Source organism: Actinoplanes lobatus (assembly GCF_014205215.1).
Classification (GTDB): domain Bacteria; phylum Actinomycetota; class Actinomycetes; order Mycobacteriales; family Micromonosporaceae; genus Actinoplanes; species Actinoplanes lobatus.
In genome coordinates, this window is the sequence record NZ_JACHNC010000001.1 from 7,609,403 (window position 1) to 7,717,175 (window position 107,773).

Annotated in this window: 130 protein-coding genes, 2 pseudogenes and 2 riboswitches (2 of these 134 cut by a window edge); of the genes and pseudogenes, 72 read left to right on the forward strand and 60 right to left on the reverse strand. The window is 70.3% G+C overall.

Annotated features, from left to right (window positions below):
• Positions 1-448, forward strand: the 3' portion of a protein-coding gene (locus BJ964_RS49310) for a TetR/AcrR family transcriptional regulator (protein WP_188124601.1). The gene continues 182 nt to the left of window position 1, outside the view; 448 of the gene's 630 nt are visible here — the last part of the coding sequence; its start codon lies beyond the left edge, outside the window; the stop codon is at positions 446-448.
• On the opposite strand, the gene BJ964_RS34785 is transcribed toward BJ964_RS49310, so the two are convergent.
• A complete protein-coding gene (locus BJ964_RS34785) occupies positions 414-1,277 on the reverse strand; it encodes a LysR family transcriptional regulator (RefSeq protein WP_188124602.1) in 864 nt (287 codons plus the stop codon). The genes BJ964_RS49310 and BJ964_RS34785 overlap by 35 nt on opposite strands.
• 69 nt (positions 1,278-1,346) lie before the next feature.
• Between BJ964_RS34785 and BJ964_RS34790 the strand changes: the two genes are divergently transcribed.
• The 8 genes from BJ964_RS34790 to BJ964_RS34825 all read left to right on the forward strand — a co-directional run bounded on the left by BJ964_RS34790 (position 1,347) and on the right by BJ964_RS34825 (position 8,333).
• The gene (locus tag BJ964_RS34790) at positions 1,347-2,273 is read left to right on the forward strand and encodes an EamA family transporter (RefSeq protein ID WP_203832498.1); all 927 of its coding nucleotides are present in this window, start codon (positions 1,347-1,349) and stop codon (positions 2,271-2,273) included.
• A complete protein-coding gene (locus BJ964_RS34795; RefSeq protein ID WP_188124603.1) occupies positions 2,176-3,153 on the forward strand; it encodes an aminoglycoside phosphotransferase family protein in 978 nt (325 codons plus the stop codon). The genes BJ964_RS34790 and BJ964_RS34795 overlap by 98 nt, the downstream gene beginning before the upstream one ends.
• 136 nt (positions 3,154-3,289) lie before the next feature.
• The gene (locus BJ964_RS34800) at positions 3,290-3,553 is read left to right on the forward strand and encodes a metal-sensitive transcriptional regulator (RefSeq protein WP_223150701.1); all 264 of its coding nucleotides are present in this window, start codon (positions 3,290-3,292) and stop codon (positions 3,551-3,553) included.
• 106 nt (positions 3,554-3,659) lie between these two features.
• The gene (locus BJ964_RS34805) at positions 3,660-5,054 is read left to right on the forward strand and encodes an MBL fold metallo-hydrolase (RefSeq protein ID WP_229807274.1); all 1,395 of its coding nucleotides are present in this window, start codon (positions 3,660-3,662) and stop codon (positions 5,052-5,054) included.
• 19 nt (positions 5,055-5,073) lie between these two features.
• Positions 5,074-5,652: a rhodanese-like domain-containing protein gene (locus BJ964_RS34810; protein WP_188124605.1), complete on the forward strand. Its 579-nt coding sequence runs from the start codon at positions 5,074-5,076 to the stop codon at positions 5,650-5,652.
• 69 nt (positions 5,653-5,721) lie between these two features.
• Complete coding sequence (locus tag BJ964_RS34815; RefSeq protein WP_188124606.1) at positions 5,722-6,498, forward strand: sulfite exporter TauE/SafE family protein; 777 nt, start codon at positions 5,722-5,724, stop codon at positions 6,496-6,498.
• Between the two features lie 121 nt (positions 6,499-6,619).
• On the forward strand, positions 6,620-7,090 hold the full coding sequence (locus tag BJ964_RS34820; protein WP_203832499.1) for a hypothetical protein: 471 nt from the start codon (positions 6,620-6,622) through the stop codon (positions 7,088-7,090).
• A gap of 412 nt (positions 7,091-7,502) precedes the next feature.
• Positions 7,503-8,333: a nitroreductase/quinone reductase family protein gene (locus BJ964_RS34825; protein ID WP_188124607.1), complete on the forward strand. Its 831-nt coding sequence runs from the start codon at positions 7,503-7,505 to the stop codon at positions 8,331-8,333.
• A gap of 69 nt (positions 8,334-8,402) precedes the next feature.
• On the opposite strand, the gene BJ964_RS34830 is transcribed toward BJ964_RS34825, so the two are convergent.
• The 5 genes from BJ964_RS34830 to BJ964_RS34850 all read right to left on the reverse strand — a co-directional run bounded on the left by BJ964_RS34830 (position 8,403) and on the right by BJ964_RS34850 (position 12,731).
• Positions 8,403-9,389 (reverse strand): hypothetical protein, encoded by a 987-nt coding sequence (locus tag BJ964_RS34830; RefSeq protein ID WP_188124608.1) that lies wholly within the window; start codon positions 9,387-9,389, stop codon positions 8,403-8,405.
• Positions 9,386-9,931 (reverse strand): RNA polymerase sigma factor, encoded by a 546-nt coding sequence (locus BJ964_RS34835; RefSeq protein WP_188124609.1) that lies wholly within the window; start codon positions 9,929-9,931, stop codon positions 9,386-9,388. Before BJ964_RS34835 ends, BJ964_RS34830 begins: the two co-directional genes overlap by 4 nt.
• A gap of 94 nt (positions 9,932-10,025) precedes the next feature.
• Positions 10,026-10,646, reverse strand: a complete 621-nt coding sequence (locus BJ964_RS34840) for a hypothetical protein (protein ID WP_188124610.1) — start codon at positions 10,644-10,646, stop codon at positions 10,026-10,028.
• A 5-nt stretch (positions 10,647-10,651) separates the two neighbouring features.
• Positions 10,652-11,146, reverse strand: a complete 495-nt coding sequence (locus tag BJ964_RS34845; RefSeq protein WP_188124611.1) for a sigma-70 family RNA polymerase sigma factor — start codon at positions 11,144-11,146, stop codon at positions 10,652-10,654.
• Positions 11,147-11,228: 82 nt separating this feature from the next.
• Entirely contained in the window at positions 11,229-12,731 is a 1,503-nt protein-coding gene (locus BJ964_RS34850) for an MFS transporter (RefSeq protein ID WP_188124612.1), read from the reverse strand.
• 69 nt (positions 12,732-12,800) lie between these two features.
• Here BJ964_RS34850 and BJ964_RS34855 point away from each other — a divergent pair, with 69 nt between their 5' ends.
• Positions 12,801-13,349 carry a MarR family winged helix-turn-helix transcriptional regulator gene (locus BJ964_RS34855; protein ID WP_203832500.1) on the forward strand — a complete coding sequence of 183 codons (549 nt, stop codon included), beginning with the start codon at positions 12,801-12,803 and terminating at the stop codon, positions 13,347-13,349.
• Between the two features lie 196 nt (positions 13,350-13,545).
• On the opposite strand, the gene BJ964_RS34860 is transcribed toward BJ964_RS34855, so the two are convergent.
• The 4 genes from BJ964_RS34860 to BJ964_RS34875 are packed head-to-tail and all read right to left on the reverse strand — an operon-like array spanning position 13,546 to position 15,453.
• Entirely contained in the window at positions 13,546-14,007 is a 462-nt protein-coding gene (locus tag BJ964_RS34860; RefSeq protein ID WP_229807272.1) for a GNAT family N-acetyltransferase, read from the reverse strand.
• Positions 14,004-14,549 carry a histidine phosphatase family protein gene (locus BJ964_RS34865; protein WP_188124613.1) on the reverse strand — a complete coding sequence of 182 codons (546 nt, stop codon included), beginning with the start codon at positions 14,547-14,549 and terminating at the stop codon, positions 14,004-14,006. Before BJ964_RS34865 ends, BJ964_RS34860 begins: the two co-directional genes overlap by 4 nt.
• The gene (locus BJ964_RS34870) at positions 14,546-15,268 is read right to left on the reverse strand and encodes a CbtA family protein (protein WP_188124614.1); all 723 of its coding nucleotides are present in this window, start codon (positions 15,266-15,268) and stop codon (positions 14,546-14,548) included. The genes BJ964_RS34865 and BJ964_RS34870 overlap by 4 nt, the downstream gene beginning before the upstream one ends.
• Positions 15,259-15,453, reverse strand: coding sequence for a CbtB domain-containing protein (locus BJ964_RS34875; protein ID WP_188124615.1), 195 nt, complete (start codon positions 15,451-15,453; stop codon positions 15,259-15,261). The genes BJ964_RS34870 and BJ964_RS34875 overlap by 10 nt, the downstream gene beginning before the upstream one ends.
• 7 nt (positions 15,454-15,460) lie before the next feature.
• Positions 15,461-15,611: riboswitch (adenosylcobalamin (AdoCbl) riboswitch) on the reverse strand.
• Positions 15,612-15,689: 78 nt separating this feature from the next.
• Between BJ964_RS34875 and BJ964_RS34880 the strand changes: the two genes are divergently transcribed.
• The 4 genes from BJ964_RS34880 (at position 15,690) to BJ964_RS34895 (ending at position 18,880) form a co-directional block, all read left to right on the forward strand.
• Positions 15,690-16,859, forward strand: coding sequence for a S8 family serine peptidase (locus BJ964_RS34880; protein WP_188124616.1), 1,170 nt, complete (start codon positions 15,690-15,692; stop codon positions 16,857-16,859).
• Entirely contained in the window at positions 16,856-17,347 is a 492-nt protein-coding gene (locus BJ964_RS34885) for a suppressor of fused domain protein (protein ID WP_188124617.1), read from the forward strand. Before BJ964_RS34880 ends, BJ964_RS34885 begins: the two co-directional genes overlap by 4 nt.
• A 66-nt stretch (positions 17,348-17,413) precedes the next feature.
• Positions 17,414-17,980 carry a TIGR03086 family metal-binding protein gene (locus tag BJ964_RS34890; protein ID WP_188124618.1) on the forward strand — a complete coding sequence of 189 codons (567 nt, stop codon included), beginning with the start codon at positions 17,414-17,416 and terminating at the stop codon, positions 17,978-17,980.
• Between the two features lie 90 nt (positions 17,981-18,070).
• A complete protein-coding gene (locus BJ964_RS34895) occupies positions 18,071-18,880 on the forward strand; it encodes a hypothetical protein (RefSeq protein WP_188124619.1) in 810 nt (269 codons plus the stop codon).
• Between the two features lies 1 nt (position 18,881).
• On the opposite strand, the gene BJ964_RS34900 is transcribed toward BJ964_RS34895, so the two are convergent.
• A complete protein-coding gene (locus BJ964_RS34900; protein ID WP_188124620.1) occupies positions 18,882-20,030 on the reverse strand; it encodes an epoxide hydrolase family protein in 1,149 nt (382 codons plus the stop codon).
• A 50-nt stretch (positions 20,031-20,080) separates the two neighbouring features.
• Positions 20,081-20,632, reverse strand: coding sequence for a TetR/AcrR family transcriptional regulator (locus BJ964_RS34905; protein ID WP_229807270.1), 552 nt, complete (start codon positions 20,630-20,632; stop codon positions 20,081-20,083).
• A gap of 89 nt (positions 20,633-20,721) precedes the next feature.
• Between BJ964_RS34905 and BJ964_RS34910 the strand changes: the two genes are divergently transcribed.
• From BJ964_RS34910 to BJ964_RS34940, 7 genes are all read left to right on the forward strand, one after another.
• Positions 20,722-22,389, forward strand: a complete 1,668-nt coding sequence (locus BJ964_RS34910) for an MDR family MFS transporter (RefSeq protein ID WP_188124622.1) — start codon at positions 20,722-20,724, stop codon at positions 22,387-22,389.
• 222 nt (positions 22,390-22,611) lie between these two features.
• Complete coding sequence (locus BJ964_RS34915; RefSeq protein WP_188124623.1) at positions 22,612-23,178, forward strand: HEAT repeat domain-containing protein; 567 nt, start codon at positions 22,612-22,614, stop codon at positions 23,176-23,178.
• 56 nt (positions 23,179-23,234) lie between these two features.
• The gene (locus tag BJ964_RS34920) at positions 23,235-23,381 is read left to right on the forward strand and encodes a hypothetical protein (RefSeq protein WP_188124624.1); all 147 of its coding nucleotides are present in this window, start codon (positions 23,235-23,237) and stop codon (positions 23,379-23,381) included.
• Positions 23,382-23,391: 10 nt separating this feature from the next.
• Positions 23,392-24,018 carry a maleylpyruvate isomerase family mycothiol-dependent enzyme gene (locus BJ964_RS34925; RefSeq protein ID WP_188124625.1) on the forward strand — a complete coding sequence of 209 codons (627 nt, stop codon included), beginning with the start codon at positions 23,392-23,394 and terminating at the stop codon, positions 24,016-24,018.
• 246 nt (positions 24,019-24,264) lie between these two features.
• On the forward strand, positions 24,265-26,685 hold the full coding sequence (locus BJ964_RS34930; RefSeq protein ID WP_188124626.1) for a beta-L-arabinofuranosidase domain-containing protein: 2,421 nt from the start codon (positions 24,265-24,267) through the stop codon (positions 26,683-26,685).
• Between the two features lie 170 nt (positions 26,686-26,855).
• Complete coding sequence (locus BJ964_RS34935; RefSeq protein WP_188124627.1) at positions 26,856-28,286, forward strand: glycoside hydrolase family 43 protein; 1,431 nt, start codon at positions 26,856-26,858, stop codon at positions 28,284-28,286.
• A 167-nt stretch (positions 28,287-28,453) separates the two neighbouring features.
• Entirely contained in the window at positions 28,454-31,732 is a 3,279-nt protein-coding gene (locus BJ964_RS34940; RefSeq protein WP_188124628.1) for an MGH1-like glycoside hydrolase domain-containing protein, read from the forward strand.
• Positions 31,733-31,888: 156 nt separating this feature from the next.
• Here the strand turns inward: BJ964_RS34940 and BJ964_RS34945 are convergent, their stop codons facing one another.
• On the reverse strand, positions 31,889-32,290 hold the full coding sequence (locus BJ964_RS34945) for a RidA family protein (RefSeq protein ID WP_229807268.1): 402 nt from the start codon (positions 32,288-32,290) through the stop codon (positions 31,889-31,891).
• An 89-nt stretch (positions 32,291-32,379) separates the two neighbouring features.
• On the opposite strand from BJ964_RS34945, the gene BJ964_RS34950 reads away from it, so the two are divergent.
• Entirely contained in the window at positions 32,380-33,336 is a 957-nt protein-coding gene (locus BJ964_RS34950; protein WP_188124629.1) for a helix-turn-helix transcriptional regulator, read from the forward strand.
• A 152-nt stretch (positions 33,337-33,488) separates the two neighbouring features.
• Here BJ964_RS34950 and BJ964_RS34955 read toward each other — a convergent pair whose 3' ends face one another.
• The 3 genes from BJ964_RS34955 to BJ964_RS34965 all read right to left on the reverse strand — a co-directional run bounded on the left by BJ964_RS34955 (position 33,489) and on the right by BJ964_RS34965 (position 35,505).
• Entirely contained in the window at positions 33,489-33,821 is a 333-nt protein-coding gene (locus BJ964_RS34955; RefSeq protein ID WP_188124630.1) for a transcriptional regulator, read from the reverse strand.
• Complete coding sequence (locus tag BJ964_RS34960; RefSeq protein WP_188124631.1) at positions 33,814-34,443, reverse strand: hypothetical protein; 630 nt, start codon at positions 34,441-34,443, stop codon at positions 33,814-33,816. Before BJ964_RS34960 ends, BJ964_RS34955 begins: the two co-directional genes overlap by 8 nt.
• A 66-nt stretch (positions 34,444-34,509) precedes the next feature.
• Positions 34,510-35,505 carry a LysR family transcriptional regulator gene (locus BJ964_RS34965; protein ID WP_229807267.1) on the reverse strand — a complete coding sequence of 332 codons (996 nt, stop codon included), beginning with the start codon at positions 35,503-35,505 and terminating at the stop codon, positions 34,510-34,512.
• A 129-nt stretch (positions 35,506-35,634) separates the two neighbouring features.
• Between BJ964_RS34965 and BJ964_RS34970 the strand changes: the two genes are divergently transcribed.
• A complete protein-coding gene (locus BJ964_RS34970) occupies positions 35,635-36,855 on the forward strand; it encodes an MFS transporter (protein WP_203832501.1) in 1,221 nt (406 codons plus the stop codon).
• Between the two features lie 61 nt (positions 36,856-36,916).
• Here BJ964_RS34970 and BJ964_RS34975 read toward each other — a convergent pair whose 3' ends face one another.
• Both BJ964_RS34975 and BJ964_RS34980 read right to left on the reverse strand, forming a co-directional pair.
• Entirely contained in the window at positions 36,917-37,744 is an 828-nt protein-coding gene (locus tag BJ964_RS34975) for a hypothetical protein (RefSeq protein WP_188124632.1), read from the reverse strand.
• 3 nt (positions 37,745-37,747) lie between these two features.
• The gene (locus tag BJ964_RS34980) at positions 37,748-38,242 is read right to left on the reverse strand and encodes a SigE family RNA polymerase sigma factor (RefSeq protein ID WP_229807265.1); all 495 of its coding nucleotides are present in this window, start codon (positions 38,240-38,242) and stop codon (positions 37,748-37,750) included.
• A 196-nt stretch (positions 38,243-38,438) separates the two neighbouring features.
• Here BJ964_RS34980 and BJ964_RS34985 point away from each other — a divergent pair, with 196 nt between their 5' ends.
• Positions 38,439-38,966: a hypothetical protein gene (locus tag BJ964_RS34985; RefSeq protein WP_188124634.1), complete on the forward strand. Its 528-nt coding sequence runs from the start codon at positions 38,439-38,441 to the stop codon at positions 38,964-38,966.
• 53 nt (positions 38,967-39,019) lie between these two features.
• On the opposite strand, the gene BJ964_RS34990 is transcribed toward BJ964_RS34985, so the two are convergent.
• The 3 genes from BJ964_RS34990 to BJ964_RS35000 all read right to left on the reverse strand — a co-directional run bounded on the left by BJ964_RS34990 (position 39,020) and on the right by BJ964_RS35000 (position 41,596).
• Positions 39,020-39,349, reverse strand: a complete 330-nt coding sequence (locus BJ964_RS34990; RefSeq protein ID WP_188124635.1) for a nucleoside triphosphate pyrophosphohydrolase family protein — start codon at positions 39,347-39,349, stop codon at positions 39,020-39,022.
• A gap of 51 nt (positions 39,350-39,400) precedes the next feature.
• A complete protein-coding gene (locus BJ964_RS34995) occupies positions 39,401-40,900 on the reverse strand; it encodes an FAD-dependent monooxygenase (RefSeq protein WP_188124636.1) in 1,500 nt (499 codons plus the stop codon).
• 75 nt (positions 40,901-40,975) lie between these two features.
• Complete coding sequence (locus tag BJ964_RS35000; RefSeq protein WP_188124637.1) at positions 40,976-41,596, reverse strand: TetR/AcrR family transcriptional regulator; 621 nt, start codon at positions 41,594-41,596, stop codon at positions 40,976-40,978.
• Between the two features lie 118 nt (positions 41,597-41,714).
• Here BJ964_RS35000 and BJ964_RS35005 point away from each other — a divergent pair, with 118 nt between their 5' ends.
• Positions 41,715-42,341, forward strand: coding sequence for a hypothetical protein (locus BJ964_RS35005; RefSeq protein WP_188124638.1), 627 nt, complete (start codon positions 41,715-41,717; stop codon positions 42,339-42,341).
• A gap of 18 nt (positions 42,342-42,359) precedes the next feature.
• Here BJ964_RS35005 and BJ964_RS35010 read toward each other — a convergent pair whose 3' ends face one another.
• The 4 genes from BJ964_RS35010 to BJ964_RS47505 all read right to left on the reverse strand — a co-directional run bounded on the left by BJ964_RS35010 (position 42,360) and on the right by BJ964_RS47505 (position 44,106).
• Positions 42,360-42,512 (reverse strand): hypothetical protein, encoded by a 153-nt coding sequence (locus tag BJ964_RS35010; protein ID WP_229807264.1) that lies wholly within the window; start codon positions 42,510-42,512, stop codon positions 42,360-42,362.
• A 134-nt stretch (positions 42,513-42,646) separates the two neighbouring features.
• Positions 42,647-43,156 (reverse strand): site-specific integrase, encoded by a 510-nt coding sequence (locus BJ964_RS35015; RefSeq protein WP_229807263.1) that lies wholly within the window; start codon positions 43,154-43,156, stop codon positions 42,647-42,649.
• Positions 43,157-43,225: 69 nt separating this feature from the next.
• The gene (locus BJ964_RS47500; RefSeq protein WP_203832502.1) at positions 43,226-43,975 is read right to left on the reverse strand and encodes a hypothetical protein; all 750 of its coding nucleotides are present in this window, start codon (positions 43,973-43,975) and stop codon (positions 43,226-43,228) included.
• Positions 43,976-44,016: 41 nt separating this feature from the next.
• On the reverse strand, positions 44,017-44,106 hold the full coding sequence (locus tag BJ964_RS47505; protein ID WP_203832525.1) for an NmrA family NAD(P)-binding protein: 90 nt from the start codon (positions 44,104-44,106) through the stop codon (positions 44,017-44,019).
• Between BJ964_RS47505 and BJ964_RS47510 the strand changes: the two genes are divergently transcribed.
• Positions 44,105-44,467 carry a recombinase family protein gene (locus BJ964_RS47510; RefSeq protein ID WP_239163850.1) on the forward strand — a complete coding sequence of 121 codons (363 nt, stop codon included), beginning with the start codon at positions 44,105-44,107 and terminating at the stop codon, positions 44,465-44,467. The two genes, BJ964_RS47505 and BJ964_RS47510, sit on opposite strands and share 2 nt — an antisense overlap.
• Positions 44,468-44,473: 6 nt before the next feature.
• Here the strand turns inward: BJ964_RS47510 and BJ964_RS35030 are convergent, their stop codons facing one another.
• Positions 44,474-45,073, reverse strand: coding sequence for a response regulator (locus BJ964_RS35030; protein WP_407650860.1), 600 nt, complete (start codon positions 45,071-45,073; stop codon positions 44,474-44,476).
• Positions 45,074-45,188: 115 nt separating this feature from the next.
• Complete coding sequence (locus BJ964_RS48565; protein WP_188124640.1) at positions 45,189-46,415, reverse strand: sensor histidine kinase; 1,227 nt, start codon at positions 46,413-46,415, stop codon at positions 45,189-45,191.
• 175 nt (positions 46,416-46,590) lie between these two features.
• Here BJ964_RS48565 and BJ964_RS49615 point away from each other — a divergent pair, with 175 nt between their 5' ends.
• The 3 genes from BJ964_RS49615 to BJ964_RS35050 all read left to right on the forward strand — a co-directional run bounded on the left by BJ964_RS49615 (position 46,591) and on the right by BJ964_RS35050 (position 48,312).
• Positions 46,591-46,896 (forward strand): zinc-binding dehydrogenase, encoded by a 306-nt coding sequence (locus BJ964_RS49615; protein WP_203832503.1) that lies wholly within the window; start codon positions 46,591-46,593, stop codon positions 46,894-46,896.
• Positions 46,897-46,963: 67 nt separating this feature from the next.
• Complete coding sequence (locus BJ964_RS35045) at positions 46,964-47,677, forward strand: hypothetical protein (RefSeq protein WP_229807262.1); 714 nt, start codon at positions 46,964-46,966, stop codon at positions 47,675-47,677.
• A 170-nt stretch (positions 47,678-47,847) separates the two neighbouring features.
• On the forward strand, positions 47,848-48,312 hold the full coding sequence (locus BJ964_RS35050; protein WP_188124641.1) for a DUF6326 family protein: 465 nt from the start codon (positions 47,848-47,850) through the stop codon (positions 48,310-48,312).
• A gap of 109 nt (positions 48,313-48,421) precedes the next feature.
• On the opposite strand, the gene BJ964_RS35055 is transcribed toward BJ964_RS35050, so the two are convergent.
• Positions 48,422-48,673: a class I SAM-dependent methyltransferase gene (locus BJ964_RS35055; RefSeq protein WP_188124642.1), complete on the reverse strand. Its 252-nt coding sequence runs from the start codon at positions 48,671-48,673 to the stop codon at positions 48,422-48,424.
• A gap of 126 nt (positions 48,674-48,799) precedes the next feature.
• The gene (locus tag BJ964_RS35060; protein ID WP_203832504.1) at positions 48,800-49,198 is read right to left on the reverse strand and encodes a serine integrase family protein; all 399 of its coding nucleotides are present in this window, start codon (positions 49,196-49,198) and stop codon (positions 48,800-48,802) included.
• A gap of 170 nt (positions 49,199-49,368) precedes the next feature.
• Here BJ964_RS35060 and BJ964_RS35065 point away from each other — a divergent pair, with 170 nt between their 5' ends.
• On the forward strand, positions 49,369-49,974 hold the full coding sequence (locus BJ964_RS35065) for a DUF2975 domain-containing protein (protein WP_188124643.1): 606 nt from the start codon (positions 49,369-49,371) through the stop codon (positions 49,972-49,974).
• A complete protein-coding gene (locus BJ964_RS35070; protein WP_188124644.1) occupies positions 49,974-50,204 on the forward strand; it encodes a helix-turn-helix domain-containing protein in 231 nt (76 codons plus the stop codon). The genes BJ964_RS35065 and BJ964_RS35070 overlap by 1 nt, the downstream gene beginning before the upstream one ends.
• 93 nt (positions 50,205-50,297) lie before the next feature.
• Here the strand turns inward: BJ964_RS35070 and BJ964_RS49620 are convergent.
• Positions 50,298-50,621, reverse strand: a pseudogene (locus BJ964_RS49620) (DEAD/DEAH box helicase); the annotation flags it as partial.
• Here BJ964_RS49620 and BJ964_RS48570 point away from each other — a divergent pair.
• The 4 genes from BJ964_RS48570 (at position 50,547) to BJ964_RS35085 (ending at position 54,411) form a co-directional block, all read left to right on the forward strand.
• Complete coding sequence (locus BJ964_RS48570) at positions 50,547-50,708, forward strand: hypothetical protein (RefSeq protein WP_229807261.1); 162 nt, start codon at positions 50,547-50,549, stop codon at positions 50,706-50,708. The pseudogene BJ964_RS49620 and the gene BJ964_RS48570 sit on opposite strands and share 75 nt — an antisense overlap.
• Positions 50,709-51,951: 1,243 nt before the next feature.
• On the forward strand, positions 51,952-52,278 hold the full coding sequence (locus BJ964_RS49315; RefSeq protein WP_203832505.1) for a site-specific integrase: 327 nt from the start codon (positions 51,952-51,954) through the stop codon (positions 52,276-52,278).
• Positions 52,275-52,664: a tyrosine-type recombinase/integrase gene (locus BJ964_RS49320; protein WP_203832506.1), complete on the forward strand. Its 390-nt coding sequence runs from the start codon at positions 52,275-52,277 to the stop codon at positions 52,662-52,664. Before BJ964_RS49315 ends, BJ964_RS49320 begins: the two co-directional genes overlap by 4 nt.
• Positions 52,665-53,046: 382 nt before the next feature.
• Positions 53,047-54,411, forward strand: coding sequence for a hypothetical protein (locus BJ964_RS35085; RefSeq protein ID WP_188124646.1), 1,365 nt, complete (start codon positions 53,047-53,049; stop codon positions 54,409-54,411).
• A 48-nt stretch (positions 54,412-54,459) separates the two neighbouring features.
• On the opposite strand, the gene BJ964_RS35090 is transcribed toward BJ964_RS35085, so the two are convergent.
• Positions 54,460-55,242, reverse strand: coding sequence for an oxygen-binding di-iron domain-containing protein (locus BJ964_RS35090; protein ID WP_188124647.1), 783 nt, complete (start codon positions 55,240-55,242; stop codon positions 54,460-54,462).
• Positions 55,243-55,469: 227 nt separating this feature from the next.
• Between BJ964_RS35090 and BJ964_RS35095 the strand changes: the two genes are divergently transcribed.
• The 5 genes from BJ964_RS35095 to BJ964_RS35115 all read left to right on the forward strand — a co-directional run bounded on the left by BJ964_RS35095 (position 55,470) and on the right by BJ964_RS35115 (position 58,175).
• Positions 55,470-55,610, forward strand: a complete 141-nt coding sequence (locus tag BJ964_RS35095; RefSeq protein ID WP_194510799.1) for a hypothetical protein — start codon at positions 55,470-55,472, stop codon at positions 55,608-55,610.
• Positions 55,611-55,642: 32 nt separating this feature from the next.
• Complete coding sequence (locus BJ964_RS35100; protein ID WP_188124648.1) at positions 55,643-55,891, forward strand: hypothetical protein; 249 nt, start codon at positions 55,643-55,645, stop codon at positions 55,889-55,891.
• Between the two features lie 442 nt (positions 55,892-56,333).
• Complete coding sequence (locus BJ964_RS35105) at positions 56,334-57,362, forward strand: tyrosine-type recombinase/integrase (RefSeq protein ID WP_188124649.1); 1,029 nt, start codon at positions 56,334-56,336, stop codon at positions 57,360-57,362.
• Positions 57,363-57,622: 260 nt separating this feature from the next.
• Positions 57,623-57,793: a hypothetical protein gene (locus BJ964_RS35110; RefSeq protein WP_188124650.1), complete on the forward strand. Its 171-nt coding sequence runs from the start codon at positions 57,623-57,625 to the stop codon at positions 57,791-57,793.
• A gap of 19 nt (positions 57,794-57,812) precedes the next feature.
• The gene (locus BJ964_RS35115; RefSeq protein ID WP_188124651.1) at positions 57,813-58,175 is read left to right on the forward strand and encodes a Tn3 family transposase; all 363 of its coding nucleotides are present in this window, start codon (positions 57,813-57,815) and stop codon (positions 58,173-58,175) included.
• A 536-nt stretch (positions 58,176-58,711) separates the two neighbouring features.
• Here the strand turns inward: BJ964_RS35115 and BJ964_RS48580 are convergent.
• Both BJ964_RS48580 and BJ964_RS35120 read right to left on the reverse strand, forming a co-directional pair.
• Positions 58,712-58,891, reverse strand: a pseudogene (locus BJ964_RS48580) (IS5/IS1182 family transposase); the annotation flags it as partial.
• Between the two features lie 283 nt (positions 58,892-59,174).
• Positions 59,175-60,323, reverse strand: a complete 1,149-nt coding sequence (locus BJ964_RS35120) for a serine hydrolase domain-containing protein (RefSeq protein ID WP_188124652.1) — start codon at positions 60,321-60,323, stop codon at positions 59,175-59,177.
• Positions 60,324-60,662: 339 nt separating this feature from the next.
• On the opposite strand from BJ964_RS35120, the gene BJ964_RS35125 reads away from it, so the two are divergent.
• A complete protein-coding gene (locus tag BJ964_RS35125) occupies positions 60,663-61,517 on the forward strand; it encodes a phosphotransferase (protein WP_188124653.1) in 855 nt (284 codons plus the stop codon).
• 78 nt (positions 61,518-61,595) lie between these two features.
• Here the strand turns inward: BJ964_RS35125 and BJ964_RS35130 are convergent, their stop codons facing one another.
• Complete coding sequence (locus BJ964_RS35130; protein WP_188124654.1) at positions 61,596-62,306, reverse strand: MOSC domain-containing protein; 711 nt, start codon at positions 62,304-62,306, stop codon at positions 61,596-61,598.
• Between the two features lie 262 nt (positions 62,307-62,568).
• Between BJ964_RS35130 and BJ964_RS35135 the strand changes: the two genes are divergently transcribed.
• Positions 62,569-63,126: a hypothetical protein gene (locus BJ964_RS35135; RefSeq protein WP_188124655.1), complete on the forward strand. Its 558-nt coding sequence runs from the start codon at positions 62,569-62,571 to the stop codon at positions 63,124-63,126.
• Between the two features lie 13 nt (positions 63,127-63,139).
• On the opposite strand, the gene BJ964_RS35140 is transcribed toward BJ964_RS35135, so the two are convergent.
• Positions 63,140-63,619 carry an HAD domain-containing protein gene (locus BJ964_RS35140; protein ID WP_262480099.1) on the reverse strand — a complete coding sequence of 160 codons (480 nt, stop codon included), beginning with the start codon at positions 63,617-63,619 and terminating at the stop codon, positions 63,140-63,142.
• Positions 63,620-63,841: 222 nt separating this feature from the next.
• Between BJ964_RS35140 and BJ964_RS35145 the strand changes: the two genes are divergently transcribed.
• Complete coding sequence (locus BJ964_RS35145; protein WP_188124657.1) at positions 63,842-64,948, forward strand: DUF808 domain-containing protein; 1,107 nt, start codon at positions 63,842-63,844, stop codon at positions 64,946-64,948.
• Positions 64,949-65,009: 61 nt separating this feature from the next.
• On the opposite strand, the gene BJ964_RS35150 is transcribed toward BJ964_RS35145, so the two are convergent.
• The 4 genes from BJ964_RS35150 to BJ964_RS35165 all read right to left on the reverse strand — a co-directional run bounded on the left by BJ964_RS35150 (position 65,010) and on the right by BJ964_RS35165 (position 66,908).
• On the reverse strand, positions 65,010-65,426 hold the full coding sequence (locus BJ964_RS35150; RefSeq protein ID WP_188124658.1) for a PIN domain-containing protein: 417 nt from the start codon (positions 65,424-65,426) through the stop codon (positions 65,010-65,012).
• The gene (locus tag BJ964_RS35155) at positions 65,423-65,593 is read right to left on the reverse strand and encodes a hypothetical protein (protein ID WP_188124659.1); all 171 of its coding nucleotides are present in this window, start codon (positions 65,591-65,593) and stop codon (positions 65,423-65,425) included. Before BJ964_RS35155 ends, BJ964_RS35150 begins: the two co-directional genes overlap by 4 nt.
• Before the next feature lie 45 nt (positions 65,594-65,638).
• The gene (locus BJ964_RS35160) at positions 65,639-66,322 is read right to left on the reverse strand and encodes a dienelactone hydrolase family protein (protein ID WP_188124660.1); all 684 of its coding nucleotides are present in this window, start codon (positions 66,320-66,322) and stop codon (positions 65,639-65,641) included.
• Between the two features lie 127 nt (positions 66,323-66,449).
• Positions 66,450-66,908 (reverse strand): hypothetical protein, encoded by a 459-nt coding sequence (locus BJ964_RS35165; protein ID WP_188124661.1) that lies wholly within the window; start codon positions 66,906-66,908, stop codon positions 66,450-66,452.
• Between the two features lie 96 nt (positions 66,909-67,004).
• Between BJ964_RS35165 and BJ964_RS35170 the strand changes: the two genes are divergently transcribed.
• Positions 67,005-68,006 (forward strand): PQQ-binding-like beta-propeller repeat protein, encoded by a 1,002-nt coding sequence (locus tag BJ964_RS35170; protein ID WP_188124662.1) that lies wholly within the window; start codon positions 67,005-67,007, stop codon positions 68,004-68,006.
• Positions 68,000-69,139 (forward strand): hypothetical protein, encoded by a 1,140-nt coding sequence (locus BJ964_RS35175; protein WP_188124663.1) that lies wholly within the window; start codon positions 68,000-68,002, stop codon positions 69,137-69,139. Before BJ964_RS35170 ends, BJ964_RS35175 begins: the two co-directional genes overlap by 7 nt.
• A 183-nt stretch (positions 69,140-69,322) precedes the next feature.
• Here the strand turns inward: BJ964_RS35175 and BJ964_RS35180 are convergent, their stop codons facing one another.
• On the reverse strand, positions 69,323-70,162 hold the full coding sequence (locus BJ964_RS35180) for an RDD family protein (protein ID WP_229807260.1): 840 nt from the start codon (positions 70,160-70,162) through the stop codon (positions 69,323-69,325).
• 22 nt (positions 70,163-70,184) lie between these two features.
• Between BJ964_RS35180 and BJ964_RS35185 the strand changes: the two genes are divergently transcribed.
• Positions 70,185-71,159 (forward strand): stage II sporulation protein M, encoded by a 975-nt coding sequence (locus tag BJ964_RS35185; RefSeq protein WP_188124664.1) that lies wholly within the window; start codon positions 70,185-70,187, stop codon positions 71,157-71,159.
• Here the strand turns inward: BJ964_RS35185 and BJ964_RS35190 are convergent.
• From BJ964_RS35190 to BJ964_RS35210, 5 genes are read right to left on the reverse strand one after another with little or no spacing between them, the layout of a single operon-like run.
• Positions 71,126-72,442 carry a DUF58 domain-containing protein gene (locus BJ964_RS35190; RefSeq protein ID WP_188124665.1) on the reverse strand — a complete coding sequence of 439 codons (1,317 nt, stop codon included), beginning with the start codon at positions 72,440-72,442 and terminating at the stop codon, positions 71,126-71,128. The two genes, BJ964_RS35185 and BJ964_RS35190, sit on opposite strands and share 34 nt — an antisense overlap.
• Positions 72,442-73,404: an AAA family ATPase gene (locus BJ964_RS35195; RefSeq protein ID WP_188124666.1), complete on the reverse strand. Its 963-nt coding sequence runs from the start codon at positions 73,402-73,404 to the stop codon at positions 72,442-72,444. Before BJ964_RS35195 ends, BJ964_RS35190 begins: the two co-directional genes overlap by 1 nt.
• Positions 73,401-74,717 carry a DUF4350 domain-containing protein gene (locus tag BJ964_RS35200; protein ID WP_188124667.1) on the reverse strand — a complete coding sequence of 439 codons (1,317 nt, stop codon included), beginning with the start codon at positions 74,715-74,717 and terminating at the stop codon, positions 73,401-73,403. The genes BJ964_RS35195 and BJ964_RS35200 overlap by 4 nt, the downstream gene beginning before the upstream one ends.
• Positions 74,714-75,310, reverse strand: coding sequence for a DUF4129 domain-containing protein (locus BJ964_RS35205; protein WP_188124668.1), 597 nt, complete (start codon positions 75,308-75,310; stop codon positions 74,714-74,716). The genes BJ964_RS35200 and BJ964_RS35205 overlap by 4 nt, the downstream gene beginning before the upstream one ends.
• Positions 75,307-76,116 carry a hypothetical protein gene (locus BJ964_RS35210; protein WP_188124669.1) on the reverse strand — a complete coding sequence of 270 codons (810 nt, stop codon included), beginning with the start codon at positions 76,114-76,116 and terminating at the stop codon, positions 75,307-75,309. The genes BJ964_RS35205 and BJ964_RS35210 overlap by 4 nt, the downstream gene beginning before the upstream one ends.
• A gap of 103 nt (positions 76,117-76,219) precedes the next feature.
• Here BJ964_RS35210 and BJ964_RS35215 point away from each other — a divergent pair, with 103 nt between their 5' ends.
• Positions 76,220-77,101: an LLM class flavin-dependent oxidoreductase gene (locus BJ964_RS35215; RefSeq protein ID WP_188124670.1), complete on the forward strand. Its 882-nt coding sequence runs from the start codon at positions 76,220-76,222 to the stop codon at positions 77,099-77,101.
• A 131-nt stretch (positions 77,102-77,232) separates the two neighbouring features.
• Here BJ964_RS35215 and BJ964_RS35220 read toward each other — a convergent pair whose 3' ends face one another.
• Entirely contained in the window at positions 77,233-77,568 is a 336-nt protein-coding gene (locus BJ964_RS35220) for a hypothetical protein (protein ID WP_188124671.1), read from the reverse strand.
• Positions 77,569-77,703: 135 nt separating this feature from the next.
• Here BJ964_RS35220 and BJ964_RS35225 point away from each other — a divergent pair, with 135 nt between their 5' ends.
• Positions 77,704-79,107 carry a hypothetical protein gene (locus BJ964_RS35225; RefSeq protein ID WP_188124672.1) on the forward strand — a complete coding sequence of 468 codons (1,404 nt, stop codon included), beginning with the start codon at positions 77,704-77,706 and terminating at the stop codon, positions 79,105-79,107.
• A 1-nt stretch (position 79,108) separates the two neighbouring features.
• Here BJ964_RS35225 and BJ964_RS35230 read toward each other — a convergent pair whose 3' ends face one another.
• Together BJ964_RS35230 and BJ964_RS35235 are read right to left on the reverse strand one after the other, a co-directional pair.
• Complete coding sequence (locus BJ964_RS35230; protein WP_188124673.1) at positions 79,109-81,040, reverse strand: ATP-binding protein; 1,932 nt, start codon at positions 81,038-81,040, stop codon at positions 79,109-79,111.
• Positions 81,041-81,266: 226 nt separating this feature from the next.
• Positions 81,267-82,859, reverse strand: coding sequence for a methyl-accepting chemotaxis protein (locus BJ964_RS35235; RefSeq protein WP_188124674.1), 1,593 nt, complete (start codon positions 82,857-82,859; stop codon positions 81,267-81,269).
• 77 nt (positions 82,860-82,936) lie between these two features.
• On the opposite strand from BJ964_RS35235, the gene BJ964_RS35240 reads away from it, so the two are divergent.
• The 7 genes from BJ964_RS35240 (at position 82,937) to BJ964_RS35270 (ending at position 87,772) form a co-directional block, all read left to right on the forward strand.
• Positions 82,937-83,308 carry a GntR family transcriptional regulator gene (locus tag BJ964_RS35240; protein WP_188124675.1) on the forward strand — a complete coding sequence of 124 codons (372 nt, stop codon included), beginning with the start codon at positions 82,937-82,939 and terminating at the stop codon, positions 83,306-83,308.
• Positions 83,305-84,168, forward strand: a complete 864-nt coding sequence (locus BJ964_RS35245; protein ID WP_188124676.1) for an ATP-binding cassette domain-containing protein — start codon at positions 83,305-83,307, stop codon at positions 84,166-84,168. Before BJ964_RS35240 ends, BJ964_RS35245 begins: the two co-directional genes overlap by 4 nt.
• A gap of 1 nt (position 84,169) precedes the next feature.
• Positions 84,170-84,862, forward strand: a complete 693-nt coding sequence (locus BJ964_RS35250) for a hypothetical protein (protein WP_188124677.1) — start codon at positions 84,170-84,172, stop codon at positions 84,860-84,862.
• Complete coding sequence (locus BJ964_RS35255) at positions 84,862-85,674, forward strand: sugar nucleotide-binding protein (RefSeq protein WP_188127358.1); 813 nt, start codon at positions 84,862-84,864, stop codon at positions 85,672-85,674. Before BJ964_RS35250 ends, BJ964_RS35255 begins: the two co-directional genes overlap by 1 nt.
• A gap of 16 nt (positions 85,675-85,690) precedes the next feature.
• The gene (locus tag BJ964_RS35260; protein ID WP_188124678.1) at positions 85,691-86,044 is read left to right on the forward strand and encodes a DUF6204 family protein; all 354 of its coding nucleotides are present in this window, start codon (positions 85,691-85,693) and stop codon (positions 86,042-86,044) included.
• Between the two features lie 38 nt (positions 86,045-86,082).
• On the forward strand, positions 86,083-86,787 hold the full coding sequence (locus BJ964_RS35265) for a Clp protease N-terminal domain-containing protein (protein ID WP_188124679.1): 705 nt from the start codon (positions 86,083-86,085) through the stop codon (positions 86,785-86,787).
• 130 nt (positions 86,788-86,917) lie between these two features.
• A complete protein-coding gene (locus tag BJ964_RS35270) occupies positions 86,918-87,772 on the forward strand; it encodes a sigma-70 family RNA polymerase sigma factor (RefSeq protein WP_188124680.1) in 855 nt (284 codons plus the stop codon).
• Positions 87,773-87,830: 58 nt separating this feature from the next.
• On the opposite strand, the gene BJ964_RS35275 is transcribed toward BJ964_RS35270, so the two are convergent.
• A complete protein-coding gene (locus BJ964_RS35275) occupies positions 87,831-88,334 on the reverse strand; it encodes a GNAT family N-acetyltransferase (protein WP_188124681.1) in 504 nt (167 codons plus the stop codon).
• 79 nt (positions 88,335-88,413) lie between these two features.
• Between BJ964_RS35275 and BJ964_RS35280 the strand changes: the two genes are divergently transcribed.
• The 6 genes from BJ964_RS35280 to BJ964_RS48585 all read left to right on the forward strand — a co-directional run bounded on the left by BJ964_RS35280 (position 88,414) and on the right by BJ964_RS48585 (position 91,727).
• A complete protein-coding gene (locus BJ964_RS35280) occupies positions 88,414-88,860 on the forward strand; it encodes a MarR family winged helix-turn-helix transcriptional regulator (protein ID WP_188124682.1) in 447 nt (148 codons plus the stop codon).
• Positions 88,857-89,282, forward strand: a complete 426-nt coding sequence (locus BJ964_RS35285) for an organic hydroperoxide resistance protein (RefSeq protein ID WP_188124683.1) — start codon at positions 88,857-88,859, stop codon at positions 89,280-89,282. Before BJ964_RS35280 ends, BJ964_RS35285 begins: the two co-directional genes overlap by 4 nt.
• A 142-nt stretch (positions 89,283-89,424) precedes the next feature.
• Positions 89,425-89,772 carry a YciI family protein gene (locus tag BJ964_RS35290; protein ID WP_188124684.1) on the forward strand — a complete coding sequence of 116 codons (348 nt, stop codon included), beginning with the start codon at positions 89,425-89,427 and terminating at the stop codon, positions 89,770-89,772.
• Positions 89,773-89,789: 17 nt separating this feature from the next.
• Positions 89,790-90,986, forward strand: coding sequence for an RNA polymerase sigma factor (locus BJ964_RS35295; RefSeq protein WP_188124685.1), 1,197 nt, complete (start codon positions 89,790-89,792; stop codon positions 90,984-90,986).
• A gap of 5 nt (positions 90,987-90,991) precedes the next feature.
• Positions 90,992-91,465 (forward strand): GNAT family N-acetyltransferase, encoded by a 474-nt coding sequence (locus tag BJ964_RS35300; protein WP_188124686.1) that lies wholly within the window; start codon positions 90,992-90,994, stop codon positions 91,463-91,465.
• Between the two features lie 127 nt (positions 91,466-91,592).
• On the forward strand, positions 91,593-91,727 hold the full coding sequence (locus BJ964_RS48585) for a hypothetical protein (protein WP_262479404.1): 135 nt from the start codon (positions 91,593-91,595) through the stop codon (positions 91,725-91,727).
• A gap of 136 nt (positions 91,728-91,863) precedes the next feature.
• Here BJ964_RS48585 and BJ964_RS35305 read toward each other — a convergent pair whose 3' ends face one another.
• From BJ964_RS35305 to BJ964_RS35315, 3 genes are read right to left on the reverse strand one after another with little or no spacing between them, the layout of a single operon-like run.
• On the reverse strand, positions 91,864-92,013 hold the full coding sequence (locus tag BJ964_RS35305) for a hypothetical protein (protein ID WP_188124687.1): 150 nt from the start codon (positions 92,011-92,013) through the stop codon (positions 91,864-91,866).
• Positions 92,014-92,025: 12 nt separating this feature from the next.
• Entirely contained in the window at positions 92,026-92,973 is a 948-nt protein-coding gene (locus tag BJ964_RS35310) for a tyrosine-type recombinase/integrase (RefSeq protein WP_188124688.1), read from the reverse strand.
• Positions 92,974-93,032: 59 nt separating this feature from the next.
• Positions 93,033-93,872 (reverse strand): ABC transporter substrate-binding protein, encoded by an 840-nt coding sequence (locus BJ964_RS35315; protein WP_188124689.1) that lies wholly within the window; start codon positions 93,870-93,872, stop codon positions 93,033-93,035.
• A 156-nt stretch (positions 93,873-94,028) separates the two neighbouring features.
• Here BJ964_RS35315 and BJ964_RS35320 point away from each other — a divergent pair, with 156 nt between their 5' ends.
• Complete coding sequence (locus BJ964_RS35320; protein WP_188124690.1) at positions 94,029-95,603, forward strand: methyl-accepting chemotaxis protein; 1,575 nt, start codon at positions 94,029-94,031, stop codon at positions 95,601-95,603.
• Between the two features lie 561 nt (positions 95,604-96,164).
• Here the strand turns inward: BJ964_RS35320 and BJ964_RS48590 are convergent.
• Positions 96,165-96,470 (reverse strand): hypothetical protein, encoded by a 306-nt coding sequence (locus BJ964_RS48590; RefSeq protein ID WP_229807258.1) that lies wholly within the window; start codon positions 96,468-96,470, stop codon positions 96,165-96,167.
• A gap of 47 nt (positions 96,471-96,517) precedes the next feature.
• Here BJ964_RS48590 and BJ964_RS35330 point away from each other — a divergent pair, with 47 nt between their 5' ends.
• The 3 genes from BJ964_RS35330 to BJ964_RS35340 are packed head-to-tail and all read left to right on the forward strand — an operon-like array spanning position 96,518 to position 98,278.
• On the forward strand, positions 96,518-96,937 hold the full coding sequence (locus tag BJ964_RS35330) for a DUF6086 family protein (protein ID WP_188124691.1): 420 nt from the start codon (positions 96,518-96,520) through the stop codon (positions 96,935-96,937).
• Positions 96,934-97,683, forward strand: coding sequence for a metallophosphoesterase (locus BJ964_RS35335; RefSeq protein ID WP_188124692.1), 750 nt, complete (start codon positions 96,934-96,936; stop codon positions 97,681-97,683). The genes BJ964_RS35330 and BJ964_RS35335 overlap by 4 nt, the downstream gene beginning before the upstream one ends.
• 10 nt (positions 97,684-97,693) lie before the next feature.
• The gene (locus BJ964_RS35340) at positions 97,694-98,278 is read left to right on the forward strand and encodes a pyridoxamine 5'-phosphate oxidase family protein (protein ID WP_188124693.1); all 585 of its coding nucleotides are present in this window, start codon (positions 97,694-97,696) and stop codon (positions 98,276-98,278) included.
• Here BJ964_RS35340 and BJ964_RS35345 read toward each other — a convergent pair.
• Positions 98,275-98,685, reverse strand: coding sequence for a hypothetical protein (locus BJ964_RS35345; protein ID WP_188124694.1), 411 nt, complete (start codon positions 98,683-98,685; stop codon positions 98,275-98,277). The genes BJ964_RS35340 and BJ964_RS35345 overlap by 4 nt on opposite strands.
• Before the next feature lie 48 nt (positions 98,686-98,733).
• Between BJ964_RS35345 and BJ964_RS35350 the strand changes: the two genes are divergently transcribed.
• The 5 genes from BJ964_RS35350 to BJ964_RS35370 all read left to right on the forward strand — a co-directional run bounded on the left by BJ964_RS35350 (position 98,734) and on the right by BJ964_RS35370 (position 102,163).
• A complete protein-coding gene (locus tag BJ964_RS35350) occupies positions 98,734-99,321 on the forward strand; it encodes a hypothetical protein (protein WP_188124695.1) in 588 nt (195 codons plus the stop codon).
• A complete protein-coding gene (locus tag BJ964_RS35355; RefSeq protein WP_229807257.1) occupies positions 99,318-99,896 on the forward strand; it encodes an HD domain-containing protein in 579 nt (192 codons plus the stop codon). The genes BJ964_RS35350 and BJ964_RS35355 overlap by 4 nt, the downstream gene beginning before the upstream one ends.
• Positions 99,897-99,921: 25 nt before the next feature.
• The gene (locus BJ964_RS35360) at positions 99,922-100,662 is read left to right on the forward strand and encodes a metallophosphoesterase family protein (protein WP_188124696.1); all 741 of its coding nucleotides are present in this window, start codon (positions 99,922-99,924) and stop codon (positions 100,660-100,662) included.
• A gap of 14 nt (positions 100,663-100,676) precedes the next feature.
• On the forward strand, positions 100,677-101,366 hold the full coding sequence (locus BJ964_RS35365) for a VOC family protein (protein ID WP_229807277.1): 690 nt from the start codon (positions 100,677-100,679) through the stop codon (positions 101,364-101,366).
• A gap of 86 nt (positions 101,367-101,452) precedes the next feature.
• On the forward strand, positions 101,453-102,163 hold the full coding sequence (locus BJ964_RS35370) for a hypothetical protein (protein WP_188124698.1): 711 nt from the start codon (positions 101,453-101,455) through the stop codon (positions 102,161-102,163).
• A 44-nt stretch (positions 102,164-102,207) separates the two neighbouring features.
• Here BJ964_RS35370 and BJ964_RS35375 read toward each other — a convergent pair whose 3' ends face one another.
• Positions 102,208-102,522: a DMT family transporter gene (locus BJ964_RS35375; RefSeq protein ID WP_188124699.1), complete on the reverse strand. Its 315-nt coding sequence runs from the start codon at positions 102,520-102,522 to the stop codon at positions 102,208-102,210.
• 14 nt (positions 102,523-102,536) lie between these two features.
• Positions 102,537-102,606: riboswitch (guanidine-III (ykkC-III) riboswitch) on the reverse strand.
• Between the two features lie 60 nt (positions 102,607-102,666).
• A complete protein-coding gene (locus BJ964_RS35380; protein ID WP_188124700.1) occupies positions 102,667-103,203 on the reverse strand; it encodes a hypothetical protein in 537 nt (178 codons plus the stop codon).
• Positions 103,204-103,366: 163 nt separating this feature from the next.
• Here BJ964_RS35380 and BJ964_RS35385 point away from each other — a divergent pair, with 163 nt between their 5' ends.
• On the forward strand, positions 103,367-104,140 hold the full coding sequence (locus BJ964_RS35385) for a lysophospholipid acyltransferase family protein (protein ID WP_188124701.1): 774 nt from the start codon (positions 103,367-103,369) through the stop codon (positions 104,138-104,140).
• Here BJ964_RS35385 and BJ964_RS35390 read toward each other — a convergent pair.
• Positions 104,031-104,981 carry a GNAT family N-acetyltransferase gene (locus BJ964_RS35390; protein WP_188124702.1) on the reverse strand — a complete coding sequence of 317 codons (951 nt, stop codon included), beginning with the start codon at positions 104,979-104,981 and terminating at the stop codon, positions 104,031-104,033. The two genes, BJ964_RS35385 and BJ964_RS35390, sit on opposite strands and share 110 nt — an antisense overlap.
• A 54-nt stretch (positions 104,982-105,035) precedes the next feature.
• Positions 105,036-105,380, reverse strand: a complete 345-nt coding sequence (locus BJ964_RS35395) for a hypothetical protein (RefSeq protein ID WP_188124703.1) — start codon at positions 105,378-105,380, stop codon at positions 105,036-105,038.
• 35 nt (positions 105,381-105,415) lie between these two features.
• On the opposite strand from BJ964_RS35395, the gene BJ964_RS35400 reads away from it, so the two are divergent.
• Positions 105,416-105,934 carry an SMI1/KNR4 family protein gene (locus tag BJ964_RS35400; protein ID WP_188124704.1) on the forward strand — a complete coding sequence of 173 codons (519 nt, stop codon included), beginning with the start codon at positions 105,416-105,418 and terminating at the stop codon, positions 105,932-105,934.
• Between the two features lie 277 nt (positions 105,935-106,211).
• Here the strand turns inward: BJ964_RS35400 and BJ964_RS35405 are convergent, their stop codons facing one another.
• Both BJ964_RS35405 and BJ964_RS35410 read right to left on the reverse strand, forming a co-directional pair.
• Positions 106,212-106,745, reverse strand: a complete 534-nt coding sequence (locus BJ964_RS35405) for a LuxR family transcriptional regulator (RefSeq protein WP_229807256.1) — start codon at positions 106,743-106,745, stop codon at positions 106,212-106,214.
• A protein-coding gene (locus BJ964_RS35410) for a LuxR C-terminal-related transcriptional regulator (RefSeq protein WP_188124705.1) crosses the window boundary here: on the reverse strand, positions 106,742-107,773 show its end. 1,461 nt of this gene lie beyond the right edge of the window; the window shows 1,032 of its 2,493 coding nt (coding positions 1,462-2,493); its start codon lies off the right edge, out of view — the gene reads right to left on this strand; the stop codon is at positions 106,742-106,744. The genes BJ964_RS35405 and BJ964_RS35410 overlap by 4 nt, the downstream gene beginning before the upstream one ends.

Sequence of the window (107,773 nt, forward strand, 5' to 3'; positions counted from 1 at the left end):
GGGGGACCTGATCACGGCCTGCCTCGTCGATGCGTTCGGGCCGGTGCCGCTGGCGGGCGAGACGGCGGCGCAGATGCTGGCGAATGCCATCCGCTGGATCGCGGAGAAGATCGCCGAGCCGGGAGTCGGTGCGGCCTTCGCGGGTGTGTTCACCGACGCCGTCAACGATCCGACCCTGCGCGGGACCCTCGGCAGCCGGCTACAGGAGCCGTACCTCGTCGCGCTCCGCGAGGCCCTGCACGAGCCGGAGAACCGGGTCCTCTTCTTCATCGACGTCGTGGTCGGCACGCTGTTGCACCGCATGGGCATGACCGGCGAGCCGATGGCCGAAACCGACGTCGACGCTCTCATCGACATGGTTCTGCGCGTCCTTGTTGCCCCGGCGCCGGTTCGGCGTGCTCAGCGCGTACTCGTCAAGGAAGACCGGAAGCGTAAGCGGCGCGACTGAGCCGGACCAGGTCGTCGAGGCCGGCCGGTGGGTCGTCGCACCACCAGGCGAGCCGGACGTCGATGCGGGGCGTCTGCCGCAGCGTGCGGTAGGCGACGCCGGGGCGCGGGTTCTGGTTGGCGGTGGCCTCGGAGGTGACGCCGACGGCCTGGCCGGCGGCGATCAGGGTGAGCCACTCGTCGACGCCGTGCGTGGTGCGGATGGTCGCCGGCTCCGGGCCGGGATGCCACAGGTCGAGGGTGGTGGTTCCGGTGCGCGCGTCGATGGCGACCGGATAGCGTGCCAGGTCGCGCAGGTGCAGGGTACGGCGCCGGGCGAGCGGATTGTCGGTGGCGACCGCGGCGCAGCGCGTCTCGGCGCCGATCAGCGCGGTCGCGAAACGCGGGTCGTCGAGGGGGCGGCGGATCACCGCCACGTCGGCGGCGCCGTCGCTCAATCCCGCGGTGGGCGTGTTGGTGTGCACGAAGACCAGGGGAGTGCCGGGATGGCCGGTGGCCCACGCCCGTTGCAGGCGGCGGGTGTGTTTGCCCAGCGCGGCCCATGCGTATCCGATACGCAGTTCGCCGCGCCGGCTCTCGGCGAGACGCCGCAGGTGGGTGATCTCGTCGAGGATGCGGCGGGCGCCGGCCAGGACCTGGGTTCCGGTCGCGGTCAGCGCGACCCGGCGGGTGGTTCTTTCCAGCACGGGTACGCCGAGCGCCTCCTCCAGCGCGGCGATGGCCCGCGACACCGCGGCCTGGGACACGCCGAGCTCGGCGCCGGCGTCGGTGAACGTGCCGGTGTCGGCGACCGCGACGAGCGCCCGCAGGTGACGCAGCTGCAGATCCATGCGTTCAGCGTATAGATCTGCCGGGAAGCGTATTTCCCGGCGCGGCCCGGTGTTGCCGAGACTGCGGGTATGACGACGACGGGCGGGCTGGCGATCATGACGGGCAGCGCGGCCAGCAACCAGATCGGCGCGGCGGTGGGCGCGCACGCGTTCGGCGCGATCGGCCCGGCCGGGGTGGTGGCGGTACGGCAGTTCGTGGCGGCGGCCGTCCTGCTGCCGGTGGCGCGCCCGGATCCGCGGCGGTTCACGTGGGCGCAGTGGTGGCCGACGCTGCTGCTCGGGCTGGTGTTCGCGACCATGAACCTGTCGCTGTACACGGCCGTCGACCGGATCGGCCTGGGCCTGGCCGTGACGCTGGAGTTCCTCGGGCCGCTGTCCGTGGCGCTGGCCGGATCCCGCAGCCGGTTCGACCTGCTGTGCGCGGCCGGTGCCGGCGTCGGGGTGTACGTGCTGGTGCTGCCGTCCGGGAGCAGTGACTGGCCGGGTATCGGCTGCGGGGTGCTGGCGGCGTGCTGCTGGGCGTCGTACATCCTGCTCAACCGGCTGCTCGGCACACGGCTGCCGGGGTTGCAGGCGCCGGCCGCGGCCACCAGCGTGTCGGCGCTGATGTACCTGCCGGTCATGGTCCTGCTGGTCGTGCAGGGACGGCTGACCGGTACGGCGCTGCTGTTCGCGGTCGGCGCCGGGGTGCTGAGCTCGGTGGTGCCGTACGCGGCCGACCTGATCGCGCTGCGCCGCGTCCCGGCCCGGTACTTCGGTGTGGTGATGAGTGTGCACCCGGTGTTCGCGGCGCTGGCCGGGCTGGTCCTTCTCGGACAGGTGCTGGCTGTGCACGAGTGGCTCGGCATCGCCGTCGTGGTGGCGGTGAACGTGCTCGCCGTTCGGCAGAATGCCGGGCATGGAACTGCTGCAGCACAGCACGGCGAACGAGGTCACCGGCGGCGTCTGGCGGCTGGCGGACGGGCGGATCCTCAAAGTGGTGACGCCACGGCGTGAGGGGGCGGCCGCGCACCTGGCGGCCAGTGACGAGCCGGGGCACTTCAACTACTGGCGGCGGGAGCCGTTGGCGTACGGGACGGGGCTGGCCGGCACCGCGTTCGCGTCCGCCGGGATCGCCGCGCCGGAGCTGTACGACATCTCGGAGAACGCCGACGGCGGGGTCGGGATGGTGATGGAGGACGTCCAGGGCGCGGCCGGGATGCGGTGGAACGCTGGTGAGCTGGGCGAGTTCGCGTACCGTCTCGGGGTCGCGCAGGCCGGATGGGCCGGAAGGCCGCCGGCGGCCGACTGGCTGGCCCGCGACTGGCTGCGTGACTACACCCTCGCGCAGCCGGTCCCGGACGATCTGGACTGGGATCATCCGGCGGCGCTGGCCGCCTGGCCGCCCGCGCTGCGCGCCGGGCTGCGGCGGTTGTGGGAGCGCCGGCACGAGCTGCTCGAGGCCGCGGACGCGCTGCCGCGCACCCTCTGCCATCACGACGTGTGGCCGATGAATCTGATCGGTTCCGGTCCGCGGATGGTGCTCTTGGATTGGGCGTACGCGGGACCCGGCGCCGTGGGGGAGGATGCGGCGAACCTGGCGCTGGACACGTTCTGGGACGGTCACGTGGACGTGTCGCTGCTGCCGGCGGTGCTGGAGTCGGTGATCGGCGGCTATGCCCGCGGTGTGCGGGACCTCATGTCGTGGGGGCAGGCCCGTCAGGCCGTGATGATCACCGGCGCGGCCAAGTACTTCTGGCTGGCCCCGCGGATGCTGGTGTCGGCGTGGTCGGCCCAGCCGCGCGGTAGGGGCTACGACACCCGCGACTGGGCGTCGATGTTCGCGGGCCGCGCCCCGATGTTCGAGGTGATCGTCGACTGGGCGGACGCGGTCTGAGCCGGGGACCTATCTTCCTAGGATGCCCTGGAGGGAGTGCGGCAAGCCGCACCCTTACCGGTCGGCTGCGCCGACGCGAGGGGCCGGACCGATACCCCCTGGGGTATGGTGGCGGAGGAGGTGGGTGCTGGTGGAGATGAGTCCGGTCCTGCTCAGGGACGCGCTGACCCGGTTGAAGCGGGCGCAGGGGCAGCTCGGCGCGGTGATCTCGATGATCGAGAACGGGGAGGACTGCAAGCGGGTCCTCACCCAGCTGGCCGCGGTGTCCAGCGCGGTCGACCGGGCCGGCTTCAAAATCATCGCGACGGGTATGCGGGAGTGCCAGGCCGCCCGCGAGCGCGGCGAGGAGCCGCCGATGAGCGAAGAGGAACTCGAGAAGCTCTTCCTGTCCCTCTCCTGACCCACCCGAGGTCATCGCCCCGCGCGGGGCGATGACCTCGGCGGAAACGTGATCGCATTGTGCTTGCTGCATACCCCCGGGGGTATTCACTGATTGGAGTTGCGCAGTGACTGAGCTGAGTGTGGAGGTCGTGCAGACCTCGTCCCTGGGTGACCGCAGCTACCTGGCCCACGACGGGCAGGTCGCGCTCGTGGTGGACCCGCAACGCGACATCGACCGGATCCTGGCCCTGGCCGGCCGGCTCGGCGTGCGCATCACGCACGTCGCCGAGACGCACCTGCACAACGACTACGTCTCCGGCGGCCTGGCCCTGGCCCGGCTGACCGGCGCGACGTACCTGGTGGCCGCGGACGACGAGGTCGGCTTCGACCGGCGGCCGGTGACCGACGGGGACGAGATCGCGATATCGGCGGGTATACGGCTGCGGGTCGTGGCCACGCCCGGGCACACCTTCCACCATCTGTCGTACGTGCTCGACGGCGACGACGGGCCGGCCGGCGTGTTCACCGGCGGGTCGTTGCTGTTCGGCACCACCGGCCGTACCGACCTGCTCGGCAGGCAGCACGCCCACACCCTGGCCGAGCACCAGCACGCCTCGGCGCGGCGACTGGCGGACCTGTTGCCCGAGGGCGCGCAGGTGTGGCCCACCCACGGCTTCGGCAGCTTCTGCTCCGCGACGCAGTCGGACGCGCCGGAGTCGACCATCGGCCGGGAACGCATCGCCAACCCGGCGCTGCGACTGGAGACCGGCGACTTCGTCCGCGAGACCCTGGCCGGCCTGGACGCCTACCCGGCGTACTACGCGCACATGGGCGCCCGCAACACCGCCGGCGCCGACCTGATCGACCTCACCGCGGTCGCCGTCGCCGACCCGGCCGAACTGGCGGCCCGGATCGCCGACGGCGAGTGGGTGGTCGACCTGCGTTCGCGCAAGGCGTTCGCGCACCGGCACCTGACCGGCACGCTCAGCTTCGGCCTGGACGGTCCGATGTCCACCTGGCTGGCCTGGATGGCCCCGTGGGGCGCGCCGATCACCCTGCTCGGCGACGACCCGGAACAGGTGGCGGACGCGCAGCGCGAACTGGCCCGGATCGGCATCGACCGGCCCGCCGCCGCGGCCACCGGCAGCCCCGAGCAGTGGGCCGGTGGCGACGGCACCCGCCTCACCCGGCTCACCACCGCCACCTTCACCGACCTGGCCGCCGCCCGCACCGGCACCCCGCCACACGGGCTGCCCGCCGTGGACGTGCTGCTCGACGTACGGATGACCAACGAGTGGCGCACCCACCACATCGACGGCGCCGTGCACATCCCGCTGCCCGACCTGCCCGGGCGGCTCCACACCGTGCCCCCGGGCACGGTGTGGGTGCACTGCGGCTCCGGCTACCGTGCCGCGGCCGCCGGCAGCCTGCTGCAGCGCGCCGGCAGGCAGGTCGTGCACATCGACGACGCCTACGCCGACGCCGCCAACGCCGGCCTGTCCATCGTTTCCGGCCACTGAACAGGAGCACCAGCACCACATGACCACGCCCCCCGCCGCCCTCGACGTCCCCGCCCTGCACCATCTGATCGCCACCGGGCACGCACCACGGCTGATCGACGTGCGCACCCCGGCCGAGTTCGCGAGCGTGCACATCCCCGGTTCCTACAACGTGCCGCTCGACCTGCTGCGCGAGCACCGTGACGAGCTTCGTGACCACCTCGGCGAACAGGTGGTGCTCGTCTGCCGCTCCGGGCAGCGCGCCGCCCGGGCCGAGCAGGCGCTGGCGGGTGCGGGCCTGCCGAACCTGCGGGTGCTCACCGGCGGCATCGCCGCCTGGCAGGCCGCCCAGGCGCCGGTGACCACCGGCACGCCGCGCTGGGATCTGGAACGGCAGGTCCGCCTGGTCGCCGGAGGCATCGTCCTGACCGCGGTGCTTGTCAGCACCGTCGTGGAGCCGGTGAAGTGGGTGACCGCGTTCATCGGCGCGGGCCTGGCGTTCGCGGCGCTGAGCAATACCTGCGCGATGGGCATGCTGCTGGCCAGGCTGCCCTACAACCGCGGCCCGCGCACCGGCCTGGACCGGGTCGTCACCGCGCTGACCGGCGATCGGCGGTAGTCGCGTGCCGTGTCATCGCGGTATCCGTTTCCGGCCGGCCCGTGCGGGCCGGCCGGGCCGGGACCGGTCATGATCGCGGCGATCGGGTTCGGCGCGCTGATCGGGATCCTGCTCGGCCTGCTCGGCGGTGGCGGCTCGATCCTCGCCGTCCCCGCCCTGGTCTACGGTGCGGGCCTGACCCTTGCCGCGGCCGTGCCGACGTCGCTGCTCGTGGTCGGTGTCTCGTCGGCCTTCGCCCTGCTTCCACGGGTGCGGGCCGGGCTGGTGCGGTGGCGGATCGCCGCGATCGTCGGTGGCACCGGTGCCGCCGCGGCGTTCGCAGGCGCGGCGGTCAACCGGCTGCTCGATCCCCGCCTGGTTCTGGCTGGTTTCGCTGTGCTCATGGTGGTCGCCGGGTGGCGGATGCTGGGCGGCGCCGACGACTCCGGCGGTGACTGTGCCCTGCCCGGTGGCGGCGTCAACTGGCGCGGCTGTCTCCCGAAGTCCGTCGCCGCCGGACTGGGCGTCGGTTTCCTGACCGGGCTGTTCGGCGTCGGCGGCGGCTTCTTGATCATTCCGGCGCTCGTTCTGCTGCTCGGCCTGACGATGCTGGCCGCGGTCGCCACCTCGCTGGTGATCATCGTGGTCAACTCGGCCGCCGGGTTCGCCGCGCACGCCGGCGACGCCGCCATCGACTACCGCATCACCACGGCGTTCACCCTTGCCGCCGTCGCCGGCTCTCTCGCCGCCGGGCGGCTCGCCGGCAGGCTGCCCACCCCGCGGCTGCAACGCGTCTTCGCCTGGCTCGTCTTCGTCATCGCCGGGTTCGTCGCCATCCAGGCGATCGTCGACCCCGTCACGGCCTGATCGCATGGTCGTTCGGTAACTCTCTGTGGAAGGGCGCCGCGATGATGGGTGACGGCTCGATACGCACGTCTGCTGACGAGCGGATGCGCGCGGGCCGCGTTTTTCCGGCAGGATTCAGCCTGTGACAGATCAACCCGAGCCGGATGCCGAGGACGAGACCCGTCCTCGGCGCGGGCGGCTGCGAGCCTGGGTCGTCGCCCATCCGGCCGACGTGATCGACGTGTTCGTCTACGTGATCGTCCTGAATCTCGCCGTTCAGTACCTCCCGGCGGTCATCAGCGAAACCTTCACCCTCTCGCTGCTGACGGCTGCCCTGCTCAAGGTCACGCTCGAGGTGGTGCTCCTGCTCAAGGCCGCCGTTCTGGCCCGGCTGCGCGGAGCAACCACCCGCTGGGTGAAGACGACCTCCGCCCTCATGCTCTGGGTGGTTGCGGCCGGGAGCAAGCTCGTCGTGCTTTGGCTGGTCGACATCGTGTTCGGCGGTGCGGTCAGTTTAGGAGGCTTCATACCCGTCACGCTGCTCGTCATCGCTCTGCTGGTGTCGCGGGCGGCAGTCAGACGTCTTCTCTACGGCACGACCGTCCCGGACTGAACCACGGCCTGGCCGGCGCAGCCTCGTGCGAGGCCGGATCCGGCGGACGCGAGGAGCTTACCGAGCGTAAGCGGTGCACCGCCGCAACCGGCGAGGTCTCGCTGGTGCCAAAAGTGTCCAGCGCCGACGACGAGGGCGGTCGGGAAGCGTTCCGTTCCATCCTAGGACGGCTTACAGGTAGTGCGGCAAGCCGCACCGAAGTCAAAACACAACGGACGGCTTCGCCGACGACCCCCAGGATCGGTTAGGGTGGGCGTCGTGACTGCCGGGTCGGCCTTGGGCCATTACCGAGTGGGGCACCCGGCTGACGCTTGAGCGCCGGGCGGCCGCCACGGTCGCCTGCTGCCGCCCGTGCTCCGCCGCCGTGTCGTGTACCTACGTTCCTGCAGGTCACGACTCTTGAAAGCGGATAATGCCGAACGATTTCAACACGTCCATCATTGATGAGTTCCGAAGCAACAACGGCCGCGTCGGCGGCATGTTCGAGGGCGCCCGCCTGATCCTGTTGACCACGACCGGGGCCCGCAGCGGCCGCCGGCACACCGCGCCGCTGGTGTATCTGCCCGACGGTGAGCGGATCCTGGTCATCGGTTCGGCGGGCGGATCTCCCCGCCACCCGGCGTGGGTGCACAACCTGCTGGCCGATCCGGTCGTCACCGTCGAGGACGGGGCGTTCTCCTACCGGGCGACCGCCACGGTGCTGTCCGGCGCCGAACGGGACGAGGCGTTCGCCCGCGCGGTCGAGCAGGAGCAGGGCTGGGCCGACTATGAGCGGCAGTCCGGGCGGAAGCTGCCGGTGGTGGCGCTGGCGGCGATTCCGGGGCCGCCGGGGTTCAACGCGTCGTCGCCGGGTGAGGCGTTGCGGGTGGTGCATGACGCGTTTCGCCGGGAGCTGGCGACGATCCGGGCGGAGGTGGCGGGTTCGGGTCCGGTGCTGGGTGCTCAGCTGCGGGTGAACTGTCTGACCCTGTGTGCGAGCCTGCACGGTCATCACGTGCGTGAGGACGAGGGGTTGTTCCCGGGGTTGGAGCAGGCGTACCCGGAGTTGGGGCCTTCGATCGCGCGGTTGCGGGACGAGCATGTGGTGGTGGCCGGGCTGCTGGAGCGGTTGCGGTCGGTGCTGGCGGATCCGGGTCTGTCGCGGGAGGCGCTGGCCGTGGAGGTGGATGCGCTGACGTCGGATCTGGAGAAGCATCTGGATTACGAGGAGCAGGCGCTGATTCCGGTGCTCGACGGGGTCTGATTCGGGTGTGAACGCCACCGGCGAGTCTTGCCGGTGGCGTTCAGCGGAAAGGTGTCCGACCGGTGACGCCTACTTGCGGACGAGGGCGTAATGGAGCAGGCCTTCCTCGGTGACGAATCCGATGTGAAGATCGGCGGGATCGCCGGTCCAGCTCACCGGGGTCTCGACCTGTTTCCCGGCCGGCTCGGTGCAGGGCGAGTCCGCCGTGACGAGGTATTTTCGGTTCTGGCTCACGGTCAGTCGCGCCATGGCAGGTTTTCCGGTGCATTTTGTCAGGAGCACGTATTCGCCGGCGGGGACGGACGGTGGGGTGTCCTGCGGATCGATGTTTCCGGGCGAGCGTGCGATTCCCTCGAACACGACCTGGCGGCCGGCCAGGTTCAGCCTGCGGTCCGGGTCGAATTCGTCGGCGGGCTCGCGGTCACCGGTGATCGGCTCACCGGTCTTGCTGGTGACCTGGTAGGCGAATCCGGCCTGCCCATCGGTGAAGTCGGGGGCCTCGGACATCTGGAACCGGTGGTGGGCGGCCCCTTCGGTCATGGTGAAGGGGACGCTCACCGCGACGGGCTCGGCCGAGCACGGCACCTGCAGTTCTACGATCCGTTTCCAGTTCGTCTTCCGGTTCTTCTGGGAGTCGACGTACAGCATGAATTCCCCGGTTCCGGCGCATGCGGCCCGGAGGATCAGCTCGCCCGGGTAGTTGCCGTGGTCGAGGCGGTAGTTGTTGAAGACCTGCTCGGCGACGTCGATCACCGGGGTTCCGTGCTGTCCGTCGATGAGTGCCTGCCGGGCGATGTCCGCCTGCTGGAATGCGGGGGTCGGCGTCGGTTCGGTGGACGGCGTCGTGGCGGTGGGCGGAGCGGCGGACCGGTTGCCGGTCGCCACGGTGATCCCGCCGGCGATCACGAGGACCGCCGCGGCTGCGGAGAGCACCGCACGGCTGGTCCGGCGCCGTCGCACGGTCTGCCGTACCGCCGCTGTTCCCGGTGGCTGGACGGTCGGCAGGGTGTCCGCCCGCAGGTCCGCGAATCGCACCTCCAGATGGTCAGTGGTCACGACGCACCCCCGTGCGAGTTCGAAGTCTGGAGTTGGGCGGCCAGTGCGGCCCGGCCCCGGTGCAGGTTGGAGCGGACCGTCGACTCGGCGACCCGCTCCCGGATGGCGATCTCGGCGGTCGGCAGGTCGGCCAGGTAGTGCAGGACGACCGCTCGGCGCTGGGCCGGTGGCAGGGTGCCGAGCGCGGCGACGAGGGCGACGCGTTCCGGGCCGGGTCCGTCGGTGGCCGGTTCGGCGGTCGGGTGCCGGCGCAGGAAGCGCAGTGCGGTCCGGGCCCGGCGCCACCTGCTCACGGCGAGGTTCCAGGCGACCCGGCGGATCCAGGCGACCGGGTCCTCGTACGTTGAGATGCGTTTCCAGCGGGTGAAGGCCCGGCAGAACGCCTCCTGGACGACGTCCTGTGCTTCTTGCCGGTCGCCGAAGTAGGCGAACAGCTGCACGGTCAGGTCGGCGAAGTGGGCGGCGTAGACCTCGTCGAACGACGGCGGATCATGGTGCACGGGGTCCGGCGTCTCCGATCGGGGTTCGGCGGCGATGATCATGGCGACTACACGTGTACGCCCGGCGGAACGTTGCAGAGCGGCCCCGAATCATAGGATGGCCTGCGTCACCGCCGGTCCAGGGATCGGCTGTCCGTCACTTCGGGTTGTTCCACGACGGCTCGCAGCGCAGGGGGGTTCCCTGGACGAGGCTGGTGTGAACGCTGTGTGCCACGGTGCCGTCGTGGGTCTGTTCTTCGAAGAGCACGAAGTGCAGGTTGGTGCCGGGTGGCATCCGGTCGCGGCGGATGGTGAAGATGTGTTCGCCTGGGTGGGCGTTGCCGGTTTGTGTCGGTGTGACGTCGTACAGCTGTGGCAGTGAGGGTTGGCCGTTGTCGGCGCATCCGATTGTTTTCGCTTGTGGGGGGACTCGTTCGAATTCGACGAGGGCCGGTACGCCGGCGGTCTTCAGTGCCGCGGTGAGCCGGTCGGCGTCGGTCAGTTGCCGGATCGTCAGGACGACGGTGCCGTCCGGCGTTGATTCGATCGACCAGGCGGCGAGGTTCATCGGTGCGGGTGGGCCGGGTTTCGTGCCGGTGGGCAGGGTCAGGACCAGGGCGGAGGCGGCGGCCGCTGCCAGGGTTGCGGTCAGGGCGATGTGGCGTCGCCGGCGTAGGGTGCGGCCGCGGGTGGTGATGTCGTCGAGGTCCGGTCGCATGCGTACCGGTTCGAATTCGGTGCGGACCAGGGTGTACAGGTCGTCGTGGTTGTCAGGCACGGTGTTCACCTCTCTTCGGTGGCGGATGTGAGGTGTGCGCGCAGGGTGCGGGTGGCGCGGTGGAGGTGGGCGGTGACCGTTCCGGCGGCGATGCCGAGGGTGCGGGCGGTGGTCTTGCTGTCGAGGTCGAGGAAGATGCGCAGGGCGACGACCTGTCGTTGGCGCAGTGGCAGTGATTGGAGGGCGGCCATCATGCGGGGGTCCGGCATCGTGGTGTCGGTGTCGTCGAGGGTGGGTTGGTCGTAGCGGTCTGGTGTGGGTACTTCGCGGCGCCAGCGGCGCCATCGTGAGACGTGCATGTTGAGTGCGGTGCGGACGATCCAGGCGCGTGGTGAGGGGTGGTCGGCTATGCGGGGCCAGCGTGCCCAGGCGCGGGCGAATGCCTCCGCCACGGCTTCTTCGGCCGCCTGCCGGTTGCCGAGGGATGCGGTCACCGCTCTCAGGCAGTCGTCTCTGGCGTTTTCGTAGAAGGCGGCGAAGTCCGCTCGTCGATGTTCCACATCGTTATTACGCCAGACGGCTGTCGCGCGCTTACCTGACGGAAGCTGTGCCAGTCGTGGATGGCGGTGCCGGGCCCGAAGCTCATACGGTGAGGTGCTGCTTGGTGCCGGAGCCGTCGGCAGTTGCCTCGGGGGTGGTGCCGTGCTGCTCGTCTTCGGGGCGGGCCTTCTTGGGCAGCAGGAAGGTGATGGCGAGGAAGAGGATCAGCAGGCATGCCTGGACGGTCAGCGCGTGGTGGAGGCCGCTGGTGAAGGCGCCGGTCTTGGCCTGGGCGAAGAAGACCGAGCCGAAGACCGCGACGCCGATGGAACCGCCGACCGCCTGGACCGCGGACAGGACGCCGGAGGCTGATCCGATCTCGTCGTCGTCGACTGCGGCCAGGATGAAGCTGAACAGGGCGGCGATGACCATGCCGGCGCCGATGCCCGCCAGCGCGACGCCGGGAGCGATGTTCCCGATCGAGAACGAGGCGGCATCAAGGCCGTCGAGTTCGAACCACAGCAGGGCCGTGCCGGCCAGTTGGACCAGCGGTCCGATCTGCAGCACCTTGCGGCCGATCTTGTCCGCGAGGAACGCGCCGCTGACCGCACCGCCGATCGCGGTTCCTACCGCGAGGGGCAGGTTGCCCAGTCCTGCCTCACCGGCGGTGAAGTGTTGGCCGATTTGGAGGAACAGGGTCAGCACGAGCTGGGTGCCGATCAGTCCGCCGAAGAACAGGGCGATGCCGCCGAGCCCGACGGTGAAGGCCGGCTTGTGCAGCAGGCCCGGGGTCACCAGCGGCTCGCGGCCTGCGGCGGTCGTGTGGCGTTGTTGGAGGGCGAAGAGGGCGAAACCGATGATCGAGGCGGCCATGGACAGCCATGTCCATAGCGGCCAGCCGTTCTCCTGCCCCTGGTTCAGCGGCAGCACCAGCAGAGCGCAGGAGATCATGACCAGGGCGGCGCCGGTCATGTCGACCTGTACCGTGCGGTCGCCCGGCTTTTTGGGTACGAACTTCGCGGCGACGGTCAGTGCCGCGATGCCGATGGGCAGGTTGATCAGGAATACCGACCGCCAGCCCAGGCCGAGGAAGTCGGCCTCGATGAGGAAGCCGCCCAGGACCGGGCCGATGATGCCGCCCAGGCCGAGGACTGGTCCGAAGATCGCGAAGACTTTGGTGAGTTCGGGGCCGGAGAAGTTTTCCCGTAGCAGGCCCAGGCCTTGAGGTAGCAGCATCGCTCCGGCGGCGCCTTGGAGCAGGCGGAAGGCGATCAGCGACTCGATGTTCGGTGCGGCCGCGCACAGCAGCGAGGTCGCGGCGAAGGCCGCCAGGCCGATCAGGAACATTCGGCGTCGGCCGTGGCGGTCGCCGAGCCGGCCGCCGAGTACGAGCCCGGCGCCGAGGGTGAGGGCGTAGCCGCCGATCACCCATTGCAGTCCGACGGAGCCGGCTTTGAGGAACTTCTCGAGGTCGGGTCCGGCGACGTTGACGATCGAGGCGTCCAGGAGATCCATGATCTCCGCGACGATCATCGCTGTCAGGATCAGCCATCGCCACCGGTATGGCTCGGTCGTCTGGTTGAGGGTGGGGGACGGGTCACGCACGTTCAGTTACCTCCATGGTGAAATAATTCCATGGCGAAGGTAAAGTGGTGGAGGTAGCTTGTCAACCGCGTGACAGCAGAGGAGGGCGACGGCATGGAGGAAGCAGTGCGCGACGGTGTCCCGGAGCAGCGTGAGCGGCTGATGGAGTCGTTGAGGATCTACGGCGGCCACTACGCCGAGCTCAGCCGGCGCTTCGCTGCCTGGCTGGGCCTGCACTCCACGGATGCGACCGCGGTCCTGGAGATCGCCGCCGCCGAGGAGCGCGGCACCCCCCTGTCACCGGCGCGGCTGAGCGAGCGAACCTCCCTGTCCACGCCGGCCACCACCGCGCTGCTGAACCGCCTCGAAGCGGCCGGGCACATCACCCGCGCCCGCGAGCACTCCGACCGGCGCATCATCACGCTGCGCAGCGGTGGGCACATCCAGGAACGGGCGGACGAGTTCTTCGGCCCGCTCGCCCACCGCCTCGACGCCGTGATGTCGCACTACCCGCCCCAGTTGCTGGAACAGGTCGAGGCGTTCATGGCCGACCTGAACACCGCCATGGACAGCCATCTCACGGAACAGCACGCGGTGACGCCACGATCCCTGCGCACCCCGGATGGACGAACTCCCTGACCGGCTTGCTCCCCGCTGCGTTCAAGCAGGCATCCCAGCTTCACGGCCCGCACTTTGGAAGGCCCGGTTTGGGGTGAGGGTGACCGGGGGCGCTCAGCCCGGATGGTGCGTCGCGGGCGTGCGCGGGCAGCGTGGTCGCGTGGTGCGGCGGTAGGTGTGGTTCGGCGGGGGCTGGGTCGTGCGTACCGGAAAGGGTTCAGAGGGTGAGGTGCATGTGGGTGCTGTGGGGGTCGGGTCGGTAGTCGGCGAACGGTGGGCAGGTTTGGAAGCCGAAGCGCTGGTAGAGGGCGCGGGCGGGGGCGAAGTAGTCGGCGGTGCCGGTTTCGAGGTAGAGGTCGGTGTAGTGGCGGTGGCGGGCTTCGGTGATGAGGTGTTGCAGGAGGGTGGTGGCGACGCCGCGGCGTTGGGCGGTGGTGGCGGTGCGCATGGATTTGATTTCGGCGGTGGTGGGGTCGTGGTGTTTGAGGGCGGCGCAGCCGACGAGGTGGGGGCCGTCGTGGGCGGTCCAGAGGGTGATGTCGGGTGTGCGCAGCCCGCCCAGGTCGAGGGCGTGTTTGCTGTCGGGTGGGCTGGTGGCGCGCATGTCGTCGACGTGTTGTTGCAGGAGGGCGGCGATGTCGGGGGCGGTGAGGTCGTTGATGGTGATGTGCAGGGTCACGGGGTGGATTGTGGCAGGTGCAGGTGCCAGCCGTCGGGGTGGCGGGTGAGGCGGGCGACGGCGAGTGGGGCGATGTCGAGGCGGCGGATGGCGGTTGCCGGGAGGTCTAGGGCGGCGGCGAGTACCGCGCGGATGATCATGGGGTGGGCGACGGCGGTGAGGGTCGGCTCGGTTCGGGTGTGCAGCCAGGTGGTGGCGCGGGTGAGCAGCTGGGTGTGGGATTCGCCGCCGTGGGGTGCCGCTGCCGGGTCGGTGAGCCAGGTGTGCAGGTCGGCCGGGTCGATCTGGTCGAGGGTGTGGCCGGTCCAGGTGCCGTAGCCGGGGTCGGCGAGTGCCGGGTCGATGCCGGGGGTGGCGCCGAGCAGTGCGGCGGTTTCGCGGGCGGCGCGGGAGGGTGCGCTGGTCCAGGGGCCGCCGCCGCCGGGGATGTCAAGGGTGCCGGCGATGGTGCGGCCGGCTTCGTCGAGAGGGTCGTCGCCGCCGAACACGGCCCGGCGCAGGGCGCGGGTGTGTCCGGCGGCGATCAGCCGTAGCCCGGTCACGGAAAAGTGACGGGGGTTTCGGTGCGGTGGGCGAGGCGGGCGAGCAGGCCCGCGAAGCCGAGGCCGAGGGTGGTCCAGAGGATGGTCTGGGTGCCGAGTGAGGTGATCCGGAAGTCCCACAGCAGGGTTGCGGGGAAGTCGGCGGGGACCTCGTCGAAGGTGGGCAGGAGGGTGTAGGCGATGGTGACGACCACCAGGAGGGCGGCGGTGGCGGCGGTGGCGCGGGCCCAGGGGTGGGTTTGGGTGCGGGCCGCGAGGGCGGCGGCCCAGACGGCGGCGAGGCCGAGGGCGAGGGCGGCGAGGTAGGCGGCGGTGCGCTGGTCGATGGTGGCCGGGTCGCCGACGGCGGGTGGGTTGGGTGGGTATTTGAGGTAGGGCACCAGGACGATGCCGGTCCAGGCCGCTGCGGCGAGGCCGAGGGCGGCGGTGGTGTCGCCGGTGGTGTGCAGGCGGCGTCGCAGGACGGTGTAGGCGGTGGCGAGGATGCCGCCGAGTGCGATGCCGTAGAGGCCGGTGGCGAGGAACAGGCCGGGGCCGGACTGGACGTCGCGGGAGACGAGGGCGTCGCCGGCGGGTGTGCCGGCTTCTTCGATGGCGATGGCCGCGTTGATGTGCGGTTCACCGGCGAGGTAGGCGAACGTTCCGGCGAGCAGTCCGGCGATGAGGCCGGCGAGTAGTCCCCTCAGCAGCAGTTGCGGGTAGCTGGGGGTCAGTGGCACGGAACACCGAGCAGGTGGCGTCCGTCGTGCATGAGTTCGTGCAGGTACATGCCGGACTGGGAGAGGGCGCCCTGGTCGAAGGCGACGAGGTAGGCCAGCAGCAGCATGATGCCGGTGAAGCCGGCGGCGGTGGCCAGCAGTGTGGGGGAGACGGTGGGGGTGGTGAGCGCTTGTGCCTTGGGCATGGCGGATCAACCTCCTACGGGATGACGCGTCCCGATCGATGGGGCCTGCGGCGCGTGAGCGTCCTGACTCACCGGCCCCGTGGGGCTGGTTCACAGTGGCGCGACCGCACCGGACTTTCACCGGATTTCCCTCAGCGCACCGCAGATTGGATTTTCAACCTATCGGCCGGGGTGGGCCGGGCACAACCGTCGGGCGGTAGCATCCACGCCGGTCTACGGGGTCGGGGGTGTGTGTCGTGGTGGTGCGGTGGCCGGTGGCGGTGGTGGCCGGGCTGGTGGTGTCGGTGGCGGTGCCGGTTCCGCGGCAGGCGTGGGCGGCGCAGTGCCTGGGTCCGAAGCCGGTGGTGTCGGCGGTGCCGGCGGAGTTGAAGGCGTACGCGCCGGCGCGGTTGGCGGGGTTGGCGACCGGGGCCGGGGTGCGGGTGGCGGTGGTCGATTCCGGTGTCGATGCGCGGCATCCGCAGCTCAAGGGTCATGTGGTGGCGGGCCGGGATTTTCTGCGTAACGAGTTCGCGGGCCGCCGGGACTGTGTGGGGCACGGGACCGGGGTGGCCGGGATCATCGCGGCGGGCGCGGATGCCGGTAGTGGGGTGCAGGGTTTGGCGCCGGGGGTGACGATCGTGCCGGTGCGGGTCAGTGAGCAGCAGGACATCGACGAGACGACGGCGACGGCGTCGGGCGGGAGTTCGCAGACGTTCGCGCAGGGGATTCGGTGGGCGGTGGGGCCGGGTCACGCCCAGGTGATCAACATCTCGCTGGTGATGCCGCAGGAGAGCGAGGCGGTGGAGTCGGCGATCGCGGACGCGGTGGCGGCGGGGGTGATCGTGGTGGCGGCGGCCGGTAACGACGGCCCGGACGCGGGTGTGGTGTATCCGGCGGCGTATCCGGGGGTGATCGGTGTCGGGGCGGTCGGCGCGGACGGGTTGCGGGCGTCGTATTCGCAGGTCGGTGAGCATGTGGATCTGGTGGCGTTCGGGGATGTGACGGTGGCGTCGCCGGTGGCCGGTCATCAGGTGGTGCAGGGGACGAGTTTCGCGACGCCGTTCGTGACGGCGACGGTGGCGCTGTTGAAGCAGCGGTTTCCGCGGGAGAACGCGGCGCAGATAACCCGGCGGTTGTTGCGGTCGGTGGATCCGGCGCCGGGTGGTGCGCGCAGTGACGAGTACGGGTACGGGCTGTTGAATCCGTATCGGGCGCTGTCGGAGGAGGCGGGCCCGGTGGTGGCCGCGGCTCCTCGTGTGGTGGCGGCGCCGCGGCGGGTGGCGGATTCGTCGGAGTGGGTGCGGGCGGGCTGGTTCGCGGCCGGTGGTGCCGGGCTGGCGGTGCTGGCCGGTGTGGTGGCGGTGGTGGTGGGGCGGGGTCGGCGTCGCGGTTGGCGGGCCGGTCATGATCGAATGCCGGGATGATGTGGGACGCGGTCACCGAGGCGATGGGCGGGCTGTATCCGGATGAGCGGCCGTGGCATGTGACGTATCCGGATGAGGGTTACCGGTTGCGGGCGGCGTCGGCGTATCCGGCGGCCGGGCACTGGCATCTGGTCGGGTACGGGCTGGGTGAGCGCTGGGGTTTCGAGTTGACGTTGCGGGTGGCCCGCGGTGTCGAGGAGCAGCCGCCACAGTGGCCGTTCGTGTTGTTGGATCAGGTGGCGGCGTATGTGGCGTCGTTGGACGGTCCGGTGGAGGACGGCCAGTGGATCAACTGGGGTGCTCCGGTGACGGGGTTTCCGCACACGGACGGCCCGGACACCGGTTTGACGGTGTTGATCCTGACGGAGGACCCGCAGTTGGGTGGCGGCCGGTTCCTGCAACTGGTGGGGGTGACGGCGGCGGAGGCCGACGGGCGGGTGGAGGTTCCGGAGGATCCGCTGATGGTGACCGACCCGGCTCGGGCGTGACGCGTTCACCCGTCCGGGTGGTGTGGGTTGCTGGCTGTGGGCGGCCGGGGTTTCTAGTCTGGGTGGATGTCTACCGAGATCAGTGACCTGCTGGGCCGTGCCGTGCCCGCTGTTTCGGCCCTGGTGGCGGGGGTGCGTGACGAGCAGTTGGGGCATGCCACGCCGTGTGCCGAGTTCCAGGTTCGTGACCTGCTGAATCATCTGTTTCAGGTGGTCCACAACTTTCAGCTGGTGGCGGCGCGGTCGGAGGTCGACTGGAGTGTCACGCCGGACAGTCTGACCGGCGGGTGGCGCGAGGATTTCGCGGTCGAGGCCGCCGGGATGGTCGCGGCGTGGTCGGATCCGGTGGTGCTGGACGGGGTGTCGCCGGGGATGGGGCTGCCGCAGCGGACGCTCGGTTTGATGATGGTGGTGGACCTGGTGGTGCACGGCTGGGATCTGGCGCATGCCACGGGGCAGCCGTATGAGGTGGATCCGGCGTTGTTGCCGCCGACGGCGGAGTTCCTGGATTCGATGGGGGAGATGGGCCGGCAGATGGGTGCGTTCGGGCCGGCGGTGACGGTCGGTGCGGGGGCGGACCGGTTCGCGCAGTTGCTGGCGGTGACCGGTCGTGATCCGTCGTGGCGGGCCTAGCCGTCAGGCGTTCTTCTCACGCTGAGTGGTTTCCCCTTTTTCCGGTACGGGTGAGCCGCGGTGTGCGCGGATCGTGCAGAATGGCCGGTCATGCGACGTATCGTCTCCGGTCTCTGTCTGCTCGCCGTGGTGCTTGCCGGTTGCGCGCGGCCGGGGACCAGCCCGCAGGACACACCGTCGAGCACGCCCGCGCAGTGGAGCACCCATGCGGCCACCGTGACGGCTGTGACGTCCGGGCCCGGCGTCACCGCGGTGACGGTGCACGTGGCGGCGCTGACCGGGCCGGACGGGTGTTCCCGTAACGTGCGGGTGGCCCGCACGGAGGAGGAGAACGAAACGGTTTTCGTGTCCGTGACCGAGGAGTCGATGCTGTCGTCGGTGCACGGCGCCTGCCCCGGCAGTACCCCGGTGACCGTGACGGTGACGTCGCCGGTCCCGTTCGGGACCCGGGTCGTGACGGTCAACCAGCAGCCGTGGGCGCTGCGGGGCGGCGTGTACCAGCGTTGCGATGCCGAGCTCGGCTGCAACCCGCCCGGCGATCACTGTGACGCGACGTGGACGCGGGCGGCGGTGCGCGGCCTGGACGTGTCGCGTCATTCCCAGGGCTCGGTCGAGTCGTGCGACGCGGACTGGCTGGTCATGACCGTCCCGGACGATCCGGCCGCGTGCGGTGCCGAGGTGCGGCCGGGCTGCGAGGTGAACACGGCGGTCCGCCGCTACTTCCTGCGCGCCGCCGATGCGGGCTGGTCCCTGGTGGCGCGCACCAAGGCGGCGGGCTGCGCGGCGATCCGCACCGCCGATCCGTCGTTTCCGCAGGCGCGGTGTGCGGATCTGCCGGCGCCGGGCCGTTTCGTGACCTCGGCGCCGCCGCTGCCGTCGGACGCCCCGCCCGGCGGCTGAACTAGCGCAGCTTGTGGAAGAACGTGCGGATGTCGTCGACCAGCGGTTCGGGTGCTTCCATGGCGAGGAAGTGCCCGCCGTGGCCGAGTTCGGTCCAGTGCACGATGTGGTGGTCACGTTCGGCCCACGGCCGGATCGCGAGGTCCTGGGCGGAGACGAGCACGCCGGTGGGCACGGTCTTGCGCCCGCCGCCGCCGGGTGGGGTCGCGGAGAACTCCTCGTAGTAGATCTGGGCGGCGGAGGCGGCGGTGCCGGTCAGCCAGTAGATCGACACGTCGGTGAGGATGCGGTCGCGGTCGATGCTGTCCTCCGGCAGCCCCTCGTACGGGTCGGTGTGTTCCTTGAACTTCTCCACGATCCAGGCGAGCTGGCCGGCCGGGGAGTCGGTCAGGGCGTACCCGACGGTTTGTGGGCGTTTGGCGTTGCATTGCAGGTAGCCGTCGTTGAAGTTCTGCATGCCCTGCCAGCGTCGCTGGTCGGCCTCGCTGAGGCTGTCGAGTTCCCCGTCGGTGCCGGCCGGGACGGTGACCATTGCGGTGAGGTGGACGCCGATGACCCGCTGCGGGTCCTGCTCGCCCACCTCGGGGGCGATCCACGCGCCCCAGTCGTAGCCGTGTACGCCGTACCGGTCGTGTCCGAGCCGGGCCATCAGTTCGGTGAGGATCGCGGCGATGCGGGCCGCGTTCATGCCGGGCCCGGCCAGTGGGGTGGAGAACCCGAATCCCGGCAGCGACGGGATCACCAGGTGGAAGGCGTCGGCGGGGTCACCGCCGTGGCTGCGCGGATCGGACAGGGGCCCGATGACGTCGAGGAAGTCGACCACGCTGCCGGGCCAGCCGTGCAGCAGGATCAGCGCGGTGGCGTCCGGTTCGGGTGAGGGCACGTGCAGGAAGTGCAGGTTCTGCCCGTCGATGGTGGTCAGGTGCTGCAGGTGCCGGTTGAGGGCCGCCTCGTGGGTTCGCCAGTCGTAGCCGGTGCGCCAGTGGTCGGCGAGCTCCCGCAGGTAGCCGGCGGGAACGCCGCGGCTCCAGCCGACCCCGGGCAGTTCCTGCGGCCACCGGGTGTTGGCCAGGCGGGCTTTCAGGTCGTCGAGCTGTGGCTGCGGGATGTCGATCCGGAACGGGCGCAGGCCCGGTTCGCTGTTGGTCATGCGGCCCACGCTAGGGGCCGCTCAGGACACTTCCCGGCCTCAATGGGCGGTCACCGGGTGAGCCGGTGGGCGATGTCGCGGACGGCGGCGGCGATCTGCTCGTCGGTGGCGCCGAGCCCTTGGGCGGCGAACACGGTGGTGTTGATGCTGAGCAGCGCGACCCGGATCCGCAGGGTCTCCTCGACGGTCGCGTCCGGGCCGGTGACGACCTCGAACAGCGTGCGCAGCCGTTCGAACATGTTCTCCTTGCCGGGATGCAGATCCCGGACGACATGCTGGTTGGCCAGGGCGAACTGCATGGTCTGCCGGCCGTGGTCCAGGCTCAGGCGCAGCATGCGGTCGATGACTTCGGCGCGCAGCTGCGGTCCGGGAGGCTGTTCGGTGGCCCAGGCGACCAGTTCGTCGAGGGCCGCGAGATGTTCGCCGAACAGGGACCGGACGATGTCTTCCTTGCTGTGGAAGTGGTAGTACAGCGCCGCCTTGGTGACGCCGAGGCGCTCGGCGATCTCCCGCAGTGAGGTGGCCTCGTAGCCGCGCTGGGTGAACAGTTCCAGCGCCACCCGTCGGATGTCGGCCTTGGTGTCACTCTGCCGCCTCGACACGCCTGCCATCTCCTCTCGCCCGGTTGTCCTCAGCATAGTTGCTAACTTGCCGACCGGTAAGTTACAACTTACCTGTCGGCAAGTAAAGGATGCGGGTGAGTACCCCGCGAGTCCCGGCCGCCGAGCGGCAACGCGATCGTCGAAGGAAGGCAAGCATCTTGACGTCCACCCCTGCGGACACCACACCGATGACACCGCCGAGGTTCAGCCACCGCGAGATCCTGGCGACCACGGCGGGCCTGGCCATCGCCATGCTGCTCGCCATGCTCGACAACATGATCGTGGCCCCGGCCCTGCCCACGATCCTGGGCGATCTCGGCGGTCTCAACCACCTGGCCTGGGTGACCACCGGCTACATCCTCGCCTCGACCGTCGCCACCCCGATCTGGGGCAAACTCGGTGACCTGCTCGGGCGCCGCATCACCTTCATCACGTCCATCGCGATCTTCCTGGCCGGCTCCGCGCTGTGCGGGATGTCGCAGAACATGGCCGAACTCGTCGGCTTCCGCGCCCTGCAGGGCCTCGGCGCCGGCGGCCTCATGGTCGGCGTCATGGCCGTGCTGGCCGAGATCGTGCCGCCCCGCGAGCGCGGCAAGTACCAGGGCGTGATGATGGCCGTCATGCCGGCCGCCATGATCGGCGGCCCGCTCGTCGGCGGCTTCATCACCGACAACCTCAACTGGCGCTGGGCCTTCTACGTCAACCTGCCGCTCGGCGTGATCGCCCTGGCCGTCTGCTGGTTCACCCTGGCCAAGCTGCCCCGCGGCACCGGCAAGGCGCGCATCGACTGGACCGGCTCGGCCCTGCTCACCACCTGGATCACCGCGCTGGTGCTGATCACGAGCTGGGGCGGCACCGAGTACGACTGGAGTTCGCCGCAGATCCTCGGCCTGACCGCGCTGACCGTGGCCGCGTTCATCGCGTTCGTGGTCGTCGAGCGCCGCGCCGCCGAACCGATCATGCCGCTGACGGTGTTCCGCAACCGCAACTTCACCCTCGCCGGCACGCTCAGCTTCATCGTCGGTTTCGCCATGTTCGGCGGCATGACGTTCCTGCCCCAGTTCCAGCAGTTCGTGCAGGGCGCGTCGGCCACCAACAGCGGACTGCTGCTCATGCCGATGATGGTCTCCATGATGGTGACGTCGCTCGCCGGCGGGCAACTGATCAGCAGGACCGGCCGCTACCGTGCCCTGCCGATCGTCGGCACCGTCCTCATGGCCGCCGGGCTCGCCCTGTTCGCCACCATGGGCACCGACACCAGCAAGACGGTCACCGCCCTCTACATGGTCGTGCTCGGCCTCGGCATGGGCTGCCTCATGCAGACCACCATGCTCATCGCCCAGAACAGCGCGCCCCTGCGGGACATCGGCGCGGCCACCGGAGCGGCCACCTTCCTGCGCAACATGGGCGGCTCCCTGGGCGTGTCCATCCTCGGCTCCATCTACGCCCACACCCTGACCGCGTCCATCACCTCGAACGCCGGCCCGGCCGCGGCCGCGTCCGGGGGAGACTCGACCGCGCGGATGACCCCGGAACTGCTGCGCAGCCTGCCCGAGGCCGCCCGGCACCTGTTTCAGCAGGCCGTCACCGACGGCGTCGGCGCCGTCTTCACCTGGGCCGCGATCGTGGCCGCCGCAGGACTTCTGGTCGCGCTGGCCATCCGGCACGTCCCGCTGCGTGGCTTCGCCGCCGCCACGGAGCAGCCGCAGGACGCCGACGACACGCCCGCCGAGGCGACGGTCGCGGCTACGGCCTGACGGCCGCGGCTGACCCACGACGAGGTGCCCCGGACCGGTCCATCGCGACCGGTCCGGGGCACCTCTGTTTCAGCAAGCCGCCGGGCGGGCAGGTGCCGATCTCAGCATGTGTGGAAACGGCTCGCCTGACCCGTACCGGAAAGAATGGAGACGGCCGTGACCGACACTGCCGGCGCCGATCCGCCGGGTTTGTGGCCCGGGTCCGGTGTAGCGTGCGGCGGCGTGGAGCGGAGTTTCGGGGAGTTGCTGCGGGCATTGCGCGAAGCGGTGCGGGCGGGCCACGACATCACCGACATCGAGGACGACCTCGACCATCTCGCCGAGTTCGAGCCGGAGGCCAGCCGGGCGGAGGCGCTCGCCTACACCGGTGACGAGATGGGGCGGTTGTGGGGGCTCGGGAAGATCGGCGACCCGCGGGATCTGGAGCTGTTCGTCGTGGCGCTCGATGATCCGGCGTTGCGGGCGACGGCCTTCGAAGGGCTCGGGCAGCAGCCGGATCGGGTACGGGTGGATGCGGTGGCGCGGCCCTACCTGCGGGATCCGGAGCCGCGGACCCGGGCGCGGGCGGCGGGTCTGGTGTCGTGGTGCCGGCAGCCGGGGGCGCTGGACGTGCTCACGCCGTTGGCCGGGGACGAGGATCCGGGGGTGCGGCGGTCGCTCGGAATCTGTCTGGAGCGCCTCGGCGATGCGGCGGAGCCGCTGCTGCGGGTGCTGCTGGAGGACCCGGATCCGGGTGTACGCAGCAGTGCGTCGCTGGGGATGCGGCGGCTGCGGGCGGGTCGCCGGTAGGGTCACGGCGCGTTGCCGGGCGCAGTGTCCGTCCGGCCTGCCGCCGCGTACGAGCGGTGATCGTGGCGCGGGCGGCCGATCCGAGATCCCGGCGGCTGCTGGTCACCGCGGCCACCCCGCCGTATCACGAGCCCGTGCTGCTGCGTACACCCGGATGCGGGGCCGCCGACGCGGCGAGGGCCGGGGTCTTCCTCGCCCGGTAGTGTCGCCGGGGTGAGGATCACGGGGATGATCGCCGACGAACGCCGCGGCCTGGCCGACCTGACCGACACGCTGACACCCGAACAGCTACGCGCGCCGAGTCTGTGTTCGGCGTGGACGGTCAAGGAGGTGGTCGGGCATCTGGTCGCCGTGGTCGCCGCCGGGAACGGCGCCGCGTTGAAAACGCTGGTGCGCAGCGGGTTCAACGTGCACAAGGCGAACGCGCGGCTGGCCGCGACGACCGCCGCGCGCCCGGCCCGGGAACTCGCGGCGATCCTGCGCGCGCATGCGGAAAACCCGTTCCGGCCGCCGATCGTCGGCTACCCGGGGGCGCTCACCGATCTGCAGATCCACCAGCAGGACATCCGGCGGCCGCTGGGCCTGGCCGGTCAGTTGCGGCCGGAGCCGCTGCGGATCTCCCTCGACTTCCTGGTCGGTGGGCGGGCGGTCGGGTTCACGCCGCGGCGCCGCCCGGCGGGGCTGCGGTTCGAGAGCACCGACCTGGACTGGGCGTGGGGCGACGGGCCGGTCGTGCGCGGCCCGGCCGAAGCGGTGATGCTGGCACTGGCCGGGCGGCGGGCGGCGCTGCCGGACCTGGACGGTCCGGGGGTGGCCATGCTGGACCGCCGCCTGCCGTAGGCCCCGCCGTCGCGGGGCGGCGGGTCGTCCACATGTGGACGGGCTTCGACCAAGTTCTATTTCGTAACGCGGTCGACATCTTGCCGAAAACCTTTTCGTAAGGCAGCGTGTGCCGCAGGCACATCGCATCACGGGGGCGGATGGGCCGGGATCGCCCATGGGCTCCGCACGCTCACGAAACAGTGAACACCTGTGGGCGAGAACCCCGCTAATGCATCGAAGTTTATCGATAGCAGAGGTGTTCTCATGCGTTTCAACCGTCGTACCGTACTGATCGCCTCGGCGGCCGGCGCCGCCGGCGCGATCCTGCCCGCGGGCACCGCCCACGCCGCCCGAGCCGACATCGGCGTCTCCGCGTACGGCTTCCCGCTCACCGCCGTCCGCCTCGGCGCCGGCCCATTCGCCGACAACACCGCCCGCACCCACACCTACCTGCGGTTCCTCAACGCCGACCGGCTACTGCACATGTTCCGGCTCACCGCCGGGCTCACCTCCACCGCCACCGCGTGCGGCGGCTGGGAGTCACCGTCCACCGAACTGCGCGGCCACTCCACCGGCCACGTGCTCACCGCCCTCGCCCAGGCCTACGCCAGCACCGGCGACACCACCCTGCAGGCCAAAGGCGACTACCTCGTCGCCCAGCTGGCGCTCTGCCAGCGGCCCAACGGCTACCTGTCGGCGTACCCGGAATCGTTCATCGACCGGGTCGAGACCGGCCAGCAGGTGTGGGCCCCCTACTACACCCTCCACAAGATCGTGCAAGGGCTGCTCGACTGGCACCAGCTCACCGGCAACACCCAGGCCCTGACCCTCCTACAACACAAAGCCGCCTGGATCCAGGCCCGCAACAGCCGGCTCACCCTCGCCCAGCGACAGCAGATGCTGCGCGTCGAATTCGGCGGCATCGGCGAGACCCTGTTCAACCTGTACCAGCTCAGCGACGACCCGGCCCACCTGACGACCGCCCAGTACTTCGACCACGCCCAGATCCTCGACCCGCTCGCCACAGGCGTGGACGCGCTCGCCGGGTTCCACGCCAACGCCCAGATCCCCAAGGCGATCGCGGCGATCCGCGCGTTCCACGCCACCGGCGACAGCCGCTACCGCGACATCGCCGTCAACTTCTGGAACTTCGTGGTACGCCAGCACTCGTACACCATCGGCGGCAACTCCAACGGCGAGTACTTCCAGGCCCCGAACCGCATCGCCGCCGAACTGTCCGACTCGACCTGCGAATGCTGCAACACCTACAACATGCTGAAACTGACCCGGCAGCTGTTCTTCACCGACCCCGGCCGGGCCGCCGAGCTCATGGACTTCTACGAGAAGGCGCTCTACAACCATCTGCTCGGCGCACAGAACCCGAACTCGGCGAACGGCCACCACTGCTACTACGTGCCGCTGCGCGCCGGCGGGATCAAGACGTACAGCAACGACTACGACAACTTCACCTGCTGTCACGGCACCGGCATGGAGACCAACACCAAGTTCGCCGACAGCATCTACTTCGTCAACAACACGATCCTGTACGTCAACCTGTTCATCTCGTCAACGTTGACGTGGCCCGGCCGTGGCATCACCGTCCAGCAGGACACCACCTACCCGGAGAGTCTCACCACCCGGCTCACCGTCACCGGCTCCGGCGTGATCGACCTGCGCATCCGCATCCCCTCCTGGACCAGCGGCGCCCAGGTCCGCGTCAACGGCGTCCTCACCGGCACGCCCACCCCCGGCACCTACCTGTCGATCAACCGCACCTGGGCCGGCGGCGACGTCGTCGACGTCACCTGCCCGATGGCGCTGACCCTGGAACCCACCCCGGACAACCCGTCGGTACGCGCGGTCAGGCACGGGCCGATCGTGCTCGCCGGACAGTTCGGCACCAGCAACCTCACCGCCCTGCCCACCCTGTCCGGCACCCCGCAGCCGACCGGCACACCCCTGGAGTACACGGCCGGATCGGTACTGCTGCGACCCTTCTACAAAACCCACGGCCAGCGCTACTCCGTCTACTGGAACGTCACCAGCACCACGCCGCGCGAGGCCCGCTACCCGTTCGACGAGGCCTCCGGCACCACCGTGGCCGACGCCACCGGCAACGGCTGGACCGGCAGCCTGGCCGGCGGCGTCACCCGTACCACCGGGCGCAGCGGCAACGCCGTGCTACTCAACGGCACCAACGGTTACGTCAGCCTGCCCGCCGCCATCGTCGCCGGCGTCACCGCGTACACCATCGCCACCTGGGTCCGCATCGACACGGCCGCCACCTGGACCCGGGTCTTCGACTTCGGCACCGGCACCGGCGCCTACCTGTTCCTCACCCCGCGCAGCAGCGCCGGCACCGCCCGGTACGCCATCACCAGCACCGGCTCCGGCGGCGAACAGCGCATCAACGCGCCCGCCGCCCTGCCCACCGGCGCATGGACCCACGTCGCCGTCACCCACACCGGCAACCTCGGCATCCTCTACGTCAACGGCGCCGAAGTGGCCCGCAACAGCGCATTGACGCTACGGCCGTCCACGTTGCCGTCCACCACCCAGAACTGGATCGGCCGCTCCCAGTACACCGGCGACCCGTACCTCACCGGGGCCGTCGACAGCTTCCGGATCCACAGCCGGGCGCTGACCGCGGCCGAGATCACCCAGCTGTACACCACCGGCCAGTGACCGCCCGCTGGGCGACCAGCCGATCCGTGTCGTCTCCACCGGCCCTCACCGCCATCCGCCGGCAACTCCAGGAGCTCTCCACCCTCGTTACCGGCGCCGTCCACCGTCTCCGCTGGAAGATCCAGCGGTTCTCCGCCCCCGCTGAAAGGTCATTTGAGAAAGGCAGTCGGATGTCCAGAAGAAGATGGCCGGCCGCGGTGTGTGCGCTGGTCACCGCAGCCGCGGCGACAGCCGTCGCCACCCCGGCACAGGCCGCCAACCCGATCATCACCAGCATCTACACCGCCGACCCGGCACCCCTGGTCGTCGGCAACACCATGTACATCTACGCCGGCCGCGACGAGGCGGCCGCCGGCGGCACCAACTTCGTGATGCGCGAATGGCACGTGCTGTCGTCGACCGACGCCGCCACCTGGACCGACCAGGGCGCGAAGGCCAACATCGCCACCTTCGGCTGGGCGGGCGCCGACGCGTGGGCCGGCGAAGTGGAGCCCCGCAACGGCAAGTACTACTGGTACACGTCGATCAACGGCAACGGCGCCGGATGGATGAACATCGGCGTGGCCGTCGGCGACAGCCCGCTCGGACCGTTCACCGACGCCAAGGGCGGACCACTGATCAGCGACAGCACCGCCAACTCGTCGGGCCTCAACATCGACCCGACCGTGTTCGTCGACGACGACGGGCAGGCCTACATGTACTGGGGCGGCTACTGGGGGCCGCGTGCCGTCCGGCTGGCCAGCAACATGATCGACACGGTGGGGTCGGTGGTCACACCGACCGGGCTGACCAACTACTGGGAAGCGCCGTGGATGTTCAAACGCAACGGCCTCTACTACATGATGTACGCCGCCAACGACACCGGTGGCTGCGTCACCAACTCGAACTACGCCTGCCAGCGGTACGCGACCGCGACCAACCCGATGGGACCGTGGACACACCGGGGCATCGTGCTCGGGCAGGTGTCGTCGACGACCAACCACGCCGGCATCGTCGAGTTCAACGGGCAGTGGTACATCGTCTACCACAACGCCAACGCACCCGGCGGCGGCAACTTCCGCAGGTCGGTGGCGGTCGACCGGCTGTACTTCAACGCTGACGGCACGATCCAGCAGGTCGTGCAGACGACCACCGGGCCGCCGCCCAACCCCGGCGGCGGGGGAGGCAGCGGCACCAACCTCGGGCCGTCCGCCACCGCGTCCACGTCGTACGTGTCGGCATGGGAGAACCTGTCGGCGATCAACAACGGCGGGACACCGGCCAACTCGCAGGACCGGTCGAACCTGGCCTACGGCAACTGGCCGCAGCAGGGCACCCAGTGGATCGAGTACCAGTGGCCGACCGCCCAGTCGATCAACAAGAGTTCGGTGTACTGGTTCGACGACAACCAGGGCATCGACCTGCCCGCCTCATGTGCACTGCAGTACTGGAACGGCAGTCAATATGTAGCCGTCACCGGCCAGTCGACATGTGGCGTCGCCGGCAATGTGGAGAACGTCATCACGTTCAATACCGTCAACACGACAAGGTTGCGGCTGCAGATCACGTCACGTAGCGGCTACTCGACCGGCGTGCTCGAGTGGAAGGCGTTCCAGTCATGAGCCGCCCCTTCCTGAGACGACGTGACCGGGCCGGGTCCGGCACGACCGGGGCGCGGCGAATGCAGTGGCGACAGTTCACGCGACGACAGGACTCCGCCGGATCCGGCACGATCGGGCGGCGGTCGCCTCTGCGGCGGCACGAGCCCGCCCGCGCACGCGGGACCGGGATGCGTGCGGTCGTTCGCCGGCTCCGCGCGTACACCTCGATCCTGATTTTGATCGTGGCGTCGCTGGCGGTGAGCCCGCGGCCGGCGCACGCGGCGCAACCCATCGGATATCCCACCTTCGGCAACGCCGGCTCGATCCCGGCGCCGCCGGTCAGCTACTCCACCGGCGACACCATGCGCGCCATCTACGACGCCGAGGCCTCCGGCACCGACTTCTGGATGGACCGGCTGCTGGCCCGCACCGGCAACGACCCGGCCGGCACCTGGCTGATGAGCCGCGGCCGCGCCGCGTTCATGTACACGCACAACCCGGCGGTGATCGGTTTCGGCGGCAACGCCGCCTACTGGGACAACATCTCCAGCCAGAACGCCTACGCCATCACCGCGTCGACCGGCACGTTCACCGAACAGGTCGCCCAACGGCGGCAGACCCCCAGCCACTGGCGCAGCGTGCACACCAGCGGCAGCATCCGCCTGGAGGTCACCAAGTTCATCACCCACAACAACGTGCTGATCACCAACGTCGCCGTCGTCAACACCGGCAGCGCGTCGTCAACATTGACGCTGACCGCCACCTCGCCGTACGCGACCACCGTCAGCGGCAGCGAGCTCACCGGCACCCGCGCCGTCAAGAACAACCTGACGACCCTGTACCCGCGGTTCTCCGGCGACGGCTTCACCGCCTCCGGCAGCAGCCTCACCCGGTCGATCACGGTCGGCGCCGGGCAGACCGTCACCGCCAAGGTGCAACTCGGCCTGGTCGCCACCGAGATCCCCGCCTCCCGCACCGAGTACGACGCCTACCGGGCCCGCAGCGCCGCCGACGCGTTCGCCACCCACGTACGCGACTACAACCGGTGGTGGGCCGACAACGTGCCCTACATCGACGTCCCGGACGCCGCGATCAAGAAGAACATCTACTACCGCTGGTGGCTGATGCGGTTCAACCACCTCGACGCCGACATCCCCGGCCAGGACTTCCAGTTCCCGCAGTCGATCGAGGGCGTCACCGGCTACAACAACGCGATCGCCCTCACCCAGCCAATGCACATCGACGACCTGAAGTACCTGCGGAGCCCGGAGTACTCCTACGGCCCGTATCTGGCGGTCGGCCAGTACTCGGCCAACGGCCGGTTCGTCGACAACCCGGGCGACCCGGAGAACTGGTCCAACTCGTACACCCAGTACATCGCCGAGGCCGCCTGGCGCGCCTACCAGATCCACGGCGGCCAGCCGGCCATGCTGACCAACTTCGCCCGCTACGCCGAAGGCGACGCGAAAGGCCAGCTCGCCACCTACGACACCAACAACAACGGCGTCATCGAGTACGACTGGGGCGCGATGACCGGCAACGACGCCGACGCCGTCTCGTTCCACTGGCGCGCCGGCAACCTGGACCGGGCCGAAACCGCCTACGTGTGGAGCGCCGCCAACGCCGCCCGCGACGCCTACACACTGGCCGGCAACACGGCCAAGGCCACCGAGATGCAGACGCTCGCCGACCGCATCCGCAACGGTGTCATCAACACGTTGTGGAATCCATCTCGTCAACTCCTGGAACACAAGCACGTGTCGACGAATACACACGTGCCGTGGAAGGAAATCAACAACTACTACCCGTACGCGGTCGGATTGATGCCGAACACCGCCCAGTACCGGGAGGCGCTGCGCCTGTTCGCCGACGCCGCCCAATACCCGATCTTCCCGTTCTACACCGCCAACCAGGTCGACAAGGCCGCGGCCGCGGCCGCCGGGAACCCGGGCAGCAACAACTTCTCCACCATCAACTCCACCGTGCAGTTCCGGCTCTACTCCCAGGTGCTGCGCAACTACCCCAACACGTGGATGACCAGCGAGGACTACAAGAAACTCCTCTACTGGAACGCCTGGGCGCAGTACGTCGGCGGCGACACCAACTGGCCGGACGCCAACGAGTTCTGGGCCGACTGGAACGGCAGCGCCATCACCTACCGGTCGTGGATCCACCACAACATCCTCGGCAGCAGCAACTGGACGATCATCGAGGACGTCGCCGGGCTCCGGCCGCGCAACGACACCCAGATCGAACTGTCCCCGATCAACATCGGCTGGAGCCACTTCGCGGTCAACAACCTGCGCTACCGCAACGCCAACCTGTCGATCGTCTGGGACGACCCGTCCGACGGCGTGACCCGCTACAACGGGGTGCCGCAGGGCTACTCCATCTACCTCGACGGCACCCGCGTCGCCACGCTCAACCAGCTGGCGCCGTTCACCTACAACCCGGCCACCGGCACGGTCACCACCACCGGCACGGTCGCGTTCAGCACCGCGTTCCCGGCCCTGCAAGCACCGCAGAACGTGGTGCAGAGCAGCAGCCGCATGGTCGACGTCTTCGCCAAGGCCGGTGTCGACCTGACCTCCACCCGCCCGAATCTAGCCAGCGGCGCGACCGTGGCCGCCTCCTACACCACCTCCGGCACGTCGGCCGGCGCCGCCGTCGACGGCCTGCCCACCAACTCACCACTGTGGGGCAGCTACGGCAGCACCAACGCCACCGACACCTACGACATCACCTTCAGCGGCGAACGCACCGTCAGCGAAGCCTGGATCCACTTCCGCAACGACCGGGCCACCAACCGCTACCGGCCACCGACCGCCTACAACGTCCAGTACTGGAACGGCACCGCCTGGGTGAACACCGCCGCACAGGCGAAAACCCCGGCCGCACCGCAGGCCAACCTGAACAAGGTCACCTTCACCGCGGTCAACACCACCAGGCTGCGCCTGCAATTCACCCAACCCTCCGGTACGCCGAAAACCGGCCTCACCGAAGTGAAGGTGTACGGGCAGGGCACCGTGCCGCCACCGAACCCCAACCTGGCAGCCTCGGCCACACCCAGCGCCTCCTACACCTCGGCGTGGGAGAGCGTCGCCGCCATCAACGACGGCGCCGAACCAGCGTCGTCGAACGACACCGTCAACCCGCGCTGGGGAACCTGGCCCAACCAGGGCCAGCAGTGGGCCGAACTCACCTGGTCCACCGCACAGAACCTGCGGTCCGCGCAGGTGTACTTCTTCGACGACAACCAGGGCATCGACCTGCCCGCCTCGTGGAAACTGCAGTACTACGACGGCAGCGCCTACGTCGACGTGCCGTCCGCCAGCGGCTACCCGATCGCCGCCAACCAGTACAACACCGTCACCTTCGGCCCGGTCAGCACCACCCGCCTGAGGGTGGCCCTGACCAGCGGCGCCGCATCCGTCGGCCTGCTGGAGGTGAAAGCCTTCGCACCCTGACGGGCCGCCGCCCGGGGCCGGTTCGACCCCGGGCGGCACGCTCGCGTCGACTGACAGCCGTGACCGCCCACGACCTCGCCCGCGCGCTGGGCGGACATCGCCACCCTGCGCGACCGCTGCCGCGCCGGGGCTCGGCGCCGCCCTGGCCCACATCGGCTACCCGACCGCCGTCGCCTCCAGCTCCACCAGCTGACCGGGCAGCGCCAGCCGCGTCACCTGCAGCATCGTCGTGGCCGGCGCCACCCCGGCGGCCGCCAGCCGTGACGCCAGCACCCCGTAATGCGGGAACAACTCGTCAACATTGACGGTGTACACGTTGAGCCGCACCACATGCGTCAACGACATGGACGCTGTCGTCAACACGGCCTCCAGATTGTCGAGACACGTCGTCAACTGCGCGGCCATGTCACCGTCATGCTGCGGCCCACCGTCGGCGTCCATCGCCGTCTGACCCGAGCAATACAGCGTCCGGGTCTGCCCGGACACCAACTCACCCTGGTTGAAACCCAACGCCACCGACCACGGCCACGGATTGACGGCCACTCGCTGCACTGCCACACCAAGCTCCCTTCCATTTCGTACGGGCAATCGCGAGCCTGCCCGTCAATCACGACACCTCCTGTCATGTATTCCGGTACGGTTCGCGGATGCGCGCCGACCGTCTGGTCTCCCTCGTCCTGCTGCTGCGCCAGCGCGGCCGCCTGACCGCCGACACCCTGGCCCGCGAGCTGGAGGTGTCCACCCGGACCGTGCTGCGCGACATCGAAGCCCTGTCCGCCGCCGGCGTCCCGGTCTACACCGAACGCGGCCGCCACGGCGGATTCGCGCTGCTCCCCGGCTTCCGCACCCCACTCACCGGCCTCAACCACGACGAAGCCCTCGCCCTGCTCACCGCCGGATCCGGGCTCGGTCTCGGCCCGGCCCTCGCCTCCGCCATGCGCAAAGTCGTCGACGCGCTCCCGGAAAGCCACCAGGCCCTGGCCGGCGACGCCGCGCAACGATTCCTCGTCGAACCGGAGACCGACCTGCTGTCGCGCCGCCCGGTCACCGACCCGATCCCCACCGCCACCCTGACCGAGGTACGCCGTGCCGTGCTCGCCGGGCACCGGCTGCGCATCCACTACGCCGCCACCGGCCGGTCCCCGCAGTGGCGCACTGTCGACCCGATCGGCCTGGTCACCATCCGCGACCGCGGCTACCTGCTGGCCACCCGCAACGGCGCCGACCGCACCTACCGGCTGTCACGCATCCTCGCCGCCGAGGAACTCCCCGAACCGGCACAGCGCGACGACCGGGTCGACCTCGACCGGGCCTGGCGGGAACGGTCCGCCCAGTTCCTGTCCGACGACCACATCGCCGTACAGGTCCTGGTCGACCCGACCCGCCGCGACGACCTGCTCGCCACCGCGGTCGCCGTCCGCGCCGAAACCCCCGGCCCCGACGGCCGCCTCCGCCTCGAAGTCACCTACCAGGACCTGCGTCACGCCGTGTGGGCGCTGTGGCAACTCGACGCCGCCGCCGAAGCCCTCGCCCCGCCGTCGCTGCGCGCCGCCCTGCACGACCGGGCCACCACCCTCGCGTCCCGCTACCGGAATCCGCCCTAGAGAGAACCGGCACGGCCGCCGCACCCGGCGAAACCCCCTGGCCTGAATCCGTGGGCCTGTCGGTCTTGGCGTCCCGGTAGCAAACGGCGTAAAAGACAACGGCAAGCGTGATCTTCGATGAAAGGCCCGCGCTTGGGGCCGACAAGCACCTGCTAGGGCCGTCCACTATGCGCGCTTTGGAACCTTTGCACCAAATCAGCGAGGACCTTCATTTCAGCCGCGAGAGCCGCTCGCCCCATCGGCGTGATCGCCGCCCACGTCCGCGGTCGGCGCCCTTCATGCCCCTTCTGGATGTCGACGAGCGACTGCCCGGCCAATGCCTCAAGATGCCTGCCGAGGTTGCCGTCAGTGAGACCGAGAAGCTTCTTGAGGTACGGGAAATCGGCCCGGCCCGCCTCGTCCAGCACGGTGAGCAGCGCCAGTCTGGTCTTCTGGTGCACCCGCTCGTCCAGTTCGAGAGCGGGATGGGGTGCCGGGTCAGCCACTGATCTTCCGCTCCCGCTGTCGTTCGACGAGGCCCAGTACCGTCAGGGCGAGTCCACCGCAACCCATGATGAGCGGGTCGTACCAGTCGGCAGTCACTGCGGATCCCGCGAACCAGCCACCGATCATCACGCCACCGATGATGCCGGAGCGCAGGGCCAGTGATTTGTTGCGCTGTCCGACCGCCATGATCGTCAGTACTGTCGCCGGCCACAGCAGCATCTTCATGAGCGGGTAGAACCACACCAGGTTCCCGGCGACAACCACCGCGAGCAGCGCGAGAGCGGCCTTCCCGTACGGCAACCGGCCTTCACCGACTCCGGTGCGATCGCGTCGGACGCGATCGCCGCCCCACAGTGCGAACAAGGCGAGAAGGCTGCACAGCGGCCAGAACAATGGCGCCGGCACGAAGTAGTAGTCGACCGTCGCCAGGTAGCCGGCGAAAGCCACGGTCATGAGCCCGAAGATCAACAGCGGGCCGGAAGTGGCCCAGCGGGAAGCGCGCACCCGTAGCCGTAGCTGATCGAGTTCTGTCTGCTCATCGAGTGACATCACAGTTCTACCCTCTGCATGGCAGAGAACTCTGCCATGCAGAGGTAATGTCGTCAACACCACGATGCCCACTCCGTGCACCTCGCCGCACATGGCCATCGACCTGACCGACGTCCAGGAAACAGCCGGAGAGCTCTGTCAGCTTGGTGCAGCGTCAAAGACGCCGGCGCCGGCGGGCGGCCGTACCGAATTCGCGTCGGCTATGGCCGCGACGTCCAGCTCGGGGTCCAGGTACCGGGGGTGTCGTGGCCGGCCGTGGCGGCGAGGTGATCGCGGAGGGCGGCCAGGGCCGGGTGGAGATTGTCGCGATGCCAGAGCAGCGAGTGTGGGTAGACCGGGGTGGGATCGGTCACCGGGATGCGGCGTAGCCCGTGGCTGGCGGGCCAGACGAGACGGGTCTGTCCGCCGATGAAGGTGGCCAGCGCGGGGGGTGTCGGCGACGGTGTCGAGGAGCGCGTCGGCGCCGAGGTTGGGGCCGGTCGCCTCGATGACGAGACCGAACTCGGCGGCGAGGTCGTCGTAGTAGGCGGCCCATTCGGTGCCGGGAGTGATGCCGGGCATCCAGATGCGGTGCCCGGCGAGTTGGGCGACGGTCACCGACCGGGCCGACGCCAGCGCATGGGCCGGGCCGGTGAGCAGTTGGAGCGGCTCGTCGAGCACCCGGACGGTCGCGATCTCCTCGGGAAGGGGCCGCCCCGGCATGGCGACCGCACGGAAGGACGCGTCGATCGCCCCGGATCGGAGAGCGGCGACGGCCGTCTCGACGTCGAACAGTTTCATGACGTCGAGCTCGATCTCGGGGTGTGCCTGGTGGAAGCCGCGGACCAGGCCGGTCGTGGCGAGACGCGAGGCGATCACGTCGACACGCAGCGGACGGCTGCCGGGGCGTACCGCCGCGACCGCACGTTCAGCGGCGCGCAAGAGTTCGCGGGCATGAGGCAGGAACGCCTGCCCGTCGATGGTGAGTTCAGCGCCGCGCGGAGTGCGGGTGAACAGCCGCACTCCGAGGTTGCGCTCCAGCGCGGCGATGCGCTTGGAGACGGCCTGCTGGGTGATCGACAGCTCGGCGGCGGTCTCCTGGAACTGGCCCGCATCGGCAACGGCAACGAAGGTGCGTACGGCGTCGAAGTCCATGCCGACGACCCTATATCTACAACTCGAAGTTGTTGACAGTCGGCGTGTCGGTTGTTTGATCTGCGGAGATGCCGACTGATTGGATCTCAGCCATCAACCGCGAGTTGTTCATCCGAGACGGGAAGATCATTGGGGCGGCAGTTCAGGTGGCTTTGGACGGCATACGCGGTGAGCACGCTCGGCACGTGGCTCGGGTTCGGCGCGTTCCCCTTGATCGCAATCCGGGTCCTGCACTCCGGCCCGATCGAGGTATCGCTGCTGTCGGCCACGGGACTGGCCGTCGGCGCGGTCGTCGCGGTGCCGCTCGGCCCGTGGGTGGAGTTCCGCCGTAAGCGACCGGTGATGATCACGATGGACCTGATCCGGTTCGCCGCCCTGGTGAGCGTGCCCACCGCGTACGCGTTCGGCCGGCTGACCTTCGCCCAGCTCCTGGCCGTCTCGATCGTCGCCGCCGCGGCCGACATCACCTTCAAGGCGGCTGGCGGCGCCTACCTGAAGACCGTGGTCCCGCGGGCGGACCTGCTCGTCGCGAACGGCCGGTTCGAGGCCACCACCTGGACCGCCACCGTGGTGGGACCGCCGCTCGGCAATGCCGCGATCGGGCTGTTCGGCCCTGTGGTGACAGTGGCGGTCGACGCGGTCAGCTACCTGCTGTCGGCACTGAGCATACGGGCGATCGGAGGACGGGAGCCGCGTCCCGGGCCGGCCGGCGGCTCACGGCCGCATGCCGGCAACCTGCTCGACGGATGGCGCCATATTCTGGCCCACCCGGCGCTGCGCCCGCTGTTTCTCAACACGGTCCTGGTCAACGGCCTGATCCTGGCGACCGCACCGCTTCTCGCCGTCCTCATGCTCGACCAGCTCGACTTCGCGCCCTGGCAGTACGGCCTCGCCTTCGGCCTACCGTGCCTCGGTGGACTGATCGGCTCCCGGCTGGCCCAGCCGCTGGTCACCCGCTTCGGGCAACACCGGATCCTGCTCACCGCCGGCGCACTGCGCGCCTGCTGGCCGCTCGGGCTCGCCTTCGTCGGCCCCGGCACCGCCGGCCTGGTGCTCGTCATCGCCGTCCAGTTCGGGCTCGTCACCTGCGTGGGAGTGTTCAACCCGGTGTTCGTCACCTACCGGCTCGAGCAGACGCCGGTGAACCTCGTCGTGCGCACCCTGTCCGCGTGGTCGGTCACCAGCAACGCCACCATCGCCGCCCTGACCGCACTGTGGGGTTTGCTGGCCACCGTCACCAGCCCGCGTACCGCGATCGCGATCGCCGGTTGTTTGATCCTGATCACCCCACTCCTGCTGCCCCGGCGCGACCGCACCGAGAAGCACGAACCGGTCCCGATCCACCCGTGAGAACCCACGAGTTGAGCGATGGGCGAACGCCGATCCCGGCGTCCGCCCATCGCTCAACTCGTCAGGGGAAGAGGAACAACTCGGGGGAGAGCGCCAGCGCGACCGCCTGATCCTCGGAGAGGATCGGCTGCGGGCGCGTCCTGGCCGGGGCACCACTGTCGACCGGCTGCCGATCGGTGTTCGACGCCTGCACGTAGATCTCGCTGTGTCCCCGGTAGACCCGGACGATGTAGTTACGCGGCTCGTCGGCGGGAGTGTCGTCGGCCTCGCTGCCCACCAGCACGGTCACCCCGTCCGGGCCGTTGCGAACAGTGCATTTCCCGATCTGCGTACGCCGGCACTCGTCCTGCGCCTGCTCACCCGTCGACGCGTCCACCACCCCGACGGTGACCGTCAGATCACCGGTTCCCTCGGCGTCACGGACCAGAGCCAGCGCGTCCACCCGATTACCCCACGGCGGTTCGCCGCCGAGGCTGAACCCGATCAACGGCCCGGCCTCCACACCCGGCACCTGGGCGTATCGTGCCTTGGGCAGCAGGCGGGGCAGTTCCTCGTTGAGATGACAGGTCAGGCTCGTGGCGGCCCACTCCGCCAACTCCGGCGACAGCGTCCTGTCGGCCGCGTACGCCCCGGGCGGGCGAGTGCCGGGCGGGAACGGGCACGGGCCCGCCGCCCCGAACACCGGGCCGGCGTCATCACCGCCGGACACCACGATCCCACCCATCCCGGCCAACACGGCCACGAGCCCGACACCGGCGACACCGGCCAGCCGCCGGTTGCGGCGCGAACGCCGGCCCGCGGTCAGGATCCCGGAGGCGGTCAGGCCCATCGCCGGTTCGCCGTCACTCGCGTACGTCTCGAGCGCTTCTCGCATGTCGACTTCACGCATCGGCTACTCCCTGGTGAGCGTGGCGCCGTGCAACGCCGTACGCATGGATTGAATGGCCCTTGCGGTCTGGCTCTTGACCGTGCCCTCGGTGATCCCGAGCAGGGCGGCGACCTCGGCGACCGGCAGATCCTCCAGATACCGCAGCACCACCGCGGCCCGCTGCCGTGGCGCCAGATCGGCCAGCGCCCGCCGGACCGCCAGCGTCTCGGCCGGGTCGGCGCCACCCGCCGCACGCTCGGGTGGCTCGGCCATCAGCGACTCCCGCCGCCGGTCACGCCGGTGCGTCAGGAACGCGTTGACCACGATCTTGCGGGCGTACGCGTCCACCGACTCGTCCCGCAGCCGCGGCCAGCGCCGGTAGAGGCGCACGAACGTCAGCTGTACGAGATCCTCGGCGGTGTGCCAGTCACCGCACAGCGCGTAGGCGAGCCGGCGCAACGGCTGCGCCCGTACCCGAAAATATTCGACGAACTGGTTCTCCCAGTCGGATCGGATCACTACGCCTCCTGTCGATCGATCACCCCTTCTACTCCGCGGAGCAGCGAAAGGTTGCATCCCGATCTCCCGCACCGGCCGAGTCGGTGGAGAGCCTGTGAATGGCTATGAATCAGCTGTCGAAGGCAAAACTGCCTGACGGCGCCTCCGATGAAGCCTCCCGTACACGTCCTGCGAGACAGAGAGAGGCCACCGGCCCATGACTGCCATCACCTTTTCGAACACCGTTCTGACCAGCACCGCGACCCGCCAGGCGCCCCCGCCCCGCAACGGCGCGGACCCGATGAAGGCCGTCGCCGAGAAACTCGGCCTGAGCACCGACGATCTCAAGAAGCAGCTGGACAGCGGCAAGAGCCTGAACGACGTCGCCGAAGCGCAGGGTGTCTCGCACGATGATCTGATCACCGCCATCAAGGCCGGCCTGCCCACCGACCAGGCATCCGGAACGACCGAGGCCGACCTCACCGAGCTCGCGGAGACGATCGCCGCGACCACCGGCCGCCCGCAGGGACCGCCGCCGGGCGGCCCGAAAGGCGAGATGGGCGGACTACAGGCCAGCCAGACGAAACTCGACCGGATCAGCGCGCTGCTGGAGACCGGCTCGGACGAGGTCGGCTCGATCAGCAGCGCCCAGAAGCTGGTCAGCATGCTCCAGGACAAAGGCGTCGACCTGAACGCCCTCAAGTCCGTCCTGGACAGCGGGGACCTGCTCGACGTCGTGGCCTGAACCCGTGGCCGGATCCCTGCCGGGGACAGATCCCCGGCAGGATTCCGGCGCCGTCAGCGGTCGTCGCCGCTGCCGCCCAGCACGCCACGGGTCTGGCGACTGGCGAGTTTGGCCAGGTTCGCGGCACCGATGTCGTCCAGCGACAGATCCAGGTAGTCGGCGAGCACCGCCACATACCAGAGCACGTCACCGAGTTCCTTGGCGATATCCGTGCGGTCGATGCGCGCCTCGTCACTGTCGAGGTCCCGTACCCATTTCTTGAACTTCTCCGCGACCTCGCCGGACTCACCGACCAGCCCGAGCACCAGATGCAGAAGCTCGTTCTTCTTGTCACGCGAAGCGGCGGTACGCAGAGCGCCGCGCTGATACTCGTCCAGGTCCACGGCGCACCAGTATGCCCAGCCCTCGGACCAGGGCCCTGACCAGGGCCCCGGTCAGCACGGGCCGCCGAAGTGGCCGGTCAGCGCGGCGCGCAGCGTGCCCGCGTCACCGGCCGACCAGGCGACGAAGCAGTCCGGCCGTACGAGCAACGCGGTTGCGGCCGTGCCCTCCAGCGGGCCGGTGACCACGTCGACACGATCCCGCCATCCGGCGGCGACCTCCGCGTACGCGCCCGTGGAATCCAGCAGCAACGGCCGGGCCGTACGGGTCAGCTCGGCCAGGCGCACCGGAGCACCGTCACCATGCACCACCACGTCCGGCGCGCACCGGCCGGCCAGCGGGTCGGCGGGATCGGCCGGATAGGCGACATCCGCGCCGGACATCAACGCCGCGATGTGGCCGGTCACCTCCGGCTTGCGCAGCAGCTCGGCGAACAGGCCCCGCAGCCCGGTGATGTCGTCACCCGGGCCGATCAGCGCCGACTGCGCCTGTGTCGACATGACGACCCGCTCGGCGACCGGGCGGCGCTCCGTCTCGTACGTGTCGAGCAGCCCCGCCGGCGCCCAGCCCCGCACCGTGGCGGCCAGCTTCCACCCCAGGTTCACGGCATCCTGTAGACCGAGGTTGAGGCCGGGACCACCGATCGCCGGGTGTACGTGCGCGGCGTCGCCGACCAGCAGCACCCGGCCGTCCCGGTAGCGGGCGGCGATACGGGTGTTCCCGCCGGTCAGCCGCCGCAACAGGCCAGGGCCCTCACTCGCACCGAACGGGACGTCGGCGCCGAGCACCCGGGCGACGCTGGCGCGCAGCTCCGCCAGGCTCATCGGCGTCTCGTCACCGGCCGGCACGTCAGGCCACTCCGTCGTACTCAGGATCGCCGGGCGGCCCGGGAACGGAGCCCAGGCGATCAGGCCACGCGGGGTACGGGTGTGCATGAACGGCGGGACCACCCCGTAACCGGGGACGAGCAGCCCACCGGTCCCGGGATGCAGGGCGGACCCGGGCACGGTCACGGTGGCGGTACGGGAGACCGACCGGTCGTTGGTGACGCCCGGGAAGTCGATGCCGGCCAGTCGGCGCACCACACTGCGGCCCCCGTCGGCGCCGACGACGAAACGGGAGGTGAGCCGCGTACCGTCGGCGAGGACGACCTCGACCGCATCCGGGCCCTGATGGAGGTCGACGACCTCGTGGCCGCGGCGCACCTCGACGCCCAGCTCGGCCGCGCGGGCCGCGAGACCGGCCTCCAGCTTGGCCTGCGGCACACCGAGCACGTAGTGCGGATTCTCGTCGAGCACCGTGAGATCCAGCGGGAACGCGCCGAAGGTGAACGCCGGCTGCGGGGCCGGCGGGGCACTGTCCCCGCTCAGCCGCGTGTAGAGGCCACGCCGGTCGAGCAGGCGCACGACCTGCCCGACGAGGCCGTTGGCGCGAGGCTCCCCGGTGGGCGCGGGATGACGTTCGAGAACGACAGGGTGGACACCGGCGAGCGCCAGTTCGCAGGCGAGCATGAGGCCGTTGGGGCCGGCTCCGACAACGAGGACATCAAGCATGATCGTGATCCCTTCGGGGCGTGCGTCATCGCCGCGGCGGGCCGGGCCGGCCGCGGGAGCAGGAAGGAGTGGCTGCTAGTGGGCCGGGGCCGGAAGGCCGGCGGCGACCTGGGCGAACGCGTCGACGATGAGGCGGTCGATCGGGGTGGGCGGGTCGGCGCTGTCCAGGAAGTGCTGCATGGCGACGCCGACAGCCGCGCTGGCGGCGGCCGCGACGAGCCGCGGATACATGTCGGTGGCGAGATCGGTGCCGGTGCGCTCGGCGACCGCGGCCGCCAGTTCGGCCTCGGCGACCGCGGCGGCGCGCAGCCGCTCACCCTGCAACGCGGGCTCGTCGAGCATGGCGCGGACACCGGCCACCCACTGCGCGTGCGCGGGCGATGGCATCGCCTCGACCTCCGGACCGCGTGTGAACTGCTCCAGCGCGGCGGCGGTGAGCGCCTCCCAGAGCGGCTCCCCGGCGGGACGCTCGCGTAGCGCGGCGGCGGTGCGCATGCTGCGGTCGAGGTGACGGGAGGCGATCGCCTCGGCCTTGCTGGAAAAATAGTTGTTGAAGGTACGCGCGGAGACCCCGGCCGCCTCGGCGATGTCCTCGACGCGGACGTTGTCGTAGCCGCGCTCGGCGGTGAGGTGGATCGCGGCCCAGCCGAGCGCCGCCCGGGTCTCGGCCTTCTTACGCTCCCGCAGCCCTGTCATGTCCCCACAGTAGCAATTCTTGCGTGCCCCGCAAAGATACGGGGCACGCAAGAATTTGGGTTCGCGGCGGTGTCTTTGAACGCCCACCTGCCCTCACCACCAGTGAAACGATGGATCGATGCTCTGGCCGGTCCTACTCGACACCGCTCCGCGCGACACCACGTGGTCACTGGGTGAACAGGTCACGACCCGCCTCAGATGGCTCGACACCCCGGACCTCCCCGAGGACCTGCTGCTGCACCAGATCGCCGTGCAGGCCGGCACGTTGCTCGATGCCGACGGACAGCCCTGGGCGCAACTCATCGAAGCCGGCGGCCTGCGCGCGCTCCGGGACGGCGATCACCGGACGGGCGACATCGCGCTCGACGGATGCCCGGGCTTCGACGCCTTCCTGGGGATCATCGGCGATCTGCCCGTCACGGTAGGCGTCGTCCGGCGGGTCCGCGTCGTGCACGACCTGCACGATCGCGGCACCACCGAGTGGATCCGCAGGCCCGGAGGCGTACGCCTGACCGACGTCCCCGATGCCTGCCCCACCCGCCTGCGCGACGAACCGTCCTTCGACGAACCCATGCCCGACGACTGGGAGCCCGAACCCGGCACCGTGCAGATCATGAGCCCCGAGCAGTACTTCCAGCTGGCCCGCGACCAACTGCCCGCAGAGCAGTGGCAGGCCCGCGGCTTCCTCGTCGACCTGGAGGTCGCCGGTCCCGCCCTGAGTTCGGGCAACGCAGCCCACCACTGATCTAGAAATCAGTTCCACTCACGCGGCAATAGATTCCGGTATCGCGGCTCGCGGACAGGTGATCCGCCGCTCGGCGAGTTTCGGGGCCAGGTCGGTCGCGGCGAACATGCCGTGCGCGGCCATCACCTCTCGTAGCCGCCACTGGTAGCTGACCTGCCGTTTCGTAGTCATCGTGCCTCCTTCACCGGCCGCATGGCGGCGTCCAGGGTCGCGTCCAGCGCCTGGCGCAGTGTCCGGGTCCGGTAGTCCGACGACACACACGTATAGATGGACGTAGTGAAAGCATCTTCGTGACCTACCTGTTCCTAAACGAGCCGGGCGTCGAGGCCGTCCTCGATGAGGTAGGTGACGTAGGAGCGGCGGAATGAATGGAAGTCCAGCGCCGGGTCCAGGCCCAGGGCGTCGCGGTAGGCGGCGAGGCGGGTGTTCATCTGCGTGAATCCGATCCGCTGGCCGCGTTCCGAGGGCCACGACGCGCCCGAGTCGACGCTGGTGGCGAACTGCGGTCGGACCTGCTGGACCCACTGCTCGATGATCTCCGGATACCAGGGCCAGACGGTCAGCACGCTGCGGCGTTTGCGCATCGCCTTGCCGTGACAGACGTAGAGCACGCCGTACTCCGCGCCCTGCGGATTGCGGCCGAAGTCGGCCACGTCCAGCATCCAGGCCTCGTTGCGGCGCAGCCCAAACGTATTGGCGGTCTTGAACAGCACTGCGTCCCGGAACGCCGACAGCCAGCCCTTACGCCCGTTCCGATATTCGGAAGTGGAACAGCCAGCCGTCAGCGACGCACGTACGACGCGTCTGCTCGACATCGGGTCTGCTGCTGAGCACCGGTGCTGGCCTCTGAGCCGTCGCGATGGTCTGTGCCCGCCGGTCCATGATTACGTGCAATCAGGCTCGGTGATCAACGCCGGGAACCACGTGACCTCGGGGAAGCCGTCCTCGGCATCGTCGCCGTAGTTGGCCAGCTCGGCGACACGTCGCGCGTCGGCGAGCGTGGTGATCAGGCCGCGCTCGTTGGGGCGGACGCCGAGCTCCCTGGCGGCATCGCGGTGGAAGCCGTAGCAGATCCAACTATGGAACTGGCCATCCTCGAACCCGAGGACCTCAAACCCTAAGTCCGTTCCGGCGGGCGATGCGCCCAGGGCAAGGTTCGTCAGGATCGGGTGTGGCTCGTCGCTCGTCCAGCGCCGCATCAGCGCGGCCAACTCGTCAACACCTGCGGTCGGCACGCTCATCGCTAAGGCGTGCACGCTGCTGCCTGCCCAGGGCGGCGCCGTCGGGGCGCGACGTTTCCATAGCCGCTCAACAGGCGTCTCCACGGCGCAGCCGGTGGTGTCGTCGGCCGCGTGGCGGGCGTGCTCGAGCGACAGGTGCCACGGCGCCAGCCATGTGTCTTGGTCGTGCGGATGAAAGTAGGTCAGGCACTCGCTGACGGAGACGACCTCTGCCGGCAAGCTCTGGCCTCGAATGTCGGCTGGAGGCAACCAGCGGTGCGCCGCTGCGTAGGCGGCCAGCACGTACGTCTCGTCGTCGGACACCCCGACATGATCGACCACGGCGATGACGGCGTCCGCGCCGGCCACCGCGCTGTCGATCGCGTTCGCGTCGGTGACCTCGCCGATGGCCACGCGTACCTGGTCGGGCCAGGGCGGCTGCACCTTGGCCGGGGTTACGCGGTGACGGTGTGCCCGGCGGCGAGCAGTTCGCTGACGACGAACTGGCCGATGGCGCCGGTGGCGCCGAAGACGGTGACGTTCATGGGGCTGCGAGTCCTTCTGCGGAAAGTCAGTACAGGCCGAAAGGGGAGAGTGGTCGCCCGGGTGCCGGTCACGAAGACTCGATCACCAGCCGTACGGGCCGAACCGGCCCTACGCCACGAACACCGCCAGGGCGAACAGAACCGCGTTGAAACCGCCGGCGACACCCTCGTAGTGCCGAGCCTCGACAGGCTCTCCCGCTCCCTGGCCGACCTGATCACCACCGTTGGCGAGCTGCGCCGCTGCGACGTCGGATCCACAGGTCCAGGATCAGGTCGTCGAGACCGATCGCGGCCTCATCCGTGCGGTGGCGCGGCTGGGTGGGGCCCGTCTATCCGGGTGCCGACAGGGGCCAGGGTTTAACCGGTGTCAGCTGGTGAGGCCGGCGTCGTGGGCGAGTAGGGCGATCTGGGTACGGTTGTTGAGATCGAGTTTGGTGAGTATGCGCGAGATGTGGGCTTTCACGGTGGCCACGCTCATGAACAGCTCGCCCGCGATCTCGGCGTTGGACTTGCCCCGCCCGACGGCGATGGCGACCTCGCGTTCGCGTTCGCTGAGCTGATGCAGCGCGGTGGTGGCGTGCTGTTGCCGGGCGGCGGCGCCGGTGTCGCTGAGGTGGGCGATGAGCCGTCGGGTGACGGTCGGCGACAGGATGGGTTCGCCGGCTGCAACCCGCGCGATGGCGCGCAGGATCTCGGCGGGTGGCGTGTGTTTGAGCAGGAAGCCGCTGGCCCCGGCGCGCAGGGCGCGCAGGACGTACTCGTCGGCGTCGAAGGTGGTCAGGACGATGACCTCGGGTGGGTCGGGTCGGGCGCGGAGTCGTTCGGTGGCGGCGAGGCCGTCGAGGGTGGGCATGCGGATGTCCATCAGCACCACGTCCGGGGCGTATGCGTCGACGGCGGCGGCTACTTCACTTCCGTCGCCGGCCTCGCCCACCACGGCGATGTCCGGCGAGCCGCCGATGACCATGGTGAGGCCGGCCCGCACGAGCGGGTCGTCGTCGACGATGAGGACCCGCACCGGTGCGTTCACGTTGGGCTCCTTGTCCGTGCTCACCTGGGCCGGAGGCCGGTTCCGACCGCGATCAGAGGGTAGGCCACGGTAGCCAGGCCCTGAGCCGGAAGTCACCGGCGGGGGTCGGGCCGTGTTCGAGGCGCCCGCCGACGAGGGCGGCCCGTTCGGTGAGCCCGATGAGGCCGATGCCGGCGCCGGGGATGCCGGCAGGGCTGGTCTCGGCCGGGTACGGGTTGCGGATCTCGACGGTTACGCCGTCGCCCGGGGTTGCCTGGACGGTGACGGCCACCTCGCCGTCGGGGGCGTGCTTGCGGGCGTTGGTCAGCCCTTCCTGCACGATCCGGTACGCGCTGCGCCCCACACCAGCCGGTACGGCGGAAAGCGTGTCGGTCAGCCAGTCGAGCCGTACCCGCATCCCGGCGCGCCGCGATTGCTCGACGAGGTCAGGGAGGTCGGCCAGGGTGGGCTGTGGCCGTTCCGGCTTCTCGTCGGACCGGTCGACACCGGTGCGGAGGACGCCGATCACCTCCCGAAGGTCCTCCAGCGCCTGGTAGGCGCTGTCGCGGACCACCCCGGCGGCACGGGCGACCTCCTCGGGCGCGGCGTCGGGGCGTAGCTCCAGCGCCCCGGCGTGCAGGCTCAGCAGGGACAGGCGGTGGGCGAGTACGTCGTGCATCTCCCGGGCGATCCGGTTGCGTTCGCCCTGGCGGGCTTCGGCGACGCGCAGTTCCTGTTCGGCCTCGACCCGCCCAGCCCGCTCCCGCAGCGACTGGCGTCGGGCCCGTACAAACATGCCCCAGGCGAGTACCGCGAGCGCGAAGACGACGCCCAGCACGATCTCCGACGGGGACCCGACCGGGACGTCGGGCCGAACCAGCAGCGTCAGGAACGGGACGAGCGCGTACCCGGCCACGATCGGGGCGACCACCGCGAAGCGCCGGTGCACCGCGACGGTGAACAGCGCGATGAGCGCCGCGCCCGAGGCGGACGTCGCGTAGATGCCGACCACACCGGCGACCACGGCGAGGCCGACCGGCCAGCGCCGGCGCAGCCACACCCCCAGACTGCACAGGCCGCCGAGGACGAGGTCGACAGTGAGCGGGACCGGCGCGATGTGCTGCGCACGGCTGTCGGCCAGGGCCAGCAACACGAGGCCGACGGCCAGCAGGAAACAGGTGGCGTCAACAACCCGGCCGCGGACCGTGCGCCCGGCCGGGCGTACCGGGTCGTGGTCAGCATCGCTGGTCACGACCGCTGGAAGCGGGCTCCGATCCTGCAGGTCCGCCGGGGCCACCATGCTCAAAGGGTACGGCCGGCCGGGCTGCATGACATCCGACCAAAGTCGAACCCGAGGTGTAGCCCTTCGGCCCGCCGCCATCGACCTCGGCTCGTAGCGGCGTTTACAGCCGCTCCAGCAATCTGTTCCACATAACCGCTGGCTCGGCCCCCTCGGTCGGATCGTCAAAGCGCGCGTGCTGTCCGGGTTCACCCGTCAGCAGCTGAAGCCCTTCCTGTCGGTCGGGAAGCGCCAGGACCTGCTCACCCTGGCCGACCTCCTCGCGACCGGGCAAGTCACGCCGGTCATCGATCGCACCTACCCCCTCGACGAAGCCGCCGACGCCCTCCCGCTACGTCGGGGCCGGCCACACCCGAGGGAAGGTCGTCGTCACCGTCTGACGACCGCACCGACGAGAACGACCCAACCCGTGCGTATGCACGCCCCAACCCTGCCGCCACTGCGGCGGAGGAACCGGTCCTCTCGCAAGAAGAACCGATGACCATCCGAACGAACGCCCCGAACCTGCTCGACAACCCGCCATCCGACTGAAGCGAAGGAGTAACGACGTGAGAACCCAGAAAGCAAAACTCACCGCCCTAGAGGACCGGCAGGTCCTGGACCGGGTGTCCGCGACGCGAATCGTCGGCGGCGTCGCGGTCGCCTACGCCGCGTCAGTGATCGTTCAGAACGCGATGTTTGCGGGCAGTGGAGCGCCCAGCTACGGCGATCCTCTTGGTGAGGTCCTCGCCTACCACGCCGCGAACCGGGGCGTCGTGGCCGTCGCCGTGGGTCTGGAGGCCCTGAACCTGCCCCTGCTCCTGCTGTTCGTCACGGGACTGCAGGGGCTCGTGCGGCGCCGCGGCGCCGCAGGGGCGGACTGGTCGCGGCTCGCGGTGGCAGCCGGAGCGACGCTCTCGGCGATATTCGCCCTCGTCATAGCCACGCACATCGCGGTCGTGCTCGCCGCGGATGGCCTGGCCGAGCCAACCCCCGCCTTCGAGCTGGTCTGGCAGCTCCACGCCGCGGCCTTCGCGCTCGCGCTGCCCGCGCTCGGGGCGACCTTCATCGGCGCGGCGCTGGCCACCCACGCCAGCGGGTTGACACGGCCGTGGCAGCGGCTGCTCGGCGTGGCGGGCGGCAGCTTGCCCATATTGGCCGGCGCCGGGAACCTCGCCATCGCGGATGGCTCGCCACTGGTGCTCGTCGGGGTTTCGGGCTTGGCCGCGTGGCTCGTCTGGCTCGTTGTCACCGGCCTACGGCTCATCCGTACACAGGACTGACGTCGCTTTACGGTAGCGCGACGCCCTCCGCTACGTCGGGGCCGGCCACACCCGAGGGAAGCGTCTGGGGACCGGACCGGACCGACGAGAACGACCCAACCCGTGCGTGTGCACGCCCCAAACCTGCCGCCGCTGCGGCGGAGGGACCGCTCCTCTCGAAAGAAGAACCGATGACCATCCGAACGAACACCCCGAACCCGCTCGACAGCCCGCCGATCCCCGTGCAGGCCAAGCTCGCCGCCGCATGGACCAGCCTCATGTTCCTCTACATCTACGTCGACTACTTCCACCTCTACAAGCCCGGCGCCATCGACGAAATCCGGGGTGGCGTCGTCTTTGAGTTCGACATCAGCCCGACGTTGTTGACCATCTTCCTCGCGTGTGTGGCGATCCCGGCCCTGATGGTGATGCTCTCCATGACGCTGCCAGCCCGTGTCAACCGCGCCACCAACCTCGTCGTAGCAACGTTCTACATCCCCCTCTCGGTGTTCAACGCGGTAGGGGAGTCCTGGGACTGGGCCTCCTTCTACGGCCTCTCCATCGGAATCGAGGTGCTGCTCCTGGCATTCATCCTCCGGTACGCGTGGAAATTCCGTCCGGAAATCGCACGCCCCGAATCGGTGTCGGCGCGCTGAAGCGATCCGTCTGCCTCGGCGCCACGGAGGAGGGGAGACCCCTCAAATGAGTAAAAGAGGAGAGAACCCCGATGTACGTCGCGCAAACGAGACGCGCGCTGCGGACGCGTTACCGATGCGTGCATACCGGAGTGACTCCGCGGAGGTGGCTGAGCATGGCCGCTGACTCATCGACGCCGACGACGTCATGCCCGCGAGCGGCGAGCACATTGGCCAGCCGTCCGGTGCCGCAGCCGAGTTCCAAAATCCGCGAACCTTCCGGAACGGCCCTGTCGATCAGGTCCGGTTCCCCGTTCGCCGGCAGGTGCAAATACACCTCGACGGTGCAACCGTCCGGCGTCACCACTCCGCCGCCATCCATTCAGACGACTCTGACAGACGAGGCCTGAACGTCCCAGCTCGCGCAGGTAGTACCTGCCCGAGCTGCCGATCTAGCAGCCGTTCTACCAGCGGTAGGGCCGAGCGGGGGTACTCGCCCCGCTCGGCCCTACCGCTGGAGGCGATCATGAGGAGCGGCTTTCCTCGACCACCGTTGGGCCGTCGTCTTGCAGAATCCGGGCGGGCCTAGGCCGCGACTGGGCCAGATCGTCGGCCTCAGCGGCCTGCTCGGCCTCGGCAAACGCCCGGTAGAGCGAGGCCACGGACGGGGAGTTCCCGCGTTCTTGCCGGTTCTGATGGTGAGCTTCTTCGCGATGGCCGGGACGGGGATGCCCTTGTCCTTGAGCGCGAGAGCAAAGGTGAGGGAGTCGTCGTCGATGACCTTCGGCCGACCGCCGTGGTTACCCTTGGCCGCAGCGATGATCTGGCCTTCGAGGGTCTTCTCCCGGATGTAGTCACGCTCGATCTGCCCAGCGACGGCGAGGACGGCGAAGAACATGGCGCCCATGCCGTTGGGGTCGTAGATGCCGGTGAGCGGCCCGGTGAGCAGCTCGAGCTGGATGCCGCCGACACGGCACTCGCCGGCACCGCGTCATCCACCGTTGCGCAGCCCGGAACTTGACAAGCGATTCCGACCTATCGATTATCAATGTATCGTTTATCGATAAGGGGGCATCCGTGTCGTTGCGGACGAGGTTGCGTAAGGCCGACTGGCTCGGCGAGATGCAGGCGGCGCTGATGCTGGGGACGGGAGCAATAGGGGTGGCGGTCGCCGTCGTTGTGTGGGATGTCGTCACCGGTGCGCCGGTGGTCTCCCGGGTCCCGGCCGAGGCGATCACCGGAATGTCGGGCTCGTCCGCAGGGCTGACCGGCGGCGCGATGGTGGCCGCGAACTCGATGGTCGAGGTGAGGATCGCCGAACCCAGTACGTCCCAGGTGATCACGCACGCGTTGACCACGCTGCCGGGGCTTCTCGTCGCTCTGGTGATGCTAGCGATGTTGACGCGGATCATGCGGGCGGCACGTCGGGCCGACCCGTTCACCGGTCAAACGGTACGGCGACTGCGAGTGCTGGCGATCAGCATCCTGATCGGCGGCGTGCTGGCGAGCGTGGTAGAGACGATTGCCGAGCTCGACCTGTCCTCGAGCGTCACTGCGGACTCGATTGCGGCGCAGTGGGCCTTGCCCGGGCAGTGGATGTTGTTGGGCTTCGGGTTCCTGGCCGTGGCCGAGGTGATCAACCGGGGCGCGATGATGCGGGCCGAGTTGGACACGGTGATCTGATGCCTGCCGAGGAGGAGCATCGGATCGAGGTTCATCTCGACAAGCTGCTCGCGCAGCGTGGCATGACCCTTACCGAACTCGCGGGCCGGGTGGGGATCACCCTGGCGAACCTGTCGATCCTGAAGAATGGCCGGGCGCGGGCGATCCGATTCAGCACGCTGACCGCAATGTGCGACGCGCTCGACTGCCAACCCGCAGACATGCTCACCGTGCGCCGCGCAGACCGGTGATGACCCCCGGCGGCGGTCGGCGTCGGATCGGTGCAGCAGCCTTTGGATCTGCGATTCGTAGCGGACCTCCCGTTCGGTGGCTCCGATCATGTGCCCCTCGTCCAGGACGATCAGGGCGACGTCGTCGAGTACGGCCGGGTCGGAGCGCAGCGCGAAGTCCAGCTTCTCCGGGGCCGCTACGACGATTTCGCTGGATTTCAGGGTGTCTTCGTCGACGTTGCTGTGCCCATGCTGCCGTAGAGCGAGGACACCCGGACGCCAGCGGGGTGAAGGTACGGGCCAGAACCTGTTCGGTCTGTGCGGACGGGCACGAAGGGGGGTGACGTACACCGTCCGGCGGCCTTGCGCCAGGCAGGCCAGGATCGCCAGTTCGGCGATGCGGGTCTTGCCGGCGCTGGTGGGCAGGGCGACGACCAGGTCTCGCAAATCCTGGAAGATCCGGTCCACGACGTGCAGTTGAGACGGCCACAGGTCGATCTCGGCGCGCTCGCGAGCCAGCAGTGAGGTGACGAATGTTTCCCGCAGGGCGCGCCAGTGTTCGACGTGTGCGGCTGCCCCGGGTGGCGGTGCCTGGGGGATCGTGGTTTCCAGGCTGGTGTCGAACAGGCCGCTGAGCAGGTGACGGGTCAGGCGGTAGATCCACCAGGGGCCCGGGCGCGCTCACGTCGGTGGCGTCCATCGTCATCAGCCGGTCGGCAAACTGGGTGAGGGAATGCGAGGACGGCATCTCCTTGTCACGGGAGAGGCCCTCGCGAGCCTCCGTGACGGTGGCGCGGCTGGCCTTGACCCGGCTCTTGGCCTCGCCCCTGATGACCAGCGCCTTAGCGGCAGCATCCAGCCTCGCCCCGAGCACGTCGTCGCCCCTCATCGCCCATTCGGGGTGGTCGCGGTGAATGAGCCGGCATGGACCCACCACCCAGCCGGCCTCCTCATGCAGGTAGGCCGTCGCGAGGATCTCGCCCATGTCCCCGGACCGAAAGCCCGCCTTGGTGGGAAGTTTGTTGCTGAGGTACTTGGCTACACCGGTCTTGCCGTGCCGCTGCGCGATCGACGCGAGCCTGCCGGACTCGGCGTACGTGGCTGGAAGTACGGCAGCGAGCCGGCATCGTCGTCGCTCGACTCGATCATGCCCGAGAGATGCCTACGCGAAGCGGCGGGAGTGGTGGTGAGCGTCCCGATGGTGCACCAGTTCCGGAAGTCGACGGTGGTCAACCGGATTCATGTCCTTTCTGGAGGGTCGGAGCGGTGGGCGAACTGTACCGAGCCGATGCCCTGCCCGCGTCATTTTCGGGTGCAAGTCCCACGGTGTGTGGAGTACTGGGGGAGCTGATCCGGATGTCGACGGTTCAGCCGGTTCCGTCAGGACGATCCTCCTGAGATTTCGCTCGTCACCGCGCTGGGTCTCCCGGGCTGGGCCGCCTGTCGTTCGCTTCAGCTGGGCGCGCTCATGCCGTCCGGCCAGTGACGGTTCAAGTTGCTGCGTGATCCCCCATCGGGGTCCTGCCCGGTGGCTTCTCCACGGCGAGTCGTCCGTCTCGTTCCGTGCCAGGCGACCCTCTATTGCCAGATTACTGGTAATGACAATCCGATAATGGGCTGGATTTTACTCATAGGATAATCACCCTTATCCTATGGACAGTTCTCCTGCGACCGATCGGAACACCGATGAGCGCCATCCCCGGTGTTCCGGCTCCGTCTAACTGGCACAGGCTCTGCGGTTCTGGCAAAGGCTCCGTGAACGTGGCATGTGGCTCCGCGTATCTGGCGCAGCTACCGCCGCGACCGGGCCACCACCGGCACCGGCGTGCGGGTCCGCAAGGCCGCCCCGGTCACCATCGCCGCGCTACGCGCCATGACCGACGCCCTGGACCGTCACAGCCTGGTCGGGATTCGCGACACCGCGCTGCTGGTGCTCGGGTTCGCCCTCGGCGCCCGCCGCAGCGAGCTGGCCAGCCTCGACATCGCCGATCTGGCTTTCACCGCCGAGGGCGTCCAGGTCGAGATCCGCACCTCCAAGACCGACCGGGCTCCCACGGGCGCACCGCGGCCCTGCCGTACGGGGCGCACTCGGTGACCTGTCCGGCGCGCACCGCCCAGGCGTGGCTGGCGGCCCTCGCCGACCACGGCCGGACCTCCGGCCCGCTGTTCGTGCGCATCGACCGGCACGGCAGGCTCGGCCGCGCCCCGACCGGCCGGGGCAGCGCCGACGGCCAGCTCGCCGGGCAGGCCGTCGCCCTGATCGTGGCCCGCACCGCCACCGCCGCCGGACTCGATCCGAAAGCGGCCTGGTCCGGGCACTCGCTGCGGCGCGGGTTCGCCACCGAGACCTACCGCACCGGCGCCGACCCGCTGCGCATCGCTCGGGCCGGCGGCTGGAAGGACGGCTCCGCCACGTTGCTGGGCTACATCGACGACGTCGACCGATGGCAGGCCAACCCTCTGGCCGGTGTCGGGCTCTGACACTCGGTGAGGAGGTCGGTCAGTGGCCAGGTTCTGGCCGTACGAACTGCGATCGCGCCGGGAACAGAGGTTCAGTCGTGCCGGGGATCGAACGCAACCGGTTCGGGGACATCGGCGTCGGGCTGCGCCGCTTCGCCAAAGGGGGAAGGTCTCCGGTCGCCTGGTCGCGCTCACCTGAACACCGGAGACACGGGAGCAATATGCCGCCGTCAGGCCAGCAGTGGCCGCGGTGCCTTCCCGGCTATACGCCGCAGGCCAGTCCGAACCGCTCGCGCCGGCCGCGACGGGGCTGTCATATCTTTCCGGTGCGGTGAGGGTGGCTAACGTGGTGCGGTGGCCGTGACCGTGTCATGGCGACCCGTAAACGACTGGAAGGTCCGTGATGAGTGACCGCACCGTCAGCGAGCCCGAGGCATCGGACGGTCCTGCCTGGCGGAAGTCGCTGGGCCTCTCGCTCGGCGAGCACAACGGCGTCAGCGGCATCCTGCCGCTGACGGTCGTCGTCGAGGAGATCACCGAGTGGGTCGAGCTCGCCAGTGGCATCGACGCGTGGAAGAAGGGCGCCAACCGCCAGTCTCTCCAACTGGATCTCGACGAGTCGGCGGGCGCAGTCGGCCCTGCCCTGAGCAGTCACATCGCTGGGCGGTTCACCGTTTTCCGGGCGGCCCTGAACCGGCTCTGCACGGCTGGCTCACCGGTGCTCTCCCAGTCACCCGGCACGCGTGAAGGCGCGGTCTGGACGGACCTACTCTCCACCGGGCGCGAGCTTCTCGAGCAACTCGACTCGGACGCCGCAGTGCACGCCAGCTGGGATGATCTGGTCGCGGCCGCGCGGGACCGGGCACAGGCACGGCGTGAGTATCGCCCCATCACCGAGCTGCTGTTTGACCAGCTCCGCCGCCGGGGCCTCAACCCGAAGTGGACCTTTCGTGAGCTCGTACGGATCGTCGCCTTCGACCAGGTCCGCGCTGGGGGTGACGATCCGTCCCTCGACCAGGGGCTCAGCCGGGCACGCGCCGTCGTCGGCACGCCGGCGCCGGTCGAACCGACTGTTGTCTGGCTGGGCTACCAAGGCCAGCTCCATATTCATCTGACCGCTGGCCGGGTGTCGTTCTACAGCGCGAACTGGGCCGTGCCGAACGCCCGCGACGGCGGACAGGACTTTCCCCACCGGGCGGAACTCACGGCATTGATCGAGGAAAATCCGATCTTCCGGGTCGCGGACCTCGCCGATGAGGAATCCGATGTCGACACCCTGGTACGGGTCGACCTCGGTGACACGGCGCCCGGTGACCCGGTCGCACGTGCCGCCGACATCGTCGACACGATCCTGACCGTGTCGATCCACTACGCCGGCGGGACCCGCCTGCAACTCGCCCAGTATGGTGTCGTCCGCTCGGGGCGGCCCGGTGCCTTCGGCCTCTACGGAGCGGGTATCACCGCTGACGCGGTCCAGCAGCACGGGCCACGGATCGCCGATGCGCTCGCGCGGGCGGAACTGCCCCGGTTCCTTGCAGCGGCTATCACCGTGCAGACGACAGCCGATCACCCCTTCTACGCCGTTCACCGCGAGGCGGGGTTTGCCGACGACCAACGCCGCCCGGCGCAGCAACCCGTAGGGACGTGTCGAATGCAAGGGGTACGGCTCAGCAGACGTCGGCGACGGCCATTCCTACGGTCAGCAGGGGTACCTGCGCCACGATCTCCCCGTGTGGGGCGGCGACGCTTCAGAAGTACCGCGGAATGATGTGACCGAAGGCGACTGCTACCGGCCACAGCCAACTGAAACACCGACTCAATCTGAACCGACAAGCTTGTGCTCCGGTAGCGGCTGACCCAGCAGCGGTGTCCCGCATCCGTAGCGCTCCTGGTAGATGTCCGCGACCATCCTGAGCAGGGTTGGGCAGTCCCCGGTGTAGGACGAACCGTGCATCACTGCGAGAGTGACGGGCTCAAGGTCGGCAAGGCGCCGGTAGGTTGCCGGCACCGCCGGGCCTAGCGATGTCTGGTGGAAGAGGTCCTCGGCGGCGATGATCGCTTCGAACGGAGCCTGGTCCGTCACGGGCGGTCCGTCGCCGAACTGGGTGCACAGGTCGCCAAGGAACAGTGTGCGAGTCTCCTGCTCGAACAACATGTGCGACTCCCAGTTGTGCGGTACGTGCGGCGTGGGTAGCGCGATCAGGCGCCGTTGCAGTGTGGCGCCGCCGATGTCGAGGATCTCCCCATCCGCCAGCGGCCGGGGATCTCGGTCGCAGAGGTCGTTGAGCGAAACCTGGCAGCCGAGATCGCCGTGGACAACCTGTGCATGCGGGGCGACGGCGAGGAAGTTGTTGACCGCGCCACACTCATCGGCCTCGACGTGCGCGAAGGAGATCCAGCGCAGGCGCTCCACCGGCATGATCCGTTCAATCGCCTCCTTCACCAGCGGGAAAAGTCGACGCATGCCGGTGTGATACAGCAGCGGCTCCTCGGCATCGACCAGGAATTGGTTGAAGGTGAAGCCTCCTGGGGCGATATCCGGGATGCACGTGGAGATTCGGTAGATCCGGTCGCTGATCTGGTCGACGCGTGTGCGCATGATTGTCTCCTCTCGTGCCTCAGCGTATGTGCTTCGCAGGCCGCCGACGCTGCTTCCGCGCGGTTCTCAAGCGCGGCCGGAACCAGCTCCGCTGCACGACCAAGTAGCTCGACTACATCCACCCGATGATTCTCCAACGGCGTCACCGGACCCTCTGAGCCAGACCCGGGTGTGGGGCAGTCGAAGACATCCGTCCACGAAACGAAACGGCAGGTCAAGAGGCAGACTTGAAGATCGAAGTCGAGATAAGCGCCGCGATCGTCGATCGGCTCACGTTCGGCGGCAACATTATCGAGACCGGCACCGACTCCTACCGTCTCGCCCAAACCCGCGCCCGCACCGAGAAGACCACCCGCACGCCGGCCTAACCACCCGCCGCCTGCGCTGCCGCGGAGGACCCATGGACCCAAGCGAACCCCACGACGACCTACTACCGACGATCCTCAGCATCTGCGAAGACTTCTTCGCCCACACCAGCCCAGCCGTCCACCGCGAGCTCGACACCCTCCTGAAAGCCCGAGCCATCAGCGGCGGCCCGGGCTGGCTGATCGACATGCTCGCGCTCACCCGGCTCCGCCTGCAAAACGCCGACGAACCCGCCCGGACCATGGCAGCGGATCAAAGTGCGGTCAAAACTCGCGGAGACTGATCACCAGCCGAACCGATCAACGGAGTCAAAACTCGCGAACCTCTGGTGTCGTTTGTCGCGAGCCTAATCAGCCGGCCGGTCACCTCCGCATACCCAGGTTCCGGCCAGCGCGAATCCCTGGCCGCAGCCACACCGCAGACTGCCCACCCCCGGGTAAGGCAGCGCCGGTTCCGGCGCTCCGCCGGTTAAAGTGAGCAGCCGTCCTCGTGCGTTCTTTCTAGATGTGCCAGATACAGTGAGCCCAACCGTCAAGATCGGGCTCACTGTATCTGGCAAACCCCAGGTGAGAGCTTTGATCATTTGCCACACCCACGGAGCCGGGACCGCCATCCCCGGATCCAGCAGCACGCCGGCCCCCGACCGGTTGCCGCTCCCTGCCGTGCCTGCAGAAAGCGGGGGCCTGACAGCGCGAGTCACCCGGATCGCGTCGCTGGTCGCCGGGATGCCTGCGCTGCCGGCCGACGACGGCAGCCGCTACAGCCCGCGCCGGCTCACCGTCGCCTGGCTCCTGGAAGCCGAATCCGTGCACACCGAACGCGCCCACGGCCGGGACCTGGAAGCGTTCCTGCACTGGTGCGACCGGGAACGCCTCGACCCGCTGAACGCCCGCCCCACCGACCTCGGCCAGTTCAAAGTCTGGCGGGAACTATCCGGCAGCACCGGCAAACCGGCCGCCGCCAGCACCGTCGCCCGCGCCCTGGCATCGGTATCAAGCTGGTACGCCCACCTGGTCGCCAACACCGACGGCGCGGTAACCCGCAACCCGGCCACCACGGTGAAACGGCCTGCGGTCAACCGGCACACCTCCACCACCGCGGGGCTGACCCTCGACGAGGTCGACGCGTTGCTCGCCGCCGCCGACGCCCAAGTCACCGCCCGTGCCGCGGCGGCCGGGCGGACCCCGACCGGACATGCCCACTATCTGGCCGCGCTGCGCGATCGAGCTCTACTGCGGCTGCTCGCCGACCTCGGCCTTCGCATCAGCGAAGCCCTCGACCGCGACCTCGGCGACCTGAGCCACAACGCCGGGCACCGCACCCTGCGCTTCATCGGCAAAGGCGGCATCGGCCGGGAACGGCCGCTGCCCGCGCACACCCTGCACGCCCTCGACGACTACCTCGACGCCCGCGCCGCCGCAGCCGCCATCAGCACCGACCGGCTCAGCGGTCCGCTGTTCGCGACCACCGGCCGCGCCGGGGACGGGCGGCTCGCCGAACCCAACGTGTTCCTGACCATCCGCCGGCTGGCGCGCGTGGCCGGCATCGGCGCCGCCGACCGGCTCTCACCGCACTCGCTGCGGCACGCCTTCGCCACCGGTGCCCGCGACGCCGGCGTGCCGCTGGAAGACGTCCAGGACGCCATGGGTCACGCCGACCCGCGCACCACCCGCCGCTACGACCGCGACCGGCACAACATCGACCGTGACCCCGCGTTCATCCTCGGCGCCCGCCGCGCCAGCCGCACCCGGTAACCGGGTGCCCTGCCCGACGACACACCTCCTGGGGTTGTAGCCGTCGCTCCTGCCGCCGGAGGTATTAGCGGACGTCGTGGAGCAGTCCTCCTAAGCGCGTAGGCAAAGGTTCTGCGCGTAACGGCCTCGGGCGGAACGCGCTCGGCTAGAGGGACATACCAACAGGAAAACCTCGTCGTGGGTTCGGCAAGTTTCCACACCAGACCGAACCCCGACGAGGTCACTGCCAGTATGCGCCCCGCGCACGTCTACACCCGGCGGTGAGCACCCTGGCCCGGCTGGTGGCGCAGGTCCGCGGGCAGGCCGCCGACCGGCTGCATGAGCGGCTGTCCGCTCTGGTGTCGGCCGAGCAAGCGCGCCTGCTGGAGCAGCTGCTCGACGTTTCGGAGAGCTCGCGGTTCTCGCAGCTGAACGGCTGCGGACGCCGGTGACCAGGACGTCGGGCACGGCATGGTACGGGCGTTGCAGCGGGCCGGCGAGGTCACCGGGCTCGGGCTCAGCGGGCTGGATGTCGGGGTGGTGCCGCTACGGCGGGTGTGGGAGCTGGCCCGGTACGGGCTGGAGGCAAAGGCGCCGACGCTGCGCCGGCACCCGTACCCGCGGAAGCTGGCCACCCTCCTGGCGACGGTGCGGGCGCTGGAGGCGCGCCTCACGCAGCTCGGCGAGGCCTTGGCCGGCTACGGCCGGATCTTCAAGACCCTGCACGTGCTGACCTTCGTCGACGACGAACCGTACCGGCGCCAGATCAAGGGCATACGCAACCTCAACGAGGGCCGCGCCTCTATGTTGACCATCGATGTCAGGCGATGGTGATGAGGGGCGATTTCTTACTGCTGGCCAGGAACGGACGGCCCGATGGCTCCGCCTATACGACTAGGGCCAGCTCGGAACGTTTGAATGACGCCGTGCCGGCGGCTTGGGCTGGCGTCGCGATGAGGATCGGCAGGGCGATGGCCAGAGTCGCCGTCACGGCGGCCGTGGCCAGGAACCGTCGTACCTTCATACAAACCTCCGTAGCGGGAGATGCGCTTACATCTCAAAGCGCACTTAAGTCATGTAGAGCCTAAACCACTCCAGGGCGCGCAGCCGAAACGACGGCTACCCGCCCCTTCTGATAGTTCACGGAAGCCAGTCAGAGTGCCGTGGAGCACGCAGTGTGCGCTCAACTCGGGGCGTACGGGTCCGGGCGGGGGTACTGGGGCGGCGCGCCATCATGGGGGCTGACCGGCCAGGTCGAAGTGGTTGCCGGTGGCCCATTCGCCTCGCGTTCGCCGCGAGCCGGCGGGGCCAGTCCAGGCCGATCGCGTCGTCGTAGAAGAGCTGGTCGCCGCCGCCGTCCTCGGAGCCGGGCCACACGGCGCCTTCGTGATCGCACCGTCGGCACTGACATCGGCCAGATCAAGGCCGATCATCCGGTCGTAGGCGTCCAAGGCCAGTTCGTACACCCGCTCACCGAGACCGGCATCGGCCCAGGACCGCAGACGGCGGCGGATCGTCCGGTCCGAACACGAATCCGACGCGACACGTTCACAGCGCAACAACGTACGACGATTCATTCCGCCGCGGCAGACGTCACGCCAAGATCGCTTGTAGCGCTAACCGCTTTACCGATCTTCCTCAACCCCGCGACCAGCCTTACCGCCAATTTTCACAAGATCGTCAGTCGAGGGCCGTGTCCACTCGGAGCTCCCCCGACTCAAGATCATCATTAGCGTTACCTTCCGTTCCGATGTTCCTCAACCCCGGAAGCGCGATCGGAAGGGGAAGCCTGAGATTGAGTCTTCCAGGCCGGGAGCGATGGGCGGCGATCCCTCAGCTGTCGGCTGGCCCGCCGCCTCGGGCGAGGGCCTCCCAGGCGGCGGAGATGGGTGCGAAGGCGCGCATGTCGCCGGTTCGGCCGTCTCCCATCTTGTTCATGGCGTAGGCGTAGGTTGCGCGCGCATCCATGTCGATGATGGTCAGCGAACCACCCGCGCCGCCCCAGAACAGGGTGTTGGGGTTGGGCATGAAGTCGCCCCCGACCGCGAAGCCGAGCCCGAAGCGGACGGGTATGCCGAGGATGAGGTCCGGGCCCTCGATCTGGACCCGCAGGGCGCTGCGGCACGTCGCCTCGGACAGGAAGCGCCGGCCCTGGGCGACACCGCCGTTGGCGAGGATGGTGTGAACCTGGGCGACGGAGCGCGCGTTTCCGGTGCCGCCGCCGGCGGGTATCTCGGCGGCGCGCCACGCCCGTGAGTTGACCACCGACGCGTCGAGCCGCGGGTTGTGCGCCGCGTTGTCCTGCAGCTCTGTCACGTCGGCGGAGAAGGGCTCCTGCTCGGGCGGGATCAGCTCGGCGACCCGGGATTCCTCGGACGCCGCCAGTCCGATATGGAAGTCGGCGCCGAGCGGCTCGGCGATCTCCTCCCGGAACACCGTGCCCAGCGACCGGCCGGTGATCCGCCGCACGACCTCACCGATCAGGAACCCCTGGGTGACCACGTGGTAGCCGGATGCGGTACCGGGCTTCCAGAACGGCTCCTGGGCCGCCAGCAACGCGGTCGCCTTCTCCCAGTCGTAGAGATCCTCGGGCCGCAACGGCTCACGCCAGCCGCACAGCCCCGCGGAGTGGCTCATCACCTGGGCGACCGTGACCTCGTGCTTGCCGTTGACGGCGAACTGCGGCCAGTACCGCGCCACCGGCGCGTCGAAGTCGAGTTCGCCGCGGTCGGCGATCAGCAGTGCGGTCAGGGCCGCCATGGTTTTGGTGGTCGAGAATACGTTGACGATCGTGTCCCGCTCCCAGACCCGGGTGCGTGCCGCGTCGGAGTACCCACCGAAGAGGTCGGCGACCGTCTCACCGTCGACCGTGGCGCAGAAGCTGGCACCCACCTCGGCGCCGTCGGTGAAGTTCTTCACGAACGCGGCGCGAACGCCCGCCATGTCCTCACGGACGAATCCCCGCACGTCCCCGTCAGCCATCGCCATCCCCCGGAAATCGGACGAACAGCATCAGTCTCCGCTGTGGTCTTTTGCCAGACAACGCATTTGTCGGCCGCACGGGACGACGTGTCCCCGGCCGTTCGGCAACCAACCGAAACCGGAGGTCCGTCCAGGCCCCGAGGGGCGCACGTTCATGCCGCGATCCGGTACGCCAAAGCCCGGGACGGCGTCCCGGGCGGAGGCGCATTCAAGGCATCGTCGATTCCGAACGTCTGCCGGCGTCTGGGCTTACGATGCCGTGTGACGTTTACACCTCGGACCGCGTGGGCCGGTGCGCCGGAAGCAGTGCGGTCGGCAGTCGCGGGGGCGCTCGGGAGCGTGATCGTCGGCCATACGGACCTGCACGGTGGCATGTCGCCCGGCCCCGCCGCGGGTTTGCGCCTCGCCGACGGGCGGCGGGTTTTCGTCAAGGCCGTGTCCGCTGAGGTGCGGGCGCACAACCACCGGATGATCGCGCAGGAGTCCGCGGTCCTCGACGTTCTACCGATGTCGGTGCCGGCGCCTCGGCGCCTGGCCACTGTCGAGCACGGGCCGTGGATCGCCATGGCCACCACCTGGGCCGCCGGTGAGACCGCCGAACTGTGGACGGACGCGTCGATCGCCGCCGTCGCGGAGGCGTGCCGGACGGCGAGCGGACATCCGGCACCGGGCGCCCTGCCGCCGGTGGCCGAGCGCGTCTTCGACTTCGACGGCTGGGCGCGGTTGCTCGAGATCGGTCCGGGCGGCGTGTGGGAGGCGGCCTACGTGGAACCGGCGGCCGAGGTGGTGGCGGGATGGGAGCGCTGGACGGCCGGCGATGCGCTGGTGCACCGGGATGTCCGCCTCGACAACACAACGGTCGCCGCGGGCCGGCGGACGGCGGTGTTGCTCGACTGGGCGTACGCGGCCGCCGGCGCGCCCTGGATCGATCTCGCCCAGCTGGCGGCGGACGTGGTCGCCACCGGGCACTCCCTCGGGCCGCGGGCGGCCACGGATGCGGCGTACCGGCTGCTGCGGACGCTGCCGCCCGAGGCGTCGCGCTTCGTCGTGGGGCTGGCCGGCATGTGGACCATTCGGGCCGCGACGGTTCCGGACACCTTCAATCCGAGTATCTCCGCCTGGCGGCGCGCGCGATCGGCCGCCTTACAACCCTTGGTCGCCCGGCTGATCGCCGACCTTCGCGGCTCCGTCTGACGGGAAACGGGACGGCAGAGTCGCGCTGACCCGCGGCGCTTCATCGGGTACGGCGGTGGCGCTCACCCCGTACCGTGGTCATGTTTTCTCCCATGAGCAGGTGTCGCCGAGGGTGACGCGGCCCGGCTGCTCGACCGTCGCGAACACGCCGAAGGTCAGGCTGTGATGGCGGGCCAGCGTCTTGAGCAGGTCGTTGCGGCGGGCCGCCCCGTCCTGTGCCATGTCGATCATCACGCAGCGGGTGAGCTTCCGGACCGGCCGTAGGACGAGTTGGGGGCCGATGCGCAGCAGGCCGCCCGGCCAGTCCTCCTCGGGGAAGCCGGTGCCGGGAAGGTCGATCAGGAGATTGGCCCGGAACCGTAGCGGGTCGATCTCCCGGCCGTTCGTCTCGGCGCCGGCCAACTCGGTCAGGCGGCGCAGCGCGGCCGTGGTGATGAGGCTGACCGGGCCCTCGTCGTGATGCGGGACGGCATCCTCGGGGGTGAGGGTCACCGTCCTGGTGAGCAGTTCGCTGACGGCCCGGTGCCCGTCCGGGTCGTCGGCCGCGAAACGGCGGCCGTCGGGCAGTTCGACGATCGGGGCCTGCCGGGCCGTGTGTGCCCGCAGAGCGAACAGGCCCGGCATCCGGCGGAACCGGCGGGTGTCCTTGCCGCTGCCGAACTTGCCGTCCGGATCGCGTACCGCCCACAGCCGGTCGCCGGTGATACCGCGCTCGCCCACGTCGGCGGCTGACACCGTCTCCCCGAGCAGCGACTTGACCGGATAGCGGCGGATCTCGGCGACTTTCATACGCCCACAGTAGAAAGGCTGTCAGCGCAGCAATGCTCGAATGAATTCCAAGCCTGGTGGTCATGGCCGACGGCTCACAACAGGGGACCAAGTGCTGTTGTCCGCGTTCTCAGATGCCCCACCCGGCGCTCCGGCAAGAAGCGAAACGGTATGCACGGTAACCCCAGAAACAGGCCAGTTGCGGTATTTTCGACGTGCTTTGAATAGGGCGTGATATTTTGACCGAAAAGGTAAGTATTTATATCGCTCCTAGGAGCCGGAAATGCGCGCAACACTCGACAAGTTGATTTCAGCAGGCGGACTGATCCTGGCGGTTGGCCTTCTCATCGCCGGTGGTCTTCTCACCTACGCGTACACCTACATCGGAAACGAAGTGGAAGCCCAGCTCAGCGCCCAGGACATCACGATGCCCGAAGGTGCGGCCCTGGAGAAGCTCTCGCCAGCCGATCAGGAGGCGCTCAAGCCGTTCGCCGGCAGTCCGATGGACACCGGCCCGGAGGCCAAGGCGTACGCCGACCACTACATCAAGGCGCACTTGGACGCGATGTCCGGAGGCCGGACGTACTCCGAGGTCAGCGGCGAGTATGTCGCCATGACCCCGGAGCAGAAGGCCACCCCGGAAGGCCAGAAGCTCGGCGAGCTGCGCATCAGTCTGTTCCAGGGCAACACACTGCGCGGCCTGCTGCTCTACGGCGCCGCGTTCGCAACGATGGGCACCATCGCCGGATACGCGGCGATCGCCGCGTTCGTCGGCGCGGTGCTCCTGCTGATCCTCGGGATCCTGGGCCTGCTCCACGCACGGCGTCAGCCACAAGGATGAGAGACATCGCACGCTAAAAGGGGGGTCCGGCGCCGCGCAACCAGTGCTTGACGCGGGTGAAGTCGTCCTCGGTCAGGCCGGTGAACGGGTCGACCCGGTGCAGCAGGGCCGGGCCGGGGTGGTGGTCGGCGGCCCAGCGGCGGTCGATGTCGGTGAGTTCGTCGTCGAGCCAGACGAACGGGCGGCCGGCGGCCCACGCGGTGAGTGGCCGGGTCTTCCAGTGCAGGCCGTCGCCGGGCAGGTCGTCGTCGGGGAACGGGACGACCGGCAGCGGCGGCAGCCCGATCCGCGGCGCGACCAGCTCGTTCGCGGTCTCCATCCAGGTGGTGGCCCACATCAGGACGCCGCCGAGGGCGAGCAGGCGGCGACCGTCGGCCGGATCCAGGCGGTGGATCAGCGGATGGCCGGAGGGATCCGGCGGCGGGGCGGTGACGGTGACGCCGGGGCGGTGACGGAACGGAATCAGCGGGCCGTCGACATCGAGAAAGATCAGCGGGCGGTGGTTCACTCCCGGAAAACTACCCGGGAGGCGGACCAGCCGGCCGGGAACCCGAAACCGGACATCAGGAGATGCCGGTGATGTTTCGGCGGGACGGGTTCGACGCGGCGCGTTTCGGGGCATCGGCCGGAAGACATGGAGGGCGGTCATGCGCCGCCGGTGGCCCTGAACGAGAATGAGGCTGCACATACGGTTGCCGATTCGGGAGGACTTTCCTTGAGCGCTGGACTCGCGGCCCTGTTGGATGATGTGGCGGTCCTGGCTCGTGCGGCCGCCGCGTCGATCGACGACGTGGGGCTCGCTGCCGCGAAGGCCGGCACGAAAGCCGCCGGTGTGGTCATCGACGACACGGCCGTCACCCCACAGTACGTGCGTGGTCTTGCCGCCGAGCGTGAGATCCCGATCGTCAAGCGCATCGCCCTGGGCTCGCTGCGCAACAAGTTCCTGATCATCCTGCCGGTGATCCTGGTGCTCAGCCAGTTCCTGCCGGGACTGCTGACGCCGCTGCTGATGGTCGGTGGCGCCTACCTGTGTTACGAGGGCGCCGAGAAGGTCTGGGAGCGGATCGCCCACCACGACGAACACGCCGAGCAGGAGGCTCAGCCGGACGAGAAGACGCTGATCTCGGGCGCCATCCGTACCGATCTGATCCTGTCGGCGGAGATCATGGTGATCTCGCTGAACGAGGTCGCCCACGAGACGTTCTGGAACCGGCTGATCATCCTGTCGGTCGTCGCGGTGATCATGACGGTGCTCGTGTACGGCGTGGTCGGCCTGATCGTGAAGATGGACGACGCCGGTCTGATGCTGGCCGAGCGGCCCGGCAAGGCGACCGCCAAGTTCGGTCGCGGCCTCGTGAAAGCGATGCCGAAGGTGCTGACCGCGCTGACCGTCATCGGCACCGTGGCGATGCTGTGGGTCGGCGGTCACATCCTGCTGGCCGGCATCGACGAGTTGGGCTTCCATCCGCTGTACGAGTCCGTCCACCACATGGAGGAGGCCGCCCACGACGCGACCGGCGCCCTCGGTGGTGTGGTCGGCTGGCTGGTCAACACCCTCGCCAGCGCGGTCGTCGGCCTGATCGTGGGCGCGCTGATCGTGCTGTTCATGAGCCTGACGTTCCACCGCAAGTCGCACGGCGCCGCGGAGGGGAAGCACGAGCCCTCCGCGACCGCGGAAGCCGCAAGCGAGCAGCCCGTGGCCCCGGCGGAATCCAAGGCCGAGGCGGACGCCGAAATCGAGACCGAACTGGTGGCACCGGCACCGAGCGTGGCCGAGGTCAAGACCGAGGACGAGACCGGTACGGGCAGTAAGCAGCCATAAGCACGAAAACGGCCCGGGAGGCCCTCCGTGAGGGTGGCGTCCCGGGCCGTTTCTCGTCTGTTCAGTTCAGCGAATGGACTGCGACCTCATGGCCGCCGTATGCCTCCGGCACCGTCGTGCCGATCGCCGCGCTCAGCATCTTTGCCTCGTAGAGCACCTGTGCGGTCATCAAAGGGCCGATGAGTGGAGCCTGCACCGGGTGGTTCCGAAGGCGGGGCCCCGCAATGCGGCCTACCTCAATGGCGACGGGCGCGGACAGGTCGAGAATCCGCAGGGCCGGCACACTCAGCACGTGGTACCAGTGGTCTGATGCCGCGCCGATCACCGCCTGCGCCTCGGCGATGGCCAGCGTCGGCACGACGACGAAATAGCCGTCGTCGGACGCCTCGTCGAGCACCTGCATGACACCTGGATGACCGGAGAAGAGTTCGACCAGGGCGGATGCGTCAAGGATCCGTGGCGGGCGAAACTCGATCATGCGGCACGGCGCCGACGACGCTCGATGATGGCTCGCACCTCGGCGTCGGCGCGGTCCGATGCTTCCCGGAAGGCCCGCTCCTCCTCTGGGGTGAACGTCCGCTCCGGAATGCCGAGCATTTCGCAGATGATCTGGCTGGGACGCCGTTGGGGCTCGTCGTCGGGCATGGCAGAAGCCTAACGACACCAGCTCTGACGGCACATGCCCGGAATTCACCCTTGCGGGTGAGTCAACAGGTGGCGGCTGAAGAAGGCGACCTGCGCGTCGAGTTCCTGGTCTGGCAGCGGATCGGAGTGCCTGCCGGGGTGGGCATGCAGGGACTTCTCGGGCGCGCCGAAGGCGTCGAACAGGGTGAGGGAGCTGTCGCGGGGGATCCGTTCGTCGTCCCAGGCGATCACGAACCGGACCGCGACGCTGATCCGGGCGGCCGTGGCGGCGTTGGCGGAGCCGCCACCCAGGCCGAGGACGGCGGCGCGGACCCGCGGCTCGGCGGCCACGAACGGCACACCCAGGCCGCAGCCCAGCGACACACCCCAGTAGCCGACTCGTTCGGCGCCGAGGTGGTCGAGCACGGCCCGCCATTCGCCGACGGTCTGCCGGGACACCTCGTCCTGGAACGCGGCGATCGCCACGGCCAGGTTCTCGCCCGCGTCGACGCGGGCGCGCATGGCGGTGGCCTTGCGGTCGAGATCGGCATCGTACGGGCGGTCGCCGTGATTGGGAACGTCGGCCGACACCACGGTGAAACCGGCGGCGGTGAACCGGCCGGCGTAGCGCACGATCTCGGGGGCGGTCTTGTGCTCGCCGCCGCCGTGACCGATGAAGATCAGCGGGCCGGCGGGGCCGTCCGGGGTCCAGACGACAGCGGGCACGTCGTTGACGGTGAAGTGTCGCATGAGCGATCGATGCCTTTCGGGATGCCGTAAACGGGCACTCCCTACGCCATCCCCGGCCGGGAGTCCCGATCTGTCACTGCGTTGATCGGTCTCACCTCCTCGGGTCGCATCGGCGCTCGGGAATCTATCACGCGAGCGCGGTGCCGCAGACCGCGCATGTGTAGTCGTCGTCCTTGATCAGGTTGAGGTGCCCGCACACCGGGCAGTGCCCGAACACGAACGTGCTGGTGAACCCGCCCGGATGGGGCAGCCCGGCGGCGTCGAGGGCGGCCGCCACCGCGGGCCAGCAGGACGGGTCCGGGCAGTAGCCGGTGGACTGGTTGGTCACCTCGACGACCCGGCCGGACGGGTCGAAGCCGATCTCCCCGGCGGCCAGGACGTCCGCTCCGGCCGCGCAGGCCACATGTTCGCTGCGGCGCGGCGCCACCCGCAGCACGCCGTCGGTGGTGACCACATAGGTGAACAGCGGATCCCGGTGGTCGGCGCCGGAGTACCAGGCGGTGAAGTCGGCGCGCGAGCGGATCGGCCGGCCCGCGGGGAAGGCTCGGGCCGCGATGTCCGCCGGGCCTATATACCGGTACGGCACGACGGCTCCAAAGGCGCGGCGACCGGCCGGATGCGGGACATGGCCGCCATTGAAGCACCGGGACCCGGTTTGGCGAACGTAAATATTCTCGGCGGGATGGATGACGAGGTGGAAGTGGTGTGCGGGCCGCGGACGCGGCGGCCGTATGTGAGCGACACGCTGCTGACGCCGTTGCCGTGGCCGGTGCGGTTCCTGGTGGCCGCGGACGGCGCCGGCCCGGTGTACGCGGTGGGCGCCGAGGGAATGGCGGCCGTCGACCTGAACCGCCGGGTGCGGTGGACCCGGCCGGTCGAGGATGTGCTGGATCGTCCCCGGGCGGCCCCGGACGGCACCGTGTGGACCACACCCGGGTTGCACGAGACCGGCCCGGACGGGGTGCCGCGGCGGCGTCTCGAGCTGCCCCGGGAGCCGGGCGCGCTGATCACCGGGTTTCTCCTGCTGGCGGACGGGTTCGTGGTGACGTGGCAGCCGTCGGCCGAGCGGCACTTCGCCCGGGTGGAGCGGCTGGATCCCGCGGGCCGCATCGTGTGGGCGGTGACGCCGCCCCGGGTCGAGGGCCTGTCGCGGGAGCCCGAGTGGAGGCGGATGATTCCGCGAAGGTCCGGATCTTTCCTACTGGCCTCCGGGGACCGGATGCTGGTTCACTACGTCGACACTCACCGGACCGGGGTGGCGGTGCTGTTCTGCCTGGACCTGGGTTCCGGGGAGCTGGTGTGGGCGAGACCGGCCGCCCGGCAGCCGGTGATCACCGGGCCGGGGGAGTTCGAGACGGATCCCGGCGACGGCCGGGTCCTGGTCAGTGGGAAGGGGCAGCGCGAGGTGGTGACGGGCGTCGACGACGCGGTGCTGTGCGCGGACGGCACGATCGTGGAACGGTCCGACTGGCAGGTGCGGGCGCTCACGCCCGGGCTGCCGGCCCGGCGGGCCGGGCGGTACGACGACCGGCGTTTCCCCAGCCGGATGCTGGTCCTCGACGACCGGATCGCCGTCTGCGGGCCGGAAGGGGTCCTGTTCCTGCCGACGCCCGGTCTGGCCAGGGCCGCGGACGGGCTGTGGACGTGTGCCGAGGGCAATCTCCGGGGCAACCCGGCATGCTGAGCGCGTGGGGCATGCTGACCGGGCTGATGGACGCGGCGGTCGCGGACATCGCGGGGATCGCCGCGGACGGGCGGCATTTCGACCGGCAGCGCATCGTCCAGCTTGCCGACATCTGGGACAACAACACGTCGAACGTGTTCGGGGTGGCCCGGATCCGGCCTCGCTGGCTGCGGGAACGGTCTGCCCGTAAGGCGCTGCGGTGGATGGCCGACATGGGCGAGGCCCGGCGGGCGTGGATGATCGGGCACGGCGGGGAGCCGATGCGGCGGCTGCTCGACGGGATCGGCCCGGATCCGTTGTACTTCCGCGACTACGCCGACCGGGTGGTGCCGTCGCGGCTGCCGCTGGCCGCCGCCGGGCTGGACACCGACTACGACCTGGACGCGGCGGTGGTGCGGGCCTTCGCCCTGGAGCGGCGGGGGCGCGAGCTGGGCGGTCATCTCACCCTGCAGACCCCGCGACGGTACGCCGACGGCGTCGCCGAGCTCACGGTGCATGTCGACGGGGTACGCGCGGCGCGGCTGACCAGCACGGACCGCGGCGGGCTGGGGATCGCGGGCGACGCTGAGCTGCGGGTGGGCAAGGCCGGCCTGGTGCGCGCCACCGCGGCGACGGTGACCCTGGACGACCGGATGTGGCACCGGTCCCGGGCGGGGCTGCTCGCGGACGCGCTGATACCCCGGCGGGATCCCCGGAGGCGGCGGGCGCCGCTGGTGCTGCTGCCGGTGAGTGAGGCGGCGTGGGCGGCGGCCCGGTGTTTCCACGAGGTGATGCTCCAGATTCGACAGGTGCGTGATGCCGAGGGTGTCGGCCGGGTTCCGCTGGCCGGGTTGTGTGCGGCGGTGGCCGGTGCGGGGTCGCGGGTGCGGGCGGCCGCCGACCTGCCCCGGTCCCGGCAGGAGCGGGCCTACCGGGAGATGGCCGAGCGGTGGCGGCCCCCGGCCCAGGTCGGCGAGGGTGCCGGCGGTCTGCCGGGCGATGCGTGGCTGACGCTGGCGAGTTACCGCGCGGGCCAGATCGTCACGAACTTCGCCCGGCCCCACGAGGACGGCTGGCGGGTCGGGGCGTCGGCGTGGACCGCGGCGGGCCGGTTCACCGTGTCCTGGACGGGCGAGCGCCTGACGATCGGCTGATCCGGGGCCGGCTCGTCCGCCGCGCCGGTGCCGGCGAGCTGCCTCTTGCGCGGGGCAGAGCGGGTAGCCCGTACAGGATCGGGGTGGAAAGAGGGCGACCGGCCGCCGAGCCGGCGCCGGAGCCCCGGAGGAGACGGTGACCGGCCGCGGAGCCGGCGCCGGAAGGCCAAGGCCGCGAAACGGTCAGCGGCGGCTGTTGGTGGGCAGCTGGCCGAAGCCGGGCAGGACGCGCTGGGTGACCGTGCGGGTGGCGGCGAGTTGCGCGGCGGAGCGGCGGCGGCGTTCGGCGAGGACGGCGACCAGGAACAGCCAGGGGGCGGTGCCGGGCGGCGGGTCCGGGGAGACCTTCTGCTTGACCTCGTGGAACAGGCTCTGGCCGAGGATCGCGCGGTGCGGTTCGGCGAACTGGTGGGAGCGGGCGGCGAACTGGCGGACCGCTTCGGCGAGGGCGTCGTCGACGGCGGACAGGTCGGCGGTGGAGGCCCATCCGCTCAGGCCGGCCGGCATGCCGGGGACGATGTTCCACGGGACGGGGCGGCGTTCGTGCACGACCAGGGTGCCGGCGGCGAGGTCGCCGAGGCGGCGGCCGCGCCGGGAGGCGATCATCGTGCTGATGCTGCCGGCCCAGGTGACGTAGGGGATGAGCAGGCCGGGCCATTCGATGGACAGGCCGATCAGGGCGCGGGTGAAGGCGTGCCTCGCGCGGATCGGGCCGCCGTCCTCGCGGATGACGCGCAGGCCCATGGTGGCCTTGCCGATGCTGCGGCCGTTGCTGATCGTCTCGGCGAAGGTGGGGTAGCCGACCGCGACGATGGCGATGACGATCCACCGGCCGGTCTCCGGAAGCAGCGTGTCCTCCGGCAGGAACTCGGTCACGATCAGCCAGAACGTCGTCAGGATGCCGACCAGGATGGCCTGCACGATGATGTCGAACGTCAGGGCGATGGCGCGGGATCCGAGCCGGGCGGGCCGCACGTCGATCTCGACGGCTTCGGCGGTGGTGAGCACCCGCACAGTCAACACGATCGACGTTTAAGGTGCGAGGGTGGATCTGGATGCGTACGTGGCCGAGCACGGCGGTGAGTGGCGCCGGCTCGAGGTGCTGGTCACCCAGCGGAGGCTGAACCCGGCCGAAGCCGACGAACTGGTGCTTCTGTATCAGCGGGCGGCCACCCATTTGTCGATCGTGCGCAGCCGTACGCCGGACGCCGTGGTGCTGGCCGACCTGTCGCGCCTGGTGCTCGCCGGGCGGGCCGCGATCAGCCGGCGGCAGCGGCTGTCGTGGCGGCCGGTCGCCGGCTTCGTGACGACGCGGTTCCCGGCGGCGCTGTACCGTACCCGGTGGTGGTGGATCACCGTGACAATGATCATGATGACGGCCGGGTGGGCGCTGATCAGCTACGTGTCGCAGCGGCCGGACCTGATCGCCACCTACTTCGGGCAGCGGCCGGACGAGGCGGCGCTGGTCGACAACTTCGTCACCTACTACAGCGAGTACCGGGCGGAGACGTTCTTCTCCGCGGTGTGGGTCAACAACGCCATGCTGACCGCCCAGTGCCTGGCGTCGGGGGTGCTGATCCTGCCGGTGTTCTACCTGCTGGCCAGCAACCTGATCGCGATCGGCATGATGGGCGCCGCGATGGTCGAGGCCGGGGCCGGCGACATCTACCTGGTCTACATCGCACCGCACGGGTTCCTGGAGCTGACCAGCGTGTTCATCGGCGGGGCGGTGGGCTTGCGGATCGGCTGGTCGTGGATCGCGCCGGGGCCGTTGCTGAGCCGCCGCCAGTCGCTGGTGCACTGGGCGAAGGAGGGCATGATCGTCGCGGTGGGGCTGGTCGGGGTGCTGCTGGTCGCCGGGTTGCTGGAGGCGTACGTGACCCCGTCGCCGCTGCCGCCCATGGTGCGGGTCGGCATCGGCGCCGGGCTGTGGGGGCTGTTCCTGGCGTACGCGCTGGTCCGGGGCCGGGCGGCCCACCTGGAGGGTCAGAGCCGCCCGGACGCCTTGAGCAGCAGGTAGACGTCGGCGACGCGGGCGGCGAAGTCGCCCGCGTCCGCGTCGACCACGGTCGCCCCGGAGTGGGCGAGCACGTCACGGACCCGGTCGCGTTCGGCGAGCACCCGGTGCGCGGCCGCCGCCTGGTGCACGTCGGTGGCGCTGGCGTCGGCCGGGAGTTCGGCGAGCCGGGTGACGATCGGGTCGCGGACGCCCGCCACGATCACCTTGTGGCGGGTGGCGAGCTTGGGCAGGATCGGCAGCAGCCCGGCGATCATCGGTGCGGTGTCCAGCGCCGTGAAGATCACCAGGAGGGCGCGTTTGCGGTCGCGGCGCAGCATCTCCTGGCCGAGCAGGGTGAAGTCGGTCTCGGCGAGTTCCGGGTGCAGCGACGCCATGCCGTTGATGAGCCGGCCGAGTTTGGAACGGTGGCCGCCGCCCTCGACGCGGGCCCGGACGGCGGCGTCCAGGGCGAGCAGGTCGACCCGGTCGTCGGCGCGGGTGGCGAGCACGCTGAGCAGCAGGGCGGCGTCGATGCAGGCGTCCAGGCGGGGTGCGTCGCCGATGCGGACCGCGCTGGTACGGCCGGTGTCCAGCACGCAGAACACCCGCCGGTCGCGTTCCGGGCGCCAGGTGCGTACCACCACGTCGTGGGCGCGGGCGCTGGCCCGCCAGTCGATCGACCGGACGTCGTCGCCGATCACGTACTCGCGCAGGTTGTCGAACTCGGTGCCGTGGCCGCGCCCGCGGGTGACCGCCGACCCGTCGACCACCCGCAGCCGGGCCAGTTTCTCCGGCAGGATCCGCCGGGACGGGAAACGCGGCAGCACCCGCAGCGTCCACGGTGGGGTCAGCTTCTCGTTCCACCCCTGGCGGCGCTGTCGGTAGGCGAGCCCGAGCGGCCCCGACGAGCGCAGCGTGACCCGGACCGCGGGCCGGTCGCCGTGCCGGGTCGGGGTCAGCACGGTGGCGACCGTCTTGGCCGCTTTCGGGGTGAGGGTGAGCCGGTGGTACAGCGGGGCGGCGCCGGCCGACGGCACCCAGCTGTCGCGCAGCCGCAGCCGGACCGTACGCCGGCTCGTGTTGGCGACGGTCAGCGTGACCGTGGCGGAGCCGCCCAGCCACACGGTCCGTTCACCGGCCCGCTCCAGGCGGATCCCGGTCAGCGGGCCGGCCGCGGCCGCGTCGAGCAGGGCCAGCAGCAGCGCGAACCCGAACACCGCGGCCAGCGCCAGCCACGGCTGCGGCAGCAGGACCGGCGCGGGCAGGCCCAAGGCGAGCAGCAGCGCGAAGCGCCTGGTGACCATCAGCGGGGCGCCGGGACCGCGGCCAGGACGGTGGCGAGCACACCCTCGACGGTGGCGCCGTCGAGTTCGGCGTCGGCGCGCAGCCGGACCCGGTGCCGCAGGGTGGGTACGGCGAACGCCTTCACGTCGTCGGGGACGACGTAGTCGCGGCCGTTGAGCCAGGCGTTCGCCTTCGACACCGCGAGCAGGGCGGTCGCGCCACGCGGGGAGGCGCCGAGTTCCAGGGCCGGGGCGGTACGGGTGGCCCGGCACAGGTCGACGATGTAGGCGATCACCGGGTCGGCGACGGCGACGCGCTGGACGGCGTACCGGCCGGAGATCAGGTCGGCGGGCCCGGCCACCGGCTGGATGCCGACCGATTTCAGGTCCCGCGGGTCGAAGCCGCGGTGGTGGGCGCGCAGGATGTTGAGCTCCTCGTCGCGCTGCGGCAGCGGCACCGACAGTTTCAGCAGGAACCGGTCGAGCTGGGCCTCGGGCAGCGGGTAGGTGCCCTCGTACTCGATCGGGTTCTGGGTGGCGGCGACCAGGAACGGCTGCGGCAGTGGCCGCGGGTTGCCGTCGATGGTGACCTGCCGTTCCTCCATCGCCTCCAGCAGCGCGGCCTGGGTCTTCGGCGGCGTCCGGTTGATCTCGTCGGCGAGCAGCAGGTTGGTGAAGACCGGCCCGGCCCGGAAGTTGAACGCGGCACTGTGCGCGTCGTAGATCAGTGAGCCGGTGACGTCGCCGGGCATCAGGTCGGGGGTGAACTGGACCCGTTTGGTGTCCAGGTCCAGTGCGGTCGACAGGGCCCGGATCAGCAGCGTCTTCGCGACACCGGGTACGCCTTCGAGCAGCACGTGGCCGCCGCACAGCAGCGCCACCAGGACCCCGTTGACCACCGCGTCCTGGCCGACGACGGCTTTGCCGACCTCGGCGCGCAGCCGGCTCAGCGCCTCGCGCGCGTGCGGGGAATCGGTTGTCACGAGGGGTCTCCTTCTTCGGGGTGGGTTCCGGTCACGTCGCGGACCAGGCCTTGCAGCAGGGTGGCGGCCTCGACCAGGTCGCTGTTGGACTCCGGCGGATCGCGGTCGAGGATGTCGCGGACGTACCGGACCGGCAGGCCGGCGGCGTGGGCGATCTGCTCGGTGCCGGCGTCCGCCGGCAGGTTGAGGTGGGTGGTGAGCCGGCGCCGGGTGGCGTCGCGCAGCACCAGCATCGACTCGTCGCGGGCCCGGGCGATGGCGTAGAGGCGGGCGTGGCCGAGCATCGTCTCGTTCGCCGGGACCTGTGAGGGCAGCGGTTCGGCGACCGGGGCGCCGAGGCGGCGGGCGGCCGCGACGGCCAGCGCGATCAGGATGAGCACCAGCAGCAGCAGGGTGGCCCAGAACGTGGACGGCAGCGAGTTGAGCAACGGGTCGTCGCGCAGCGAACTGCCGCCCCCGGCGCTGCTGTCGCCCTCGCCTTCCCCGTCGCCTTCGCCTTCCGCTTCGCCCTGGCCGTCGCCCTCGCCCGGTTCGCCGTAGCCGCCGTCACCGTCGCCGTAGTAGTCGTCGTCGTAGTAGTCGTCGGTGGCGTCGGGGTCCGGCGTGTACTCGAACGTCGGCTGGGTGGGCGGCGGTGTCGTCGGGGTGACGTCCGGCTCGTGCACGTCCAGCCACACCACCCGGGTGTCGCGCGACAGCAGCCCGACGGCGAGCGGGGCGTTGCCGTGCTCGGCGATCCGGTCGTCGCGGAACGGGTCGGGGGAGCCGGCCACCGTCACGAACAGGCCGTTGTGGCTGAACGACACCAGTCCGCCGGCGTAGCAGGTGGTGCCGACGTCGGCCTGGTACTCGGTGCGCAGCACGGCGGCCGGGCCGGCGGCCGCGGCGACCGGGTCGGCGCAGCCGGGGTCGGTGACCGTGCTGGTCCAGTGGCTGCCCTCGACCGTGACCGGCCAGTCGATGCGGCGCAGTGTCAGCTCGGACGGGGCGACCGCGACGATGTTCGTGCCGCGCGGCAGTTTCCGCAGCTCGGGCAGGTCGGCCAGGTCGGGGGTGGAGAGGAACAGGGTGGCCCGGCCGGCCTTGGTGACGGCGCTGACGGCCTGCTCGGTGGTGGTGGCTCGCTCGACGGTGACGCCCTCGGCGACCAGGCGTTCGGCCAGGGTGCCGCCGCTGATCTGCTGGACGTGCACCGGCGTCAGGTATTCGGGGTCGTCGGGGTCGGGTTGTTCGACGGCGTGCACGATCAGGGTGCCGGTGACCGCGGCGGTCAGCAGCCCGAACGGGATCGCGACCCGCATCCAGCGTTTCATCGGTCGGCTCCCGGTCCGGGTTGCAGGGCGGCGCGCACCTCGGCGGTCATCTCCCGCATCTTCTCGTCCTCGCCGCGGCCGGCCGGGCGGTGGCCGTACCAGATCTCGGAGAACAGGCCGGTGGCGCCGGTCAGCGGGGGGCTGAGTCGCGGGCGGCCGGTGCTCGCGGCGGTGGTCAGTTCGGCGGCGGTGGTGCCGGGTTCGGGGTCGATCACGCCGGCGCGGGTGAGGTCGGCGACGGTGTCGCGCAGGCGTTCGCGGATGGCTTCGGCGTAGCGGCCCTCGGAGGCCAGCCGGTCAGCCGTCGACTGCCGTACCAGAGCCGGGGCTTTTGTTTCTTTGCGCTTCTTATCTGCTTTGGCCGATTTGAGAACGGGTTCCTTCTTCTTCCCGTGCTTCGCCTTCTTCTTGCGGCGCCACCGCTTCCAGCTCGGCTTTTTCCAGGTGAATCGGGGCAACCGCCACGACACCCACGCCGGATGCCAGTACCAGAGCGCCGCGACCAGGCCGGTCACCGCGAGCAGGATCAACAGCATCAGGCCGGGCGGGATCACCTCGAAGACCCGGCCCAGGAACTCGTCGTACCCTCTCATCGCTTGGCCACCACCAGTGCCGCCGTCCCGTCCTCGCCGCGGCTGCGGGCCCGGCCCACCGCGATGTCCAGCCCTTCGGTACGAATCCGTGTCTCCGCCACCAGCACCGCGTCCAGGCAGGCCAGCGCCGCGTAGGCGATCGTGTTGGCGAACGCCCACGCGGCCGGCACCGCCCACACCATCCACGTCTGCGACCCCGGGATCGTGCCCAGCGTCTCGGCGACCGCCGTCCAGCCGGTGCCCAGCGCGAACCGGATCGCCAGCCACACGCCGTAGCCGAGCAGCCGCAACCCACCGGCGCGCATCCCGGCCCGGGTCGACAGGGCCGCGGACCGGCCGACGGCGATCATCGGGTTCCGGGCCCGTTCGAACGTGAGCACGGCCGGGGCCAGCCCGAACAGCGCCCAGATCAGGATCAGCCCGAGGAAGCCGCCGAACGTGGCCGCGTACGCCACGGCGCCCAGCACGAGGGCGAGCGGGATCGCCGCCAGCGGCCGGTAGCGGCGCCAGACCTCGAAGTGCGAGACCGTCCGGCCGAGCAGCGCCGGGCCGGCGGCGGCGCCCGCGTACGCGCCGAGCAGCGCGATCACGAACGCCTCCATGGCGAACCCGGCGGAGATCATCATCCACCAGGGCAGGGACGGCTCGTCCGGCCAGTAGATCGGCGGGTCCAGATCCAGCATCGCCCGCCAGACGAACAGCACCGCCTGCTCGAGAATCGCCAGGGGCGCGGCCACGGCGAGCAGCGGCAGTGCCCGCTGCCGAAGCAGCGCCACCGCGGCGTCCAGGGTCTCGCCCCCGGTCATCGCCCTCATGGGAACGATTGCCGTCTCCCCGTTCGCCCGCATGGCGGGCATCCTAGGTGAACCGCGCCGCCACCCGTACGGGTGGTCTGGCAAGGTTTCGATCATGCGACTCTCGATCTGGCCCAGCGCGTCCCAGCCGTACGCCGGCATCCTGGAGGTGGCCCGGCATGCGGCCGACACCGGCTGGGACGGCGTCTACATCGCCGACCACTTCATGCCGAACCTGCCGATCGGCCAACGGCCCGAAACTCCGATGCTGGAGGCCGGTTCGCTGGCCGCCGCCCTGGGCGCGGCGATCCCGCGGGTGCGCATCGGCACGCTCGTCTACGGCAACACCTACCGGCATCCGGCGGTGCTGGCGAACATGGCCGCCACCGTCGACCACATCACCGGCGGCCGGTTCGTCTTCGGTGTCGGCGCCGGCTGGCAGGTCAACGAACACCACCAGTACGGCATCGACCTGCCCCCGGTGAAACAGCTGCTGGACCGGTTCGTCGAGGCGTTGCAGGTGTGGCACGGCCTGCTGCGCACCCCGACCACCGACTTCACCGGCGAGTACTACCAGCTCACCGGCGCGGTCTGCGAACCCAAGCCGGTCCAGGACCCGTTGCCCATCCTGATCGGCGCCAAGGGCGAGAAACGGATGCTCAAGGTCGTCGCCGAATACGCCGACCTGTGGAACACGTGGGGCCTGCCGGACACGATCGCCCACAAGTCGCGGATCCTCGACGAGCACTGCGCCACCGTCGGCCGCGACCCTCGCGCGATCGGCCGGACCGCGCAGGCGCTGGTCGTCGCCGACGGCCCGCTGCCGCAGCACCTGCCGGTCCCGGTCTACGGCGGCTCCGCCTCCGAGATCGCCCGCACCGTCGACGGCTACCGCGCGATCGGCCTCGACGAGCTGATCATCCCGGACGGCCTGCTCGGCACGGGCGCCGAGCGGCTCAAGGCCCTCGACACCATCCAGGCCGTCGTGCGTTCCTAAAACCTTTCTCCGGTACGGGCTACGCGAACCCGCCGTACAAGATTCGCGATCGTCTGCCCGGCGGGCCTTGTGCCGCGCCCGCCGGGCAGACCTGCCACGCGAGCTCACCCCGAACGAAAGTCGTGCGCTGATCAGCCCCGGGCGGTCCAGGTGGACAGCCACGTGGTCAGGGCGGTGTGGTCGGCCAGGCGGAAGTCGCCGTGCGGGTCCCAGCGGATCCAGTCCGGACTCAGCAGGCCCAGGGTGACCAGGGGACGGCTGTCGACGTCGTGGAGTTCGAGCCACAGGTCGGGCCACTGCATCCAGTCCATCACGTCAGCGTGCGGGTCGGCGCGCAGGGCCTCGACCAGTGAGGTCACGGCCTCGTAGCGGGTGAGGTCGGCGAGTGGGGTGGACGGATCGGTCAGGACGCGGACGCGGCCGGTGTCGCGGATCAGGTGGGCGAGGTCGGCTGCGGTCGGGTGCATTCGATCATGGTGGCAGGCCTGGACCACCGATTCGCGCCGGTGGGCGCGCCGCGGCCCGCCGGTGGCAGGTGCTCGCGGGTCTGGTCCCGGTAGAGCGCGTAGCCCGTACCGGAAAGGGTTTGCTTAGATCGGCGGGTGACGATCAAAAGCCGGGTGCGCCGCGCCTATCGGGCCGGTACGCGCCTGGATCTGGCCGGCCGGACCGTGGAGGCGGCGTTTCTGGCCGGGCTGTTGCGGGGGCCGGGCCGCCTGGATCTGGCCAATGCGCGGATCACCGGCGCCCTGGATCTGACCGGCATGCGGATCGAGGCGCCGGTCCGGTTGCGGCGGTGTGTGTTCGAGCGGGAGTTGTGCCTGGATCACGCCGAGCTGTTGTCGGTGAACCTGGACGAGTGTGTGCTGCCCGGGATCGAGGCCGACGGGCTGCGGGTGGCGGGTGACTTCGCGGGCCGGGATCTGAGCGTCGGTGGCGACATCTGGATGTTGCCGGCCCGTATCGACGGGACCGTGGAGCTGGATCGCAGTGTCGTGCAGGGTTCGGTCTATCTGCAGCGGGCCGAGGTCGGCGGCGGTGTGATCATCCGGGACGCGACGGTCGGGCAGGGGTTGCGGCTGGCCGGTTCCCGGGTCGGCGGGAACGTGGATCTGACCAGGTCGAGGTGTGGTGCGGCGGCGGACACCGGGGCGGCCGTCAATGCCGGCGGGATGGTGGTCGGGGGTGGGTTCTTCAGCCACGATCTGGTCGCTGACGGCGAGGTCAACCTGATCGGTGCCCGGGTGGCCGGCAGTATCACGTTGCAGCGGGCGGTGCTGCGCGGCCGTGCGGGCCGGCATGCGCTGCTGCTGATCGAGACGCAGGCGCGGATGCTGACGTTGCGGCCGGCGGCGGAGTCGACGGGGACGATCAGTCTGCGTGACGCCCGGGTGGGGCGGCTGGTCGACGATCCGGTGAACTGGCCTAGCGGTTGCCGGGTGGAGCTGGACGGGCTCACCTATGAGCGGTTGACCCGCCGGTCGGAGGATGTGGACGGGTGGACGGCCGGGCAGCGTCTGGACTGGATGGCGCGGTTCACGACGGGGGCCGCGCTGGGGCCGTACGACCAGTTGGCGGCGGCGTTGCGGCGCGACGGCCGGGAGCAGGAGGCCCGGCAGGTGCTGGTGGTGCGCGAACGGCTGCGGCACCGGGCGAAGGGCCGGCTGGGCGCGCTGTGGGGTGCGGTGCAGAACGTGACGATCGGGTTCGGTTACCGGCCGGGCCGGGCGCTGTTGTGGCTGCTGGCGGTGGTGGCGGCGAGTACCGGCTGGTTCGCCTGGTCGGGTCCGTTGCGGGCGGTGAAGCCGGACGAGTCGCCGACCTGGGATCCGTTCCTGTACAGCGTGGATGTGCTGGTGCCGCTGGTGGATCTGGGTCATGACAAGGCGTGGGATCCGGTCGGCGTGGACAAGGCGGTGACGCTGGCGGTGATGGCGGCCGGCTGGATCCTGGCGACCACCGTGGTGGCCGGTGCGGGCCGGGCGATCAACCGCGGCGGCCAGTAGGTCAGCGCAAGGATGCCCAGGCGGCGATGGCGGCCCGGTTGGCCAGGCCGAGTTTCGCGCCGATGTTGCGGATGTGGGTGTCGACGGTACGGGCGCTGATCCGTAGCCGTGCCCCGATCCGGGCGCTGGTGAGCCCTTCGGCGACCAGGCCGGCGATCTCTCGTTCGCGGGTGGTGAGGCCGCCGCCGGGTGGGGCGGACGCGCGGCGGGAGACGGGTTCGCCCAGCGCGATGCGGATGGCGTGGTCGTGGCCCTGTTCGCCGGCGGCCGTCTCGGCGGCGGTGGTGTCCGGGCCGAGCAGCGTCTCGATGCGGTCCCGGGCCCGGGTGCGGGCGTCGTCGAGTGCCCGGATGCCGGTCAGGTCGATGCCGAGGCCGCGGTGCCGGGCGGTGGCGGCGCCGAGCAGCCAGGCGGCTCGGCCGGCCTCGTCGGTGTCGTCGCCGCGGGCCGCGATGATCCAGGCGGCGAGTTCGATGCTCCACGCCTGGCCCCACCGGTCGTCGAAGGACCGTTGCGTGTCGAGGCACGTCGTGAGCAGCCCGGCGGCGGTGTCCTGGTCGCCGTCGCGGTGGCAGGCCAGGGCGGTGGCCCACAGCGCCCAGGTCAGGGCCACCGGGGAGCCGGCCGTCTCGGCTCGTCGCCGGCAGTCGGCGGCGAGATCGCGCGCGTTCGCATCGCCGGTGAAGGCGGCGCCGATCGCGGCCAGCAGCGGGGCGGTGTGCCGGTCGCCGGCGAAGACGGCGCGGGCGGTGGCGAGCGGGTCGCCGTCGAGGTCGCGGGTGCGGCCCAACTGGGTGACGGCGACGTCGAGGAACCCGAACACGAACGGGGCGCGGGTGCGGATCAGGTCCCGGGCCAGGGTGTGGGCGTCGTGGTCGGCGCCGGTGGCGAGGCTGTGGTCGATGGCGGCGACGATGTCGGGCAGTTCGTCGCGTACGGCGGTCAGCACGCTCAGTTCCCGGGTGCCGAACCAGCTGTCGGCGGCGGCGGCCAGGGTGTCGCGGACGTGGTCGCGGTGCCGGTCGCGGGCGGCGCCGGCGGTGTCGCCGAGTTGTTCGAGGCCGTAGGCGCGCAGGGTGCGCAGCATGGTGAACCGGGCCGGGTGGGTGTCGGTGGCCGCGGTCAGCACCGACTTGTCGACCAGCCCGTCGAGGTCGCCGGGTGCGGCGGCCGCGGTGAACGGGGCGGCGAACACCGAGCAGGCGGCCCACAGTTGCCGTTCCTGCGGGGTGCACTGCCGGTGGCTGAGGTCGACGGCGGTGCGCAGGCCGGGCAGCAGGGTGAACCGGTCGGCGGTGTGTTCGGTGAGTTCGGTCAGGGACATGGTGCGGGCGCGGTCGGCGGCGAGTTTGATCGCCAGCGGCAGTCCGTCGAGTTCGGTGCAGAGCCGTTCGACGGCCGCCCGGTCGGTCAGCGCGGTCGCGGCGACGCCGCCGGCTTCGGCGAGGTCGAGGAACAACCGGACCGCGTCCGGCGGACCCAGCGGGGGTACGGGCAGTGCGTACTCGCCGTCGATGCCGAGCCGCCGGCGTCCGGTGGCCAGGATCCGCAGCCCGGGTGCGGCGCGCAGCAGCGCGGTGGTGGCGTCGGCGGCCCCGGGGATCCGGTCGCAGGAGTCCAGGATGAGGACGGTGGGCAGCCCGGCGAGGTGCGCGAAGACCGCGTCGGGGTGGGCGGTGTCGTGGTCGGGGATGCCGAGGGCGGCCGCGAGGTGTGCCCACAGTGGGGCGCCGGTGGCGAGGTCGGCGTAGCGGACGCGGCCGAGCCGGACGGCGGCGCGCAGGGCCAGCCGGCTCTTGCCGACGCCGGCGGGACCGGTCAGAGTGAGCAGCCGGGTCCGGCGCAGTCGCTCGGTCACGGCGGCGAGCAGGTCGTCGCGGCCGACGAACGGGCTCAGATCGAGCGGCAGTTCGCCGCTGTGGTCCCCGATCATCGGCGCACCATACCGGCTACTACGTAGACGCGGTGGCACCCCCTAGGTGATTGGCCAGATGCGACAGTCATCATGATCAAGCAATATGGCGTCAGCTCGCCGCGGCCGGTGCCGCCGGCCGCCCCCTTGAGTACCTGGGCCGTCCGGTACCGGCCGCGGCGCCGTGGTGAGGTGTCAAAAAGGGGCTTCCCCATTCGGGGAGGCCCCTTTTTTCGTCGAACCGGTGTCAGAACCGGAACTTCGCCACCAGCGTGCGCAGTTCCCCGGTGACCTGCCCGAGTTCCTGTACGGCCTGGTCGGACTGGTTGACCAGGTCGGTGGTGTTGCGGGCGACCGATGCCACGTTGCCGATGTTGGCGGCGATCTGGCCGGAGCCGCCGGCCGCCTCGGAGACGCTGCGGTTGATCTCGTTGGTGGTGGCGGTCTGCTCCTCCACCGCGGACGCGATCGTGGTCTGGTACTCGTTGATCTGCTCGATCACCTCGGCGACCTCGCTGATCGCGGTGACCGCGCCGGCGGTGTCGGCCTGGATGGCCTGGACCCGGCGGGCGATGTCCTCGGTGGCCCGGGCGGTCTCCTGGGCCAGGTCCTTGACCTCGCCGGCGACGACCGCGAAGCCCTTGCCGGATTCGCCGGCCCGGGCGGCCTCGATGGTGGCGTTCAGGGCCAGCAGGTTGGTCTGCTCGGCGATGCTGGTGATCGTCTTGACGACGTCGCCGATCTCCCGGCTGGAGGCGCCGAGCCGCGACACCGAGGCGGTGGTGGTCTGCACCGCGGTGACGGCGCGGGAGGCGACGATGGCGGCCTCGTTGGCGCTGGTGGAGATCTCCCGGATGGAGGCGCCCATCTCCTCGGAGCCGGCGGAGACCGTGTGCACGTTGCGTGACACCTCGTCGGCGGAGGCGGCGACCAGGTCGGCCTGCATCGACGATTCCCGGGCGCCGTCGGCGAGCTGCACGGACAGCCGGCCCATGCGCTCGTTGGTGATGGCCAGGGTGTCGGTGCCGTCGGCGAGGCCGCGCATGGCGGCGCCGATGGAGTCCAGGGCGGTGTTCATCGACCGGCTCATCTGGCCGACCTCGTCGGCGGACCGGTTGTCGAGGCGCTGGGTGAGGTCGCCGTCGGCGACCGAGGCGAGCACGTCGACGGCCTGGCCGAGCGGGCGGGTGATGCTGCGGGTGACCCACCAGGCGATCGCGGCGGCGACGGCCATGGCGGCGGCCAGCAGCAGGATCATCAGCGTCCGGAAGTCGTCGCCGATGCCGCGGGCGGTGGCGGTCTCCTGCTGGTTCATCGACTCCTCCAGGTCGATGAACACGTTGATCACGCGGAGCCATTCGGTGAAGGCCGGTTTGGCCTCGGCGTTGAGCAGGGCGACGGCCTTGGCCGTGCGGCCGGTCTCGCGCAGCTCGGTGACCTGGTCGACCAGGGGGAGGGTCTGTGCCTGGACCTCGTTGATCCCGTCGAGGGCGTCCTTCTCGGCGGGGCTGACCATCGACTCGTCGGCGAAGATGTCGTTCATCTTCGTCTCGGATTCGGCGTATTTGGCGGCCAGCTCCTCGATCTCGGTCTTCTCGGCGGCGACCTCGCCGTTCGCGGTGGCATGGACGAGGTCGCGCAGCGCGATCGCACGGTCGTGCACGCTTCCCCGGAAGTTGATGGCGTACCGCTGTTTGACGGCGTTCTGGTCGTTGATGACGGTGAGCTTGTCGTTGATCTTGTTAACTTGCACGACACCGGTCACCACCAACGCGACCGTGGTGAGCACGACGACGGAGAATCCGACTCCGAGTCGCCTTCCGATGGTCAAGTTCCTCATGACCCTCCATCGGCATGTACCGGTCGGACTTTAAGCTCTATGGTTCTTTGGTGAAGTAACCAACCGAAGGGGCTGAGATGTTCGACGATCGCAGCCCGATCTATCGGCAGATCGCCGACCAGATCAAGGACGACGTGCTGCGCGGGGTGCTCGCCGACGACCAGCAGGTGATGTCCACCAACCAGTACGCGGCCTACTACCGCATCAACCCGGCCACCGCCGCGAAGGCCTTCCAGCAGCTCGTCGACGAGGGCGTCATCTACAAGCGGCGCGGCGTCGGCATGTTCGTCTGCGCCGGAGCCCAGCGGCGGCTGCGTGACCGGCGGCGGGAGCGCTTCTTCGGCGAGGTGCTCGAGCCGATGATCGCCGAGGCCCGCGCGCTGGGCATCCCGGTCGCCGACATCGTGGCCCGCATCCACCAGCTCACCTCCCCGGGAGACGGCCGATGATCACCACCACCGACCTGTGCGTGCGCTACGGCGAGACCACCGCCCTGGACGCCCTCGACCTGGATCTGCCCGCCGGGCGCATCTACGGCCTGCTGGGCCGCAACGGCGCCGGCAAGACCACCCTGCTGTCCGCCCTCGCCGGGTTCCGCAAACCCAGCTCCGGCCGGGTGCTGCTGGACGGCGAGCCGGTCTTCGAGAACCCGCGCGCCACCTCCCGGATCTGCCTGATCCGCGAGGACGGCGGCCTCGGCGACGGCATCGACCGGCTCGGCGACATCCTCGACATGGCCCGGGCACTGCGCAAAACCCATGATCAGGGGTACGCGGCCGCGCTGCTCGACCGCTTCGGCCTGTCGCGCCGGCAGACGCTCGGCAGCCTGTCGCGTGGGCAGCGTTCGGCCTTCGGCATCGTCGTCGGCCTGGCGTCGCGTGCCCCGCTGACCATGTTCGACGAGGCCCATCTGGGCATGGACGCGCCCGGCCGGCGGATCTTCGCCGACGAGCTGCTGGCCGACTACGTGGCCCATCCGCGCACGTTCCTGCTGTCCACCCATCTGATCGAGGAGCAGAGCCCGCTGTTCGAGCAGGTGCTGATCCTGCACCGGGGCCGGTTGCTGCTGCGCGAGGACGTCGACGATCTGCGCACCCGCGGGGTGGCGGTGACCGGCCCGGCGACGCTGGTCGACGACTTCGTCACCGGCCTGACCGTGCTCGGCGAGCGCAGCCTGGGCCCGACCAAGGAGGTCACCGTCTACGGCGCGCTGGCCGAACAGGACCGCCAGGCGGCCCGCCTGCACGGTCTGCAACTGGGCCCGGTGGCCGTCCAGGACCTGTTCATCCACCTGACCGGAGGTGTCTGAGGTGAACCGCTGGCCGATCCTGCGTCATCTGCTGTCCAGTCACACCGTCGTGCTGGTGGGCTTTCTGCTCGGCGTCTACCTGCTGGTCGCCGTGATCGTGGCGGTGGCCGCGATGTTCACCGAGGTCACCGTGTCGGCGGTGGACATCACCGGCCAGGTGCTGCCGTGGCTGGCCGCCGGCTACGGCTACAGTGCCGCCGCCCTGCTGTCCACGGTGCTGACCCACGGCCGGACCCGCCGGGAGTTCCTGGCGCAGCACCCGGTCTTCCAGCTCGTGACGGCGGGCCTGCTCGCCGTCGTGGTCACCGGCGCGTACGCGGTGGAGGCGGTGGTCTACCGCGCGGCCGGCTGGGCCCGTACGTTGCAGGATCAGCGGGTGTTCGAGGCCGGCGATTACCCGATGATCCTGCTGGCGTATGTGAGCATGCTGACGGTCTGGATGATGACCGGCGCGCTGCTCGGCGGCGCCTTCTACCGGGACGAGGGCGGTGGTCTGCTGGCGCTGCTGCCGGCCGCGGTGCTGCTGAGCGTCAGCGGGGGAGCCAACGGTTTCCTCAGCCTGCCGTTCACCCGGTGGGGGCTGACCAGCGCGCCCGAGATCGCCGCGGTCACGGTCGTGGCGGTGGCGGCCGGCTGGGCGCTGCTGTGGGCGGTGCTGCGTGACGTGCCGCTGCGGGTCAGGGTGGCGGCGTGATGCGGCGGCTGCTGGTCACCGGCGCCACCGGGTCCCTCGGCCGGCGGGTGATGGCCCGTGCGGCGGCCGCCGGTTTCGATCCGGTCGGCGCGTCGCTGACGGCGTCGCCGGTGCGCCTGGACATCCGGGATCTCGCCGACGTACGGCGGGTGGTGGCGCAGGTGCGCCCGGACGCGATCGTGCACACCGCGGCCGGCCGGGACCGCAACGACTGGCCGGCCACCGCCGACGGGGCCGCCCATGTGGCGCTGGCCGCGGCCGGGATCCGGCTGGTGCACGTGTCCAGTGACGCGATCTTCTCCGGCCGGCAGGGGGAGTACGACGAGCAGGCGCTGCCCGATCCGGTGTACGCGTACGGGGCGGCCAAGGCGGCGGCCGAGACCGCGGTGCGTGCCGTCGATCCTCAGGCGGCGATCGTCCGTACCTCGATCATCCTGGGCGACGGGCGCGGCGCCCATGAGATCCTGACCCACGACCTGATCGCGGGCCGCGTGGCGGGCGCGCTGTTCACCGACGAGATCCGTAAGCCGGTGCACCTCGACGATCTGGCCGACGCGCTGCTGGAGCTGGCCGCCGGTGACTACGCCGGGGTGCTCAACGTGGCCGGGGCCGATGTGATCAGCCGCTACGACCTGGGGGTGCTGGTGGCGCGGCGCGACGGCCTGGATCCGGGCGCGATCCCGGCGGCCGGTCTCGCCGAGCTGGGCCTGCGACGGCCCGCCGACCTGCGGCTGGTCACCGACCGGGCGGAGAAACTGCTGAGCGTGCGGCTGCGCGGGGCCCGGGAATTCGTTCGAGCGGAGCTCCGGTGAGGCCGATACTGGCGCGATGAGCACCAGCCGCACGATCCGCGTCACCGTTCGCGGATCCTTCGACAACCTGTCCGACGCCCAGAAGGCCGAGCTGATCGCCGTCGGTGACCAGCACGCCGACATCCTCGCCGTGGAGTACACCGAAGACGGTCATCTCACCTACGACCTGGCCGCGCGGCCGTTCTTCTGCTTCCGGTTCGCCGAGCAGGTCGACGACGAGCGGGAGGTCGCGAAGGTGACGGCGCGTTCCGAGGCCAAGGCGGCGGCGTGGATGACCGAGCGCGGGTACGGCTTCAAGCGGATCACCTCGCAGACCGTCGACATGTCGGAGATTCCGCTCGGCAAACGCGGCCGACAGCGTCAACTTTGAGTTGACGACCGTCATGCCGTCAACCTAAGGTTGACGGCATGACGACGACGGTACGCCTCGACGACCTGATCACCGCGATCAACACCAACCACCCCGACGACCCGCTCGACCGCCTCACCGGCGCCGTCGTGCTCGGCGACTACCTCGGTGAGCTGTCCGACCACCTGATCGGCCACTTCGTCGACCAGGCCCGCCGCTCCGGCGCCTCCTGGACCGACATCGGCCGCAGCCTCGGCGTCAGCAAGCAGGCCGCCCAGAAACGGTTCGTGCCGCCCAAGGACGGCCCCGACCCGTCCGCCGGCTTCCACCGCTACACCGACCCCGCCCGCGCCGCGGTGGTCGCCTCGATGGCCCACGCCGCCCGGCTGCGCCACCCCGAGATCACCCCCGGCCACCTGGTCCTCGGCCTGCTCGACCAGCCCGGCTCGCTGGCCGCGGAGGCCGTCACCGCCCAGGGCCGCAGCCTCGACGAGGTCCGCGCCGCGGTCACCGCACCGCCCGGCGACGCCGAACCACGGCCACTGATCCCGTTCGACGCCCGCGCCCGCAAGGCGCTCGAGCTGACCTTCCGCGAGGCCCTGCGGCTGGGCCACGACCGCGTCGGCACCGGGCACATGCTGCTCGCCCTGCTCGAGGAGCAGGAACCCGAGGGCGGCCCCCTCGACCTGTTCAAGGCCGCCGTCGAGGAGGTCGTGATCGCCGGCCCCCAGGAGCCGTCGGGCGCACCCACCCCGGCGCGGTGACGGCGCGAACGCCGACTTGAGAAGAAAGTACGGGTGCACCCGAGCGGCAACCGAGAGTGCCCGCAAGCTGCACCCGTAGCAACGAAAAGTTCCCTGTGTCAGCCGGTCAGCCGACACAGGGGGATTCGAAATGACCGCCACCGCCCAGCCGAAGTCCGTCACCCGCGACCAGGAGCAGCTCATCCGCGACAACATGGCGCTGGTCGGTCACGTGGTCCGCGAGATGCTGTTCAAGGTGCCGCCGCACGTGCACCGCGACGATCTGGCCTCCGCCGGTTACGCCGCGCTGGTCACCGCCGCCCAGGCGTACGACGCCGAGCGCGGCATCCCGTTCGGCCGGTTCGCCGCGGTCCGGGTGCGCGGCGCCCTGCTCGACGAGCTGCGCAGCATGGACTGGGCCAGCCGGTCGGTACGGGCCCGGGCCCGCCGCGCCGACGTGGCACGCGAGGAGCTGACCCGGCAGCTGGGCCGTACCCCGACGCCGGAGGAGCTGGCCGAGCTGCTCGGTGTCGCGGTCGGCGAGCTGTCCAGCGTCGACGACGACGTGCAGCGTGCCGCCGTGCTGTCGTTGCAGGGTTTCACCACGGGCGCCGACGACATGGTCACCGAGACCGCGATGAACCCGGAGGAGCTGCTGCTGCACCGGGAGCGGCTGGGCTACCTGCACGACGCGGTCGCGGTCCTGCCGGAGCGGCTGCGGCGCGTGGTGGAGGCGACGTTCCTGCAGGAGCGGCCGCTGTCGGAGGTCGCCGTCGACCTGGGGGTGACCGAGTCACGGGTGTCGCAGCTGCGCACCGAGGCGCTGGCGCTGCTGCGCGACGGCTTGTCCCGGCACATGGAGCAGACCGACGCCCCGGCCGGCAGGGACGGCTGCGCGGCCCGCCGCCGGGCCGGCTACGTCGCGCAGATCGCCGCGCGCAGCACGATGAGCAGCCGGCTGTCGGCCACCGACCTGCACGGGCAGCGCCTGGCCGCCGCCGCGTGAACAGGATCCACCCGCCGGGGCCGCCGCACTGATCAGGTGCGACGGCCCCGGCGGCGCTTCAGGCCGCCGGGCGCAGCCAGACGTCTTCGAGACCGTCCTCCGGGTCCCACTGCTCACCGACCTTGCGGAAGCCGAATCCGGCGATCACCGCCCGGGAGCCGGCGTTGTCCGGCCGGATGCTGGCCCGGACCGCGGAGACCCGCGGGTCCTCGTCGGCGCGCGCCAGCAGTGCGGCGAGCATGGCCTTGGCGTGCCCGCGCCGCCGGTGGGCCGGATCGACCGAGTACGCGACCTCGACCACCCCTTCGCCGTCGGGTGGCCCGTGGAACCCGCCGTGCCCGACGACGATCCCCTCGGGTTCGGCGACGGCGGCGCGGGCGATCCAGTCGGCGGCCTCCGGATCACGGCCGATGTCGTCGAGGCGTATCTCCCAGAGCCAGCTCTCCTCGACGAGGTAGTGGCTCAGCGGGTGACCGGCCGCCGTGCTGGCGGCGTCGAGGTCTCCGGCCACCAGTGCGGTCAGCACGGTGGGGGAGAGTTTGAGGAAGCGGATGGACGACATGGCCGCATGATCACACACGGTGGTGACAGGCGGCACCATTCAGTTGTGCACAACTAAGTTGGGCACTACTGTTCCTGGCATGCGTGAGAGCACCGCCCTGGACCAGATGATCTGCTTCCAGCTCTACGCGGCCAGCCGCGCCATGACCTCCCTCTACCGCCCCCACCTCGACCCGCACGGCCTCACCTACCCCCAATACCTCGTCCTGCGCGTGCTCTGGCACGACGGCCCCACCACCGTGCGTGACCTCGGCCGCACCCTGCGCCTGGACAGCGGCACCCTCTCGCCACTGCTCAAACGCCTCGAAACCCAGGGCCACATCCGCCGCGAACGCGGCACCCACGACGAACGCACCGTCGTCATCCACCCCACCGACACCGGCCTCGCCCTCCAAGAGGCCGTCGGCGACCTCACCCAGCAACTCGTCTGCGCCACCGGGCTCACCCTCGACGAGCTCACCCAACTGCACCACCTGCTCAGCCGCGCCCGCGGCCGGGCCACCACCCCTCCGAAAGGCGAACAATGACCGCCCTCTACACCGCCTCCGCCACCGCCACCGCGACCGGCGACGGCCGCAGCGGCCACGTCCGCTCCAGCGACGGCGTCCTCGACCTCGACCTCGCCATCCCGAAGGAGCTCGGCGGCCCCGGCGGCCAGCTCACCAACCCCGAGCAGCTCTTCGCCGCCGGCTACGCCGCCTGCTTCCACAGCGCCCTCAAGCGCGTCGCCGCCAACCAGAAAATCACCCTCACCGACACCGCCATCACCGTCGACGTCGGCATCGGCCCGCTGCCCACCGGCGGCTTCGGCCTCACCGCCACCATCGAAGCCGAACTGCCCGGCCTCGACGAGACCACCGCCAAGGCCCTGCTCGACGCCGCCCACCAGCTCTGCCCCTACTCCAACGCCACCCGCGGCAACGTCGACGTCCAGATCACCCTCGCCTGACCGCCCTCTCTCCCATGCCGGGCCGCGCACCTGCGCGGCCCGGCATTTTTCCCTGCGAAATCCCGGCCCCGAATGTCGTATCCGGCCCAGCCCGTTCGTGTAGACCACGAAAGAGCCCGCACACACGACGAGGAGCCACACCATGCGCCAGTACCTGCTCGCCATGTACCAGCCCGTCGGCGACCCGCCCCCACCCGAAACCCTCGAACCGATCATGAAAGAACTCGCCACCCTCAACGACGAGATGAAAGCCACCGGCGCCTGGCTCTACACCACCGCCCTGCACCCCACCGCCACCGCCACCGTCGTCCGCGACAACAACGGCGAACCCCTGCTCACCGACGGCCCCTACGCCGAAGGCAGAGAACACCTCGGCGGCTTCACCGCCATCAACGCCCCCGACCTCGACGCCGCCCTCGCCTGGGCCGCCCGCATGGCCCGCATCACCGGCCTGCCCATCGAGGTCCGCCCCATCGCCTTCACCGGCTGAAACCCGCGGACACGGCCATGACCGACACCCTCGCAACAATCTTCACCACCGAGTACGGCCGGGCCGTGTCCGTCCTCATCCGCACCTTCGGCGACATCGACCTCGCCGAAGACGCCGTCCAGGACGCCTTCACCACCGCCCTGCACACCTGGCCCCGCGACGGCATCCCACCCAGCCCCGCCGGCTGGATCATCACCACCGCCCGCCACCACGCCATCGACCGGCTACGCCGCGACACCACCCGCCGGCACAAACACACCCAGGCCCACGAACTCTGGCCCACCGAACCCGACGACAACGCCGCAGCGGTACCCGACGACCGGCTCCGGCTCATCTTCACCTGCTGCCACCCGGCCCTCGCCCCGGCCGCCCACATCGCCCTCACCCTCAGGCTGCTCGGCGGCCTCACCACACCCGAGATCGCCCACGCCTTCCTCGTCCCGGAGACCACCATGGCCCAGCGCCTCACCCGCGCCAAAGCCAAGATCCGCGACGCCGGCATCCCCTACCGCGTCCCCGAAGACGCCGACCTGCCCGCGCGCCTTCCCGCCGTACTCCTCGCCCTGTACTTGATCTTCAACGGGGAACGCACCGCAACCGAGGCGATCCGCCTGACCCGCATCCTCGCCGACCTCATGCCCGACGAACCCGAAGTCACCGGCCTGCTCGCCCTCATGCTGCTCACCGAAGCCCGCCGCCCCGCCCGCACCACCACCGACGGCGACCTCGTCCTGCTGGCCGACCAGGACCGCACCCGCTGGAATCCCGCCATGATCGACGAAGGACACCGGCTCGTCCGCACCTGCCTACGCCGCGACCGGCCCGGCCCCTACCAACTCCAGGCCGCCATCAACGCCGTCCACACCAGCAGCGCCCCCACCGACTGGCCCCAGATCCTCACCCTCTACGACCACCTCCACACCCTCACCCCCACACCGGTCGTCGCCATCCACCGCGCCATCGCCGTCGCCGAAGTCCACGGACCCCAAGCCGGCCTCGACGCCCTCCCCGAACTCGACCGCTACCACGTCTACCACGCCACCCGCGCCCACCTGCTGCGCCAACTCGGCCACCACACCGAAGCCGCCACCGCCTACCGGCGCGCCGCCGAACTCACCACCGACCCCGCCCAGCGCCGCCACCTCACCCGGCAGGCCGCTGAACTCACCGACGGAGGCCGCAACCCCGAAGGCTCCACCGCCACGATTGACTAGCGCCCATGCCCTCGCTCATCCCGCCCACCACCCGCATGCACACAGCCTTCCTCGACTGCCGCCACGACTGGGGACCCGGCCAGCACGAAGACGGCTTCGGCATCACCGCCACCGACGACGTCGACACCCCCGACGGCTTCACCACCTGGATCCACCGCATCACCGGCGACAACCACCCCGCCACCCCACGCTGGATCACCGACGACGGCCACCTCCTCGGCGCCATCACCCTGCAACACCACCTCAACCCCAAAACCGGGCACATCGGGTACGGCGTACGCCCGGCCGCCCGCGGCCGCGGACTCGTCACCTGGGCCCTCGCCGAAACCCTCACCCTCGCCCAGAACCTCGGCCTCGACCGCGTCCTGCTGCTCTGCCTCACCGCCAACCACGCCTCAGCCCGCACCATCGAACGCAACGGCGGCACCCTCACCACCGACGACGGCCACCTCCGCCACTACTGGATCACCCTGAGGTGACCCCCGGCCGCGGCGGTGGCACTCCCACACGAGAGGCCGTGCGAGCGCGACTACCCCGGTCATAGCCGACGCCATCGTGTGCGCCTACCCGCCCTCCGATGACGGCCACGCGGGCGGCAGGAGATCAGTGGGCAGCGCCGAAGCGGCGGCACACGCCGGCGCGACGGCCGGCTGGGCCTGCCCGGCCACCGAGCTCAGCCCGGCGGGCGCGGCACAGGCGGGAGTGCCCGCCGGCTCGCGCGGCAGGGCGGAACGGTCCTGAAAACAACGGGACCGCATCACCCGTACCGGAAAGAAAGAAGCGGAAGCGAAACGCGGACATCGCCCACCGGCGCTCGCCGCGGGCCGGCAGCGCCACCTCGATACAGAAACGGGGCGCGGCCTAAGCCGCGCCCCGTTCAGTCGTCTTCCTCATCGCCGTCATCGTCATCGTCGTCGTCCTGATCGCCGCCAGGGCAACCCGTCAACGTCAGCAACGTCGCCGCGCCACCGGCCACCAACAGCACCCGCCCGAACAGAGACCGCCGGCTGAACTTCACCTCGTCCATGCCCGGATTCTGTCACACCAGCTCACCCAACACCCTATTCGTCCGGTTCGCTGCCACCGCCGCACGCTGCTGCTCCGCCGTCACCTCGATGTACGACTGCGACGTCGCCAACGACGCATGCCCCAGCAACCGCATGATCTCCGACGCGTTCGCCCCGTCCTCCGCCAACCGCGTCGCGAACGTGTGCCGCAACGCATGCAACTGCGCACCCCGCGGCACCCGGTCACTCACACCGGCCCGCCGGTAACACGACCGCACCAGATATTGCAGGCCACCCCGCCGCAACTGCTCACCACGCCGGTCCACCAGCAGGGGAGCGGTCGCACCCACCCGACCGAACCGCACCCGCCGGCTGTCCAGATAACGCCCCACCGCCGAACTCAGGCCATCCTCGATCGGCACCGTCCGCGGCCGCCCACCCTTGCCGGCCACCTCCACCCGCCGCTCACCGTCACGACCCATCACCGACCCGACCCGCAACGCCAGCATCTCCGACAGCCGCAGACCGGCGCACAACGCCAGGGCCAGCACCACCACATCGCGTTCCGGCCACGGATCGCGCTGCGACTCGTCCGTCTTGCTCACCGCACGTAACAACAGCTCCGGCGTGTCCTCACCCCGCAACGGCTTCGGCACCAGCACCGACTGCCGTGGCTTGTCCACCGCGGACATCGGATTTCCCGCCACCACCTGCTCGGTGACCAGGAATGTGAAGAACGCATTCCACGACGACCAGGCCCGCGATACCGAGGCGGGGGAGCGGGAGGCCGCGAACCGCGCGAACGCGGCCCGCAACACGCGGGGGGAGAGGTCACTCACGGTGAGGGGAGCGGGCTCGGCCAGTCGCAACACCAGATGCAGATCCCGACGGTACGCCGAGAGCGTGTGCACCGAGGGTTTGCGGGTGGCACGGGCATCCAGGAACTCGTCGATCAACTCAGGAACCGATTCGTGCTGCATAAGGCATATTATGCACGAATTATCCCTTTCCGCGACAGTGCCACCGAGCGGGGAGACCGTCAGGCGCCACCGTTGATCGCGCCGGTCTTGAGCCCACCCTCGGTGATGTTCCACTTCTTCAACAACTCGTCATAGGTGCCGTCCCGGAACAACGCGAACAACGCCGACTGGACCGCGGTCCGCAACCCGGCGCGCTCCTTGGCGACGGCGATCCCGTACGGCGCCGCCTCGATCTGCTCACCGACCACCTTGAGCTGCGGATCCTTGTTCGCCGCCACCACCGCGATCGGATAGTCGTGCAGATAGGCGTCCGCCTTGCCGGCATGCACCGCCGCCTCGCTGTCCGGCACCACCACCAGGCGCATCCGCCGGCCCGCCGGACACCGCTCGGCCTGACCGCCCGCCAGCTCCTCGTAGATCGACTCGGCCTGGACCGCCACCCGGTACCCACACAGGTCCGCCAGCGTCGTCACCGCCGCCAGATCGGCCCGCACCACGATCGACGACCCGACATTGAGGTAGTCGACGAAATCGACCTCCTCCTGCCGCTTGGCGGTATCGGTCATCGACGCCATCACCATGTCGACACCACCGCTGATCACCTGCGGACGCAGGTCCTCCCAGGCCGTCTGCACGAACTCCAGCCCCAGCCCGAGCCGGTCGGCCACCGCCGCCGCCAGGTCGACGTCGAACCCCTTCTTCTCGCCGCCCTCCACGTACTCCATCGGCTCGAACATCAGGTCGGACCCGACGGTCAGCTTGCCCGCCGCCCGGATGTCCTCCGGAACCAGCGCACGCGCGGCGGCGAGCGGGTCCTCGGCTGCGGGCGCGGCGGTCGTGCCGCATCCGGCCAACGCGAGAACGACGGCGAGGCCGGTCAGGCTGGCAAGTTTTCGCATGGGCGACTCTCCGGGTCGAGCGGACACGCGCCGGAGGACTCCGGTCGGCTGTCTCTATCGCCGGGCCGGCCCGTGATCTGAGTCTCCCGAGAGCCTCAAGCCACCCCCGCCCGCGCCGATGTCCCCGGGCGTCGGTTCGTCTCGGAGGGCATGTGCATGCGCTTGAAACTGCGCCACCAGGTTCTGGCCTTGGCCGTCGCGGGCTTCGTGCTCGTGCTCGCCGCCGGCGGGATCGGGTATCTCGGCATGTCGCAGCTCATCGACGGCAATACCGCCGTCCGCGACGCCGCCGCGGCGCAGCGGGCCGCCCAGCGGGCCGATTCCGCGCGTACGGCGTTCCGGGCCGACGTGATGGCCGCTCTGATCACCAACTCGAGCACCGAACGTCAGGAGGTGCTGGACCGGCTGGGTGTGCACGTGGCGCAGATGCGTGACGGGCTCGACGGGGTGCGGCGCAACCTGCCGGAGGTGGCCGGCCAGGTCGACGCGATGGGCGCCACGGTCGACGCGTTCGTGGCGCAGGGGCAGCGGCTGGTGACGTTGGCCAGCCGGACGTATTCGGATCCGCGCCGCAGCGCGGCGGCGGCCGCACGGCCGGCGTTCGAGAAGACCTATCAGGAGTTCGACCAGGCGTTGCCGGAGCTGGAGGTGGTCATCGCGCGGCATGCTGACGAGGCGACCGGTTCGGCGAACGCGACGGCGGGGCGTGCGAAGGCTTTGACGCTGGGTACGGCGCTGGTGGCGGCGCTGGCGCTGGGTGGTGCGGCGGTGCTGGTGGTGCGGCGGCTCTCGCGGCGGATCGATGCGGCGGTACGGGCGGCGCGGGCACTGGCGTCCAAGGACCTGACCGCGGAGGTGAGCATCGACGGCAGTGATGAGCTGGCGGAGTTGTCGCGGAGTCTGGTTGCGGTGGTGGAGACGATGCGGGGTGCGGTCAGCGAGATCACTGACAATGCGAGCGCGTTGTCGGCGGCGTCGACCGAGTTGACGGCGACCAGTGAGCAGCTTTCCGAGGGGGCGCAGGTGGCTTCGGAGCAGGCGCAGCGTGCTTCGGGCAACGTGGCGGAGGTCAGTGGGAGCGTCGATTCGGCGACCCGGGCGACCGAGGGGCTGCGGTCGGTCATCGATGACATCTCGAACGCGGTGATCGAGGCGACCACGGTGGCTCAGGAGGCGGTGTCGCTGGCTGCGGAGACGAGTCAGACGATGGCCCGGTTGCAGGAGTCGAGCGCGGAGGTGGCGGCGGTTCTCAACGTGATCAACTCGATCGCGGGGCAGACGAATCTGCTGGCTTTGAACGCGACGATCGAGGCGGCGCGGGCTGGTGAGCAGGGTAAGGGTTTCGCTGTGGTGGCCGGTGAGGTCAAGGAGTTGTCGCGGGAGACGTCGGATGCCACCGAGGACATCGACGCGAAGATGATGGCGATGCAGGCTGATACGGCGAGCGCGATCGAGGCGATCTCGCGGATCACGGCGGTGATCGCCCGGATCGATGAGATTCAGGTGTTGATCAATCAGGCGGTGGATGCACAGACGACGGCTTCGGAGGCGATCAGCAGCAGTGTGGCGGTGGCGGCTCAGTCGTCGGGTGACATTTCGCGTTCGATGTCGGATGTGACGGCGGCGACCGATACGACCCATGAGGGTGCGTCGAACACGGCGTCGGCGGCCAACGAGTTGTCCCGGCTTGCGGAGCGGTTGTATTCGCTGACTACGGAGTTCAAGCGTTAGGTGGTGGTCGGGGTGCCGCCGGTTTCCGGTTGTTGCCGGGGGTCGGCGGCGTCCGCGTGTGCGGCCCGATTCCGCGAGGTTGACATAATATCGATTATCGACCTGGCAAATTCAGCCTGCGAGACGGCCTGTCCGGTGCCGGAATCGGCGCCCGGCCGATGATCGCCTCGGGTGGGCGGTCTACCGCAACCGCGCGAATGACGCGGCGGACTTCCTGTGGCGAGGTGCCTGGTTCTGCGCTTCCCTGCTTCCCCTTGCAGGTTCGATCGGCGTGAGGCTGCACGCCGACGCGTCCAGTGATGCGCTCCCGGTGGCATTTCGCCGGTTGCCGCGGTGAAGAATGCGGTCCTCCCGATTCAGGCACCGGCTGGCCCTTCCGCATCCGACCGCGTCGAGCCTCACTGACGCGCTCTGTCCGAAATTTCGTGACTTAGGGCCAGGTCCGCCTGTGTGGGCTGGCCCGGGCTGGCTCGGGCCGCAATGCGATACCCAAGCTTCCGCAAATGACCACCACTCCCTTCCCGGCGAGCGACGTAGCGCCGGACGCCCATGTCGGCGACGTCAGCATTGAGCCGCCTTGACCTGGTTCTTCCATGCCGGATTCGGCCAGTGAAGTCGTTGCCCCGGTGATCGGGCGGGCGGGGTTGAGTGGTCGCCGTACAGATGTACTACTCCCCTGCCGACGTCATCCTCCGTCAACGGTTGATCAACACCATCAACACGTCGGTACTGTCTGGCGCTGCAGCCGAGTTCCGGTACGTGCCCGCCGTGCCGGTTGGCGTCGGCCCGGTAGAAGTCGATCGCGGGCCCGCTGCCCGGGAACATCAGGTCGTACAGCCTCGCGTGTGAGTTGAACGCTTCGCTCATCATGTGCCTCCTCGCGGTGGACGGCAGGCATTTGTGATCATGAGTGGGTGAGTCAGTTTTTCAAGGTTGATGATCTGACGTTGTGGAATCCGTCGAATCGGGTGGCGCAGTTGTTCTACCGGTCGTGTGCGGCGGTGGCGCCGGTGGTCGGGTTGCCGCCGGGTGTGGTGGACAACTGCCGGGACGAGTACGAGGTCGACCTGGACGTGTTCGTGCCGTTCGTGGATGCGCTGGTGCGGGAGTACCGGGCGTCGAGTCATGCGGTGCTGCGGTCGTTGTTGGAGGGGCTTCTGCCGGCGGCGATGGTGCTGGTGCAGCGGGCAGGTGGTGAGTTGCCGTCGCTGTCGGGGCAGGTCGGTACGAGTCGGCGGGATGTTTCGGTGGGTGTCGGCGGGATCGCGCCATCAGGTGACGGTGAGCGGCTGGTGGCGCTGGCGCGGGAGCTGGCGGGGGCGATGCCGGTGTGACGACGGTGGTGGTGATCGGTGATGTGGGTGGTTGTTCGGCGGAGTTGGCGCGGGTGCTGGAGCCGTTGATCGGGGTGCCGGACACGGTGGTGGTCCAGGTGGGTGATCTGGTGGATCGTGGGCCGGACACGCCGGGGGTGCTGCGGATCGTCGAGCAGCGGTTGGCGCAGGGTTCGCCGCGGTGGATCCAGTTGCTGGGTAATCATGAGGCGCCGTATGTCGGTGGTGAGCCGTTCTGGCCGGAGCCGTTGTCGGCGTCGGATGGGCGGCTGCTGGAGCGGTGGTGGTTGACGGAGCGGTTGCGGGTGGCGGCTGCTGTCCGTACCGGTGCGGGTGAGGATTTTCTGATCACGCATGCCGGGTTGTCGCCGGCGGTGTGGCGGGATCTGGGTGGTCCGGTGTCGGCCGCCACGGCGGCGGAGTTGCTGAACACGCGTCCGGAGCCGTTGTTGTGGGGTTGTGGCGGGCCGTTGTGGGTGGAGCCGCCGGAGTTGTATGGCGGCTGGCTGGCCGAGTGGATGCCGTTCTCGCAGATCCACGGGCATTCGGCGATCGTCAGCTACCGGCACGAGAGCTGGATGTGTGAGGAGCGGATCCGGCAGCGGTCGACGGTGGACTGGGCGGCCCGGCGTACGCAGACGCGTGTGGGGGGTGGCCGGTTCATCGCGGTCGATCCGAAGCATGGCCGGACCGGGGCGGTGCGATGGTCGCCACTGGTGATCGAGGATGCGCGGTTGCTCGTGTGAGGATGGCCGGATGGGTAAGGAATACGAGCGGATCTCGGGCCGGTTGCGGGAGTTCATCGAGGAGCAGCCGGTGTTCTTCACGGCGACGGCGCCGCTGTCCGGTGACGGGAAGGTGAATCTGTCGCCGAAGGGGCTGCGGGGTTCGTTCGCGGTTCTTGACGAGTCGACGGTGGCGTACCTGGATTTCGCCGGCAGTAACGCGGAGACGATCGCGCATCTGCGGGAGAACGGCCGGATCACGTTGATGTGGTGTGCGTTCGCCGGGCCGCCGAACATCGTGCGGGTGCACGGGCGTGGTGAGCCGGTGTTCCGGGATGATCCGCGGTGGCCGGATCTGATCGCCCACTTCCCCACCATCGACTACGCGCCGCACGGGCTGCGGGCGATCATCGTGGTGCGGGCGGAGTTGATCCGGGACACGTGCGGGTATGCGGTGCCGTTCATGACGTACGACGAGGATCGGGATCTGCACGCCAAGCGGTTCGCCCGGGAGGACGACGCGTCGTTGAATGCCTACTTCGCGAAGAAGGAGCATGTGGCGGTGAGCATGGACGGGCTGCCGGGGTTGCCGCTCCCCCTGCCGCCGTCGTCCTAGAGTTCGCGGTCGCGGTGCCACCACCAGCGGGTGAGGTCTTCGCCGCCGTGCAGCGGCTGGGGTGTGGTGCGGCGGTGGAAGTTGTCGTCGAGGGGCTTCAGGAGGCGTTCGAGCTCCCGCCGTGGTCCGGGTGGCAGCAGCCGCGTCACGTCGAGGAGGGTGTCGCGGGCGGCTTCGGGTTCGAGGCCGGGGCTGATGACGGCGTCGCCATTGAGCCAGCGGCCGGGCCGGTCGAGTAGCTCGCGCCACATGGCCAGGGCTTTCGCGGTGGCGCCGGGCCGGAGGTGGACGTCTTCGACGTACCGGATGGCGTTGTTGGCCCGCTGGGACAGGCCGTTGATGTCGGTGTGCGGGCTGCCGGGCGCGGGGCTCGGGCGGCGCAGGTGGTGCGGGCGCCTACGCGGCATGGCCCTTTCGGTTGTCGAGCATGACCGGGATCCTGCCACAATCGCCGGATGTTGTGGAACGTGGCGGCTTTCGATCTGGTCGGTGGTCCCGGTAACGAGGTGGCGGTGGGGCCGCTTCCGGCGGCGGTGCGGGAGTGGTTTCGCTACGGCGGGGACGAGCGGATGGCGGCCGTTTGCCGGGACAACCGGGTGACCCGGCTGGCCGGTCTGCGGTTTGGCGAGAATCTGCTGGTGCTGGAGTCGGATGGCCAGGGCTGCGGTGACTGGACGGTCGATGCGGGCGCGGGCGAGGACGATCCGCCGGTGTCGTTCGGCGGGTCGCGCTATGCGGACCGGTTTTCGGAGTACGTGTACGCGCGCCTGTGGGAGACGTTGCTGTGGCGGGAGCGCGACTCGGTGACGGAATTCGACCACGGTCTGCCGGACGGTGCGCTCGCCGGGCTGGGTGGGTGGTTGCGGCCGTTGCCGACGACGTACGGGTGGGCGCTGAACCAGGGGTGTGACGCCACGTACCGGTTCGACGGTGATGCGCGGGTGGCGGTGGCGGTGTCCGGCGGTATCGCGGTGTGGAGTGTGGTCGCGGCGGAGTCGGCTGAGGTGCGGGAGCATTTCGCCCGGATGGTCGGGGCGCTGTGACGCCGTTGGAGCGGGCGGTGCGCGGCGGCGCCGTACCGTTGCCGGATCTGCCGCCGGAGGCGGTGGGGTTGCTGGTCGAGCTGGGTGCTCCGGCCCGGTTGGGTGCGCATCTGCGGGCGGTGTACGCGGTGGCGTGCGACCTGACGGGCTGGTTGGCGGCGGCGCATCCGGCGGTGGTGTTCGACCGGGCGGCGGTGCTGTTCGGGGCGGCGACCCACGACATCGGCAAGGCGCTGCACCGGGAGGAGTTGTCGGTGCCCGGGTCGCGGCATGAGCCGGCCGGTGAGCGGCTGCTGCTGGGGCGTGGGGTGCCGGCGCGGTTGGCGAGATTCGCCGGGACCCACGGATCGTGGCATGAGGCGCGGGCCGGTGTGGAGGACCATCTGGTGAGTCTGGCCGACAAGATCTGGAAGGGTGCCCGGGTCGAGGATCTGGAACATCTGGTGGTGGAGCGGATCGCGGACGTGTCGGGAATCGCGGGGTGGGAGGCGTTCGTGTCACTGGACGATCGTCTGCAGGAGCTGGCGGCCGGGGCGGACGATCGGCTCGCGTTCCAGAATGGGTTTCCGGTCTGAGTGGCGGATCTTGGAGGATGGCCGGATGCGAATTGCGGTGATCTCCGATGTGCATGGGAACCTGCCGGCGCTGGAGGCGGTGCTGGCGGCGATCGAGGACGACGAGGTTGATCTGACGGTCAATCTGGGTGACCTGCTGTCGGGCTATGTGGATCCGGTGGGCACGGCGGACCGGCTGATCGAACTCGGTCTGCCGACGGTGGCCGGCAATCATGAACGGCAGCTGCTGACGTTCGGGCCGGAGCGGATCGGGATGGCCGACCGGGTCACCAGGGAGCTGCTGTCCGAGCGGCATTGGGTCTGGTTGCGGTCGCTGCCGCCGACGCGGTCGCCGATTGCGGGGGTGCTGGCGTTTCACGGTACGCCGGACGACGACCTGCAGTATCTGATGCACACGGTCGAAGCGGCCGGGGTGCGGGAGGCGACGGCCGGTGAGGTGCTGGCGCGGCTCGGCGACGTGTCGGGGTATTCGCTGCTGTTGTGCGGGCACACGCATCTGGTCGGGTCGATGCGGTTGCCGGGTGGGGCGCTGCTGGTGAATCCGGGCAGTGTGGGCTGGCCGGCCTATGCCGACGATGAGCCGTATCCGCACCGGATGGAGGCGGGGTCGCCGCATGCCCGCTATGCGGTGGTCGACGACGTGTCGGGGCGGTGGGAGGTGTCGTTCGCGGTGGTGGAGTATCCGTGGGAGCGGGCCGCTGTGGCGGCGGAGGGTTTCGGGCGCCCGGATGTGGCGGCGGCGATGCGGACGGGGCGGCTGGCGTGATGGCGGTGCGGTGGATGACCGGTTTTCTGGACGCCCCGGACCGGGCGGCGGTGCCGTTCTGGCAGGCGGTGACCGGTTACGGTCTGTCGGATTGGCGGGCGGACGGCACGTTCGCGACGCTGCTGCCTCCGGCCGGGGACGCGTTTCTGCGGGTGCAGGTGGTCGGGGACGGTCCGGCGCGGGCGCATCTGGATCTGCATGTCGACGATCTGCCGGCCGCGGCGTACCGGGCGACCGCTGTCGGTGCGAAGGTCGTCGAGATCGCGGAGGGGCTGACGGTGCTGCGGTCCCCCGCCGGGCTGTTGTTCTGTCTCGTGGAGTGGGCCGGGGAAAGCGTGCGGCCGGGTGGGCGGCACAGTCTGGTGGATCAGGTGTGCCTGGATCTGCCGGAGGCGGTGCATGACCGGGAGGTGGAATTCTGGGGTGCGCTGACCGGCTGGGAGCGCGGGTTCTCGGATCTGCCGGAGTTCTCCTACCTGGTGCGGCCGGACGGGATGCCGTTGCGGTTGCTGTTGCAGCGCACCGGCGGCGAGACGGCCGGCATGCATCTGGATGTGGCCTGTGACGACGTGGATGCCGAGGTGGCGCGGCATGTCGGGCTGGGTGCGCGGGTGGTGCGGCGGGTGCCGGGTGACTGGACGACGCTGGTGGATCCGGCCGGGCGGGAGTACTGCGTGACCGGTCGACCCCCGTTCCGGGCTTGATCACTTCGGTGTGGTGCGCTGTTGTTGTCGGTGGGTGCTGGTAGAAAGAAGCCGCTCTCATACAGGCGTACGAAGGTGGTTGGGTGATGACGGCGGCAAGTGTGGAGGCCGGTGGGCTGACCGCGGAACAGCTGGAGCAGTTCCGGGAGGCGCTGGCGGCCGGGCGGAAGCCGCGGGTGCAGTTCACCGAGGCGGCAGGGCAGATATCCGGTCAGATCGGGCAGGTCGTGGCGCTGGAGGATCCGGCGGTCTCCGATGAGTGGGTGGTGGTCCGGTTCGGGCGTGACGAGCTGCCCTTCTCCCCCACCGATCTGCGGGTGGCGCCGAAGGGGGTGCCGGCGAAGAAGGCGGCCCCGGCGCCGGAGCCACCGGCCGAGCCGGTGCTGTCCGGGCCCGAGTTCCTGATCGACAAGCCGCTGCCGCCGAAACCGCCGGCCCAGCGTAAGAGTGAGGAAGCTGTTCCGGTGAGCGAAAGCAACGAGGTGGCGGCGCCACGCAAGGTGGCCCGGCCGGCGAAGGCCAAGCCGTCGCCGGGTCTGACGGTGACGCTGGCCTACGGTGAGGGCGAGTGGACGGTGGCCGCCAACCAGGGCGCCAAGGCGCTGGCCCGGCCCTATGTGATCAAGCCGGCCGAGGCGCTGAAAATGGTGTCGCTGATCGACGTGCCCGGGGTTCAGGAGGCGGTCGAGCAGATTCTGTCCGCCGAGCGGGCGGAGGCGCAGCAGCAGGCCGAGCGGTTGCGGGCCGAGCTGGCCGAGGTCGAGGCCCGGCTGGCGGAGCTGGGCGAGGTCAACTGACCGGTGGGCCGCGGCCTGGGTGACAGGCCGCGGCCGCCGTGGTGTCAGTGGAAGTACTTGAGCCCGGCGACGCCGCAGATCACCAGCAGCAGGCAGACGATGCGGGGCAGGCTGGCCGGCTCGTTGAGGGCGATCATGCCGACCAGGGCGGTGCCGACCGCGCCGATGCCGACCCACACGGCGTAACCGGTGCCGACCGGGATGGTCCGCAGCGCGTAGCCGAGGCCCAGCATGCTGAGGGTCACCGCCACACCGAAGACGGCGGTGGGCGCCGGACGGGTGAACCCGGCGCTGCGGTCCAGGGCGATCGCCCAGACGGTTTCGAGCAGACCGGAGACGATCAGGACGAGCCAGGCCATGACGAACTCACCTCACGGCGGTCGTCTTGTCAGAGCCGGGTACGACACGCACTCGTCCGGGGCGGCCGCGTCCTGCGGCTCCGCCGTCGAGCCTAGCCACCCACCGGTGCGGCACGGTTGCCGCGGGCCGGTTGGTGGCCGAACTCACCGGCAGGTGATCCGCGGGTTCTCGGTGGCCAGTTCACCGGCCGGGTTGTGCCGGTAGAGCCACACGTGCAGGTCGTAGTGCACCGGCATGGGCGGGCTTGCGGGCGGCATCTCGTGACCGGCCATCGGGCCGTCGAACCGCCGGCCGAACAGGGTGGGCCGGTCCCCGCTGGTCTTCAGGCTGCCGTCGGCGTCGGCCTTGAAGTACTCGACCGCGACCAGGACCGGTGTGCCGTCCCGGCCGGGCACGTAGATCAGGACCTCGGGCAGCACCGGGTCGACCGCCTGGTCGGCGGCGTGACCCGGGTGCATCCAGTGGTGACCCATGCCGGGCACGCAGTGGTCGGTGGGCAGATAGCCGGCCGCCTTCGCCCGGCGCGGGTCCCGGAACCGGGCCGTCGCGTCGAGCACGACCCTGCGCTGGGCGGTGGTCAGCTCGGGAGCGGCGCCGTCGTCCGGGAGGGCAGCGGCGGGGGCGGTGGGCAGACAGGCCAGGGCGACAGCGGCCGCGATGCCGGCACGGAACATCCTCATGGGGTTGAGCGTCGGTCACCGGGCGGTGCGCTGTCCGGGTTTTCCGGCCACTGCACCCTCGCCGAACGCTTCACGCGTACCGGGAAAGGGGTTTTGTGCGGCGCGAAGCAGCCGCCGAGCCGGATAGAGGACGATCTCGGGGTCGTGCAATCATTCTCGCCTCATGGAGACCTCACCTGTCTGGCGTGTTCCGCGGTTGTGGCGGCTGCTGCTCGCGCTGTCGCGGATCGTGGCGTTCCCGCTGGTGCGGCTGCGGGTCTCGGGTGGCCTGCCGGCGTCGTTGCAGGGCGGCCCGGTCATTCTGGCGGCCAATCACGTCAGCCCGTTCGACCCGGTGGTGATGATGGCGGCGTGCCACAAGGTGGGGATCGTGCCGCGGTTCATGGCCACCGGTGGCGTGTTCCGGGCGCCGCTGGTCGGCACGATCATGCGGCATTGCGGGCACATCCGGGTCGACCGCAACACCACCCACGTCGCCGACGCGCTGCCCGCCGCGGCGAAGGCGCTGGCCGAGAACTCGGCGGTGCTGGTCTATCCGGAAGGGCGCATCGGGCTGGATCCGTGGATGTGGCCGGAACGCGGCAAGACCGGCGCCGCGCGGATGGCGGCCATGTCCGGGGCGCCGGTGCTGCCGGTCGCCCAGTGGGGCACGCACGCGGCGATCCCCTACGAGGCGCCGAAACGGCTCGGCCGGGCGCTGGTCAAGGCGCTGCTGCGGCGCCCCGTCGTGTGGGTGCGCTTCGGTGACCGGCCGGTCGACCTGTCGGCGGCCGAGACCGGAACGCCGGGGGTGCGGGCCCTGCACGCCACCCGGCTGATCATGGACGCTATCGACGAGACCCTGACACCATTGCGCCGCGACGAGATGCGAATGCCGAGGGTGATCGACACGTCCCGTCCGCACGACCCGGCCCGGATCCGGCCACGTCCGTCCTGACCAGCACCTTCTCGAACGCCAGCTGGTTGTAGGCGTTGTCGCTGTAGCCGCCGATGTCGTCGTAGCCGGCCGACCGGTACAGCGCCAGCGCCTCGGTCAGCAGCGGATGGGTGCCCAGCCGTACCGTGTTGATGCCGTTGTTCGCCGCGTCCACTTCCAGGCGGCTCAGCAGTTTTCGGCCGAGGCCGAGGCCACGCGCCTCCGGGGCCACCCACAGGTGGCGGATCTCGGCGACGCCCGGGCCGAGGCGCAGCCACAGGCCGCAGCCGACCGGGCGGCTCAGCTCCACGGCCAGCAGCTGGGTGCCGGTCACGTCCTCGGGACGCGTCAGCACGCCCGCGTCGAAGCCCTCCGGGAAGGTGACGTCGAGTTCGGCGGCGTACCGGGACAGGCAGTCGCGGGCCGCCGGCAGATCCGGCGGCACCGCCTCGACCACGACGGCGGCCGCCCGCAGCACCCGCCGGATCTCGTCCTGCGCGGCCAGCAGCCGGTGCCGCTGCCCACCGGTCAGCTCGCCGAGCAGTGCGGCGACCCCGGCGTCGGCGCGCACGTCCAGCTCCGCGCGCTGGCGAAGACCCGCGTCGGTCAGCTCGGCGGTCCGGTCACCCAGCACCACCAGACCCTGTACGGCCAGCGCATCCAACTGCTGCCGCACCTGGTCGCGGTCCTGGCCGAGGCGGGCGCACAGGTCGTGCAGGTCGCTGCGGACGCCGACCTCGAACAGCAGCCGGGCCTGGCCGGCAGGCCATTCGCGGCCCAGGAACCGGTCGGCGAGCGCGCTGAACCGCTGGTGGTAGTAGCGGTTGAAGTCGCGGACCCGCTCGATCTGCTCGCCCTCCATCAGCAGATGCTAGATCGCTGATCCGGACCGGTCAGACAGATCGGAACTCGATCATCATCGGCGGGCGGGGGTGATGATCAACCGGTCCGGTGGCGGCAGCTCGGTGCGGTGCTCGTCGCCGATCCCGGCGTATTCGATTCCGCCGAGCACCTCACCGTGCTCGGGCTCCGCGAACGTGTAGAGGAACAGGCTGTCGTGGCCACCGTGGACCACGGCGTCCACCCGCACGATCATGCCGCGGCCCGCCCGGAAGTCGATCGACGGGCAGCCACACCCGCAGCCGCCCGTCACCTGGACGTCGACGGCCTGGCGGCGCAGGTCGGCGGCGCCGTCGACGTCGGTGGCCAGCAGGGCGTCCAGGACGGCGCGTTCCCGCTCGGTCAGGGGGCGCGCGTGCATGGCCGGATCCTCGCACACCGCGGGATTCTGGCAGCATGACGGCCGTGACTTCGTTCGAGACGGTGGCGGCGGCCTTCTGGGATTCCGGCGAGACCGAACTGACCCAGCCGCCACTGACCGCCGCGATGGTCACCGCCGCCGAGGCCGGGCTCGGGGTGCGGTTGCCGGCCGGGCTGATCCAGCTGCTGCGGCTGCGTAACGGTGGCATCGTCGCGGACGCCTGGGATGCGTGCCCGGCCGCGCCGAACTCGTGGGCCGCCGATCACGTGCCGTTCGATCACCTGCACGGCATCGCCCCGCCCGGTCGCGAGTTGTCGATGGCGTTGCAGGACACCGGGTATCTCGTGCGGGAGTGGGGGCTGCCGTCGCCGGTGGTGCTGCTCAGCGGGGACGGGCACACCTGGGTGGCGCTGGACTACCGTGACTGCGGCCCGGACGGCGACCCGCCGGTGGTGTATCTCGACGCCGACCTCGGCCAGGAGCTGCGGGTGGCGCACGACTTCCGGACGTTCGTCGAGAGCCTCACGCCGTCGGCGGACTTCCCGGACGACTGAACAGGTCCGAGGGCAGGAAGCAGCCGTAATCCGGCGGCTGCGGACGCTGATCGTCTGGCCACGATGGGCGGGCGCACACGGAACAAGGAGTGTGGACACGAGCTGCTGCGGTAACGCTGGTGGCAGCACACGTGATGACCCGCGGGCGCGCGGGCGGGCCGGGCGGTGGGTGGAGATCGGCGTGCAGGTGGACCGGCGGGCGCGCTACGGCCGTGTGCCGGCAGGTGGCCGCGGGGATGCTACGGCGGGTTCGCGTAGCCCGTACCCCGGATTGTTGTTATTCGGTACGTTGCCGCTGGCGGAGATAGGCCAGGACGGCCTCGCGGGTCGTGCGGACGCCGAACAGGGCGCGGGCTTCGGCGATGCGGCGGTTGGCGGTGCGCAGGGAGAGGAATTCGGCGGCCGCGGCGGCGGCGATGGTGTCGCCGGCGGCGAGGCGGTCGAGCAGGGCACGCTGTTCGGGGATCAGGTTGGCGATGACGTCGGAGCCGTCGATGCCGCGGTGGACCGGGCCGAGGCGGGACAGGTCGTCGACAAGTGCGCGACCGGCCGGGGATTCGGTGTCGCAGACGGCGACGACGGCGGCGCCGCGGGCGGCGGCCAGGACAGCGAGTTTGGCGGTTTCCAGGTCGTCGTCGGCGACCCGCCCGTGCAGGACCAGGTGGGCGGCGCCGACGTCCCAGGACGGGTCGGGCAGGGCGAAGCCGGCGCGGGGGGTCCAGCCGTCGCGGCTGAGGCGCCGCAGTACGGTGTCGGCTTCGGCGGAGGTGGATACCACGTGGCGGGGGGCGTCGTCGGGCTGTCTTATCACCGGCCATCCTCGCTGGTTTCGAAGGGATTGGTGGCGAAGGCCAGGGCCGCGGCCTCGGTACGGGTCCGCGCGCCGAGTTTGCGCATGCTAGCCCGGATGTGGGTGTCCACGGTCTCGGCGGAGATGCCGAGTTGCCCGGCGATGCGGCGGGTCGGTTCTCCGGCGGCGACCAGTCGCAGCACGTCGAGTTCGCGCTGGGTGAGGCGGCCGTCGGAGCGGGGGCTGCGGGTGTCGCGGTGGATCTGGTGGCGGCGCAGCCCGCGGCGGGCCCGGCCGGCCAGGACGGTGAGCCCGGCGCTGTCGGCGAGGTGTTCGGCGCGCAGCAGGGCGGTGACGGCCCGGTCGCGGTCGGGGCTGGTGAGGCCGGCGGCGATGAGGCAGCGGACCTGTTCGCGCAGGGCGACCGGCTGCCAGCTGTCGGCGGCGTCGTCGAGGCCGGAGCCGACGGCCCAGGCGGTGAGGGTGCGGCGGGCGGGTGCGGGCAGGTCGACCGGGATGGCGGCGGCCGGCGGGGTGCCCAGGTCGTGGGCGGCCCAGCGGGCGGTGATGGCGTGCAGTCCGGCGAGCAGGCCGGTGCCGGTTTCGGTGGGGGTGCGGGCGGCCCGGTCGGGTTGCCCGTCGAGCCAGGCCGCCTCTCGGGTCACCCAGGCGACGGCCGGGTGGACGCCGGCGGTGTCGAGGCGGGCGCGGGCGGCGGCGAGCAGTCCGGTGTCGGCTTCGATGAGGGCGGTCGCGGCGATCGCGTAGGCCCGGGCCTGTTCGGGCAGGGCCCGGTCGGTGAGGTTCGCGGCCCGGCGCAGGACGCCTTCGGTGCCGTCCCAGGCGAGGGTGGCCGGGAAGTCGGGGCCGTGCAGGGCCAGTGCCCAGTCGGCGGCGGCCAGGAATCGGGTCTGCCAGCCGTAGGCGAGGTCGTCGCCGGCGGTGGCGGCGGCGCGCAGGGCTGCGCCGGCGGCGTCGACGAGCCGGCCTTCGGCGGCGAGGTGTTCGACGAGCAGCCACGCCGACCAGCGGGTGATCAGCGGGTCGCC

Coding starts and splice junctions, on each gene's coding strand:
- BJ964_RS34940 (WP_188124628.1), top strand. CDS start 28,454: ATGCGTGCGGTCGTTCGCCGGCTCCGCGCGTACACCTCGATCCTGATT.
- BJ964_RS47510 (WP_239163850.1), top strand. CDS start 44,105: ATGGGGCTGCGAGTCCTTCTGCGGAAAGTCAGTACAGGCCGAAAGGGG.
- BJ964_RS35360 (WP_188124696.1), top strand. CDS start 99,922: ATGCGAATTGCGGTGATCTCCGATGTGCATGGGAACCTGCCGGCGCTG.
- BJ964_RS35175 (WP_188124663.1), top strand. CDS start 68,000: ATGCTGAGCGCGTGGGGCATGCTGACCGGGCTGATGGACGCGGCGGTC.
- BJ964_RS34835 (WP_188124609.1), bottom strand. CDS start 9,931: ATGATCATCGCCGCCGAACCCCGATCGGAGACGCCGGACCCCGTGCAC.
- BJ964_RS35055 (WP_188124642.1), bottom strand. CDS start 48,673: ATGGATGGCGGCGGAGTGGTGACGCCGGACGGTTGCACCGTCGAGGTG.
- BJ964_RS35385 (WP_188124701.1), top strand. CDS start 103,367: ATGGAGACCTCACCTGTCTGGCGTGTTCCGCGGTTGTGGCGGCTGCTG.
- BJ964_RS35135 (WP_188124655.1), top strand. CDS start 62,569: ATGCGCGCAACACTCGACAAGTTGATTTCAGCAGGCGGACTGATCCTG.
- BJ964_RS35120 (WP_188124652.1), bottom strand. CDS start 60,323: ATGGCTGACGGGGACGTGCGGGGATTCGTCCGTGAGGACATGGCGGGC.
- BJ964_RS35100 (WP_188124648.1), top strand. CDS start 55,643: ATGGACCCAAGCGAACCCCACGACGACCTACTACCGACGATCCTCAGC.
- BJ964_RS35245 (WP_188124676.1), top strand. CDS start 83,305: ATGATCACCACCACCGACCTGTGCGTGCGCTACGGCGAGACCACCGCC.
- BJ964_RS35115 (WP_188124651.1), top strand. CDS start 57,813: ATGGTACGGGCGTTGCAGCGGGCCGGCGAGGTCACCGGGCTCGGGCTC.
- BJ964_RS35200 (WP_188124667.1), bottom strand. CDS start 74,717: ATGAAACGCTGGATGCGGGTCGCGATCCCGTTCGGGCTGCTGACCGCC.
- BJ964_RS35190 (WP_188124665.1), bottom strand. CDS start 72,442: ATGGTCACCAGGCGCTTCGCGCTGCTGCTCGCCTTGGGCCTGCCCGCG.
- BJ964_RS34995 (WP_188124636.1), bottom strand. CDS start 40,900: ATGCTTGATGTCCTCGTTGTCGGAGCCGGCCCCAACGGCCTCATGCTC.
- BJ964_RS34875 (WP_188124615.1), bottom strand. CDS start 15,453: ATGCCCAAGGCACAAGCGCTCACCACCCCCACCGTCTCCCCCACACTG.
- BJ964_RS35295 (WP_188124685.1), top strand. CDS start 89,790: ATGACCGACACCCTCGCAACAATCTTCACCACCGAGTACGGCCGGGCC.
- BJ964_RS34795 (WP_188124603.1), top strand. CDS start 2,176: ATGGAACTGCTGCAGCACAGCACGGCGAACGAGGTCACCGGCGGCGTC.
- BJ964_RS35260 (WP_188124678.1), top strand. CDS start 85,691: ATGAGCACCAGCCGCACGATCCGCGTCACCGTTCGCGGATCCTTCGAC.
- BJ964_RS35400 (WP_188124704.1), top strand. CDS start 105,416: ATGACGGCCGTGACTTCGTTCGAGACGGTGGCGGCGGCCTTCTGGGAT.
- BJ964_RS35150 (WP_188124658.1), bottom strand. CDS start 65,426: ATGATCGAGTTTCGCCCGCCACGGATCCTTGACGCATCCGCCCTGGTC.
- BJ964_RS34985 (WP_188124634.1), top strand. CDS start 38,439: ATGACTGCCATCACCTTTTCGAACACCGTTCTGACCAGCACCGCGACC.
- BJ964_RS35090 (WP_188124647.1), bottom strand. CDS start 55,242: ATGCGCACACGCGTCGACCAGATCAGCGACCGGATCTACCGAATCTCC.
- BJ964_RS34800 (WP_223150701.1), top strand. CDS start 3,290: ATGAGTCCGGTCCTGCTCAGGGACGCGCTGACCCGGTTGAAGCGGGCG.
- BJ964_RS35015 (WP_229807263.1), bottom strand. CDS start 43,156: ATGTCGAGCAGACGCGTCGTACGTGCGTCGCTGACGGCTGGCTGTTCC.
- BJ964_RS34790 (WP_203832498.1), top strand. CDS start 1,347: ATGACGACGACGGGCGGGCTGGCGATCATGACGGGCAGCGCGGCCAGC.
- BJ964_RS35105 (WP_188124649.1), top strand. CDS start 56,334: ATGCCTGCGCTGCCGGCCGACGACGGCAGCCGCTACAGCCCGCGCCGG.
- BJ964_RS35310 (WP_188124688.1), bottom strand. CDS start 92,973: ATGCAGCACGAATCGGTTCCTGAGTTGATCGACGAGTTCCTGGATGCC.
- BJ964_RS35275 (WP_188124681.1), bottom strand. CDS start 88,334: ATGTCGTCCATCCGCTTCCTCAAACTCTCCCCCACCGTGCTGACCGCA.
- BJ964_RS48590 (WP_229807258.1), bottom strand. CDS start 96,470: ATGAGCGAAGCGTTCAACTCACACGCGAGGCTGTACGACCTGATGTTC.
- BJ964_RS35255 (WP_188127358.1), top strand. CDS start 84,862: ATGCGGCGGCTGCTGGTCACCGGCGCCACCGGGTCCCTCGGCCGGCGG.
- BJ964_RS35010 (WP_229807264.1), bottom strand. CDS start 42,512: ATGACTACGAAACGGCAGGTCAGCTACCAGTGGCGGCTACGAGAGGTG.
- BJ964_RS35155 (WP_188124659.1), bottom strand. CDS start 65,593: ATGCCCGACGACGAGCCCCAACGGCGTCCCAGCCAGATCATCTGCGAA.
- BJ964_RS35060 (WP_203832504.1), bottom strand. CDS start 49,198: ATGGGCGCCATGTTCTTCGCCGTCCTCGCCGTCGCTGGGCAGATCGAG.
- BJ964_RS35390 (WP_188124702.1), bottom strand. CDS start 104,981: ATGGAGGGCGAGCAGATCGAGCGGGTCCGCGACTTCAACCGCTACTAC.
- BJ964_RS35370 (WP_188124698.1), top strand. CDS start 101,453: ATGACGGCGGCAAGTGTGGAGGCCGGTGGGCTGACCGCGGAACAGCTG.
- BJ964_RS34895 (WP_188124619.1), top strand. CDS start 18,071: ATGCGACGTATCGTCTCCGGTCTCTGTCTGCTCGCCGTGGTGCTTGCC.
- BJ964_RS35395 (WP_188124703.1), bottom strand. CDS start 105,380: ATGCACGCGCGCCCCCTGACCGAGCGGGAACGCGCCGTCCTGGACGCC.
- BJ964_RS34825 (WP_188124607.1), top strand. CDS start 7,503: ATGCCGAACGATTTCAACACGTCCATCATTGATGAGTTCCGAAGCAAC.
- BJ964_RS35285 (WP_188124683.1), top strand. CDS start 88,857: ATGACCGCCCTCTACACCGCCTCCGCCACCGCCACCGCGACCGGCGAC.
- BJ964_RS35280 (WP_188124682.1), top strand. CDS start 88,414: ATGCGTGAGAGCACCGCCCTGGACCAGATGATCTGCTTCCAGCTCTAC.
- BJ964_RS35000 (WP_188124637.1), bottom strand. CDS start 41,596: ATGACAGGGCTGCGGGAGCGTAAGAAGGCCGAGACCCGGGCGGCGCTC.
- BJ964_RS34975 (WP_188124632.1), bottom strand. CDS start 37,744: ATGCGTGAAGTCGACATGCGAGAAGCGCTCGAGACGTACGCGAGTGAC.
- BJ964_RS35130 (WP_188124654.1), bottom strand. CDS start 62,306: ATGAAAGTCGCCGAGATCCGCCGCTATCCGGTCAAGTCGCTGCTCGGG.
- BJ964_RS34890 (WP_188124618.1), top strand. CDS start 17,414: ATGTCTACCGAGATCAGTGACCTGCTGGGCCGTGCCGTGCCCGCTGTT.
- BJ964_RS35365 (WP_229807277.1), top strand. CDS start 100,677: ATGACCGGTTTTCTGGACGCCCCGGACCGGGCGGCGGTGCCGTTCTGG.
- BJ964_RS34810 (WP_188124605.1), top strand. CDS start 5,074: ATGACCACGCCCCCCGCCGCCCTCGACGTCCCCGCCCTGCACCATCTG.
- BJ964_RS35205 (WP_188124668.1), bottom strand. CDS start 75,310: ATGAGAGGGTACGACGAGTTCCTGGGCCGGGTCTTCGAGGTGATCCCG.
- BJ964_RS35300 (WP_188124686.1), top strand. CDS start 90,992: ATGCCCTCGCTCATCCCGCCCACCACCCGCATGCACACAGCCTTCCTC.
- BJ964_RS34785 (WP_188124602.1), bottom strand. CDS start 1,277: ATGGATCTGCAGCTGCGTCACCTGCGGGCGCTCGTCGCGGTCGCCGAC.
- BJ964_RS35220 (WP_188124671.1), bottom strand. CDS start 77,568: ATGCACCCGACCGCAGCCGACCTCGCCCACCTGATCCGCGACACCGGC.
- BJ964_RS35030 (WP_407650860.1), bottom strand. CDS start 45,073: ATGGTCATCGGCGGCTCGCCGGACATCGCCGTGGTGGGCGAGGCCGGC.
- BJ964_RS35230 (WP_188124673.1), bottom strand. CDS start 81,040: ATGATCGGGGACCACAGCGGCGAACTGCCGCTCGATCTGAGCCCGTTC.
- BJ964_RS35375 (WP_188124699.1), bottom strand. CDS start 102,522: ATGGCCTGGCTCGTCCTGATCGTCTCCGGTCTGCTCGAAACCGTCTGG.
- BJ964_RS35235 (WP_188124674.1), bottom strand. CDS start 82,859: ATGAGGAACTTGACCATCGGAAGGCGACTCGGAGTCGGATTCTCCGTC.
- BJ964_RS34935 (WP_188124627.1), top strand. CDS start 26,856: ATGTCCAGAAGAAGATGGCCGGCCGCGGTGTGTGCGCTGGTCACCGCA.
- BJ964_RS34815 (WP_188124606.1), top strand. CDS start 5,722: ATGATCGCGGCGATCGGGTTCGGCGCGCTGATCGGGATCCTGCTCGGC.
- BJ964_RS35170 (WP_188124662.1), top strand. CDS start 67,005: ATGGATGACGAGGTGGAAGTGGTGTGCGGGCCGCGGACGCGGCGGCCG.
- BJ964_RS35320 (WP_188124690.1), top strand. CDS start 94,029: ATGCGCTTGAAACTGCGCCACCAGGTTCTGGCCTTGGCCGTCGCGGGC.
- BJ964_RS35265 (WP_188124679.1), top strand. CDS start 86,083: ATGACGACGACGGTACGCCTCGACGACCTGATCACCGCGATCAACACC.
- BJ964_RS35240 (WP_188124675.1), top strand. CDS start 82,937: ATGTTCGACGATCGCAGCCCGATCTATCGGCAGATCGCCGACCAGATC.
- BJ964_RS35215 (WP_188124670.1), top strand. CDS start 76,220: ATGCGACTCTCGATCTGGCCCAGCGCGTCCCAGCCGTACGCCGGCATC.
- BJ964_RS35160 (WP_188124660.1), bottom strand. CDS start 66,322: ATGCGACACTTCACCGTCAACGACGTGCCCGCTGTCGTCTGGACCCCG.
- BJ964_RS35005 (WP_188124638.1), top strand. CDS start 41,715: ATGCTCTGGCCGGTCCTACTCGACACCGCTCCGCGCGACACCACGTGG.
- BJ964_RS35315 (WP_188124689.1), bottom strand. CDS start 93,872: ATGCGAAAACTTGCCAGCCTGACCGGCCTCGCCGTCGTTCTCGCGTTG.
- BJ964_RS35290 (WP_188124684.1), top strand. CDS start 89,425: ATGCGCCAGTACCTGCTCGCCATGTACCAGCCCGTCGGCGACCCGCCC.
- BJ964_RS35270 (WP_188124680.1), top strand. CDS start 86,918: ATGACCGCCACCGCCCAGCCGAAGTCCGTCACCCGCGACCAGGAGCAG.
- BJ964_RS35070 (WP_188124644.1), top strand. CDS start 49,974: ATGCCTGCCGAGGAGGAGCATCGGATCGAGGTTCATCTCGACAAGCTG.
- BJ964_RS35050 (WP_188124641.1), top strand. CDS start 47,848: ATGACCATCCGAACGAACACCCCGAACCCGCTCGACAGCCCGCCGATC.
- BJ964_RS35345 (WP_188124694.1), bottom strand. CDS start 98,685: ATGCCGCGTAGGCGCCCGCACCACCTGCGCCGCCCGAGCCCCGCGCCC.
- BJ964_RS35085 (WP_188124646.1), top strand. CDS start 53,047: ATGAGTGACCGCACCGTCAGCGAGCCCGAGGCATCGGACGGTCCTGCC.
- BJ964_RS34930 (WP_188124626.1), top strand. CDS start 24,265: ATGCGTTTCAACCGTCGTACCGTACTGATCGCCTCGGCGGCCGGCGCC.
- BJ964_RS35380 (WP_188124700.1), bottom strand. CDS start 103,203: ATGAGGATGTTCCGTGCCGGCATCGCGGCCGCTGTCGCCCTGGCCTGT.
- BJ964_RS35305 (WP_188124687.1), bottom strand. CDS start 92,013: ATGGACGAGGTGAAGTTCAGCCGGCGGTCTCTGTTCGGGCGGGTGCTG.
- BJ964_RS34965 (WP_229807267.1), bottom strand. CDS start 35,505: ATGGACTTCGACGCCGTACGCACCTTCGTTGCCGTTGCCGATGCGGGC.
- BJ964_RS34950 (WP_188124629.1), top strand. CDS start 32,380: ATGCGCGCCGACCGTCTGGTCTCCCTCGTCCTGCTGCTGCGCCAGCGC.
- BJ964_RS35350 (WP_188124695.1), top strand. CDS start 98,734: ATGTTGTGGAACGTGGCGGCTTTCGATCTGGTCGGTGGTCCCGGTAAC.
- BJ964_RS47505 (WP_203832525.1), bottom strand. CDS start 44,106: ATGAACGTCACCGTCTTCGGCGCCACCGGCGCCATCGGCCAGTTCGTC.
- BJ964_RS34910 (WP_188124622.1), top strand. CDS start 20,722: ATGCGGGTGAGTACCCCGCGAGTCCCGGCCGCCGAGCGGCAACGCGAT.
- BJ964_RS34885 (WP_188124617.1), top strand. CDS start 16,856: ATGATGTGGGACGCGGTCACCGAGGCGATGGGCGGGCTGTATCCGGAT.
- BJ964_RS35340 (WP_188124693.1), top strand. CDS start 97,694: ATGGGTAAGGAATACGAGCGGATCTCGGGCCGGTTGCGGGAGTTCATC.
- BJ964_RS35210 (WP_188124669.1), bottom strand. CDS start 76,116: ATGACCGGGGGCGAGACCCTGGACGCCGCGGTGGCGCTGCTTCGGCAG.
- BJ964_RS34900 (WP_188124620.1), bottom strand. CDS start 20,030: ATGACCAACAGCGAACCGGGCCTGCGCCCGTTCCGGATCGACATCCCG.
- BJ964_RS48565 (WP_188124640.1), bottom strand. CDS start 46,415: ATGGTGGCCCCGGCGGACCTGCAGGATCGGAGCCCGCTTCCAGCGGTC.